Origin of the sequence: Streptomyces sp. NPDC016469, assembly GCF_040632905.1 — a bacterium.
In the GTDB taxonomy this organism is placed as follows: Bacteria; Actinomycetota; Actinomycetes; order Streptomycetales; family Streptomycetaceae; genus Streptomyces.
This window is the reverse complement of record NZ_JBEYCQ010000002.1, coordinates 111,991-227,333: the sequence shown is the minus strand read 5'-3', so window position 1 is coordinate 227,333 and position 115,343 is coordinate 111,991. Positions and strand designations below refer to the sequence as shown.

94 protein-coding genes, 1 tRNA gene and 1 pseudogene (2 of these 96 only partly in view) are annotated in these 115,343 nt (G+C 71.4%); 32 read left to right on the top strand and 64 right to left on the bottom strand.

The genetic code is table 11. The annotated features are described in order from the left end of the window. Positions 1-569, top strand: partial view of a helix-turn-helix transcriptional regulator gene (locus ABZ565_RS02980; protein ID WP_361019769.1) — the 3' portion only. The gene continues 61 nt to the left of window position 1, outside the view; 569 of the gene's 630 nt are visible here — the last part of the coding sequence; the start codon falls outside the window, past its left edge; the stop codon is at positions 567-569. Positions 570-628: 59 nt separating this feature from the next. Here ABZ565_RS02980 and ABZ565_RS02975 read toward each other — a convergent pair whose 3' ends face one another. Continuing rightward, complete coding sequence (locus ABZ565_RS02975; protein WP_265541004.1) at positions 629-1,654, bottom strand: ATP-dependent 6-phosphofructokinase; 1,026 nt, start codon at positions 1,652-1,654, stop codon at positions 629-631. A 264-nt stretch (positions 1,655-1,918) separates the two neighbouring features. Here ABZ565_RS02975 and pta point away from each other — a divergent pair, with 264 nt between their 5' ends. The 3 genes from pta to pyk all read left to right on the top strand — a co-directional run bounded on the left by pta (position 1,919) and on the right by pyk (position 6,743). Then, the gene (gene pta / locus ABZ565_RS02970; RefSeq protein WP_361019766.1) at positions 1,919-3,991 is read left to right on the top strand and encodes a phosphate acetyltransferase; all 2,073 of its coding nucleotides are present in this window, start codon (positions 1,919-1,921) and stop codon (positions 3,989-3,991) included. Positions 3,992-3,996: 5 nt separating this feature from the next. Continuing rightward, a complete protein-coding gene (locus tag ABZ565_RS02965) occupies positions 3,997-5,238 on the top strand; it encodes an acetate kinase (RefSeq protein WP_361019763.1) in 1,242 nt (413 codons plus the stop codon). Between the two features lie 74 nt (positions 5,239-5,312). Further along, positions 5,313-6,743, top strand: a complete 1,431-nt coding sequence (gene pyk / locus ABZ565_RS02960) for a pyruvate kinase (protein ID WP_361019760.1) — start codon at positions 5,313-5,315, stop codon at positions 6,741-6,743. 55 nt (positions 6,744-6,798) lie between these two features. Here the strand turns inward: pyk and ABZ565_RS02955 are convergent, their stop codons facing one another. The 6 genes from ABZ565_RS02955 to ABZ565_RS02930 all read right to left on the bottom strand — a co-directional run bounded on the left by ABZ565_RS02955 (position 6,799) and on the right by ABZ565_RS02930 (position 12,859). Next, positions 6,799-7,563 (bottom strand): hypothetical protein, encoded by a 765-nt coding sequence (locus ABZ565_RS02955; protein WP_361019758.1) that lies wholly within the window; start codon positions 7,561-7,563, stop codon positions 6,799-6,801. Beyond that, positions 7,547-8,512, bottom strand: a complete 966-nt coding sequence (locus tag ABZ565_RS02950) for a hypothetical protein (protein WP_361019755.1) — start codon at positions 8,510-8,512, stop codon at positions 7,547-7,549. The genes ABZ565_RS02955 and ABZ565_RS02950 overlap by 17 nt, the downstream gene beginning before the upstream one ends. Positions 8,513-8,594: 82 nt before the next feature. Further along, positions 8,595-9,935 (bottom strand): hypothetical protein, encoded by a 1,341-nt coding sequence (locus ABZ565_RS02945; protein ID WP_361019752.1) that lies wholly within the window; start codon positions 9,933-9,935, stop codon positions 8,595-8,597. Further along, complete coding sequence (locus ABZ565_RS02940; RefSeq protein WP_361019750.1) at positions 9,925-10,491, bottom strand: DUF6114 domain-containing protein; 567 nt, start codon at positions 10,489-10,491, stop codon at positions 9,925-9,927. The genes ABZ565_RS02945 and ABZ565_RS02940 overlap by 11 nt, the downstream gene beginning before the upstream one ends. Before the next feature lie 96 nt (positions 10,492-10,587). Continuing rightward, positions 10,588-11,259, bottom strand: coding sequence for a DUF6230 family protein (locus ABZ565_RS02935; RefSeq protein ID WP_361019747.1), 672 nt, complete (start codon positions 11,257-11,259; stop codon positions 10,588-10,590). Between the two features lie 628 nt (positions 11,260-11,887). After that, complete coding sequence (locus ABZ565_RS02930) at positions 11,888-12,859, bottom strand: tetratricopeptide repeat protein (RefSeq protein ID WP_361019744.1); 972 nt, start codon at positions 12,857-12,859, stop codon at positions 11,888-11,890. A 319-nt stretch (positions 12,860-13,178) separates the two neighbouring features. Here ABZ565_RS02930 and ABZ565_RS02925 point away from each other — a divergent pair, with 319 nt between their 5' ends. Further along, a complete protein-coding gene (locus ABZ565_RS02925) occupies positions 13,179-13,838 on the top strand; it encodes a TetR/AcrR family transcriptional regulator (RefSeq protein WP_361019741.1) in 660 nt (219 codons plus the stop codon). Here ABZ565_RS02925 and ABZ565_RS02920 read toward each other — a convergent pair. The 4 genes from ABZ565_RS02920 to ABZ565_RS02905 all read right to left on the bottom strand — a co-directional run bounded on the left by ABZ565_RS02920 (position 13,814) and on the right by ABZ565_RS02905 (position 17,830). Next, positions 13,814-15,514, bottom strand: coding sequence for a methylmalonyl-CoA mutase family protein (locus ABZ565_RS02920; protein ID WP_361019738.1), 1,701 nt, complete (start codon positions 15,512-15,514; stop codon positions 13,814-13,816). The two genes, ABZ565_RS02925 and ABZ565_RS02920, sit on opposite strands and share 25 nt — an antisense overlap. Positions 15,515-15,592: 78 nt before the next feature. Further along, entirely contained in the window at positions 15,593-15,928 is a 336-nt protein-coding gene (locus tag ABZ565_RS02915) for a DUF3817 domain-containing protein (RefSeq protein ID WP_361019735.1), read from the bottom strand. Between the two features lie 65 nt (positions 15,929-15,993). After that, on the bottom strand, positions 15,994-16,503 hold the full coding sequence (locus ABZ565_RS02910) for a MarR family transcriptional regulator (RefSeq protein WP_361019732.1): 510 nt from the start codon (positions 16,501-16,503) through the stop codon (positions 15,994-15,996). A 10-nt stretch (positions 16,504-16,513) separates the two neighbouring features. Continuing rightward, positions 16,514-17,830, bottom strand: a complete 1,317-nt coding sequence (locus tag ABZ565_RS02905; protein WP_361019729.1) for an MFS transporter — start codon at positions 17,828-17,830, stop codon at positions 16,514-16,516. A 74-nt stretch (positions 17,831-17,904) separates the two neighbouring features. On the opposite strand from ABZ565_RS02905, the gene ABZ565_RS02900 reads away from it, so the two are divergent. Next, positions 17,905-18,888 (top strand): DUF5937 family protein, encoded by a 984-nt coding sequence (locus tag ABZ565_RS02900; RefSeq protein ID WP_361019727.1) that lies wholly within the window; start codon positions 17,905-17,907, stop codon positions 18,886-18,888. 57 nt (positions 18,889-18,945) lie between these two features. Here ABZ565_RS02900 and ABZ565_RS02895 read toward each other — a convergent pair whose 3' ends face one another. After that, complete coding sequence (locus tag ABZ565_RS02895; protein WP_361019724.1) at positions 18,946-19,239, bottom strand: MTH1187 family thiamine-binding protein; 294 nt, start codon at positions 19,237-19,239, stop codon at positions 18,946-18,948. Beyond that, a complete protein-coding gene (locus ABZ565_RS02890; protein WP_018102592.1) occupies positions 19,236-19,586 on the bottom strand; it encodes a DUF3817 domain-containing protein in 351 nt (116 codons plus the stop codon). The genes ABZ565_RS02895 and ABZ565_RS02890 overlap by 4 nt, the downstream gene beginning before the upstream one ends. Before the next feature lie 259 nt (positions 19,587-19,845). Between ABZ565_RS02890 and ABZ565_RS02885 the strand changes: the two genes are divergently transcribed. From ABZ565_RS02885 to ABZ565_RS02870, 4 genes are all read left to right on the top strand, one after another. Continuing rightward, entirely contained in the window at positions 19,846-20,478 is a 633-nt protein-coding gene (locus ABZ565_RS02885) for an AIM24 family protein (RefSeq protein ID WP_361020029.1), read from the top strand. Next, the gene (locus ABZ565_RS02880) at positions 20,478-21,128 is read left to right on the top strand and encodes an AIM24 family protein (protein ID WP_361019721.1); all 651 of its coding nucleotides are present in this window, start codon (positions 20,478-20,480) and stop codon (positions 21,126-21,128) included. Before ABZ565_RS02885 ends, ABZ565_RS02880 begins: the two co-directional genes overlap by 1 nt. Then, positions 21,125-21,889 (top strand): AIM24 family protein, encoded by a 765-nt coding sequence (locus ABZ565_RS02875; protein WP_361019720.1) that lies wholly within the window; start codon positions 21,125-21,127, stop codon positions 21,887-21,889. The genes ABZ565_RS02880 and ABZ565_RS02875 overlap by 4 nt, the downstream gene beginning before the upstream one ends. Positions 21,890-22,009: 120 nt before the next feature. Beyond that, positions 22,010-22,477, top strand: a complete 468-nt coding sequence (locus ABZ565_RS02870; RefSeq protein WP_361019717.1) for a MarR family transcriptional regulator — start codon at positions 22,010-22,012, stop codon at positions 22,475-22,477. Positions 22,478-22,571: 94 nt separating this feature from the next. On the opposite strand, the gene ABZ565_RS02865 is transcribed toward ABZ565_RS02870, so the two are convergent. The 4 genes from ABZ565_RS02865 to ABZ565_RS02850 all read right to left on the bottom strand — a co-directional run bounded on the left by ABZ565_RS02865 (position 22,572) and on the right by ABZ565_RS02850 (position 29,689). Then, positions 22,572-24,830 (bottom strand): protein kinase, encoded by a 2,259-nt coding sequence (locus ABZ565_RS02865; protein ID WP_361019714.1) that lies wholly within the window; start codon positions 24,828-24,830, stop codon positions 22,572-22,574. Between the two features lie 74 nt (positions 24,831-24,904). After that, positions 24,905-27,373 carry a protein kinase gene (locus tag ABZ565_RS02860; RefSeq protein ID WP_361019711.1) on the bottom strand — a complete coding sequence of 823 codons (2,469 nt, stop codon included), beginning with the start codon at positions 27,371-27,373 and terminating at the stop codon, positions 24,905-24,907. A gap of 114 nt (positions 27,374-27,487) precedes the next feature. After that, a complete protein-coding gene (gene meaB, locus ABZ565_RS02855; protein WP_361019708.1) occupies positions 27,488-28,447 on the bottom strand; it encodes a methylmalonyl Co-A mutase-associated GTPase MeaB in 960 nt (319 codons plus the stop codon). A 39-nt stretch (positions 28,448-28,486) separates the two neighbouring features. Then, positions 28,487-29,689, bottom strand: coding sequence for an acetyl-CoA C-acetyltransferase (locus tag ABZ565_RS02850; RefSeq protein ID WP_361019705.1), 1,203 nt, complete (start codon positions 29,687-29,689; stop codon positions 28,487-28,489). A gap of 134 nt (positions 29,690-29,823) precedes the next feature. Between ABZ565_RS02850 and mce the strand changes: the two genes are divergently transcribed. The 7 genes from mce (at position 29,824) to ABZ565_RS02815 (ending at position 39,373) form a co-directional block, all read left to right on the top strand. Then, complete coding sequence (gene mce / locus ABZ565_RS02845; RefSeq protein WP_361019702.1) at positions 29,824-30,252, top strand: methylmalonyl-CoA epimerase; 429 nt, start codon at positions 29,824-29,826, stop codon at positions 30,250-30,252. Positions 30,253-30,384: 132 nt separating this feature from the next. After that, positions 30,385-34,182: a polarized growth protein Scy gene (scy, locus tag ABZ565_RS02840; RefSeq protein ID WP_361019699.1), complete on the top strand. Its 3,798-nt coding sequence runs from the start codon at positions 30,385-30,387 to the stop codon at positions 34,180-34,182. Between the two features lie 185 nt (positions 34,183-34,367). Further along, positions 34,368-35,303: a cellulose-binding protein gene (locus ABZ565_RS02835; protein ID WP_361019696.1), complete on the top strand. Its 936-nt coding sequence runs from the start codon at positions 34,368-34,370 to the stop codon at positions 35,301-35,303. A gap of 91 nt (positions 35,304-35,394) precedes the next feature. Next, positions 35,395-36,384, top strand: coding sequence for an ATP-binding cassette domain-containing protein (locus ABZ565_RS02830; protein ID WP_361019693.1), 990 nt, complete (start codon positions 35,395-35,397; stop codon positions 36,382-36,384). A 2-nt stretch (positions 36,385-36,386) separates the two neighbouring features. Beyond that, a complete protein-coding gene (locus ABZ565_RS02825) occupies positions 36,387-37,166 on the top strand; it encodes an ABC transporter permease subunit (protein WP_361020027.1) in 780 nt (259 codons plus the stop codon). Positions 37,167-37,310: 144 nt separating this feature from the next. After that, positions 37,311-38,516, top strand: coding sequence for an ABC transporter ATP-binding protein (locus ABZ565_RS02820; RefSeq protein ID WP_361019690.1), 1,206 nt, complete (start codon positions 37,311-37,313; stop codon positions 38,514-38,516). Next, positions 38,513-39,373, top strand: a complete 861-nt coding sequence (locus ABZ565_RS02815) for an ABC transporter permease (protein WP_361019687.1) — start codon at positions 38,513-38,515, stop codon at positions 39,371-39,373. The genes ABZ565_RS02820 and ABZ565_RS02815 overlap by 4 nt, the downstream gene beginning before the upstream one ends. 12 nt (positions 39,374-39,385) lie before the next feature. On the opposite strand, the gene ABZ565_RS02810 is transcribed toward ABZ565_RS02815, so the two are convergent. Beyond that, complete coding sequence (locus ABZ565_RS02810; RefSeq protein ID WP_361019684.1) at positions 39,386-39,715, bottom strand: ATP/GTP-binding protein; 330 nt, start codon at positions 39,713-39,715, stop codon at positions 39,386-39,388. 198 nt (positions 39,716-39,913) lie between these two features. Between ABZ565_RS02810 and ABZ565_RS02805 the strand changes: the two genes are divergently transcribed. Continuing rightward, positions 39,914-40,954, top strand: coding sequence for an LLM class flavin-dependent oxidoreductase (locus ABZ565_RS02805; RefSeq protein ID WP_361019681.1), 1,041 nt, complete (start codon positions 39,914-39,916; stop codon positions 40,952-40,954). 99 nt (positions 40,955-41,053) lie between these two features. On the opposite strand, the gene ABZ565_RS02800 is transcribed toward ABZ565_RS02805, so the two are convergent. Beyond that, entirely contained in the window at positions 41,054-41,446 is a 393-nt protein-coding gene (locus ABZ565_RS02800) for an SCO5389 family protein (RefSeq protein ID WP_018102614.1), read from the bottom strand. Positions 41,447-41,712: 266 nt separating this feature from the next. Between ABZ565_RS02800 and nucS the strand changes: the two genes are divergently transcribed. Beyond that, the gene (gene nucS / locus ABZ565_RS02795) at positions 41,713-42,384 is read left to right on the top strand and encodes an endonuclease NucS (protein ID WP_018550058.1); all 672 of its coding nucleotides are present in this window, start codon (positions 41,713-41,715) and stop codon (positions 42,382-42,384) included. 147 nt (positions 42,385-42,531) lie between these two features. Here nucS and ABZ565_RS02790 read toward each other — a convergent pair whose 3' ends face one another. The 4 genes from ABZ565_RS02790 to ABZ565_RS02775 all read right to left on the bottom strand — a co-directional run bounded on the left by ABZ565_RS02790 (position 42,532) and on the right by ABZ565_RS02775 (position 47,425). After that, positions 42,532-44,994, bottom strand: coding sequence for an ATP-binding protein (locus ABZ565_RS02790; protein WP_361019677.1), 2,463 nt, complete (start codon positions 44,992-44,994; stop codon positions 42,532-42,534). Positions 44,995-45,240: 246 nt separating this feature from the next. Further along, the gene (locus ABZ565_RS02785; RefSeq protein ID WP_018102617.1) at positions 45,241-45,564 is read right to left on the bottom strand and encodes an STAS domain-containing protein; all 324 of its coding nucleotides are present in this window, start codon (positions 45,562-45,564) and stop codon (positions 45,241-45,243) included. A gap of 238 nt (positions 45,565-45,802) precedes the next feature. Then, complete coding sequence (locus ABZ565_RS02780; RefSeq protein ID WP_073964852.1) at positions 45,803-46,651, bottom strand: 3-hydroxyacyl-CoA dehydrogenase family protein; 849 nt, start codon at positions 46,649-46,651, stop codon at positions 45,803-45,805. Positions 46,652-46,783: 132 nt separating this feature from the next. Then, a complete protein-coding gene (locus ABZ565_RS02775) occupies positions 46,784-47,425 on the bottom strand; it encodes a TetR/AcrR family transcriptional regulator (RefSeq protein ID WP_361019672.1) in 642 nt (213 codons plus the stop codon). Between the two features lie 79 nt (positions 47,426-47,504). On the opposite strand from ABZ565_RS02775, the gene ABZ565_RS02770 reads away from it, so the two are divergent. From ABZ565_RS02770 to ABZ565_RS02760, 3 genes are read left to right on the top strand one after another with little or no spacing between them, the layout of a single operon-like run. Continuing rightward, a complete protein-coding gene (locus ABZ565_RS02770) occupies positions 47,505-48,284 on the top strand; it encodes an ATP-binding cassette domain-containing protein (protein WP_361019669.1) in 780 nt (259 codons plus the stop codon). A gap of 17 nt (positions 48,285-48,301) precedes the next feature. Continuing rightward, the gene (locus ABZ565_RS02765; RefSeq protein WP_361019666.1) at positions 48,302-49,054 is read left to right on the top strand and encodes an ABC transporter permease; all 753 of its coding nucleotides are present in this window, start codon (positions 48,302-48,304) and stop codon (positions 49,052-49,054) included. A gap of 13 nt (positions 49,055-49,067) precedes the next feature. After that, complete coding sequence (locus ABZ565_RS02760) at positions 49,068-49,640, top strand: cob(I)yrinic acid a,c-diamide adenosyltransferase (protein WP_361019663.1); 573 nt, start codon at positions 49,068-49,070, stop codon at positions 49,638-49,640. Here ABZ565_RS02760 and ABZ565_RS02755 read toward each other — a convergent pair. Continuing rightward, entirely contained in the window at positions 49,637-50,182 is a 546-nt protein-coding gene (locus tag ABZ565_RS02755) for a hypothetical protein (RefSeq protein WP_361019660.1), read from the bottom strand. The genes ABZ565_RS02760 and ABZ565_RS02755 overlap by 4 nt on opposite strands. Before the next feature lie 94 nt (positions 50,183-50,276). Between ABZ565_RS02755 and ABZ565_RS02750 the strand changes: the two genes are divergently transcribed. From ABZ565_RS02750 to ABZ565_RS02740, 3 genes are all read left to right on the top strand, one after another. Beyond that, complete coding sequence (locus ABZ565_RS02750; protein ID WP_361019657.1) at positions 50,277-51,464, top strand: histidine kinase; 1,188 nt, start codon at positions 50,277-50,279, stop codon at positions 51,462-51,464. Further along, entirely contained in the window at positions 51,461-52,111 is a 651-nt protein-coding gene (locus ABZ565_RS02745; RefSeq protein ID WP_361019654.1) for a response regulator transcription factor, read from the top strand. The genes ABZ565_RS02750 and ABZ565_RS02745 overlap by 4 nt, the downstream gene beginning before the upstream one ends. A gap of 179 nt (positions 52,112-52,290) precedes the next feature. Further along, complete coding sequence (locus ABZ565_RS02740) at positions 52,291-54,174, top strand: glycoside hydrolase family 18 chitinase (protein WP_361019652.1); 1,884 nt, start codon at positions 52,291-52,293, stop codon at positions 54,172-54,174. Between the two features lie 72 nt (positions 54,175-54,246). Here ABZ565_RS02740 and ABZ565_RS02735 read toward each other — a convergent pair whose 3' ends face one another. Further along, on the bottom strand, positions 54,247-54,993 hold the full coding sequence (locus ABZ565_RS02735) for a TetR/AcrR family transcriptional regulator C-terminal domain-containing protein (RefSeq protein ID WP_361019649.1): 747 nt from the start codon (positions 54,991-54,993) through the stop codon (positions 54,247-54,249). 101 nt (positions 54,994-55,094) lie between these two features. On the opposite strand from ABZ565_RS02735, the gene ABZ565_RS02730 reads away from it, so the two are divergent. Continuing rightward, positions 55,095-56,168, top strand: a complete 1,074-nt coding sequence (locus tag ABZ565_RS02730) for an alpha/beta hydrolase (protein WP_361019647.1) — start codon at positions 55,095-55,097, stop codon at positions 56,166-56,168. Here the strand turns inward: ABZ565_RS02730 and ABZ565_RS02725 are convergent. The 24 genes from ABZ565_RS02725 to ABZ565_RS02610 all read right to left on the bottom strand — a co-directional run bounded on the left by ABZ565_RS02725 (position 56,165) and on the right by ABZ565_RS02610 (position 80,843). Continuing rightward, positions 56,165-56,611 (bottom strand): DUF2550 domain-containing protein, encoded by a 447-nt coding sequence (locus ABZ565_RS02725; RefSeq protein ID WP_361020025.1) that lies wholly within the window; start codon positions 56,609-56,611, stop codon positions 56,165-56,167. The genes ABZ565_RS02730 and ABZ565_RS02725 overlap by 4 nt on opposite strands. A 141-nt stretch (positions 56,612-56,752) precedes the next feature. Next, positions 56,753-57,127, bottom strand: coding sequence for a F0F1 ATP synthase subunit epsilon (locus ABZ565_RS02720; RefSeq protein WP_265541067.1), 375 nt, complete (start codon positions 57,125-57,127; stop codon positions 56,753-56,755). A 109-nt stretch (positions 57,128-57,236) separates the two neighbouring features. After that, the gene (atpD, locus tag ABZ565_RS02715; protein ID WP_161212584.1) at positions 57,237-58,679 is read right to left on the bottom strand and encodes a F0F1 ATP synthase subunit beta; all 1,443 of its coding nucleotides are present in this window, start codon (positions 58,677-58,679) and stop codon (positions 57,237-57,239) included. Continuing rightward, positions 58,679-59,593 (bottom strand): F0F1 ATP synthase subunit gamma, encoded by a 915-nt coding sequence (locus tag ABZ565_RS02710; RefSeq protein WP_164399147.1) that lies wholly within the window; start codon positions 59,591-59,593, stop codon positions 58,679-58,681. The genes atpD and ABZ565_RS02710 overlap by 1 nt, the downstream gene beginning before the upstream one ends. Positions 59,594-59,596: 3 nt before the next feature. Next, positions 59,597-61,168 carry a F0F1 ATP synthase subunit alpha gene (atpA, locus tag ABZ565_RS02705; protein WP_093706149.1) on the bottom strand — a complete coding sequence of 524 codons (1,572 nt, stop codon included), beginning with the start codon at positions 61,166-61,168 and terminating at the stop codon, positions 59,597-59,599. A gap of 137 nt (positions 61,169-61,305) precedes the next feature. Beyond that, a complete protein-coding gene (locus ABZ565_RS02700; protein ID WP_361019642.1) occupies positions 61,306-62,121 on the bottom strand; it encodes a F0F1 ATP synthase subunit delta in 816 nt (271 codons plus the stop codon). Further along, the gene (locus ABZ565_RS02695; RefSeq protein WP_361019640.1) at positions 62,118-62,663 is read right to left on the bottom strand and encodes a F0F1 ATP synthase subunit B; all 546 of its coding nucleotides are present in this window, start codon (positions 62,661-62,663) and stop codon (positions 62,118-62,120) included. The genes ABZ565_RS02700 and ABZ565_RS02695 overlap by 4 nt, the downstream gene beginning before the upstream one ends. 37 nt (positions 62,664-62,700) lie before the next feature. After that, positions 62,701-62,949, bottom strand: a complete 249-nt coding sequence (gene atpE / locus ABZ565_RS02690; RefSeq protein ID WP_018102636.1) for an ATP synthase F0 subunit C — start codon at positions 62,947-62,949, stop codon at positions 62,701-62,703. A 67-nt stretch (positions 62,950-63,016) separates the two neighbouring features. After that, the gene (gene atpB / locus ABZ565_RS02685) at positions 63,017-63,838 is read right to left on the bottom strand and encodes a F0F1 ATP synthase subunit A (protein WP_361019636.1); all 822 of its coding nucleotides are present in this window, start codon (positions 63,836-63,838) and stop codon (positions 63,017-63,019) included. Positions 63,839-64,064: 226 nt separating this feature from the next. Next, the gene (locus ABZ565_RS02680) at positions 64,065-64,502 is read right to left on the bottom strand and encodes a hypothetical protein (protein WP_360860027.1); all 438 of its coding nucleotides are present in this window, start codon (positions 64,500-64,502) and stop codon (positions 64,065-64,067) included. Between the two features lie 260 nt (positions 64,503-64,762). Next, positions 64,763-66,181: an MraY family glycosyltransferase gene (locus ABZ565_RS02675; RefSeq protein WP_361019634.1), complete on the bottom strand. Its 1,419-nt coding sequence runs from the start codon at positions 66,179-66,181 to the stop codon at positions 64,763-64,765. 91 nt (positions 66,182-66,272) lie between these two features. Next, complete coding sequence (locus ABZ565_RS02670; RefSeq protein WP_073963914.1) at positions 66,273-66,914, bottom strand: protein-tyrosine-phosphatase; 642 nt, start codon at positions 66,912-66,914, stop codon at positions 66,273-66,275. Further along, positions 66,911-67,558 carry an L-threonylcarbamoyladenylate synthase gene (locus ABZ565_RS02665; protein ID WP_361019631.1) on the bottom strand — a complete coding sequence of 216 codons (648 nt, stop codon included), beginning with the start codon at positions 67,556-67,558 and terminating at the stop codon, positions 66,911-66,913. The genes ABZ565_RS02670 and ABZ565_RS02665 overlap by 4 nt, the downstream gene beginning before the upstream one ends. A gap of 55 nt (positions 67,559-67,613) precedes the next feature. Next, positions 67,614-68,459, bottom strand: a complete 846-nt coding sequence (gene prmC / locus ABZ565_RS02660; protein WP_018102642.1) for a peptide chain release factor N(5)-glutamine methyltransferase — start codon at positions 68,457-68,459, stop codon at positions 67,614-67,616. A 47-nt stretch (positions 68,460-68,506) separates the two neighbouring features. Beyond that, positions 68,507-69,583 carry a peptide chain release factor 1 gene (gene prfA, locus ABZ565_RS02655; RefSeq protein WP_361019628.1) on the bottom strand — a complete coding sequence of 359 codons (1,077 nt, stop codon included), beginning with the start codon at positions 69,581-69,583 and terminating at the stop codon, positions 68,507-68,509. A gap of 151 nt (positions 69,584-69,734) precedes the next feature. After that, complete coding sequence (rpmE, locus tag ABZ565_RS02650) at positions 69,735-69,959, bottom strand: 50S ribosomal protein L31 (protein ID WP_018102644.1); 225 nt, start codon at positions 69,957-69,959, stop codon at positions 69,735-69,737. 143 nt (positions 69,960-70,102) lie between these two features. Further along, positions 70,103-71,203, bottom strand: coding sequence for an LCP family protein (locus ABZ565_RS02645; protein ID WP_361019624.1), 1,101 nt, complete (start codon positions 71,201-71,203; stop codon positions 70,103-70,105). Positions 71,204-71,498: 295 nt separating this feature from the next. Continuing rightward, a complete protein-coding gene (gene rho / locus ABZ565_RS02640) occupies positions 71,499-73,538 on the bottom strand; it encodes a transcription termination factor Rho (RefSeq protein WP_361019621.1) in 2,040 nt (679 codons plus the stop codon). Between the two features lie 405 nt (positions 73,539-73,943). Further along, positions 73,944-74,861 (bottom strand): homoserine kinase, encoded by a 918-nt coding sequence (thrB, locus tag ABZ565_RS02635; RefSeq protein WP_361019619.1) that lies wholly within the window; start codon positions 74,859-74,861, stop codon positions 73,944-73,946. Between the two features lie 311 nt (positions 74,862-75,172). Further along, on the bottom strand, positions 75,173-76,243 hold the full coding sequence (gene thrC / locus ABZ565_RS02630) for a threonine synthase (RefSeq protein WP_361019616.1): 1,071 nt from the start codon (positions 76,241-76,243) through the stop codon (positions 75,173-75,175). 6 nt (positions 76,244-76,249) lie between these two features. Continuing rightward, positions 76,250-77,560: a homoserine dehydrogenase gene (locus ABZ565_RS02625; protein ID WP_018102649.1), complete on the bottom strand. Its 1,311-nt coding sequence runs from the start codon at positions 77,558-77,560 to the stop codon at positions 76,250-76,252. Positions 77,561-77,685: 125 nt separating this feature from the next. Next, positions 77,686-79,077 (bottom strand): diaminopimelate decarboxylase, encoded by a 1,392-nt coding sequence (lysA, locus tag ABZ565_RS02620; RefSeq protein ID WP_361019613.1) that lies wholly within the window; start codon positions 79,075-79,077, stop codon positions 77,686-77,688. 25 nt (positions 79,078-79,102) lie between these two features. Beyond that, entirely contained in the window at positions 79,103-80,374 is a 1,272-nt protein-coding gene (gene nrtL / locus ABZ565_RS02615; RefSeq protein WP_361019611.1) for an ArgS-related anticodon-binding protein NrtL, read from the bottom strand. A 55-nt stretch (positions 80,375-80,429) separates the two neighbouring features. After that, positions 80,430-80,843: a response regulator gene (locus ABZ565_RS02610; RefSeq protein WP_361019608.1), complete on the bottom strand. Its 414-nt coding sequence runs from the start codon at positions 80,841-80,843 to the stop codon at positions 80,430-80,432. 216 nt (positions 80,844-81,059) lie between these two features. Here ABZ565_RS02610 and ABZ565_RS02605 point away from each other — a divergent pair. After that, positions 81,060-81,131, top strand: a tRNA-Arg gene (locus ABZ565_RS02605). 104 nt (positions 81,132-81,235) lie between these two features. Next, positions 81,236-81,814 (top strand): annotated as a pseudogene (locus ABZ565_RS02600) (winged helix-turn-helix domain-containing protein); the annotation flags it as partial. 15 nt (positions 81,815-81,829) lie between these two features. Here ABZ565_RS02600 and ABZ565_RS02595 read toward each other — a convergent pair. From ABZ565_RS02595 to ABZ565_RS02555, 9 genes are all read right to left on the bottom strand, one after another. Continuing rightward, on the bottom strand, positions 81,830-81,979 hold the full coding sequence (locus tag ABZ565_RS02595; protein WP_361020042.1) for a hypothetical protein: 150 nt from the start codon (positions 81,977-81,979) through the stop codon (positions 81,830-81,832). Between the two features lie 35 nt (positions 81,980-82,014). Further along, complete coding sequence (locus ABZ565_RS02590; RefSeq protein WP_361019605.1) at positions 82,015-84,297, bottom strand: UvrD-helicase domain-containing protein; 2,283 nt, start codon at positions 84,295-84,297, stop codon at positions 82,015-82,017. Then, entirely contained in the window at positions 84,294-91,013 is a 6,720-nt protein-coding gene (locus tag ABZ565_RS02585; protein WP_361019602.1) for a DEAD/DEAH box helicase, read from the bottom strand. The genes ABZ565_RS02590 and ABZ565_RS02585 overlap by 4 nt, the downstream gene beginning before the upstream one ends. 87 nt (positions 91,014-91,100) lie before the next feature. Beyond that, on the bottom strand, positions 91,101-92,045 hold the full coding sequence (locus ABZ565_RS02580; RefSeq protein ID WP_361019599.1) for a hypothetical protein: 945 nt from the start codon (positions 92,043-92,045) through the stop codon (positions 91,101-91,103). A gap of 52 nt (positions 92,046-92,097) precedes the next feature. Next, on the bottom strand, positions 92,098-93,282 hold the full coding sequence (locus tag ABZ565_RS02575; RefSeq protein ID WP_361019596.1) for a DUF3696 domain-containing protein: 1,185 nt from the start codon (positions 93,280-93,282) through the stop codon (positions 92,098-92,100). After that, a complete protein-coding gene (locus ABZ565_RS02570; RefSeq protein WP_361019593.1) occupies positions 93,279-94,547 on the bottom strand; it encodes a DUF262 domain-containing protein in 1,269 nt (422 codons plus the stop codon). The genes ABZ565_RS02575 and ABZ565_RS02570 overlap by 4 nt, the downstream gene beginning before the upstream one ends. A gap of 83 nt (positions 94,548-94,630) precedes the next feature. Further along, entirely contained in the window at positions 94,631-95,083 is a 453-nt protein-coding gene (locus tag ABZ565_RS02565) for an ATP-binding protein (RefSeq protein ID WP_361019591.1), read from the bottom strand. A gap of 71 nt (positions 95,084-95,154) precedes the next feature. Beyond that, on the bottom strand, positions 95,155-96,093 hold the full coding sequence (locus ABZ565_RS02560; protein WP_361019588.1) for a MarR family transcriptional regulator: 939 nt from the start codon (positions 96,091-96,093) through the stop codon (positions 95,155-95,157). A 318-nt stretch (positions 96,094-96,411) separates the two neighbouring features. Continuing rightward, a complete protein-coding gene (locus ABZ565_RS02555) occupies positions 96,412-97,278 on the bottom strand; it encodes a hypothetical protein (protein WP_361019586.1) in 867 nt (288 codons plus the stop codon). 197 nt (positions 97,279-97,475) lie between these two features. On the opposite strand from ABZ565_RS02555, the gene ABZ565_RS02550 reads away from it, so the two are divergent. Next, positions 97,476-98,339, top strand: a complete 864-nt coding sequence (locus ABZ565_RS02550) for a helix-turn-helix transcriptional regulator (protein WP_361020023.1) — start codon at positions 97,476-97,478, stop codon at positions 98,337-98,339. Continuing rightward, positions 98,336-98,581 (top strand): DUF397 domain-containing protein, encoded by a 246-nt coding sequence (locus tag ABZ565_RS02545; RefSeq protein WP_361019584.1) that lies wholly within the window; start codon positions 98,336-98,338, stop codon positions 98,579-98,581. The genes ABZ565_RS02550 and ABZ565_RS02545 overlap by 4 nt, the downstream gene beginning before the upstream one ends. A gap of 51 nt (positions 98,582-98,632) precedes the next feature. On the opposite strand, the gene ABZ565_RS02540 is transcribed toward ABZ565_RS02545, so the two are convergent. From ABZ565_RS02540 to ABZ565_RS02515, 6 genes are all read right to left on the bottom strand, one after another. After that, positions 98,633-104,176, bottom strand: a complete 5,544-nt coding sequence (locus ABZ565_RS02540; protein WP_361019581.1) for a hypothetical protein — start codon at positions 104,174-104,176, stop codon at positions 98,633-98,635. 1 nt (position 104,177) lies between these two features. After that, on the bottom strand, positions 104,178-107,153 hold the full coding sequence (locus ABZ565_RS02535; protein WP_361019578.1) for an SNF2-related protein: 2,976 nt from the start codon (positions 107,151-107,153) through the stop codon (positions 104,178-104,180). Positions 107,154-107,256: 103 nt separating this feature from the next. Further along, the gene (locus ABZ565_RS02530; protein WP_361019576.1) at positions 107,257-108,423 is read right to left on the bottom strand and encodes a serine/threonine-protein kinase; all 1,167 of its coding nucleotides are present in this window, start codon (positions 108,421-108,423) and stop codon (positions 107,257-107,259) included. A gap of 75 nt (positions 108,424-108,498) precedes the next feature. Continuing rightward, complete coding sequence (locus ABZ565_RS02525; RefSeq protein WP_361019573.1) at positions 108,499-111,129, bottom strand: DUF262 domain-containing protein; 2,631 nt, start codon at positions 111,127-111,129, stop codon at positions 108,499-108,501. A 110-nt stretch (positions 111,130-111,239) separates the two neighbouring features. Further along, positions 111,240-112,520, bottom strand: a complete 1,281-nt coding sequence (gene glyA, locus ABZ565_RS02520; RefSeq protein WP_361019570.1) for a serine hydroxymethyltransferase — start codon at positions 112,518-112,520, stop codon at positions 111,240-111,242. Positions 112,521-112,750: 230 nt separating this feature from the next. Continuing rightward, positions 112,751-113,818, bottom strand: coding sequence for a Ku protein (locus ABZ565_RS02515; protein ID WP_361019567.1), 1,068 nt, complete (start codon positions 113,816-113,818; stop codon positions 112,751-112,753). A 62-nt stretch (positions 113,819-113,880) separates the two neighbouring features. On the opposite strand from ABZ565_RS02515, the gene ligD reads away from it, so the two are divergent. Then, a complete protein-coding gene (ligD, locus tag ABZ565_RS02510) occupies positions 113,881-114,771 on the top strand; it encodes a non-homologous end-joining DNA ligase (protein WP_361019564.1) in 891 nt (296 codons plus the stop codon). 148 nt (positions 114,772-114,919) lie between these two features. Continuing rightward, positions 114,920-115,343, top strand: partial view of a HEAT repeat domain-containing protein gene (locus ABZ565_RS02505; protein WP_361019561.1) — the start only. Its footprint extends 1,691 nt past the window's final position; only the first 424 of its 2,115 coding nucleotides appear in the window; the start codon lies at positions 114,920-114,922; its stop codon lies beyond the right edge, outside the window.

The following is a 115,343-nucleotide window of genomic DNA, read 5'->3' as shown; positions in this document are numbered from 1 at the left end:
AGACGGTGGCCGCCTGGGAGCGCGGGCTCGCGCTCCCCTCGGAGTACGAACTCACGGCGCTGGCCGGGGTGCTGTGGTGCGCCCCGGGCGAGCTGCTGACGGCCGCGCGCAGCCTGCGCGAGCACCGGGTCTCCCGGGAGCTGTCGCCGGACGAGCTGGCCGCCCGGGTGGGGATGGCCACCTCCGCGTATCTGCGGATGGAGGAGTCGGGGCGGTGGCGGGGCAACGAGCGCCAGTCCGCCGCGCTGAGCGAGGCGCTGGGCCTGACCCCCGCGGACTTCGTGACGGCGACCGGGCGCGAGGAGGAGCTGGCGGACCTGCTGCGCAGCGCGGTGACGACGCGGTGGCAGGCGTACACCCGGCCGGTGGCCAAGCTGGTGCCGGTGGACCGGCGCCGCCTCCAGGAGGTCCTGGAGCGGCTGCACGGCGACTACCAGGCGGTGATGGTCTCCACGCTGAGCTGGAGCAGCGCGGGCACGGACCGGCCGGGCAACACCGGTGAGCAGGGCCGGGCCTTCCTCACCGGGATCGTGCCCCGGTTCTGGGAGACGGCCGGCCCTCCGGCGTAAGCGGCCGGCCCTCCGGCGTAAGCGGCCGGCCCTTCCGCGTGACGGACGAGGTCCCCCGGTCAGAAGACCGACTCGGCCTCGTGCATCCGGTCCAGCGGGACCGTCTTGAGCTGGGTGACCGCCTCGGCGAGCGGGACCATCACGATGTCGTTGCCGCGCAGCGCGGTCATCCTGCCGAAGTCGCCGCGGTGCGCCGCCTCCACGGCATGCCAGCCGAAGCGGGTGGCGAGGACGCGGTCGTACGCGGTCGGGGTGCCGCCGCGCTGGACGTGGCCGAGGATGACCGGGCGGGCCTCCTTGCCGAGCCGCTTCTCCAGCTCGACGGCCAGGCGGTTGCCGATGCCCTGGAACCGCTCGTGGCCGAACTGGTCGATCTCGCCCTTGGCGTACGGCATGGAGCCCTCGGCCGGGTGCGCGCCCTCGGCGACACAGATGACGGCGAACTTCTTGCCGCGCGCGAAGCGCTCCTCGACCATCTTGACCAGGTCGTCCACCTCGAACTTGCGCTCGGGGAGGCAGATGCCGTGGGCGCCGCCTGCCATGCCGGACTCCAGCGCGATCCAGCCCGCGTGGCGGCCCATCACCTCGACCACCATCACGCGCTGGTGGGACTCGGCGGTGGTCTTCAGACGGTCTATGGCCTCGGTCGCGACGCCCACGGCGGTGTCGAAGCCGAACGTGCGGTCGGTGGAGGAGATGTCGTTGTCGATGGTCTTCGGGACGCCGACGACGGGCATTCCGGCGTCCGCCAGCATCCGGGCGGCGGTGAGCGTGCCCTCGCCGCCGATCGGGATCAGCGCGTCCATGCCGTAACGGCGGCTCAGCTCGGCGCAGTTCTCGGCGGCCTCGCGCAGCCGGGCGCGCTCCAGGCGGGCCGAGCCGAGGATGGTGCCGCCGCGGGCGAGGATGCCGCTGACCGCGTTCAGGTCGAGGGGCCTGAAGTGGCCGTCGAGGAGGCCCTTGAAGCCGTCCTCGAAGCCGATGACCTCGTCGCCGTGGCCGACGACGGCCCGGTGGACGACCGAACGGATCACTGCGTTCAGGCCGGGGCAGTCGCCGCCTGCGGTGAGAACTCCGATGCGCATCCTGTTCCGTCTCCTGCTCGCTGGGCCCGTCCGTTTTGCCATCCGGAACGGGGGCTTCTTCCGCTTCCCCCGTACCGTGAGTCACGACGAGTGTCCCACGCCGGGCGCGCGGCTCGCGCTCCCGGCTGCTCCGGGGCGGCCTGCTGACGCCCTCGCGGGGCAGTCGTCCGGCGGGCGGCGCCTCCGCCCCCACGGGTATCGTCAAACGGGCGATACCACTCGAACCGGGCACCATACCGGACCAGAGACGACGGGAGAGCACGCGTGACGCGCAGCGTGTACGTGACCGGGATCGACCGGGGGGACGGCCGCCAGGTCGTGGACCTGGGCGTCATGGAGCTGCTGACCCGCCAGGTGGACCGGGTCGGGGTGTTCCGCCCCCTGGTGCACGACGACCCGGACCGGCTGTTCGAGCTGCTGCGGGCCCGCTACCGGCTCTCCCAGGACCCCGGCACCGTCTACGGGATGGACTACCACGAGGCGTCCGCGATCCAGGCCGAGCAGGGCACCGACGAACTCGTCTCCCGGCTGGTCGAGCGCTTCCACCGGGTGGCCGTCGACTACGAGGTGGCCCTCGTCCTCGGCACCGACTACGCCGGCACCCAGCTCCCGGACGAGCTGGCGCTCAACGCCCGCCTGGCCAACGAGTTCGGTGCCTCGGTGATCGCGGTCGTCGGCGGCAAGGACCAGAACGCGGAGTCGGTGCGCGCCGAGACCCGCAACGCGTACCGGGCCTACTCGGGGCTCGGCTGCGACGTGCTCGCGATGATCGTGAACCGGGTGGCCCCCGCCGACCGGGACGTCGTCGCGGAACGCCTCGCCGCGACCCTGCCGGTCCCCTGCTCGGTGCTGCCGGACGAGCCGGCCCTCGCCGCCCCGACGGTCGCCCAGATCACGACGGCCCTGGACGGGACGGTGCTCCTGGGCGACGACTCCGGGCTCGCCCGGGACGCGCTGGACTTCGTCTTCGGCGGCGCGATGCTGCCGAACCTGCTGAAGGCGCTGACCCCGGGGTGCATGGTGGTGACCCCCGGGGACCGGGCGGACCTGGTGATCGGCTCGCTCGCCGCGCACAGCGCCGGGACGCCGCCGATCGCCGGGGTGCTGCTGACCCTGGACGAGCGGCCGGGCGAGGAGATACTCACGCTGGCCGCGCGGCTCGCACCGGGCACCCCGGTCGTCTCGGTGGCCGGCGGCTCCTTCCCCACCGCCGCGGAGCTGTTCGCCCTGGAGGGCAGGCTCAACGCGGCGACCCCGCGCAAGGCGGAGACCGCGCTCGGCCTCTTCGAGCGCCACGTCGACACCGCCGCCCTCCTCGACCGGGTCTCGGTCGCCCGCAGCGGCCGGGTCACGCCGATGATGTTCGAGCACGAGCTGCTGGAGCAGGCGCGCGCGGACCGGCGCCGGGTGGTGCTGCCGGAGGGCACCGAGGAGCGCGTGCTGCGCGCGGCGGACGTGCTGATGCGCCGGGACGTCTGCGACCTCACGCTGCTCGGCGAGCCGGACGTCATCCGCAAGAAGGCCGCCGACCTCGGCATCGACCTGGCCGAGACCCAGCTCATCGACCCGCAGACCTCGGAGCTGCGCCAGTCCTTCGCCGAGCGGTACGCGCAGCTGCGGGCACACCGCGGGGTGACGGTCGAGCTGGCGTACGACGTGGTCTCGGACGTCAACTACTTCGGCACCCTGATGGTCCAGGAGGGCCTGGCCGACGGGATGGTCTCCGGGGCGGTGCACTCCACGGCGGCGACGATCCGGCCGGCGTTCGAGATCATCAAGACGAAGCCGGACGCCTCGATCGTCTCCTCGGTCTTCTTCATGTGCCTCGCCGACAGGGTGCTGGTGTACGGCGACTGCGCGGTCAACCCGGACCCGGACGCCGAGCAGCTCGCGGACATCGCCGTCCAGTCCGCCGCCACGGCCGCCCGCTTCGGCGTCGACCCCCGGATCGCGATGCTGTCGTACTCGACGGGCACCTCCGGCACCGGCGCCGACGTCGACAAGGTGCGCGAGGCGACGGACCGGGTGCGCGCGAGCCGCCCGGACCTGAGGATCGAGGGCCCCATCCAGTACGACGCGGCGGTCGAGCCGAGCGTGGCCGCGACCAAGCTGCCGGGCTCCGAGGTGGCCGGGCAGGCGACGGTCCTGATCTTCCCGGACCTGAACACCGGCAACAACACGTACAAGGCCGTGCAGCGCTCGGCGGGCGCGGTGGCGGTCGGCCCGGTCCTCCAGGGGCTCCGCAAGCCGGTCAACGACCTGTCCCGGGGCGCACTGGTGCAGGACATCGTCAACACCGTGGCCATCACGGCGATCCAGGCCCAGGGCGAGGAGTGACCCGCATGACCACCCCGAACACCGAAGACGCGGCGGCCGCCGGGAAGCCGAGCCGGGTGCTCGTGCTCAACTCCGGCTCGTCCTCCGTGAAGTACCAGCTGCTCGACATGGACGACCGCTCCCGGCTGGCGTCCGGGCTCGTCGAGCGGATCGGCGAGGAGACCTCCCGGCTCCTCCACACCCCGCCGGCCGGCGGCGGCGCCCCCCGGGAGCGGACGGGCCGGATCGCCGACCACGACGAGGCGCTGAAGGCGGCGGCCGAGGAGCTGGCGGCCGACGGGCTCGGCCTGGACTCCCCCGAGCTGGCGGCGATCGGGCACCGGGTGGTGCACGGCGGGCTGCGGTTCACCGAGCCGACCGTGATCACCGACGACGTGCTCAAGGAGATCGAGCGCCTGGTCCCCGTGGCGCCGCTGCACAACCCGGCCAACATCACGGGCATCCGCACCGCCCAGGCGCTGCGCCCGGACCTGCCGCAGGTGGCGGTGTTCGACACGGCGTTCCACACGACGATGCCGGAGTACGCGGCGCGGTACGCGATCGACGTGGAGACGGCCGACGCCCATCGCATCCGCCGCTACGGCTTCCACGGCACCTCGCACGCGTACGTCTCCCGCAGGGCGGCCGAGCTGCTGGGCAAGGAGCCGGCGGACGTCAACGTCATCGTGCTGCACCTGGGCAACGGGGCGTCCGCGTCTGCGGTCGCGGGCGGGCGGTGCGTGGAGACGTCGATGGGGCTGACCCCCTTGGAGGGGCTGGTGATGGGTACCCGGTCCGGTGACATCGATCCGGCCGTCACCTTCCATCTGAAGCGGGTGGCGGGGATGTCGGCGGACGAGATCGATGTCCTGCTCAACAAGAAGAGCGGCCTGGTGGGGCTGTGCGGTGACAACGACATGCGGGAGATCCGGCGCCGGGTGGACGAGGGCGACGAGCGTGCCGCGCTCGCCTTCGACATCTACGTCCACCGGCTGAAGAAGTACATCGGCGCCTATTCGGCGGTCCTCGGCCGGGTGGACGCCGTGGTCTTCACGGCGGGGGTGGGCGAGAACTCCGCCCCGGTGCGCGAGGCTGCGATCGCCGGTCTGGAGGAGCTGGGCCTCGCGGTGGACGCGGATCTCAACGCCGTACGGTCCGGCGTACCGCGGCTGATCTCGCCGGATTACGCACGGGTCGCGGTCGCCGTGGTGCCGACCGACGAGGAGCTGGAGATCGCCACCCAGACCTTCGCACTGGTCGACAACTGAGCGGGCCCCCGCCCTTTTGTATCTTCCACCAGCCGGAATATTCCGCAGCGAAACAAACCGATAGGATCCGCCTCATGCGCCGTTCCAAAATCGTCTGCACCCTCGGCCCCGCCGTCGACTCCCACGAGCAGCTCGTCGCTCTGATCGAGGCCGGCATGAGCGTGGCCCGTTTCAACTTCAGTCACGGCTCCCACGCGGAACACCAGGGTCGTTACGACCGGGTCCGCAAGGCTGCCGCCGAGACCGGGCGGGCGGTGGGCGTGCTCGCCGACCTCCAGGGCCCGAAGATCCGCCTGGCGAAGTTCGCCGAGGGTCCGGTCGAGCTGGTCCGCGGGGACGAGTTCGTCATCACCGCCGAGGACGTCCCCGGGGACAAGTCGATCTGCGGCACGACCTACAAGGGTCTGCCCGGTGACGTCACCAAGGGCGACCCGATCCTGATCAACGACGGCAACGTCGAGCTGAAGGTCGTCTCCGTCGAGGGCCCCCGGGTCCACACCATCGTCATCGAGGGCGGGGTGATCTCCGACCACAAGGGGATCAACCTGCCGGGTGCCGCGGTCAACGTCCCGGCCCTGTCCGAGAAGGACGTCGAGGACCTGCGCTTCGCGCTCCGCATGGGTGCCGACCTGGTCGCGCTCTCCTTCGTCCGGGACGCCAACGACATCAAGGACGTCCACAAGGTGATGGACGAGGAGGGCCGCCGGGTCCCCGTCATCGCCAAGGTGGAGAAGCCGCAGGCCGTCGAGCACATGGAGGGCATCGTCATGGCGTTCGACGGTGTGATGGTCGCCCGTGGCGACCTCGCCGTCGAATACCCGCTGGAGAAGGTCCCGATGGTGCAGAAGCGCCTGGTGGAGCTGTGCCGGCGCAACGCCAAGCCGGTGGTCGTGGCGACCCAGATGATGGAGTCGATGATCACCAACTCCCGCCCGACCCGCGCCGAGGCGTCCGACGTCGCCAACGCGATCCTGGACGGTGCGGACGCGGTCATGCTCTCCGCGGAGTCCTCGGTCGGCGCGTACCCGATCGAGACGGTCAAGACCATGTCGAAGATCGTCGTCGCCGCCGAGGAGGAGCTGCTCTCCAAGGGCCTCCAGCCGCTGGTGCCGGGCAAGAAGCCCCGCACCCAGGGCGGTTCGGTGGCCCGCGCGGCCTGCGAGATCGCGGACTTCCTGGGCGGTGAGGCGCTGGTCGCCTTCACCAAGTCCGGTGACACCGCCCGCCGGCTGTCCCGCTACCGCGCGGCCCAGCCGATCCTGGCCTTCACCACGGACGAGTCCACCCGCAACCAGCTGGCCCTCAGCTGGGGCGTCGAGGCCCACGTCGTCCCGCACGTGGACACCACGGACGCGATGGTCGACCTGGTCGACTCGGAGCTGCTGAAGCTCGGCCGCTACAACGAGGGCGACACGATGGTCATCACGGCCGGCTCGCCCCCCGGTGTCCCCGGCACCACCAACATGGTCCGCGTCCACCACGTGGGCGGCCAGGACCAGGGCTGACGCCCGGCATGACCACGGTGCCCCCGGTTCTTCCGAACCGGGGGCACCGCCCTTTTCAGACCGGCGGCAGCAGATCGCTCGCACTGACGGTGCAGCTCAGCGCGGGGTACGCGAAGTCCGTCTCCTCGTTCTCGCGGCGCCGCAGCCCGTAGAACGCGCGCCCCTGCTCCTCGTCCGCGAGCGTGAGACGTACGCCCTGCGGGAGGTACGGGACCCCGTCGCGGAAGCGGAGGACGGTCTTCGACGTCCGGAACGTGATCCCCAGCCACTCGTTGTCCCCGAACCGGCCCGGTGGGTCCGCGAGGATCCGGTGCCTCAGGCGCCGGTTCGCCGCCACGGAGAAGGCGACCACGCCGTTGTGGACGAGCGGGATCTCCAGCGTCCCGGAGCCGGGCTCCTCCTTCGACTCGAAAACCAGCTTCCGGCGCGGGACCGCCTCCGGGTCCCGGTAGCAGGAGAAGACGGCGATGTACGACTCCTCGGCGAGGTCGAGCGCCTGGTCGCAGTGGCGGCCCATCGTCGTGTACGCGCTCGAATAGCGCTCGGCCAGCGCGTTGTCGAAGTCGGCCGGGAGCCCCGCCCGCTCCCCTGCCTCCCGGGCCAGCCGCTCGTGTACGTCCCGGAAGCGCAGCGCGGGACGCGCGTACCGCGTGGTCGTCCGTACGAGCGGCACCCCGCCGTCCGCGTCCGGCCTGGTGAGCACGGCGCCCTTCCGGCCCTTTCCGACGTCCTCCATGGGCGTCGCCGCACACAGCTCCGGGAAGCGGTCCGCCTCGGCCGGCAGCGAGCACAGGACGATGTCCTCAGATCCGGGGAGCACGGTAGTCCCCCGCGTTCATGCTGAAGCGGAACCGGTCGCCGTAGTCGATGAACGACGTGGACCGGTTCTCCTCGGCGTACAGCGCGCGCAGTTCCGCCATGCCCGCCTCGGTGGGCTGCTCCAGCTCGACCGGCCCGTCCGCGCCCTTGAGGTACGTACGGCCGTCCTTGTGCACGGCCTCGGTACCGGAACAGCGCACCACGTATCCCAGGCGGGTCGGCAGGTACGCGGCGTCCAGCGTGGAGGGCCGGACCTCGTGCGTGTACAGGCGGTTGGTGGAGAGCGGCATGAAGAAGACGGAGCCGGGGTGGAGCGTCAGCGTGAACTGTGCGGGCCGGTCCTCGCGTTCGTCCGCCGGGTCCTTGAGCCGGAAATGGAGCCTGGTGAGCGCACTGGCGCGCCCCACGCCGTAGTCGTCGGGGTCGTCGGGGTCGTCGGCCATGGGGCTCAGCCCGTCGAGCCGGTCGTAGAAGGTGCAGAAGGCCATGATGCCGTTGCGGGGCATGTCCTTGGTCTTGTCGGCGTGCGACGAGATCCGGGCCTTGGTCTGCTTCCGCCCGTTGGTGGCACGGGTGTTGTGGTACGTCTGCGCCAGCACGTGGTTCAGCGGCGCGTGGCCCCGGAACAGGGTGGCCGCCTCCCGGTTCAGCGCGTCGACGATCTCCGTGTCGGTCGCACGGAAGTTCTCGGTCGGACCGGAGAGGTTCGTGGAGCACCGGAGCAGCCGGAAGTGCAGCGCGTCCCCTTCACGGGTGACGGGCGTCAGGTAGATCCCGGTGCGGTGGGCCGTGCCGGCCTTGGTGGACTCCGTCAGCGACTGGAACGCGTGCTCGGTCCGGATGCGCCCGAAGTGGTCGTCGCCCGGCGCGAAGAAGCGGGGCCGGTAGACCCCGACACCCCCGGCCTCGGTCCGGGCTTCCCCCGGCTGTGTCACGTACGTCGAACTCACAGGTCCCCTGCAGACGTCGATGAGCATGGCGACGGCCCGCACCCCGTGGGGCGGCGGGCCGTCGCCATGCTACCGAGCGGCGTCAGGCGCCGTCCTTGGTGAAGTAGTTGTGCAGTCCCGGGACGGTCAGCGTGCCGCCGAACTGGCCGGCCTGGGTGACCTTGACGTTGGTGAAGAACGCGAACGGGACGTTCAGCGGGGGCGGGGTCTCCGGGCTGAAGGTGATCGGGATGAGGCCGAAGAGGTTGCCCTTCAGCTCCTCCGTGTACATCGTCACCGTGCCGTTGCGGATGGTGGAGGTGGAGCCCTTCCGCGCCTGCACGTGGCCCGTGGTGCCCGGCATCGGGCCGACCGTCAGCTGGTGCAGGTCCTTGATGTCGATCGAGGACGCGGTGAACTTCAGCACCTTCTTGGTGGCGCCGTCGCCCGTCCGCACCTCCACGATGCCCTTGTAGTCGAGCCCGTTCAGGGTGAGCAGCGAGCTCTCCAGGATCCACGGGTCGGTGGGCAGGTTCGGGATGCCCGGCTCCAGCTTCGCGTTGGCCAGGGCCTCCGGGTCCGCGGTGGGGCACGGGAACGGCTCCTTGGCGCCGTCCGGGATGTCCTCGTCCTTCTTGGCGTCGGTGCCCTTGACGTCCTCGTCCAGCTCCTCGACCGTCCGGCCCGCCTTGCCGGCCGCCTCGCGGATGGCCTCGGTGGTCTTGCCGGCCGTGTCCTTCACGGTGTCCTTCGCCGTGTCGGTGGCCTTGTCCGCGGTCTCGTCCTCGGAGTTCTCGGTGTCCGCGGTCGCGGACGGCTTCGGGGACGCCGTGGTGGGGCTCGGGGACGGGCTCGCCGTCTCCTTGTCCTTGTCGCCGTCGAAGAGGTCCTTGAGCGCGTCACCGAGGCCCAGCGGGTCGAGCGGGTTCGTCGTCTTCGTGGGCGACGGCGTGGCGGCCGGGGTCTCGGCCGGGGCGGCCTCGGTGCTCTTCTTCGCGGTGTCGGTGGTCTTGTCCGCGGTGTCGGTGCTCTTGTCCGCGGTGTCGGTGCTCTTCGCGGTGTCGTCCGCCGAGCCCGTGGGCTTCGGGGTCACCGAGTCGCTCGTCCCCGGCGTCGGCTTCGCGCTCTCGCTCGTGGACGGGGACGGCGTCTTCGACGCGGAGGGCGTGGGGTCCGCCGACTCGCTCGGCCCGTCGGAGCGCGTGACGCAGGGGCCGGGCGCGAAGGGAATGTCCGTGGTGTCGTCGGCCATCGCCAGCCGGGGCGTGAGGCCCATCCCGACGAAGACCGCCGTCGGCATCGCGGCCAGCGCGAACGCCTTCTTGCCCGCGGGCATGTGGAGCTTCGTCAGCAGCGATTTCTTCGGGGCGGCGTGGCGGGGGCCTCTGCGTTCCCGGGTCCCGCTCTCGTCCACGCCGTTCAGCTGCTCGTCGTCACCCCGCACGGTGCCTCCCGCCCTCGGCCTCGACCGTGGTGTCGTACGCGGCCTGCTGCTCGGGAAAACCGGCCCCGTGGAGCGCGCCCTCGGGGAACGGCTCGTCCTTCGCGAACGAGACGGTCTCCGGCGCGGCCTCGGCGGAAGCGGGCTGCGCCTCCGCCGGCGCCTGTCCCGGCATCCACGACACGGAGAGCGCGCCGCCGAGCAGGGCGAGGATGAAGCCGATCAGGAAGCCGCCGATGTTGGCGACGGGTATGGAGATGAGGGCCAGCAGAATCGCCGCGACACCGGCGAACACGCGGACGATGCTGTGGAACCACATCGTCAGGCCCAGCGTGACGAGCAGGACCCCGATGATCAGCGAACCGGCGCCGGCCGTGGTGGACATCGCCAGCGTCACATTGCCGAGGTGCATGTTCGCGTACGGGAAGTACATGATGGGCACGCCGCCCAGCATGGTGAACAGTCCGGCCCAGAACGGCCGGTCACCCCGCCAGGTGCGGAAGCCTCGCCGGGCGACGGAGAGGTAGTGCTCGTTCTGCCCTTGGGATTCGGGGCTCATGGAAAACAGCTCCCTGGGAACCGGTACTGCTGTGAGAAAGAGAAGGGTGGGCGGCCGGGGACCCGTGGTGTGCCCCCGACCGCCCGGGCTAGTGCCCTAGTAGCACTCGTCGACGCCCTTGGACAGCCCAAGGTGCAGACCCGGCAGCTTGAACGTTCCTGCCGTGGTGGCCCATGCCCGCTGCTTGACATTCGTCAGCTTGGCGGTCTCGGCGCGCTGCGCGAACCCGTTCGGGTTGACGTACTTGCCACCATTGGGCTGCACGCCCGGGTTCTTCAGATCGCCCGTGCGCACACCGATGTCGATGTTGCCGAACTCGGCGTCACCCTGGAGATCCGAGACGTCGAGGTAGAGGCCGGTCGCGTCGACCAGCTTCTTCTTCCTGGCCTCGCCCGTGGCATTCCCCGGGTCACCGGCGGTGAGCCGCAGCGTCACGCTGCCCAGCCCGAACGGCAGGTTGGGGGTGACGACCGACTGGCACATCTTGGTGATGGTGGCGTGACTGAACCCGGAGACGGCCACGGCGTGCGCCTTGCCCTCCTTCGCGGCGTCAGCGCCGTCCTCGGTCGCGATGCTGCCGTACTGGACGAAGTTCTCGCCGTTCAGCTCCTGCGCCGTGACCTTGAACTCCTGGCCCGACACGCTGAAGGACGCGGCGAGCGCGCCCTGTGCCAGACCGACGCCGACGGCGGCGGTGGCTATGACGCTCGGCACCATGACGACAGCGAAACGCTTCCATCTCGTGCCACCGCGAACCTGGGAACTCATACTTTTCCTCCTTCTCGGACGTACATCTCCGGTCCGGCATCCTGCCCGACCTGGGATGGGAGAAGTGCTACGTCCTCGGAAAGGAGAGCGCCCGCGTACGGAGGCGTGTACCGCGTCCGCATCACCGGCGATCACCCCCGAGCGACAACCACTGGTCACGCGGGTGCGCGACCTCATCGGACAGGCCCTGCCGACCGGCAGGAACCCCCCTGTCCGGAGCCGGCGCCACTGCCGCCGGCCCGCCCGGTGGGGACCCAACGGAGCCGCCGCTCCCGACTGGCAGCCGGACTGGCGTTATTGGACCGAGCGTGGCCGATCGTGGTCCATTCCCGGCCGGGACACAAGGGGGTTCGTTACTCGCTGGTAACGCCCTCATAACCGGGCGACGACTTGCCGGCACCGAGCGGCCACACAGGGTTGCCCCGGGCCAACGGACGAAAAGGAGGAAGAGCAAGCGAAACGGGGCAGATCGCAAAGATCGATTTACTGCGAGTAACAGGCCGTGCTTTTATCAAGATTTGGTAAAGCAGGGCCCACTCTTGTCGCCTGACCGCGAAAACGGCCGCGGCGCCCGGAGGCGGCCGCGGCCGTGTTGTCAGTTCGGAACAATCGGACCGGACAGACCGGATCAGAACAGGACGCGCGCCAGTGCGGTGCGCGCGGCACCGACCCTCGGGTCCTCCGGGCCGATCACCTCGAAGAGGTCGAGCAGCCGCAGCCGCACCCGGTCGCGGTCCTCGCCGAAGGTCCGGCGCACGGTCTCGACCAGCCGGCCGAAGGCGTCCTCGACATGGCCGCCGACGAGGTCGAGGTCGGCCGCCGCCATCTGCGCGTCCGCGTCGGCCGGCTTCTCCGCCGCCTCCGTGCGCACCTGCTGCGGGTCCGCCGCCTGGACCCGGCCCAGCAGCTCGGCCTGGGCGAGGCCCAGCTTCGCCTCGGTGTTGGCCGGGTCGTCGGACAGCACGTTCTTGTACGCCTGGACCGCGCCCGCGAAGTCGTTGGCGTCGAGCGCCCGCGCGGCCGCCTCCAGGAGCGAGTCGTACGGGCCGGGCGGGGCCGGGGCCGCCGCCTGCGGCTCACCGGCGGCCGACGGGTCCACCGCGATGCCGGTCAGGCCGAAGCGCTCCTCGCCGACCTGGATCAGCTGGTCCAGGGTCTGCCGGATCTGGGCCTCGGGGGCCGCGCCCTGGAAGAGCGGCAGCGCCTGTCCGGCGACGACCGCGAAGACGGCGGGGATGCCCTGGATGCCGAACTGCTGCATCAGCATCTGGTTGGCGTCGACATCGACCTTGGCCAGCAGGAAGCGGCCGTTGTACTCGTGGGCCAGGCGCTCCAGGAGCGGACCCAGCTGCTTGCACGGCTCGCACCACTCGGCCCAGAAGTCGATGACGACGGGCACTTCGGCGGAGCGCTGGAGGACGTCGTTCTCGAAGCCCGCCTCGTTGACGTCGATCACGAGGGAGGACGCGGGGACGGCCGCGGGGCCGCCCTGACGTGCGGACTCGGCGCGCGCCTGCTCCGCCTTCGCCTTGGCCTCTCCGGCCGCCTTCACCGCGGCGAGGTCGACGACGCCGCTCATGGACATGTTTCTGGGCTGCATGCGTACATCCTCCCCCTTCGGTGCGCCGTTCCGGAAAGCGATACGGGAAACCGCGCCCGTCCGCGACCCCCGCCGGTGTGCGGGGTGGACGGACAGACACGGTTCCGGGGCCCCTGAAAGACCCGGTGCGGCACCCGGTCCCCACCCGGCGCCTGTGGCTGTCGTTCGTGCGTGGCGTCCACGACGGTCCGGACCGTCGCCTTACGCTACGACCCGTAGCGTAACTGGCCACGCCCCCTCACGCACAAGAGTGTTCGGTGATCTGTCTCACGGCTTCCGAGGCCGGTCGGATTTACCTACTGACGGGTATGGTCTCGGCATGCTCAGCCGCCCCCACCCCAAACCCGCACGATCGGGACGCCCGCGCAGCGCCGAGGCCGACGAGGCGATCCTGGAGGCGACCAGAGCCTCGCTGGTGGACCTCGGCTGGTCGAAGCTGACCATGGGTGACGTGGCGACGCGGGCCGGGGTCGCCAAGACGACCCTCTACCGGCGCTGGGCGGGCAAGAACGAACTGGTCGTGGACGCGGTCGCGGTGCTCTTCGACGAGCTGGAGATGCCGGACCTGGGCAGCCTGGCCGCCGATGTGGAGGCGGTCGTGCTCCAGTTCGCCGCGCTGCTCGACCGGCCGGAGACCCGGACCGCGCTGATGGCGGTGGTCGCCGAGTCGACGCGGGACGAGGCGCTGCGGGCCCGCATCCGCGACTCGATCGTCAACCGGCAGAAGCGGCTCGTGCTCCAGGGGCGGCGGCGGGCGCAGGAGCGCGGGGAGCTGCCCGTCGAGCCGGACCAGGCCACGGCGGACCTGACGGCGGACCTGATCTTCGATGTGATCGCCGGTGCGGTGGTGCACCGGACGCTGGTGAGCGCCGAGCCCGTCGATGCCGACTGGGCCCGGCGCTTCACGCTGCTGCTGCTGGCGGGCCTGGGCGCGGCCGCCGGACAGCCGGTACGTCAGAAGCCGGCCGGCTCCGTGTAGACGCCCCACTCGTCGCGCAGGACGCCGCAGATCTCGCCGAGGGTGGCCTCCGCGCGGACCGCGTCGAGCATCGGCCCGATCATGTTGGAGCCGTCGCGGGCGGCGGCCAGCATCGCGTCCAGGGCGCTCTTGACCCGGGCGTCGTCGCGGGCCTCCTTGCGGCCGGCGAGCACGCGGACCTGCTCGCGCTCGACCTCGTGGCTGACGCGCAGGATCTCCAGGTCGCCGGTGACCGAGCCGTGCGCCACGTTGACGCCGACGACCTTCTTCTCACCCTTCTCCAGGGCCTGCTGGTAGCGGAACGCGGACTCCGCGATCTCGCCGGTGAACCACCCGTCCTCGATGCCGCGCAGGATGCCGGAGGTCATCGGGCCGACCGGGTGCTGCCCGTCGGGGTGGGCGCGGGTGCCGCGCTCCTTGATCTGCTCGAAGATCTTCTCGGCCTCGGCCTCGATGCGGTCGGTGAGCTGCTCCACGTACCAGGAACCGCCCAGCGGGTCGGCCACGTTGGCGACGCCGGTCTCCTCCATCAGCACCTGCTGGGTGCGCAGCGCGATCTCGGCGGCCTGCTCGGAGGGGAGCGCCAGGGTCTCGTCGAGGGCGTTGGTGTGCAGCGAGTTGGTGCCGCCGAGGACGGCGGACAGGGCCTCCACGGCGGTGCGTACGACGTTGTTGTACGGCTGCTGCGCGGTGAGGGAGACCCCGGCGGTCTGGGTGTGGAAGCGCAGCCACTGGGCCTTGTCGGTCTTCGCGCCGTACGTCTCCTTCATCCAGCGGGCCCAGATGCGGCGGGCGGCGCGGAACTTGGCGATCTCCTCGAAGAAGTCGAGGTGCGCGTCGAAGAAGAAGGACAGGCCGGGCGCGAAGGTGTCGACGTCGAGACCGCGCGAGAGGCCGAGCTCCACGTAGCCGAAGCCGTCGGCGAGGGTGTACGCCAGCTCCTGCGCGGCCGTCGCCCCGGCCTCGCGGATGTGGTAGCCGGAGACGGAGAGCGGCTTGTACGCGGGGATGGAGCTCGCGCAGTGCTCCATCAGGTCGCCGATGAGGCGCAGATGGGGCTCGGGCTGGAACAGCCACTCCTTCTGCGCGATGTACTCCTTGAAGATGTCCGTCTGGAGGGTGCCGTTGAGGACGGCCGGGTCGACGCCCTGGCGCTCGGCGGCGACCAGGTACATGCAGAAGACCGGGACGGCCGGGCCGCTGATCGTCATCGACGTCGTGACGTCGCCGAGCGGGATGTCCTTGAAGAGGACCTCCATGTCGGCGGCGGAGTCGATGGCGACGCCGCAGTGGCCGACCTCGCCGAGGGCGCGGGGGTCGTCGGAGTCGCGGCCCATCAGGGTCGGCATGTCGAAGGCCACGCTGAGCCCGCCGCCGCCGGCGGCCAGGATCATCTTGTAGCGCTCGTTCGTCTGCTCGGCGTTGCCGAAGCCGGCGAACTGGCGGATGGTCCAGGTGCGGCCCCGGTAGCCGGTCGGGTGGAGCCCCCGGGTGAAGGGGTACTCGCCGGGCCAGCCGATCCGCTCGAAGCCCTCGTACGCGTCCCCGGGGCGGGGGCCGTAGACCGGCTCCACCGGGTCCCCGGACAGCGTGGTGAAGTCCGCGTCACGCTTGCGGGCCTTGTCGTAACGGGCCTGCCAGCGGCGGCGGCCTTCCTCGATCGCGTCAGCGTCCATGCCTCCAATTTACTAGGACGTCCTAGTAAATGTCGATGACAAACCGCCCGGCGCTTCGCGCGGGGCGGTTCGGAGGCGTCAGACGTTCGCCGGGGCGGCGGGCGTCGCGTCCGCGACCAGCGGCTCGACCTCGCGGACGACCTTGCGCTCCACGAAGAACGCGGCCGTCGGGATCGTGCCCGAGATGAGCACCCAGGCGAGCTTGCCCGTCGGCCACTTCGCCTTAGAGCCCAGGTCGAAGGCGAAGATCAGGTAGATGATGTACAGCACGCCGTGGATCTGGGAGACGACGAGCGTCAGACCCTCGCCCTTGTCGAAGCCGTATTTGAAGATCATGCACACGCAGAGGATCAGCAACATGACGGCGGTGACGTAAGCCATCACCCGGTATCGGGTCAGCACACTGCGTTTCATGCCAACGAGCGTAACCGGACGTCCGGGGCGATCTTGCAGCGGGCCGGGCACCGGAACCGCGCCTCTCAGATCTCCTCGAAGTCCTGCGCGGCGATGCGCAGGGGCCGCAGCAGCGCGAAGATCTCGGCGCACTCCTCGGCGTCGTAGACGCCGAGCCCGAACTCCATCGCGACCAGGTCCCGGGTGGCCGCTTCCACGACCTCGCGGCCCTTGTCGGTGATCGAGGCCAGCGTGCCCCGCCCGTCGTTCGGGTTCGGGCGCTTGCCGACCAGGCCCGAGCGCACCAGCCGGTCCACGGTGTTCGTCACGGACGTGGGGTGGACCATCAGCCGCTCGCCGATCTTGGACATCGGCAGCTCGCCCTCCTTGGAGAAGGTGAGCAGCACCAGCGCCTCGTACCGCGCGAAGGTCAGTCCGTACGGCTTGACGACGGCGTCGACCTCGGCGAGCAGGATCTGCTGCGCCCGCATGATCGAGGTGATCGCCGCCATGGACGGGACCGGGCCCCAGCGCTGCTGCCAGAGCTCGTCGGCGCGGGCGATGGGATCGAAGGGAAGACTGAGCGGCTTCGGCACGGCCACGACCTTACCCATGGGGAACTTGGCGGTCCTCCCCGTCTCGCACTTCGGTCCGGGGCTCCTCGCGCCCGGGTGCGGTCCGGCGGATCTCGGCGATCAGGGGCAGGACGCACAGCGTGCCCACCAGCCCCGCCCCCGCGACCACCACGTGCACCGGAACGAACTCGGCGGCCAGCCCCGCCAGGGCCATGCCGACGCCCTGGAGCGTCATCAGCCCGGCGGTGAGCAGCGTCATCGCCCGGCCGCGCAGCTCCTCGGGGACGGCGTCGACGAACCACTGGTCGAGGCCGATGTTGTACGCGGCACCTACCCCGGCGAGCGCGAGCGCCGCCAGGGTCAGCGCCATACCGGGGCGCAGCGCGTACAGCAGCAGCGGCAGCAGTCCGAGGGCGGCGACCGGGAGCACGAGCCGCGAGCGCAGCCGTGGGCTCAGCCTGGAGCCCACGTACAGCTCGGCGGCGATGTGGCCAACCGGCATGGCGCACATCAGCAGGCCGAGGGCGGCGGGCCCGAGGCCGGCCTCGTCCGCGTACGGGGCGGCCAGCGCCTCCGGCGCGACGACGAACAGCGCGGGCAGCCAGAAGAGCAGCATCAGGGCGCGGACCCGGCGGTCGCCGAAGACCGCGCGGGCGCCGCTCAGCGATTCCCGGAACAGGGCACCGCCGCGTTCACCCGCGGACCGGGCGGGCCGGTCGCGGGTACCGAACCGGAGCAGGGCCGCCGAGCAGAGGAACGTACCGGCGGTGATCGTGATCGCCCCGCGCGGGGAGAGCGCGGCCAGCAGCACCCCGCCCACGCCGAAGCCGGTCATCAGGGCGCTCTGCGAGACGATCCGCAGCAACGAGCGCCCCAGGACGAACAGCTCGCCCTCGCCCAGGATGTCGGTGAGCGCGGCCATCCGCGTCCCGGTGAAGACCGGGGAGACGGAGGCGACCAGGCAGCGCAGCGCGAGGAGTGCGCCGACCGGAGTGCCCGGCAGCACCATGAACGCGACGCAGACCGCGCAGATCAGGTCGCAGGTGACGAGCACCCGCCGGGCCGGGTAGCGGTCGGCGACCCCGGCGAAGAGGGTGCCGCCGACGAGATACGGGAGGAAGCCGAGCGCGAAGGTGAGGGCGCTCAGCAGCGGCGAGCCCGTGAGGCCGTAGACGAGGACGGTGAGCGCGAGTTCGCTGACGACGACCCCGAGCAGGGAGAGCAGATGGGCGGCGAAGACGGCGCGGAACTCGCGTACGGCGAAGACGGCGCGGTAGCCGCGGGGGGCGGACGGAGCGTCCGTCGCGACGGGGGCGGTGCCCTGCGGGCGGGTGCTGTTGCTCGGCATGGCGGCAGCCTGGAGGACCGGTCGGCCCTCGCCGTAGTCTTTCGGCTGACACCGAATCTTCGCGGGGGTCGCCCATGCCGTTCCATCTCCACCTCGACGAGAACGACCTGTTGCGCTGCCGGTTCGCGCTCTCCCCGCTCTGGGAGACCCAGGCCGCCGTGCGTACGCTGCTGCGCCCGCAACGGCACGGGTACCACCGGCCCTGGCTGCGGCGGATCGAGGCCGCGGCCTCGGGGCTCGATCTGCGGCCGCTCTGGTCGCTCATGACCGACGGGGGGCACAATCCGGACTTCCTCTGCCCGCCTCCGCCGAGGCCGAACGTCACCTTCGCGGACGAGATCGAGGCGGTCCGCGCCACCGCCCCCGAGCTGGTCGCCGAGGACCTGGCGCTGACCCTGGCCGACCAGCCGGGGGCCCTGGACTCCGCCGCCGGCCGAGCGCTGCTGGCGGACCCGGCGCGTGCCTTGCGGGAGCTGGCCGATCTCCTCGAAGAGGCGTGGCGGACGCTGGTCGAACCGGACTGGTCGAGGCTGCGCGCCCTGCTGGAGGCCGATATCGCCTACCACTCGCGACGGCTGGCCGAGGTGGGATTCGCACGGCTTCTCGGGGAGCTGAGCCCGCAGCTGACGTGGACCGACTCCACCCTGACCCTGGTGGGGATGCGGGGCCGGCACTCACGGGTGCTCGGCGGGCAGGGCCTCGTGCTGATCCCCAGCGTCTTCGCCTGGCCGGACGTGGTCAGCGGGTACGAGCCGCCCTGGCCGCCCGCCGTGATCTACCCCGCGCGCGGCATCGGCAGCCTGTGGACCGAGCCGGGCGGCACCACGCCGGACGCCCTGGCGCGACTGCTCGGGCGGACCAGGGCGGACGTCCTGTGCGCGCTGGACGAGCCGGCCGGCACCAGCGCGCTGGCGCACCGGCTGCGGCTCGCCCCCTCGTCCGTGTCGGAGCACCTGTCGGTGCTGCGGGCGGCGGGGCTGCTGACCTCGCGGCGCTACGGGCACCAGGTGCTGTACGAGCGGACGCCGCTGGGGATCGCGCTGGCGGTGCCGGAATGAGGAGAGCCCCCGCCGGCCGGTCCGGGGCGGGGGCTTCGCGTACGTGCGTACGGAGGGTCAGTCGGCTAGATACCGCTCGACGGTCTCCACCTTGGAGGTGAGCCCGTCGGTGACTCCGGGGCGGATGTCCGCCTTCAGGACGAGCGAGACCCGCCCGGCCCGCGCCTCGACGGCGGCCACGGCGCGCTTCACGACGTCCATGACCTCGTCCCACTCCCCCTCGATGGAGGTGAACATGGCGTCCGTGCGGTTGGGCAGCCCGGACTCGCGGACGACCCGGACGGCGTCGGCGACGTACTCGCCGACGTCCTCGCCGGCCCCGAGCGGGCTGACGGAGAAGGCGACGATCATGCGCTGACCGTGCCTTCGCGGCGGGCCCGGGCGGCGATGACGCTGTCCGCCTCGTAGCGCTTGAGCACCTTGTCGCCGTACAGACCGCCGAACGGCAGCACGCACAGCAGGAAGAAGAACGCGACGCGCTTGAGCGGCCACTTGGTCTTCGCCCACACGTCGAGCAGCAGCACGACGTAGATCACGAAGAGCACGCCGTGCAGCATGCCCAGCGGCATCATCAGGAAGTCGATGTCGGAGACCCGGCTCAGCACTGAGCCGAAGAGGATCAGCGCCGGGAAGGACAGCGCCTCGGGAATCGAGATGAGGCGCAGCCGGTGCAGGGCGGTAGCGGTCTTGATGTCCACGGGGGCACCTTCGGTGGGAGGGGCGTGACAGCTTGTGAACGCACGCACAAGCGGCACCCATTGTGACATCGCGGGCGGGGAGGTCCCGCGCCGGGTCCGGACGGAACGGCGGAGCCGGCGCCCGGTGTTCCGTGCGAAGTACGTCCCGATCGCGTCCGGGTCCCGTACCGGATGCGTATCAGGGGCGGTCACGGGCGCCCGTTGGCACGACTGCCCCTGTTCCGGCGGCGGTGGCTGCGGCTATTTTCGCCGGGTGGCAATGTTCCGGCTTGAGGGAAACAAGACGCTCGCCGTCGATCTGGCAGGCGATGCCGTCAAGGCGAAGAACGGCTCGATGGTCGCGTACGAGGGCCAGATGACGTTCAAGAAGATGACGGGCGGCGGTGAGGGACTGCGCGGGATGGTGACCCGCAGGCTGACCGGTGAGTCGATGGCCGTGATGCAGGTCAGCGGGCAGGGCACCTGCTACTTCGCGGACCGGGCGAGCGAGATCAACCTGGTCTCGCTGCACGGCGACAAGCTGTACGTCGAGGCGAGCAATCTGCTCTGCACCGACGCGGGGCTGCGCACCGGCACCACGTTCACCGGCCTGCGCGGCGGGGCGACGGGCAACGGCCTGTTCACCACCACCGTGGAGGGGACCGGCCAGGCGGCGATCATGTCGGACGGCACGGCCGTGGTGCTGCGGGTCTCCCCCCAGTACCCGCTGTTCGTCGACCCGGGCGCGTACATCGCCCACCAGGGCAGCCTCCAGCAGAACTTCCAGTCCGGGGTGAACTTCCGGACGCTGATCGGTGAGGGCTCCGGCGAGTCCTTCCAGATCCGCTTCGAGGGCGACGGACTGGTCTACGTGCAGCCCAGCGAGCGGAACACGATCGGGGGGAACGTCTGATGCCGTTCCGTGAGATCAACTCCAAGATGGTCGAGGCGACAGTGATCCCCGGCCAGAAGATGTTCAGCCAGCGCGGGGCGATGCTCGCGTACCGGGGTGAGGTGGCGTTCACACCGAACATCCAGGGCGGCCAGGGCGGCATGATGTCGATGATCGGCCGCCGGCTGGCCAACGAGGCGACCCCGCTGATGACGGTCGAGGGCAACGGCACGGTGATGTTCGGCCACGGCGGCCACCACATCCACGTGATCAACCTCTCCGGGGACACCCTCTACGTGGAGGCGGACCGGCTGCTCGCCTTCGACGGGACGCTCCAGCAGGGCACGATGTTCATGGGTTCGCAGGGCGGCGTGATGGGCATGGTGCGCGGCCAGGTGACCGGGCAGGGCCTGTTCACCACGACGCTCCAGGGGCATGGCGCCGTGGCCGTGATGGCGCACGGCGGGGTGATCGAGCTGCCGATCGCCCCGGGCCGCGACGTGCACGTCGACCCCCAGGCGTACGTCGCCCACCACGGCGACGTACGCAACAAGCTCTCCACCGCGCTCGGCTGGCGCGAGATGGTGGGGCGCGGCTCGGGCGAGGGCTTCCAGCTGCAGCTGAGCGGCAATGGTGCGGTGTACGTCCAGGCGTCGGAGGAGAAGCTGTGAACGGGCCCGTGGTCTTCGACCCGATGACGCTGCCGTCGGACGACAACGTCAACGCGTACACCTTCTGTGTGGAGCTCAAGGGGAGCCAGTGGTTCCTCCAGAAGGGCAAGATGATCGCCTACTACGGGCAGATCAACTTCGACGGCATCGGGCACGGCCGGTTCGAGCGGCTGGTCCGGTCGAGCTTCCACTCGCCGCTGCACGCGAGCGACTGGGTGGTGGCCGAGGGCAGCGGCAAGATGCTGCTCGCCGACCGGGCGTTCGACGTGAACTCCTACGACCTGGACGACGGGAACCTGACGATCCGGTCCGGCAACCTGCTCGCGTACCAGCCGTCGCTGGCGCTGAAGCAGTCGATCGTGCCCGGGTTCCTGACGCTGATCGGCACCGGCAAGTTCGTCGCCGCATCCAACGGTCCGGTGGTCTTCATGGAGCCCCCGCTGCGGGTGGACCCGCAGGCGCTGGTCGGCTGGGCGGACTGCCCGTCCCCCTGCCACCACTACGACCACGGCTACATGACCGGCCTCCTGGGCGGCCTGCGCGGGCTGACCGGGATCGGCGGCGCCTCGGGCGAGGAGCACCAGTTCGAGTTCGTCGGCGCCGGCACGGTGCTGCTCCAGTCCTCCGAGGCGCTGATGGCCGAACAGCCGACGGGGGCGGTGCCGCAGCAGGCGGGGGTGCCGGGTGGGGGTGCCCGGCCGGGGCAGACGCCCCGGGCGCCCGGTCAGCTGGGGGACCTCCAGCGTCGCTTCGGGTTGTGAACGGTAGTCTGCGGAGTGTGACGTCGAACGTCTGCGCCCTGGCGCGGTCCGCATGCGCGGTGCCGGGTGTCACATCCCCACACTTCGTCCGGCTTTCAACTTCTTAGGTAGAATCCATACATGGAGACCGAGACGGCCACCCGCTGGCTGAGCGACGCCGAGCAGTGCGCCTGGCGCATCCACCTGGATGTCGGCAGGCTGCTGACCCACCAGCTGGAGAAGGACCTCCAGCCGTTCGGCTTGACCATGAACGACTACGAGATCCTCGTCAATCTGTCGGAGTCCGAGGACCGGCGGATGCGGATGAGCGACCTCGCGGGCGCGACCCTGCAGTCCAAGAGCCGGCTCTCGCACCAGATCACGCGCATGGAGAGCGCGGGTCTGGTCCGCCGGGAGAACTGCGAGTCGGACCGGCGGGGGCTGTACGCGGTACTGACGGAGGAGGGGGCGGAGACGATGCGGCGGGTGGCGCCGCACCATGTGGCATCGGTCCGTCGCCACTTCGTGGACCTGTTGTCGCCGGAGGCGCTGGCGGAGTTGCGGTCGGCGTTGGCACCGGTGGCGGAGCATTTGCGGGGGCAGCGGTAGGGGTACGGCGCGGCGGGTGCGGCGGGGCAGAATCAAGCCCCTCCGGCGTGTGAGGAGCGGGGGTACGGGGGCAGCGCCCCCGGAACAGCCCGGGTCACGGTGCGTACGCCGAGAGCACCGTGCCGTTCTCGAAGCTCGCGAGCACCGTGTCGCCCTGCGCGAGGACGGACACCGACGCCGGGTCCGGGTAGTCGCCCGCCGTCGGGCCCGGCCAGCCCTTGATCTCCGCCGCGCCCCGGGGTTCCACCTCGCCCTCCGAGGCCAGCGGGACAACCGTCGGGCCGTAGTCCTGCACGATCATCGCGCGGTCACCGACGACGAACGGCGCGCCCGACTGGGCCATGTACTCGTCGCACTCACACGTCGACCACCGCACCTCGCCGGACGCCAGGTCCACCGCGTAGATCCGGTCCGGGCTGCTCACCACGACCGTGCCGTCGGCCGCCAGTGCGGGGCGGTACGCGATGTCCACGCCGGGGAGGAGCGTGCGCCGGTTCCCGGGGGACGTCACGTCGGCCACGGTCAGGCCGTCCGGGCCGGGGCAGAGCAGCTGCTCGCCCTTCAACACCGGGGTGCGGCATGGCGCGCCGGCCGCCGAGACGCGGGTCCCGTCCGACGCCTTCAGGACCGTGACCGCCTCGCCCGCCGCGACGAGCCGGCCCTCGTCCAGGAGGAGTTCCGGGGTCTCGGACGGCTCCCGCCACCCCTTGTCCCAGAGCCGGCCGTGGTCGCCGGTCAGGCGGCGCGCGATGAGCCGGCCCGTCGCGGAGCCCCGCGCCTTCGTGGCGTAGTACAGGGTGTCGCCCGACTGCACGGAATCGGCCACGGCCACCCCGTCCGGCAGCCGTTCGCGCCACTTCTCGGCGCCGTCGGACAGCCCGCGCGCCACCAGGGCGCCGCCCTCGAACGCGTAGACCGTGGCGTCCAGGACCGCCGCCACCGACGTGGGTCCGGACCCGGTCCGCGCGCCGCGCCACAGCCGCTTGCCGTCCGCCGCCGCCAGCGCGGTGACCCGGTGGGGGCCCGCGCACACCAGTGACGTACCGGCGTACACGCACTCCACCCGGCCGTCGTCCACCTGGGCGTGCCAGGCGTGCCAGCCCTCCGGGCGGGCGGAGACGTCGGCCGCCGCCGTGCCGAAGTCGCCGGTGCGGCCCGGTCCCGCATGCGGGAAGACCACCCGGCCGACGCCCTCGGTGGACGCGGCGTCGGAGGCGGACGCCGTCGGCCGGGCGCCCCCGCCGGTGTCGTCCTGCCCGTCGTCACCGGGGAGGAGCCCCGGGAGGAGGACCGCGCCCAGGGCGACGCACGCGGCCGTCGCCAGCGCGGCGAGCCCGAGCCGCAGCCGTCTGCCGCGCTTCCGGTCCCCCGGGGCCGCGAGCGGCACGACCGGGGTGCGGGCGAACGCCGGGTGGTGGGGCGGGAGCGGCGGGGCGGCCGGGGCGGGCGCCGCCGCCCATGCGCAGGCGTCGGCCGCCGCCGCGTGGGCGGCCAGCTGCCCCCGTACCGCGCCGGTCCACGGGAACGCGCCCGGCGCCGGCCGTTCCGGCAGCAGCAGGTCCGCGAGGCGGCCGGGCGTGGGCCGGGCGGCCGGGTCGGTGCGCAGGCACGCCTCGATCACCGGGCGCAGCGTGGGCGGTACGCGGGAGAGCTCGGCCTCGCCCCGGGAGATCCGGAAGATCACGGCGGCCATGTCGGAGTCGTCGAACGGCCCGTGCCCCGTCGCCGCGAAGGCCAGCACCGCGCCCAGGCAGAACACATCGGACGCGGGCACCAGCGCGCGGGAGCCGTTGACGTGCTCGGGCGAGATGTAGCCGGGGCTGCCGACGACGACCCCGGTACGGGTGAGCTGGGTGGCGTCGAACGCCTGGGCGATCCCGAAGTCGATGACCTTCGGGCCGTCCGGCCCGAGGAGCACGTTGCCCGGCTTCAGGTCGCGGTGCAGGACGCGTACGGCGTGCATGTCCGCCAGTGCCAGGGCCAGTCCGGCGCCGAGGGCCCGGACCACCGGTTCGGGGAGCGGTCCGCCCCGGGTCACCGCCTCGGCGAGCGAGGGTCCGGGGACGTACTCGGTGGCCAGCCACGGCAGCCGGCCGCTCGCGTCGCCGCCCACCAGCGCGGCGGTGTGCGGGCTGCGGACGGCCTCGGCTGCGGCGATCTCGCGGCGGAAGCGGACCCGGAAGCCGTCGTCCAGGTCCAGGTCGGGGCGGACGGTCTTGAGGGCGACGAGCCCCTGCGGTCCGCCCACGGGCCGGGCGAGATACACCTCGCCCATGCCGCCCGCGCCGAGCAGCCCGAGCAACTGATACGGCCCGATCAGCCGGGCCCGCCCGGCCGGCAGCGGCTGGATCACTGTGCGCTCTCCTCGGTCGTACGGGGTCGGTCCGGGTCGTGCGTCGTGCGTCGTGCGTCGTGCGTCGTGCGGGATCAGGCCGGGAGCCGTACGGAGACCGTCGTGCCGTCGTCGTAGACGATGTGCACCACCCCGCCCACCGGCAGCACCCGGGGAGCGAGCAGTTCCTTGCCCAGTTCGATGCCCTGGGCCCTGTCGTAGTCCGGGGTCGCGCTCGGGCCGGGGGCACCGGGGACCTCGGTCCTCCTGAGGGGGCCGAGCGTGCCGTCGGGGCGCACCGCCACCGTGTACAGCGTCCTGGTGTCCGCCCAGACCACGGTGTCGGCGACGACGAGCGGCGCGGAGACCGGGTTGCTCATCCCCTCCTCGGGGTGGAGCGTCAGCGGGTAGCGGCCGAGGGTGCGGCCGTCCGCCCGGCTCACGACGTCGATCTCGTCGGGCACGCTCTCCACGTACTCGTCGCCCCTGCTCAGCACGACGACCCGGTCGCCGACCGCGCTCAGCGTCGCGCCGGACACCAGCCCGGCGTCCAGCTCCACCCGCCCTTCGGCCCCGAGGTCGCCGGTCCTGAACCGCAGGACGGCGACGTCCTCGCCGAAGCCCGAGTCGCCCTCGTCGTTGGGCGTGAAGGTCGCGCAGAAGGCCGAGGTGCCGCGCACCCGGAGGTCCCCGCAGCCGGAGTTTATGGATTCCTGCTCCGCGTCGCCCCCTGCCGTGCCCAGCAGCCGGCCGTCCTCGGGGCGGAACGCCTTCGGGCCCTCAAGGCCGATCGCGTACACCGCCTTGCCGTCGGTGGCGACGGGCCAGAAGTTGCCCTTCTGCGCCATGGCGATGTCCTCCTCCGCCAGCCGCTTCCGCCACTTCTCGGTGCCCGTCCTCCGGTCGTACGCGGCGAGTTCGGCACCGTCGGACGCCGATGCGGCGGCGAAGACGAGGTCGCCGACGACCAGCGGCGCGCTCTCCAGGGCCAGGGCCTCGCCCGCCCTGGTCTCCCAGCGCCCCTTGCCCGTGCGGGCGTCCAGCGCGTGGAGGCGGCCGCCGACGGCGAGCAGGACGGTGTCGTCGTACACCGTGGGCAGGGTGGCCCCGGCGGGCATGAAGAACGCGCCGCTGGGCCCGTAGCCCGCCTGCCGGCCGGACATCTCCTGGCCCGAGTCGAACGTCCACAGGTGGCGGCCGTCGGCGGCCGACAGCGCCTCGTACGTGCCGTCGACCAGCCGGCACACCAGCGCGTCGCGTCCGGCCGAGCAGCCGAGCGGGGGATGCGCGAACGTGCCCCGCCACGGCTTCTGCCAGCCGGCGGGGCGTACGTCGCGGCCGTAGGGGACGGTCCCCGAGGCGTCCGGGCCGCCCTTCTCGCCCACGCCCGCCACCATGGCCGCCGTCTCCGGCCCACCGCCGCCCGGTGACGCCTCGGCGCCGCCGCGCTCGCGCCACCCCAGGTACCCGCCGGTGGCCGCGCCCAGCAGGACCAGGGCCACCAGGGCGGCGGCGAGACCCCGCCTCGGGCGGCGCGGGGTCTCGGGGAGGCCGGGGCCCTCGGTGGGGGCGAGGTGCACGGGGGGAACGAAGTCCGGCGCCACGGCGGGCCAAACGGGCGCGGCCGGGCTCACGGTGGCGGCCTGGGTGGGCGTGTAGCCGGGCAGCAGGGGGCCGCCCAGGGCGGTGACGCGCGCCAGCTCCCTTCCGTACTCCGCGATCCGCGCGCCGACCGGGGCGGGCCAGCCGGACGCGGCGCCGGGCGTCAGCCGTTCGGCGAGGGCGGCGGCGGTGGGACGGGCGGCCGGGTCGGCGGTGAGGCAGTCCTCCAGGACCGCGCGCAGGCCGTCCGGCACGTCCGCGAGGTCGGCCTCGACGTATTTGACGCGGTACAGGACGGCCGCCACGGGCCCGTCGCCGAAGGGGTCGCGCCCGGTGACGGCGAAGCAGAGCACGGAGGCGAGGCAGAAGACGTCGGAGGCCGGGACGACGCGCCCACTGCCCGCGACGTGCTCCGGGGACATGAAGGCGGGGCTGCCGACCATCCGGCTGGTCGTGGTGAGCGGGGTGGCGCCGGTGTCCCGGGCGATCCCGAAGTCGATGAGGCGGGGCCCGTCGGCGGCGAGCATGACGTTGCCCGGCTTCACGTCCCGGTGCACGATCCCCGCCGCGTGCACGGCCGCCAGCGCGCGGGCGAGCCCGGCGCCCAGCATCCGCACCTCGGCCTCGTCCAGCGCGCCCGCCCCGCGCACGGCGGCGGAGAGCGTCGGACCGGCCACGTACGCGGTGGCGAGCCAGGGCACGGCGGCGTCGGCGTCCCCGTCGAGCAGCGGGGCGAGGTGGGCGCCGGTGACGGACCGGGCGACGGCGATCTCGCGGCGGAAGCGGTCGCGGAAGCCGGGGTCCTGCGCCACGTCGCGCCGGACGGTCTTGACGGCGGCGGGCGCGGTGGAGCCGCCCCGGTCACCGAGGAAGACCTCCCCCATGCCGCCGGCGCCCAGCCGGGCCCGGATCGTGTACGGGCCGATGGTCCTGGGCGAGTCGTCCCTGAGCGGACCGAGCATGTGCCACTTCCCCCCTCGTGCGCATGACCGGCGGCCATCCTGCCACGGGGGTAAGGGAGTTGAGGCGGATACGGGCCCTCCCGGACGCGGCTCGTCCGGGAGGGCTCCGGACCGTCAGCTCTCGCCCGTCAGCCCCGCCACCAGTTCGTCGGCCGCCGCGTACGGGTCGAGGCGGCCGGCCACGATGCGTTCGGCGAGGGCGTCCAGGCGGCGGTCGCCGTGCAGGGTGCCGATGCGTTCGCGGAGGCGGGTGACCGCGATCGCCTCGACCTCGCGGGCGGCGCGGGCGGCCCGGCGGTCGCCGAGGACGCCGTGCTCCTCCATCCAGGCCCGGTGCTTCTCCAGGGCCTCGACCACCTCGTCGACGCCCTCGCCCCGGGCGGCGACCGTCTTCACGATCGGCGGCCGCCAGTCGCCGGGGCCCCGGGACTCCCCGAGGCCCAGCATGTGGTTGAGCTCGCGGGCGGTGGCGTCGGCGCCGTCCCGGTCCGCCTTGTTCACGACGTACACGTCGCCGATCTCCAGGATCCCCGCCTTCGCGGCCTGGATGCCGTCGCCCATGCCGGGGGCGAGGAGGACGACCGAGGTGTCGGCCTGCGAGGCGATCTCCACCTCGGACTGGCCGACGCCCACGGTCTCCACCAGGATCACGTCGAAGCCCGACGCGTCCAGCACCCGGATCGCCTGCGGGGCCGCCCAGGCGAGGCCGCCGAGGTGGCCGCGGGTCGCCATGGAGCGGATGTAGACACCGGGGTCGGACGCGTGGTCCGACATCCGGACCCGGTCGCCGAGCAGCGCCCCGCCGGAGAACGGCGAGGACGGGTCGACGGCGAGTACCGCGACCCGCTTGCCCTGCTTCCGGTACGCGGAGACGAGCGCCGACGTCGACGTGGACTTGCCGACGCCCGGCGAACCGGTCAGGCCGACCACGTACGCGCTGCCCGCCAGCGGCGCCAGGGCCGCCATCACCTCGCGCAGCTGCGGCGAGGCACCCTCCACCAGGGAGATGAGCCGGGCCACCGCCCGCGGCCCTCCCGCACGGGCCTGCTCCACCAGGGTGGGGACGTCCACCATCACCGCTCCGTTCCGCTCACCGGGTCCTCGCGTACCGCTCTACTTGCCCGGCACGCGCAGGATCAGCGCGTCGCCCTGGCCGCCGCCGCCGCACAGCGCCGCCGCACCGGTGCCGCCGCCGCGCCGCTTGAGCTCCAGCGCCAGGTGCAGCACCACGCGGGCGCCGGACATGCCGATGGGGTGGCCGAGCGCGATGGCGCCGCCGTTGACGTTGACCTTGTCCGAGGTGACGCCGAGGTCCTTCATGGACTGGACGGCGACGGCCGCGAACGCCTCGTTGATCTCGATCAGGTCCAGGTCCTCGACGCCGATGCCCTCCTTCTTCAGGGCGTGCCGGATGGCGTTGGACGGCTGCGACTGGAGCGAGTTGTCCGGGCCCGCCACATTGCCGTGGGCGCCGATCTCGGCGATCCACTCCAGGCCCAGTTCCTCGGCCTTGGCCCTGCTCATGACGACGACCGCGGCGGCGCCGTCGGAGATCTGCGAGGAGGTGCCCGCGGTGATCGTGCCGTCCTTGGCGAAGGCCGGGCGCAGCTTGCCCAGCGACTCCGCGGTGGTCTCGGGGCGGATGCCCTCGTCCTTGGCGAAGAGGACCGGGTCGCCCTTGCGCTGCGGGATCTCGACCGGGGTGATCTCGGCCTCGAACAGGCCGTTCTTCTGGGCGGCGGCGGCGCGCTGGTGGGAGAGGGCGCCGATCTCGTCCTGGGCGGCGCGGTCGAGGCCGAGGCGGGCGTTGTGCTTCTCGGTGGACTCGCCCATCGGGATGTTCTCGTAGGCGTCGGTCAGACCGTCGTACGCCATGGAGTCCAGCATCTCGATCGCGCCGTACTTGTGGCCCTCGCGGGACTTGGGGAGCAGGTGCGGGGCGTTGGTCATGGACTCCTGGCCGCCGGCCACGACGACGTCGAACTCACCGGCGCGGATGAGCTGGTCGGCCAGGGCGATGGCGTCGAGCCCGGAAAGGCACACCTTGTTGACGGTGAGCGCGGGCACGTTCATCGGGATGCCGGCCTTGACCGCGGCCTGGCGGGCGGGGATCTGGCCCGCGCCGGCCTGGAGCACCTGGCCCATGATCACGTACTCGACCTGGTCGCCGCCGATGCCGGCCCGGTCCAGCGCCGCCTTGATGGCGATGCCGCCGAGGTCGGCGCCGGAGAAGGTCTTCAGGGAGCCGAGGAGCCGGCCCATGGGCGTCCGGGCGCCCGCGACGATCACGGAGGTGGTACCGGTCGTTCCTGACATGAGGCACAGCCCCTTGGGTTGGATGTGAACGAGGGTTTACTTGAATGTACTGAGCGGTACCCGCCCCGTCATCCGCCCGCGAGTGTGATCGCGCGCACCTTGCGCAACCGTCGGGAGCACGCTGCACTGTCCCCATGCTGACGCGAATCGACCACATCGGGATCGCCTGTTTCGACCTCGACAAGACCGTCGAGTTCTACCGCTCGACCTACGGGTTCGAGGTCTTCCACTCCGAGGTCAACGAGGAGCAGGGCGTACGCGAGGCCATGCTCAAGATCAACGATACGTCCGACGGCGGCGCCTCGTACCTCCAGCTCCTGGAGCCCGTCCGGGAGGACTCCGCCGTGGGCAAATGGCTGGCCAGGAACGGCGAGGGCGTCCACCACATCGCGTTCGGCACCGCCGACGTCGACGCGGACGCCGCGGACATCCGCGAGAAGGGGGTCAGGGTGCTGTACGACGAGCCCAGGACGGGTTCGATGGGGTCCAGGATCACCTTCCTGCACCCCAAGGACTGCCACGGCGTCCTCACCGAACTGGTCACGGCGAAGAAGGAGCACTGACCCCAGCCATACCCGCCCGGTAGAGTGGGCTCTTCCGGGCCGGGGCCGGGTCGGGGGCGCGCCGCGTCCCCAGCCGTTGATCTGTCACCATTCCCCGAACGTTGAGAGCTCGGGGAAGGATGGGACCGCGCAGTGCGGGGCTACGAACGCCAGGAGAGCCACCGAGCTGAAGACGACCATCTCTCGCGGTTCGAGGCCGAGATGGACCGGCTCAGGACCGACCGGGAGAAGGCCGTCCAGCACGCCGAGGACCTCGGCTACCAGGTCGAGGTCTTGCGTGCCAAGCTGCACGAGGCACGGCGCAGTCTGGCGATGCGTCCCGCCTACGACAGCGCGGACATCGGCTACCAGGCGGAGCAGCTGCTCCGGAACGCCCAGATCCAGGCCGAGCAGCTGCGCAGCGACGCCGAGCGCGAGCTGCGCGACGCCCGCGCCCAGACGCAGCGCATCCTCCAGGAGCACGCCGAGCACCAGGCCCGCCTCCAGGCCGAGCTGCACAACGAGGCGGTGCAGCGCCGCCAGCAGCTCGACCAGGAGCTGGCGGAGCGCCGTCAGACCGTCGAGTCCCACGTCAACGAGAACGTCGCCTGGGCCGAGCAGCTGCGGGCCCGGACGGAGTCGCAGGCCCGCCGCCTGATGGAGGAGTCCCGGGCCGAGGCCGAGCAGGCGCTCGCCGCCGCCCGGGCCGAGGCCGCCCGGCTGGCCGAGGAGACCCGGCAGCGCATCGGCTCCGAGGCGGAGTCCGCCCGGGCCGAGGCGGAGTCGATCCTGTCGCGCGCCCGCAAGGACGCCGAGCGGATGCTCGGCGCCGCCGCCGGCCAGGCGCAGGAGGCCACCAGCCACGCGGAGCAGCTGCGGCTGACGACGACCGCGGAGACCGAGCAGACCCGGCAGCGGACGACCGAGCTGAACCGGGCCGCCGAGCAGCGCATGCAGGAGGCCGAGACCCGGCTGCGCGAGGCGCGCCTGGAGGCCGAGAAGGTCCTCGCCGAGGCCAAGGAGGCCGCGGTCAAGCGGCTGGCGTCCGCCGAGTCGCAGAACGAGCAGCGCACCCGGACCGCCAAGACGGAGATCGCCCGGCTGGTCGGCGAGGCGACCAAGGAGTCCGAGACCCTCAAGGCGGAGGCCGAGCAGGCGCTCGCGGACGCCCGTGGCGAGGCCGAGCGACTGCGCGCGGAGGCGGCCGAGGCCGCGCGCACCGCCGCCGCCGAGGACGCGGCGGCCCAGCTCGCGAAGGCGGCCCGGTCCGCCGAGGAGATCCTGACCAAGGCGTCCGAGAACGCGAAGGCGGCCACCCGGGCGGCGGGCGAGGAGGCCGAGCGCATCCGCCGCGAGGCCGAGGCCGAGGCGGACCGGCTGCGCGGCGAGGCGGCCGAGCAGGCCGACCAGCTCAAGGGCGCGGCCAAGGACGACACCAAGGAGTACCGGGCCAAGACGGTCGAGCTCCAGGAGGAGGCGCGCCGGCTGCGCGGCGAGGCCGAGCAGCTGCGGGCCGAGGCGGTCGCTGAGGGCGAGCGGATCCGGGGCGAGGCCCGCCGCGAGGCCCTTCAGCAGATCGAGGAGGGCGCGAAGACCGCCGAGGAGCTGCTCGCGAAGGCCAAGGCCGACGCGGAGGAGCTGCGCGGCACCGCGACCGCCGAGGGCGAGCGCGTCCGGACCGAGGCCACGGAGCGGGCCGCCGCCCTGCGCAAGCAGGCGGAGGACGCGCTCGACCGGGCCCGGGCCGAGGCGGAGCAGCTGCGCACGGAGGCCGAGGAGCAGGCCGAGGCGGCGAGGACCGCGGCCGAGGAGGCGGCGGCCGCGCTGCGCGAGGAGACCGAGCGCGCCGTCGCGGCCCGGCAGTCGGAGGCGGCCGAGGAGCTGACCCGGCTCAAGGACGAGGCCGGGACCCGGCTCACCGCAGCCGAGCAGGCGCTCGGCGAGGCGCGTACGGAGGCGGAGCGCATCCGGCGCGAGGCCGCTGAGGAGTCCGAGCGGCTGCGCGCGGAGTCCGCCGAGCGACTGCGGACGCTCCAGGAGCAGGTGGAGGCCGAGGCCCAGCGGCTGCGCGACGAGGCCGCGGCGGACGCCGCGCAGTCGCGTGCCGAGGGCGAGGCCGTCGCCGTACGGCTGCGGACCGAGGCAGCCACCGAGGCGGAGCGGCTGCGGACCGAGGCGCAGGAGAGCGCCGACCGGATGCGGTCGGAGGCCGCCGCGGCCGCGGAGCGCGTGGGCACGGAGGCCGCCGAGGCGCTGGCCGCCGCCCAGGAGGAGGCGAACCGGCGCCGGCGCGAGGCCGAGGAGACGCTGGACGCGGCCCGCTCCGAGGCGAGCCAGGAGCGTGAGCGCGCCCGGGAGCAGAGCGAGGAGCTGCTGGCCTCCGCGCGCAAGCGGGTGGAGGAGGCGCAGGCCGAGGCGCAGCGCCTGACCGGCGAGGCGGAGGCCCGGGCGGCCGAGCTGGTGTCGGCGGCCGAGCAGACCGCCCAGCAGGTGCGGGACGCGGTCAGCGGGCTCCAGGAGCAGGCCGAGGCGGAGATCGCCGGGCTGCGCTCGACGGCGGAGCACGTCGCGGAGCGGACCAAGTCGGAGGCCCAGGAGGAGGCCGACCGGCTGCGGGCCGACGCGCACGCCGAGCGGGAGCGGGCGGGCGAGGACGCCTCGCGCATCCGCCAGGTGGCCAAGGAGGAGACGGACGCCGCGAAGGCGATGGCGGAGCGTACGGTCTCCGAGGCGATCGCGGAGTCCGAGCGGATGCGGTCCGACACCGCCGAGTACAGCCAGCGGATGCGCACCGAGGCGTCGGACGCGCTGGCGTCCGCCGAGCAGGACGCGGCGCGCAGCCGGGCGGAGGCCCGCGAGGACGCCAACCGGATGCGGACCGAGGCGGCGGCCCAGGCCGACCTGCTGGTGTCCGAGGCGACCGCCGAGGCCGAGCGGATGCGCACGGACGCGGAGCGCCTGGCGGCCCGGACCGTGGACGAGGCGGCGGGCGACGCGGAGCGGCTGCGGGCGGAGGCCTCGGCCACCGTGGGCTCCGCGCAGGAGCACGCGGCGCGCACCCGGGAGGAGTCGGAGCGGCTGCGGGCGGACGCCGAGGCTGCTGCCGAGCAGATGCGGGCCGAGGCGCGGCAGGAGGCGGACCGGCTGCTCGACGAGGCGCGCGAGGCGGCGTCGAAGCGCCGGGCGGACGCGGCGGAGCAGGCGGACCAGCTCATCGCCAAGGCCCAGGAGGAGGCGCTGCGCGCCGCCACGGAGGCCGAGGAGCAGGCCGACACGATGGTCGGCGCGGCGCGCAAGGAGGCCGTGCGGATCACCTCCGAGGCGACGGTCGAGGGCAATACGCTGGTGGAGCGGGCCCGGACGGACGCGGACGAGCTGCTGGTCGGGGCGCGCCGGGACGCCACGCAGATCCGGGAGCGGGCCGAGGAGCTGAAGACCCGTGCGGAGACCGAGGTCCAGGAGCTGCACGACCGGGCGCGCCGGGAGACGGCCGAGCAGGTCAAGACGGTCGGCGAGCGCGTCGACAAGCTGATGAAGGCCGCCACCGAGCAGCGCGAGGAGGCCGCGGCGAAGTCCAAGGAGCTGCTGGCGGACGCCAACTCGGAGGCGAGCAAGGTCAGGATCGCCGCCGTGAAGCGGGCCGAGTCGCTGCTGAAGGAGGCCGAGCAGAAGAAGGCCAGCCTGGTGCGCGAGGCCGAGAAGCTGCGGGCGGACGCCGAGGCCGAGGCCAAGCGGATGGTGGACGAGGGCCGGCGCGAGCTGGAGGTCCTGGTGCGCCGGCGCGAGGACATCAACACGGAGATCTCCCGTGTCCAGGACGTGCTGGAGGCGTTGGAGTCTTTCGAGACCCCCGCGGCGGGCGGTAAGGGCGGGGGCTCCGCACCGGCCGGCGGCGTCAAGGCCGGTGCCGCGGCGGGCACTCGATCGAGTGGCAAGCAGTCCGATGGGTAGCCGACCGGCTGTCGTCCGTGATTGTCCATGGACCGCCATTCGTCCGAGTGGCAAGGGTTACGGGGGCCAGCCACTCAAAAGGGGTGTCATTCTCCAGATCAAACCGGCATCCACTCGATGACACGCCGTTTCGGCCCCTAGGATTCCCTCTATCACCTCACCGGTCTCACTTCGACAGGAACCCCATGAGTGACCCTTCCTCCCCCTTCGGCTTCGAACTCGTGCGGCGTGGTTACGACCGCGGTCAGGTGGATGACCGCATTACCAAGCTCGTCGCCGACCGTGATAGTGCTCTCGCCCGCATCACATCGCTGGAAAAGCGCATCGAGGAGCTGCACCTCGAAACGCAGAACGCCCAGGCCCAGGTGAACGACGCGGAGCCGTCGTACGCGGGTCTCGGCGCGCGTGTGGAGAAGATCCTCCGCCTGGCCGAGGAGGAGGCGAAGGACCTGCGCGAGGAGGCCCGTCGCGCCGCCGAGCAGCACCGCGAGCTGGCCGAGTCCGCCGCCCAGCAGGTGCGCAACGACGCCGAGACGTTCGCCGCCGAGCGCAAGGCCAAGGCCGAGGACGACGGCGTCCGCATCGTCGACAAAGCCAAGGGTGAGGCCACCGCGCTGCGCTCGGACGCGCAGAAGGACGCGGCGCAGAAGCGGGAGGAGGCCGACGCCCTCTTCGAGGAGACCCGCGCCAAGGCCGCCCAGGCCGCCGCGGACTTCGAGACGAACCTCGCCAAGCGCCGCGACCAGTCGGAGCGCGACCTCGCGTCCCGCCAGGCCAAGGCCGAGAAGCGCCTCGCCGAGATCGAGCACCGCGCCGAGCAGCTCCGCCTGGAGGCCGAGAAGCTGCGCACGGACGCCGAGCGCCGGGCCCGTCAGACGGTGGAGACCGCGCAGCGCCAGTCCGAGGACATCGTGGCGGACGCCAACGCGAAGGCCGACCGCATCCGCAGCGAGTCGGAGCGCGAGCTCGCGGCCCTCACCAACCGCCGCGACTCGATCAACGCGCAGCTGACCAACGTCCGCGAGATGCTGGCGACGCTGACCGGTGCCGCGGTGGCCGCCGCCGGCACCCCCGACGAGGAGCCCGCCTCGCGCGGCGTCCCGGCCCAGCAGACCCGCTGATTCGCGGGGAGCAGCATCCGCACGGCTCGTCCGCGTGCCCGGTTCCGCCTTTGTGGTGGCGCCGGGCACGCGGCCGTTCTAGCGTGAACGCATGATCGAGCTCGATGGCCTCACGAAGAGGTACGGGAACAAGGTCGCCGTCGACCAGTTGTCGTGCGTGATCAAACCGGGAATGGTGACGGGTTTTCTGGGACCCAACGGGGCGGGCAAGTCCACCACGATGCGGATGATGCTCGATCTCGACAACCCGACCAGCGGTTCCGTACGGATCGACGGCAAGCACTACCGCGAACTCGAGGAACCGCTCAAGTACATCGGGGCGCTCCTGGACGCCAAGGCGATGCACGGCGGGCGCAGCGCGTACAACAATCTGCTCTGCCTGGCGCAGAGCAACCGCATTCCCGAACAGCGGGTGGCGGAGGTGCTGGAGACCGTGGGCCTGACCGCGGTGGCGAGGAAGAAGTCCAAGGGTTTCTCGCTCGGCATGGGCCAGCGCCTGGGCATCGCGTCGGCGCTGCTCGGTGATCCCCGGATCCTGATGTTCGACGAGCCGGTCAACGGTCTCGACCCCGAGGGCATCCACTGGATCCGCAACCTGATGAAGACGCTCGCCGCACAGGGCCGGACGATCTTCGTCTCCTCGCACCTGATGAGCGAGATGGCGCTGACCGCCGACCATCTGATCGTGATCGGCCAGGGCAGGCTGCTCGCGGACACGTCGATGGCCGACTTCATCCACGAGAACTCGCGCAGTTACGTCCGGCTGCGCTCCCCGCAGCAGGAGCGGCTGCGCGACGTGCTGCACCAGGAGGGCGTCGTCGCCGTCGAGGCGGAGGGCGGCACCCTGGAGGTGGACGGCGCCACCACCGAGGACCTGGGCGAGCTGGCCGCCCGGCACGGGATCACGCTGCACGAGCTGAGCGCCCAGCGGGCGTCGCTGGAGGAGGCGTTCATGCAGATGACGGCGGGCTCGGTCGAGTACCACGCCCACTCGGAGCCGGGCGGCGGCGCACCGCCGCCGGAGGGCGCGCAGTGGGGCGAGGGCTGGGTACAGCGGCCCGGCGGCGGAGAGGGGGCGTGACGATGGCTTCGGTCCCCGCGGTCCTGAATTCCGAATGGACCAAGATCCGCACGGTCTCCTCCACCACCTGGACGCTGATCTCGGCGTTCCTGGTCACCGTGGCGATGGGCGCGGCCCTGTGCGCGGTGATGAACGCGCAGTTCGACGATCTCGCGCCGGAGGAGCGGCTGACCTTCGACCCGACGTTCATCAGCTTCTCCGGGATGATCCTCGGACAGCTGGCGATGGTGGTGTTCGGGGTGCTCGTCGTCGGTACGGAGTACAGCTCCGGCATGATCCGCACCTCGCTGGCGGCCGTGCCGCGGCGGGCGACGTTCCTGTTCAGCAAGATGCTGGTGGCCGGGGTCCTCGCGCTGGTGGTCGGCCTGGTCACCGGCTTCGTCACGTTCTTCCTCGGACAGGCGCTGCTGGGCGACCACGGTACGGACATCGGCGCGGACAACGTGCTGCGCGCGGTCGTCGGCGGCGGCCTCTACATGGGGCTGATCGCGCTGTTCTCCATGGGGGTGGCGGCGATGCTGCGCAGCTCCATGCTGTCGCTGGGCATCCTGATGCCGTTCTTCTTCCTGGTCTCGCAGATCCTGTCGGCGGTGCCGGGCGCCAAGAAGGTCGCCCAGTACTTCCCGGACCAGGCGGGGTCCAAGATCATGCAGGTGGTGCCGGACGCGATGAACAGCGATCCGGCGCCGTACGGGCCGTGGGCCGGGCTGCTGATCATGGTGGCCTGGGTGGCGGCCGCGGTGCTCGGCGGCTTCCTCGTGCTCAAGAAGCGGGACGCCTAGGGCGTCCGGGAGGGTGGCCCGGGGACTCACCCCCGTAACGGCTTGGGCGGAACCGTCAAGGCGCGGATATCCTCCTAACTCTTACGGGGGCGTACGGCCGGACGGCGTGTGCCCCGACGACAGATAAGTCGATGGGGCTGGAGCATGATCGAGGCAGTCGGCCTGACCAAGCGCTATGGCGCGAAGACGGCCGTGTACAACCTTTCCTTCCAGGTGCGGCCGGGCGCCGTCACCGGGTTCCTCGGTCCCAACGGGTCGGGCAAGTCGACCACCATGCGCATGATCCTCGGCCTGGACCGGCCGACGGCCGGCCGGGTCACCATCGGCGGCCATGAGTTCCGGAACCTGCCGAACGCGCCCCGCCAGGTGGGCGCCCTGCTCGACGCCAAGGCGGTGCACGGCGGGCGCAGCGCCCGCAACCACCTGCTCTCGCTCGCCCAGCTGGCCGGCATCCCGGAGGCCCGGGTGGACGAGGTGCTGGGCGTCGTCGGCCTCCAGGACGTGGCCCGCAAGCGCTCCAAGGGGTTCTCGCTGGGCATGGGGCAGCGCCTGGGCATCGCGGCGGCCCTGCTCGGCGACCCGCAGGTGCTGCTGTTCGACGAGCCGGTCAACGGCCTCGACCCGGAGGGCATCCTCTGGGTCCGCAATCTGATGAAGATGCTGGCGTCCGAGGGCCGCACGGTCTTCGTCTCCTCGCACCTGATGAGCGAGATGGCCCTCACCGCCGACCACCTGATCGTGATCGGGCGCGGCCAGCTGATGGCCGACATGAGCGTCAAGGACTTCATCTCGGCCAATTCGGCCGACTTCGCCCGGGTCCGCGTCCCGGACGAGACGCCGGAGCAGCGGGAGAAGCTGACCACCACGCTGACCGAGGCGGGCGGCCAGGTCCTGTCGGAGCCGGACGGCGCCCTGCGGGTCACCGGTCTCGCGCTCCCCCGGATCAGCGACCTGGCCCACGAGTCGGACGTCCGGCTGTGGGAGCTCTCGCCGCACCAGGCGTCGCTGGAGGAGGCGTACATGCGGATGACGCAGGGCGCCGTGGACTACCGTTCGACGGCCGACCAGCGGGTCCACCTCCAGCAGCAGCCGCCGTACGCCGGCTACGGGCAGCAGCCGGGATACGCCCCGCCGCCCCAGCAGCCCGTGCCCGACGTGCCGCAGCAGGGCTGGTACGCCCCGCCGCCGCCCGGACAGAACCCGTACGCGGCCGCCGCGCCCGGCCAGGCGCCCACGCCCCCGGCCCAGGCACCCGCGCCGGCCGCCACCGCTCCCGCCCCGGCGGCGCCCGCCGAGGCCCCCGCACCCGCAGACCTGACCAAGCGCGAGACCAGCGAGGACCCCCGATGACCACGCCGCCGGCGCCGCAGGCGCCGTACCAGCAGCCCGCACCGCAGCAGGCGTACCAGCAGCAGGGGTTCTACACCTCGCCGATCCCGATGCGTCCCGCGACACTCGGGGACGCGATCGCCTCCGAGTGGACCAAGATCCGGTCCGTGCGCTCAACCATGTGGACGCTCGGGGTCATGACCGCGCTGCTGCTGGTCATCGGGGTGCTCGCGGCCGTCGCCGTCTCCGCGTCCGACGGGAACATGAACGAGACCCCGGTCCTGAGCCTCGGCTTCTTCGGGGTGCTGCTCGGCACCATCTGCGTGATCACGCTCGGCGTGATGACGATCGCCTCGGAGTACGGCACCGGCATGATCCGTACGACGCTGACGGCCTGCCCGAGCCGGGGCCGGGTGCTCGGCGCCAAGGCGCTCGTCTTCTTCCTGCTCACCTTCGTCCTCACCACGGTGATGACGTCGGTGGTCGCCCTGATCCAGTCGTCCATGCTGGACGCGGCGTCGCCGAGCGGCGAGGAGTGGCTGCGCGCCACGGTCGGCGTCGGGCTCTACGTGGCGACGCTGGGGCTGCTGGCACTCGCGGTCGGCGCGCTGATCAGGCACTCGGCCGGGGCGATCACCCTCATGATCGGGGTGGTGCTGCTGCCGCTCGTTCTGGCGCTCTTCATGTTCGCGAGCTCGCTCGAGGGCCTCCGGGACGCGCTGCTGGAGTACTCGGTCCCGAACCAGCTGAGCGTCTTCTACGACAACTCGGTCTCCACGTCCGGCCCGTCCGGCTGGGAGCCGCTGTGGATCATCCTCGGCGTGACGGCGGTCGCCATGGGCGGCGCGTACCTGTCGATGAACCAGCGCGACGTCTGAGGCCGCGCCGCCTCAGTAGCGCGGCGCGTTCCGGGACCGCTGCACCTTCGTGGTGCGGCGGTCCTTCGCGTTCCAGCAGGCTTTGTGCCAGTGCCTGCGGTCGTCGACCCCGCCGTACTCGGACCAGGCCACCAGGTGCGGGACACCGGACGGGATCTCCTGGTCGCAGCCGGGGCAGCGGTAGCGCTTGCCGGCCGCGCTCGCGCCGCTGACCGGGCGCACCGACCACTCCTCGCCCTGCCACTCCTCCGTACGCCCTCCCCCGCCGTACCGGTCGCCCGCCACGCTCGCGCTGTCGTTGCGGCTCTCGCCGCCTCGGGGGCGGTTGCGGCGCGGGGACACGGTTCACCTCTTGGGACGGGCCGGGCGGGACCCGTCCAGCGTAGGGCCATTCGGGCGGGGTACCCGTCTCTCGGACCTCGCGGCGCGACGGGTTACCGGAAAATCGCAACAACTCCGCGCCGGACCGTGCCTTTGGCACGTGTCAGACGTTGTTGCCAGTAGGGGAGAGCCGCGTCGGCCACAAGGAGGCAATCGGCGATGCGTGTCGGAACATTCGTACTGGCGGCCCAGTTTCCGGGCCAGGGACCGGGGGAAGCGCTGCACCGCGCCATCCGGTCCGCCGAGGTCGCCGAGGAGTCCGGGCTCGACTCGGTCTGGCTGGCCGAACATCACTTCGTGCCGTACGGGGTGTGCCCGTCCGCCGTCACCCTGGCCGCGCAGCTGCTCGGCCGGACCCGCCGCATCCGCGTGGGTACGGCGGTGAGCGTGCTGCCCACGCAGCACCCGGTGGCGCTCGGCGAGCAGGCCGCGTTGCTCCATCTGACCAGCGGCGGCCGGTTCAGCCTCGGGGTCGGCCGGGGCGGGCCGTGGGTGGACCTGGAGGTGTTCGGCGGCGGCCTGGAGGCGTACGAGAAGGGGTTCCCGGAGTCCCTGGGGCTCCTGCTCGACTGGCTGCGCGAGCCGCGCGTGGCGGGCCGGGGCGAGCGGTACGGCTTCCGCGAGGTCGCGGTCGTCCCCCGGGCCGACGAGCTGATCGGCGCGGACGGCGCCGAGGGGTCCGGCCCCGAGGTGATCGTCGCGTGCACCTCCCGCAAGACCGTGGAGCTCGCCGCCGACCGGGGTCTGCCGATGCTGCTCGGCATGCACTGCGGGGACGAGGACAAGGCGGAGATGGTGGCGCTCTGGCGGTCCCGCGCGCTGGCGGCCGGCCATGCGCCGGAGAAGGTGCGCGGGGCGGGGCACGTGTCGGCCGGGGTGGCCCAGATCGCCGACCGCACCGAGGACGCCGTCGAGACGCTGGTGAAGGCGATGCCGGGCTGGCTGCGCCAGGGGCTGGACGCGCATGTGACGGTGGACGGCCGGCACCGCGTGATGCGGGACCCCGTCGGGTACGCGGAGCTGCTGTGCGGCCTTCATCCCGTGGGCACGCCGGAGCTCGCGGCCGAGCGCCTCGCCGTGACCGCCGAGCGCACGGGCATCACCCGCTTCGCGCTCCTGGTGGAGGGTTCCGGAGATCTCGTCGCCACGGAGGAGAACGTAGCGCGGCTGGGCACGGAGGTACGGCCACTCCTCGAATGACCCCCGCGCACGGACGAAAGGGTGTACGGCGGTGTACGTACGGAGCCGCCGCCCCGGACCAGTTGCACCTCCCGCGGCCCGGAACGGCGACGGAAGCGTTCAGCAGTCCCGTAGTTCGGGCGACTGGTTGAGCAACTGGCCCCTCACCGAGGTGAACTTGGCCAGTCGGTCGTCGACCGAGGCGTCCAGTGGGAACACCGCGACGCGGTGGCAGTTCTGGAATGCGAGACGCACCCCGAAGTGCCGCTGCAGCGCCCCGCGTATCGCATCACTCGCGAGCGCACGCAGCAGCTGACCACGTGCCTGCTCATTGGGCGGCGGCGTCTGGTTATCGGCGAACTCCCCGCCGTCGACCTTCAGCTGAGCCACCAACGAGCTGATCATCTCCCATGCGTAGGGCAGGGAGGTCCGGACGCAGTCGACGAAGTCGGCTTCGTCGACCTCGCCTCGCTCGGCCTGTTCCAACAGAGCCGGTGAGACGTCGAGCGACATGGGTTCTCCTCTCGCGGCCCCGGCGGGTTACCGGAGCCTTACGGGCAGGGAAGAAGGCCGACGACGACGCAGCGTGCACGCACGACGACCTCCCGCTTCCACGGTAAGGGCGCAGTCCGGGCCGCACCAGGAGATTGGGAACACAACCGGCCAATAACGAAGGGGTTCAAAGAGGGGCAAGACAGAAAGCGCCAACTCCGGAAGGGGTGAGAGCGGCCGACCGGTGAATCGCGTCGGGCCCTCGTTGTCGAGTAGCGTTGCGGACCATGCGTCTCGTCATCGCCCGCTGCTCCGTGGATTACGCGGGCCGGCTCACGGCCCACCTGCCCTCCGCTCCCCGCCTCATCCTGGTGAAGGCGGACGGGAGCGTGTCGATTCACGCCGACGACAGGGCCTACAAACCGCTCAACTGGATGTCGCCGCCCTGCACCCTGAAGGAGGGCAGCGGCGACACCGAGGGCGTCTGGACCGTGGTGAACAAGGCGGGCGAAAAACTGATCATCACGATGGAGGAAATCCTCCACGACTCGAGCCATGAGCTGGGCGTCGATCCGGGTCTGATCAAGGACGGCGTCGAGGCGCACCTCCAGGAACTGCTCGCGGACCGCATCGAGACCCTGGGCGAGGGCTACACGCTGATCCGCCGCGAGTACTTCACGGCCATCGGCCCGGTCGACATCCTCTGCCGCGACGCGGACGGGCAGACGGTGGCCGTCGAACTGAAGCGGCGCGGCGACATCGACGGCGTCGAGCAGCTGACGCGCTACCTGGAACTCCTCAACCGCGACCCGCACCTGGCCCCGGTCAAGGGCATCTTCGCCGCCCAGGAGATCAAGCCCCAGGCCCGCGTCCTGGCCACGGACCGCGGCATCGGCTGCGTGGTCCTGGACTACGACGCGATGCGCGGCATCGAGGACGACAAGCTGCGCTTGTTCTGAGCGTGGGGGCCTGTGGGCCCCTTGCTCGGTTGAGCGCCTCCAACCGCGCGACCGCTCCGGGCCCGTCGGCCCTTTCAAGCCCGTCCGGCGATTGAGCACGGAACCCTCGGGCCGAGGGCCGGACGCCCCCGAGGACGGGGCTCAGACCTAGGGCCTGTCGGACAGGCCCTGGGTTCCCGAAGGGCTGTCGCTCGCCTGCTCCGGTGTATCCGGCTTCGTGGGCGGCTCCTCCGGCTCCGGCTCCGTATCCGTCGGCGACGCAGACGACGGGGGCGTCGACGGCGAGGTGGCCGTCTTCGTGGGCGTCGGCGAAGACGACGAGGGCTTCGGCGACGACTCCGTCGCCCGGGGCGACGACGGCGACCCCGGGGACGACGGCGTACCCGGCGCCGAGGACGTCGCCGAAGGCGACACCTCACCGGCCGCCGCCGACCCGCTCCCCGTGGGAGACGGCGTCACCGAGGCCGACGAGGACGCGGACCCCGAAGGCGCCCCGCTCGTGGAGGGCCCGTCCGCCGGCTCCCCGGGCTCCACATCCGCGTCGTAGATGCTGTCGTCGTCCGGCACCTCCTGCTCGGTCGACGACGTACCGGCCCCGCCCTGCGGGTCGCTGCTCGACGTCAGGCCGAGCGTCACCACCGTGCCGAGGACCCCGGCCAGCAGCACCCCCGCCCCGGCGGCGACCAGGTTGCGCCGGGCACCGCCGATGAGGGCCAGCGGCCCGCCCCGCGCCGCGCCCTTGCCGCCGTCCGCCGCAGGTGCGGGCACCGGCTCCTGCCGGGGCACCACCGCGGTGTCGGCGAACGCGCTCGTCATCGAGACCGGGACGAGGGCCGGCACCCCCAGCGGCGGCGACGCCTCGAAGGCCCCGTCGTCCGCCGCCGCCGGACCACCCCCGGCCCGGTCCTCGACCAGCGCGAGGGCACGCCGCCCGGCCACCGCACCGCTCTTGTCGGCGAGCGCCCCCCGCATACTGATGGCGGTCTCCAGCTCGGCCCTGGCGCGGTCGGGGTGACCGGTGCAGAGCGCGAGGACGCCCAACTCGTGGTGGAAGTACGCCTCTTCCGCGACCTCCCCGGCGAGCCGCCCGGCCTCCTGGCCGATCCGCAGGGCCCGCTCCCAGGCCCCCCAGTGCAGCCCGGCCGCGAAGGCGGGCGCCGCGCTGCGGGCGAGGAGCACGGCGGCGCTCGTCCCTCCGGCCCCCTCCCCCGGCACCAGCCGGCCCATGGCGGCGATGATCGCGTCGGCCTCGGCGACCGCCCGCTCGGCGGTGACCGAGGGGTGCCCGGTCCACCAGGCGTAGTGCTGGGCGGCGGTGCGGGCCCGGTCGACGGCACCGTCCTCGTAACCGGCGGCCGTCAGCTGGGCCAGGACCCCGGCGGCCAGCCGGTAGCGGGAGCCGGACGGGGAGAGCAGCCCGCAGCCGGCCAGCTCGCCGAGGGCGGCGTCGGCGTGGGTGTCCCCGACGAGCGCGGGCAGATGGGCCTGGTGCGGCACCTCACCGCCGAGGGCCACCGCGAACCGCAGCGTGTCACGGGCGGCGTCGCTCAACCGGGAGGCGAGCAGGGCCGCGGGCGCCGCGCCCTCGCCGAGGCTGGGCAGCGGCACATCGGATTCCCCGGCCGGCGCGGGCACGGGCGGCGCGTCGGCGGGCCGGTTCTCCAGATAGCCGTACTCGTCGTACGCGCCGGCGTCGGTGCGCAGCCGGTCCCGCTGGCGCAGCAGCGCACCCGCCTGGACGAAGCGCAGGGGCAGGCCCTCGGACTCGAACCAGAGGTCTCCGGCCCAGTTGGCCTCCTCCTCGGTGAGCTGCCGTTCGACCACCCGGCACATCAGGTCCACGGAGGTGGCGCGGTCGAGGCCGGTGAGGAAGACCTCTTCCAGGGCGGAGTCGGCGCCGGGCGCGGCGACGTCGGGCGTCGCGGCGAGCAGGAACGCGCACTCGGGGGTCGCGTCGAGCAGTTCGTCCAGGGCGGCGCCGCCGAACTCCAGGTCGTCCAGGACGACGACGGCGCCGGTGGAGCGCAGCGTCTCCAGCAGGAGCGTCCGGTCGGGCCGGTGCAGAGGGGCGTCGTGGACGGCGTCGAAGAGCGCGTACAGCAGGTCGGTGGTGGTGCGCTTGTGACCGCTGAGGCGGACGACCCCGTCGGGCGCGAAGTCCGCGCAGTCGGCGGCGACGGCGTCGAGCAGGGCGGTACGGCCGGAACCCGCCGGTCCGGTGAGCCGGACGGAGCGGCCGCGGGCGAGGAGGCGGGTCAGCCGTTCGCGTTCCTCGTCGCGCCGCAGCAGCGGCAGCTGGGGGACGTGCGGGCCGGGCGGCACGGGGGGCGCCGCGGCGCGGGCGCGGGCGGTGCGCTCGGCGGGGGTGCGGCGGACGGGGGCGGCGGGCCGCTCACCGGGCGGACACGGCTCGACCTCGCTGCCGTCGACGGGGTTGACGGTGAGCGTCAGATCGCCGGCGACGAGGGTGGCCATCCGGACCTGCTGCGGTGTTTGCTGACCGAAATCCGGGGTCAGTGGATCGCGCGAAGGGCGACGCCGGCCGGCCTCCTCGGCGAAGTCCTTGCTGTCGTGGCCGAACTCATCCGGCCCCCGGTGTATCGGGTCCATCGCCAAAGCCCCCAAGACGTGTCGAGCGCGGTTGTCCCTCCCGGCCTCGCACGTCCTGATGCCGCCCACGGTCCGGTGTCCGCCGGGTCGGGTCCGTCAATCGGCAGACGGCCGAACCCTAAACCTTCGCACAGTATCCACGACCATCCGGGGTGGCGCGCCGTCCCGAGATCACGGTCTCGTGAGGATTGTGTGCCTTCTCGCCGTACGGTCACCGAGGGGGCACGGGGTGTCCCCGTACGCCCGTCAGACGCGCGGCAGCGACTCCGCCGCGATCCCGCCCTCGATGGCGAGGATGCGGTGCAGCCGGGTGGCCACCAGGAGGCGTTGCATCTGCGGAGGCACGCCGCGCAGCACGAGGCGCCGTCCGGCGCGCCCGGCCCTGCGGTGTGCGCCCATGATGACGCCGAGACCGGTGGCGTCCCACGAATCCAGCTCGGTCAGGTCGAGCACCAGATCGCCGACGCCGTCGTCCAGGGCCGAGTGCAGGACCGTACGGGCGTCCGCCGCGCTTCGGACGTCGAGGCGGCCCCCGACGACCAGCTCGGCGTGGTCGCCCCTGATGTGCATATGCGCTCCCCTGGAATGCTCCGTGGCCCGGTCCGTCTGTCCGAAACTGTCTCTGCCCCAACTGACTGTGGCAGCGACAGGGTAGTTGCCGTCTGTAAGCGAACCGATACCGAATTCACTCCGAGGAGTGATGCGGGACGGTCGCGAACGCTGAGGGAACCAGTGGTTCCGGACGGCGTTCCCCCGAACGGCACCCGGCCTGGCTGACAGCGCATCAGCCGGACCGGACCGAAAATGATCAGTAGGTGTAGAAGCCCTGCCCGCTCTTGCGCCCGATGTCACCTGCATCGACCATCCGGCGCATCAGCTCCGGGGCGGCGAACTTCTCGTCCTGCGACTCGGTGTAGATGTTGCTCGTGGCGTGCAGCAGGATGTCGACGCCGGTGAGGTCCGCGGTCGCGAGCGGCCCCATCGCGTGGCCGAAACCGAGCTTGCAGGCGACATCGATGTCCTCGGCCGTGGCGACGCCCGACTCGTACAGCTTGGCGGCCTCGACCACGAGCGCCGAGATCAGCCGGGTGGTGACGAAGCCGGCCACGTCGCGGTTGACGACGATGCAGGTCTTGCCGACGGACTCGGCGAACTCCCGCGCGGTGGCGAGGGTTTCGTCGCTGGTCTTGTAGCCGCGTACGAGCTCGCAGAGCTGCATCATCGGGACCGGCGAGAAGAAGTGGACACCGACCACGCGCTCCGGGCGCTCCGTCACGGCCGCGATCTTGGTGATCGGGATGGCGGAGGTGTTCGAGGCGAGCACGGTGTCGTCCCGGACGATCTTGTCGAGCGACCGGAAGATCTCGTGCTTCACCTCCAGCTTCTCGAAGACGGCCTCGACCACGATGTCCGCGTCGGCGACGGCGTCGAGATCGGTGGTCGTGGTGATCCGGCCGAGCGCGGCCTCGGCGTCGGCCGCGTCCAGCTTGCCCTTGGCGACGAACTTGTCGAAGGAGCCCTTGATGCCGTCACGGCCGCGGGTCAGGGCCTCGTCGGTCACGTCGCGCAGCACCACGTCCCAGCCGGCCCGGGCGGAGACCTGCGCGATGCCGGACCCCATGAGTCCGGCTCCGATGACGGCGAGCTTCCTGGCCACGTTGGCACCCCTCTGTATGTGTCGCTGGTTCTGGTCCATGCCCTCCGGCGGAGGTTAGTACCCGGGGCGGGTGCTGGGGCCGCGAAGAGATGCGCGTCACGTCTCAAATGACGGACATCACACCGGGGGCCGTCATTCGGCGGTGCGCCGGGCGTAGTTGAGCACCTTTTCGCCCAGCAGGTCCTCGATGTCGTCCAGCAGCACGAGCGCGTCCCGGGACACCTCGGCGGGCCCGCGGCCGGCCACCATCTCCTGCCCGATGTACCCCATGAGGGTGCCGTGGACCCAGGAGAGCTGACCGGCCACCAGAACCGGTGTCCGGTCCCCCGCCCCGGCGTCGCTCACCTCCACGAGGGTGGCCTCCAGGTGCCGCGCCGCCTCCTGCTGGATGTGCCAGAGGCGGGCCTTGAGGCTGTCGGCCTCCTCGATCACCCGCATGAAGCGCGCGTACCCCTCCATCAGCCCGACGGTGGGCGACACGCCCTCGACCTGGATGCGCAGCTCCCGCAGCACGGCGTCGGCCGCGGACTCGCCCTCGTCGCGGCCCCTGACGTACCGCGAGAGGCGCTCCACGACGCCCTTGCTCCGGTCGAGGAACAGGTCCTCCTTGGCCGGGAAGTAGTTGTACACGGTGTTGACCGAGACGTCGGCGGCGTGGGCGATCTCGGCGATCGTCACCGCGTCGAAGCCGCGCTCCAGGAAGAGGCCGGTGGCCACGTCCGAGAGGTGCTGCCTGGTCTGCCGCTTCTTGCGCTCCCTGAGTCCCTCAGCCATGCGTCCATCGTAGGCCGCCTGGTGTCTCTGTAAATTTGGAGTCATTGCATTTTTGCAGTGACTCTGTTTTTGTGGGCGCATGACCGTCATCAGTACGTCCGGGCTCGCCCGGACCTTCATCAGCAAGTCCGGCCCCGTCGAGGCCGTCCGCTGCCTCGACCTGACCGTCGCGGCCGGCGAGATCCTCGGCCTGCTCGGTCCCAACGGCGCGGGCAAGACGACCACCCTGCGCATGCTCACCACGCTGCTCTCCCCCACCGGCGGCGCGGCCACCGTCGCCGGCCGCGACCTCGTCGGTGATCCGGCGGGTGTACGCGCACAGTGCGGTTACGTCGCCCAGTCGGGCGGGGTCGACCCGCACACCACCGTGCGGGAGGAGCTGGTCACCCAGGGGCGGATGTACCGGCTCGGCAAGGCGGCGGCGGTCGCCCGGGCCGCTGAACTCGCCGGGGAACTGGGCCTGTCGGACCTGCTCGACCGGCGGACGGCGACCCTCTCCGGCGGTCAGCGCCGCCGCCTCGACATCGCCATGGGGCTCACCCACCGCCCCGCCGTGCTCTTCCTGGACGAGCCGACCACCGGGCTCGACCCGGGCAGCCGCGCCGACCTCTGGGACCTGGTGCGCCGGCTCCGCGACGCGCACGGCACCACCGTCGTGCTCACCACGCACTACCTGGACGAGGCGGACGCGCTCGCCGACCGGCTCGTCGTCATCGACGGCGGCCTGGTGGCGGCGGAGGGCACCCCGGCCGCCCTCAAGACCCGCTACGCGGGCTCCCCCGACGCCACGCTCCAGGACGCCTTCCTGGCCCTCACCGGACGCGCCCCCGCCGCCGACACCGCTCCCCTCGCGGTCTGACCTCCCTCAGGAATCCCATGCTGCTGCACGACACCGCGCTGATCTTCGGGCGTTACGCCCGCCAGACCCTGCGTTCCAAGTTCCAGATCCTCTTCGGCGTCCTGATGCCCCTGCTCTACCTGCTCTTCTTCGGGCCGCTGCTCACCGAGCTGCCGCTCGGCCGGGACGACGTCGACTCCTGGCAGGTCCTGGTACCCGGACTGCTGCTCCAGCTCGGGCTGTTCGGCGCCTCGTTCGCGGGGTTCGGCCTCATCATCGACAAGTCGACCGGGGTGGTCGAGCGGATGCGGGTGACCCCGGTCAGCCGGGCGGCGCTGCTGCTGGGCCGGGTGCTGCGGGACGCGCTGCTCTTCATGTTCCAGGCGGTCCTGCTGGTGCTCGTCGCCGTACTGATGGGACTGCGCGCGCCGCTGCCCGGGGTGCTGATCGGCTTCGCGTTCGTCGGCCTGCTGACGGTCTCGCTGGCCTCGCTCTCGTACGCGCTGGCCATGCGGGTCTCCACGCCGCAGGAGTTCGGCCCCGTCATCAACGCGCTCACCATGCCCGCCATGCTGCTCTCCGGCCTGATGCTGCCGATGACGCTCGGCCCGAAGTGGCTGGACGTCCTCTCGCACTTCACGCCGTTCCGCTACCTGGTGGACGCGGTGCGGGACGCGTACACGGGCTCGTACACCACCCCGCACATGCTGTACGGGACCCTGGTCGCCCTGGGCTTCGCCGCCGCGGCCGTGACGGTGGGCACAGGTGTCTTCCGGAAGGCCGGGGCCTAACTAGGCTGGCCGCATGGTCAATCTGACGCGCATCTACACCCGTACCGGCGACAAGGGCACCACCGCCCTCGGTGACATGAGCCGCACCGCCAAGACCGATCTGCGGATCTCCGCGTACGCCGACGCCAACGAGGCCAACGCGGTCATCGGCACCGCGATCGCCCTCGGGCAGCTGGACGAGGACGTCGTGAAGGTCCTCGTCCGCGTACAGAACGACCTGTTCGACGTAGGCGCGGACCTGTCGACGCCGGTGGTGGAAAACCCGAAGTACCCGCCGCTGCGGGTGGAGCAGTCGTACGTCGACAAGCTGGAGGCCGACTGCGACCACTACCTGGAGCAGGTGGAGAAGCTCCGCAGCTTCATCCTCCCGGGCGGTACGCCGGGCGCCGCGCTGCTGCACCAGGCGTGCACCGTGGTCCGGCGTGCCGAGCGGTCCACCTGGGCGGCGATGGAGGTGCACGGCGAGGTGATGAACGCGCTGACGGCGACCTACCTCAACCGCCTCTCGGACCTGCTGTTCATCCTGGCCCGGGTGGCGAACAAGGAGGTCGGGGACGTGCTGTGGGTGCCGGGCGGCGAGCGCTAGGCATCCGGTCCCGGCACCCGCTTCGGGAACACCGTGTAGCTCGCCGCGATCACCAGATTGATCCCGATCACCAGCAGCATCGTGCGCTGCCAGGACCGCAGCGAGCTCACGTCCCCGTCGCCGCCCACGTACCAGACGGCCGCCTGGAGCAGCGCCAGCGCGGTCGCGGCGGCCACGGTCCAGCGGCCGGCGGTCTTCCATTCGTACACCGCCCGCGCCTTGCCGTACTTCGGCGGCTTCACCGGGGGCGGGCCGCCGGCGAACCGGTGCGCGACCTGGGCGTCGGCCCATTTGATGGTGGAGTGCCCGAGGCCGACCGTGAAGCCGATGTAGACCGCGGCGAGCCCGTGCTTCCAGTCCGGCTCGGCGCCGTTCTTCAGGTCCACGGCGGTGACCGCGAGCAGGACGAGCTCCAGCACCGGTTCGCACAGCAGCACGGCGGCGCCCAGGCGCGGCCTGTGCGCTCCGTAGCGCAGGGCCAGGCCGGCGGCCAGCAGCACCCAGAAGGCGATCTCGCAGGCGACGATCAGTGTGACGATCACGGGTCCGCTCCTTTTCGCTCCCTTCCAGCCTGGCCGCCGCGCGGGGCCGGAACGTCGGCCCAGGTGACGAGACCCGACTGCATACTTCGATGTAGTGCCGGCTCTCTCCCTCCCCCGCCCCCACCGCGACGACGTGCTCATCGCGGTCGCCGGGCTGCTCGGCGGCCTGGTGCTGTGGCTGCTGAACCTCTACATGCGCAGCGGTTACGTCCTCGGGGACACCCGCCTGCCGCTGGTCCCGCTCGTGGTGATGTCGGGGGCGGAGCTGCTGCGCAGGACCTCACCGCGCACCGCCCTGGCCGTGGGCACCGTTGCGCTCGTCGCGGACCAGTGCACCCACGGCAACCTGGCGACCGTGGCGATGTACACCGACATCATGTACGCGGCGGTGCTGTACGGGACCCCGGCGGCCGCCCGCCGCATCCCGGTGGTCACCTTCCTGATCTCCCTCGTCGTGACCATCGGCTCGCTCGCCTGGTTCCGCAGCCCCGATGCCCTGCTCATCGGCATCGTCACCGCCCTCGTCGTCTTCGTGCCCGCCCTCACCGGGGTCAGCGTGCGCAACCACCGGGACGCCGCCGAGGCCGCCCGGCTGCGCGCCGACCAGACCGCCCTGCTCGCGGAGATGGACCGCACCCAGGCGGTCACCGCCGAGCGGGCCCGGATGGCGCGGGAACTGCACGACCTGGTCGCCAACCACCTGTCCGCGATCGCGATCCACTCCACCGCCGCGCTCTCCATCGGCGACCCCGAGACCTCCCGCACCGCCCTCGGGGTGATCCGGGAGAACAGCGTCGAGGGTCTGGCCGAAATGCGCCGCCTGATCGGGCTGCTGCGCACCGGCGGGGCCGATCCGGAGCCCAGCAGTTCGCCGACGCTCGGCTCGCTGGACGCGCTGATCGAGCAGCACCGGGCCGCGGCGGCGGCGGGCGGGCTGACCTGCGTACTGGAGGACACCAGGGCCGGCGGGGCACCCCTGCCGGCGCCGGTCGAGCTGGCCGCGTACAGGATCGTGCAGGAGTCCCTGACCAACGCGCTCAAGCACGCGGCGCCGGGCCCGGTCACGGTGCGGCTGGGGCAGGCGGGGCGGCGGCTGACGGTGGGGGTGAGCAGCGTGCTCGGGGAGCGGCCCGGGCCGCGCGCGCCGGGGTCGGGGGCCGGTCTGGTGGGGATGCGGGAACGGGTCGCGCTGCTCGGCGGGGAGTTCGAGGCCGGCCCGGAGGACGGGATGTGGCGGGTACGGGCGGAGCTGCCCGTGGAGGAAGGAGACGGGGAGCCATGAGGATCCGGGTGCTGGTCGCGGAGGACCAGACGGCGGTACGGGCGGGGCTCGTGCTCATCCTGGGCAGCGCGCCGGACATCGAGGTCGTCGGGGAGGCCGGGGACGGCGAGGAGGCGGTGCGGCTGGCCCGGGAGCTGCGGCCGAACCTGGTGCTGATGGACGTGCAGATGCCGCGCCTGGACGGGGTTTCGGCCACCCGGCAGGTGACCGGCGAGGGGCTGGCGGACGTGCTGGTGCTGACGACGTTCGACCTGGACGCGTACGTGTTCGGGGCGTTGCGGGCGGGAGCCTCCGGGTTCCTGCTGAAGGACACCGAGGCGGCCGGGCTGCTCGACGCGGTGCGCACGGTGGCGCGCGGCGAGGGGCTGATCGCCCCGGCCGTGACGCGGCGGCTGATCGCGGAGTTCGCGGGGGCCACCGCCGGACGGACGGCGGACGCTCCGGACGCCTCGGTGCTGGAGGCGCTGACCCGGCGGGAGCGCGAGGTGCTGGGGTGCCTCGGCGAGGGGTTGTCGAACGCGGAGATCGCCGAACGGCTGTCCATGGCCGAGGCGACGGCGAAGACGCACGTCAGCCGGTTGCTGGGGAAGCTGGAGCTGCGCAGCCGGGTCCAGGCGGCGGTGCTGGCGCAGGAGTTGGGAGTCTGAGGTTTATTCAGCGGACGGTCGCGATCTTTGGTCTGGACCTCTTGACGATTGGTCCAGACCTTCTTAATCTCACCGAACACACTGCGGTGAGCCTGCCATGACAAAGGCGGGCTCAGGGCGGCGCAGGGTTGCAGTTCACGGACCACCCCGTATGTCCGGACCTCACCCGAGGAGCACCGTTGAGCACTGAGACCCCCCGCCGGACCCGATTCAGACTCGGGTCCGGTCGAGCCACCAGAACCAGAGCCGTCGCGAGCCTCACCGCACTGCTCCTTCCCCTTGCCGCCATGGTCGGCATGGCCTCCCCCGCCGAGGCGGCGACCTCCGCCACGGCCACGTACCTCAAGAAGTCCGACTGGGGCACCGGCTTCGAGGGCCAGTGGACGGTGAAGAACACCGGCACCACGTCCCTCAGCTCCTGGACCATCGAGTGGGACTTCCCCAGCGGCACCGGCGTCGGCTCCGCCTGGGACGCCACCGTCACCCACACGGGCAACCACTGGACCGCCAAGAACGTCGGCTGGAACGGCACCATCGCGCCCGGCGCCAGCGTCTCCTTCGGCTTCAACGGCACCGGCTCCGGCAGCGGCGCCGCCACCAACTGCAAGCTGAACGGCGCCTCCTGCGACGGCGGCCCCACGGTTCCCGGCGACAACGCCCCCTCGGCGCCGGGCACCCCCACCGCGAGCGGCATCACCGACACCTCGGTGAAGCTCAGCTGGAGTGCGGCCACCGACGACAAGGGCGTCAAGAACTACGACGTCCTGCGGGACGGCGCGGTCGTCGCCACGGTCACCGGCACCACGTACACGAACACCGGCCTCACCGCGGGCACGGACTACTCGTACAGCGTGCAGGCGCGGGACACCGCCGACCAGACCGGCCCGGTCAGCGGCGCGGTCAAGGTCCACACCACCGGCGGCGGTGACGACGGCGGCAACGAGACCGGCGACAAGGTCAACCTCGGCTACTTCGCCGAGTGGGGCGTCTACGGGCGCAACTACCACGTCAAGAACCTGGACACGTCCGGTTCGGCCGCGAAGATCACGCACATCAACTACGCCTTCGGCAACGTCCAGGGCGGCAAGTGCACCATCGGCGACTCCTACGCCGACTACGACAAGGCGTACACCGCCGACCAGTCCGTCGACGGCGTCGCCGACACCTGGGACCAGCCGCTGCGCGGCAGCTTCAACCAGCTGCGCAAACTGAAGGCGAAGTACCCCCACATCAAGGTGCTGTGGTCCTTCGGCGGCTGGACCTGGTCCGGCGGCTTCGGCCAGGCGGCCCAGAACCCGGCCGCGTTCGCCGACTCCTGCTACAGCCTGATCGAGGACCCGCGCTGGGCCGATGTCTTCGACGGCATCGACATCGACTGGGAGTACCCCAACGCCTGCGGCCTGACCTGTGACACCAGCGGCCCGGACGCGCTGAAGAAGCTCACCTCGGCGCTGCGCACCAAGTTCGGCAAGGACTACCTGGTCACCGCCGCCATCACGGCCGACGGCTCCCAGGGCGGCAAGATCGACCTGGCGGACTACGCCGGCGCCGCGCAGTCGCTCAACTGGTACAACGTGATGACGTACGACTTCTTCGGCGCCTGGGACGCGAAGGGCCCGACCGCCCCGCACTCCCCGCTGAACTCGTACTCCGGCATCCCGATCGCCGGCTTCAACTCCGCCGACGCCATCGCCAAGCTGAAGGCCCAGGGCGTCCCCGCGTCCAAGCTGCTGCTCGGCATCGGCTTCTACGGACGCGGCTGGACCGGCGTCACCCAGGACGCGCCCGGCGGCACCGCCACCGGCGCCGCCCCGGGCACGTACGAGGCGGGCATCGAGGACTACAAGGTCCTCAAGAACACCTGCCCGACCACCGGCACGATCGCCGGCACCGCGTACGCCCACTGCGGCACCAACTGGTGGAGCTACGACACCCCGGCCACCATCAAGTCGAAGATGGCCTGGGCGAAGAACCAAGGCCTGGGAGGCGCGTTCTTCTGGGAGTTCAGCGGGGACACCAGCAACGGTGAACTCGTGAGCGCGATGAACACCGGCCTCAAGTAACCCCCGAGGCTCAGCCCCCCGAAAGACGCCGGGGAGACAGGTCCGCCCCCTGTCTCCCCGGCTTTTCCATCGTTACGGGGACGCCTCGTCGATCAGCGCCTGGACACCGTCGAGGATGCGGGTCAGGCCGAAGTCCAACGACTCGGCGCCGTCCGACTCGAACGCCCCGGCCGCGATGGCCCGGGTGAGCGCGGGGAACCGGTCGGCGTGCCGTTCCAGCAGTTCGCCGGTCAGCCGGCCCCACTCCCGGGCGTGCTCCGCGTCGAAGTCCGCCGTCTGCTGGGCGAGACTGCGCACCTGGCCGATGAGGAGCAGGACGACCCGCTGCCGGTCGGCCGCGCCGAGCCCCGTCGGCTCCAGCACGGCATGGGCCGCGTCCAGCCAGCCCAGCTGGTGGGGGCCCATGATCTGCCGGCGCATCGCGGTGGCCGCGAGCAGCCAGGGGTGGTCCGCGTACACCTGCCAGGACCTCCGGCTCCAGGCGGCCAGCCGCTCCCGCCACCCCGGGCCCGCGTCCGCGAGGTCGGGTACGTCGGCGAGCGCCACCTCCACCATGAGCTCGACCAGCTCGGTCTTGCCCGGCACATAGCGGTAGAGCGCCATCCCCGAGACCCCCAGCCCGGCCGCCACCCGGCCCATCGAGACCGCTTCCAGGCCCTCCGCATCGGCGACCGCGACCGCCTCGTCGGCGATCCTGCCCGGGGTCAGCGAAGGCTTGGGGCCCCGGGCGGGCTGCCCCCGCTCCCCCCAGAGCAGCTCGACCCCGGCCCGCATGTCCCTCGGCCCTGCCCGCTTGCTTCTCCCGGCTGCCCCGGCCATCGCGCTCTCCCTGGTCTCGGTCGGATGGTTGACACCCTCCGAACAACTGTATATATCTTAAGCACTACCGCTTACACCATAAACAGTTTAAGGAGTCAGCCATGCTGACCACGCTCATCACCGCATCCGCCGCCACTCTGATAGCCGGCCCGGCCGCGGGAATGCTCGGCTACCGGCAGCTCAAGCGCACCGCCAACGCCAGGAAACTGCGCATCACCGCACCGCACGGGATCGAGGAGTCGGGATTCGTCCGGATCGGCGGCATCGACCAGTGGATCTCCGTACGGGGCGACGACCGCGCGAACCCGGTGATCCTGGAGATCCACGGCGGCCCCGGAGCCTCCAACCACATCTTCCTGCCGCGCACCCGGGGCTGGGAGAAGCACTTCACCATCGTCCGCTGGGACATGCGCGGTGCCGGCCGCACCTTCGCCGCGCACGGCCCCGACGGCCAGGGCGACGTCACCCTGGACCGGCTGTACGAGGACGCCTTGGAGGTCACCGACCACATCCGCTCCCGCATGGGCGTCGACCAGGTGCTGCTGGTCGCCAACTCGTTCGGCAGCGTGGTCGGACTGCGGCTGGCCCGCCGCCACCCCGAGCGGTACTCCGCGTACGTCGGCACCGACCAGAACATCAACGCGGGCGGCCGCGACCACGGCGGGCACCAGGTCCTGCTGGAGCGGCTGCGGGCGGCCGGAAAGCGCAAGGACCTGGCCGCCGTCACTGCGATGGGCCCCGACCCGGCCGCCTGGACCCCGGACCAGTGGTCGGCCCACGCGAAGATCGTCGTCACGTCCGACCCGCTCACCTACGACACCATGAAGACGGTGGTGGTCCGCTCGCTGTGGTTCTCACCGCTGCACACGCTGCGGGGGCTGCGCTCCTACATGGGCGGGATGACCTTCTCGGAGCGGGTGGCGCCGGAGGCCGTGACGATCGACGAGTGGGCCGAGGGCACCGACTTCGCCCTGCCGTTCTTCGTCTTCCAGGGCGCGCACGACGTCCTGACGCCACCGGCTCCGGCGCGCGCGTTCTACGAGGCCGTCACGGCACCGGCCAAGGACTTCGCGCTCATCGAGGACGCGAGCCACTTCGCGTCGTTCCGGCACCCGGACCGCTTCCTGGACCTGATGCTGACCCGGGTCCGCCCTGCCGTCGCCGCGAACCGCTAGGCGACGTTCACCCGCTGGCCGGGCGGGGCCGCCTCCAGCCAGGCGAGGAAGCCGGTCAGCGCGTCCTCGCTCATCGCCAGCTCCAGGCGGGTCTCCCGGTGGAGGCAGCCGAGCACGATCGCGTCGGAGAGCAGCGCCAGCTCCTCCTCGCCCTCCGGCATCCGGCGGGCCACGACCTCGATCGCGGACCGCTCGAGGACCCGGCGGGGGCGCGGCGAGTAGCTGAAGACCCGGAACCAGTTCACCTTGTCGCCGCTGTACCGGGCTACGCCGTATACCCAGCCCTTGCCGGACAGGTCGGGTTCCTCGGGTACGTTCCACCGGAGACTGCAGTCGAAGGTCCCGCCGGAGCGCTGGATCAGCCGCCGGCGCAGACCGAAGACGAAGAGTCCCAGTACGACCAGTGCGACGACCAGTCCGCCCACCCACAGCGCGAGGTACATCTCCACCGACCTCCTCGCGTCGTCGAGTGAACGGATTACCGTCCGTACGTCATCTGCATCCGCATCGCCTCAGCCGCGACACGGTCCGGAGGGGTCTCCGGCACGGGCCGCGGCTGAGGGTAAAGCCATGTCGTGGGGTGGCTAGTGTGCCGCCACCGCACGCAGTCGCACTTCGGCGCGCCGCTCGGAAGCGCCGTCCGTGTCCGACTTCGCACGCTCGAGCGCACGCTCCGCGCGCTCGACGTCGATCTCGTCGGCAAGCTCCGCGATCTCCGCGAGAAGCGACAGCTTGTCGTCGGCGAACGAGATGAAACCGCCGTGCACGGCCGCGACGACGGTCGCGCCCTCGCTCGTACGGATCGTCACCGGGCCCGATTCCAGCACACCCAGAAGCGGCTGGTGACCGGGCATGACGCCGATGTCGCCGGACGTGGTGCGCGCGACGACCAGGGTGGCCTCGCCGGACCAGACACTGCGGTCCGCGGCGACCAGCTCGACGTGCAGCTCAGCAGCCAAGGGTGGCTCCTCGGGTCACCACCCGGCGGTCGTGCCGGGTGTTGGGTCAATTCTACGGGGCGTGGTGAGGGGGACGGGACGCACCCGCCCCCCTCGGTGAGCCGGGGGCTCAGGAGACGCCGAGCTCCTTGGCGTTGGCCTTCAGGTCCTCGATGCCACCGCACATGAAGAACGCCTGCTCGGGGAAGTGGTCGTACTCACCGTCGCAGATCGCGTTGAACGCGGCGATCGACTCGTCGAGCGGAACGTCCGAACCGTCCACGCCGGTGAACTGCTTGGCGACGTGGGTGTTCTGCGACAGGAAGCGCTCGACGCGACGGGCCCGGTGGACAACGAGCTTGTCCTCCTCGCCCAGCTCGTCGATACCGAGGATCGCGATGATGTCCTGGAGGTCCTTGTACTTCTGGAGGATCCCCTTGACGCGCATGGCGGCCTCGTAGTGGTCCGCGGCGATGTACCGCGGGTCCAGGATCCGGGACGTGGAGTCCAGCGGGTCCACGGCCGGGTAGATGCCCTTCTCGGAGATCGGACGGGAGAGAACCGTCGTCGCGTCGAGGTGGGCGAAGGTGGTCGCCGGCGCCGGGTCGGTCAGGTCGTCCGCGGGGACGTAGATCGCCTGCATCGAGGTGATCGAGTGACCGCGGGTCGACGTGATGCGCTCCTGGAGCAGACCCATCTCGTCGGCCAGGTTCGGCTGGTAACCCACCGCGGACGGCATACGGCCGAGCAGGGTGGACACCTCGGAACCGGCCTGGGTGTACCGGAAGATGTTGTCGATGAAGAAGAGCACGTCCTGCTTCTGCACATCGCGGAAGTACTCCGCCATGGTCAGACCGGCCAGGGCGACGCGGAGACGGGTCCCCGGCGGCTCGTCCATCTGGCCGAAGACGAGCGCCGTCTTGTCGATGACGCCGGAGTCGGCCATCTCCTCGATGAGGTCGTTGCCCTCACGGGTGCGCTCACCGACGCCCGCGAACACCGACACACCGTCGTGGTTGTTGGCGACGCGGTAGATCATCTCCTGGATCAGCACGGTCTTGCCGACACCGGCACCACCGAACAGACCGATCTTTCCACCCTTGACGTACGGGGTGAGGAGGTCGATGACCTTGACGCCGGTCTCGAACATCTCGGTCTTGGACTCGAGCTGGTCGAAGTTGGGCGCCTTGCGGTGGATCGGCCAGCGCTCGGTGACCTCGGCCTCGGCCTCGGGCTTGTTCAGGATCTGGCCAAGGGTGTTGAACACCTTGCCCTTGGTGATGTCGCCGACGGGGACCGTGATGCCGGTGCCCGTGTCGGTGACCGGGGCCTGGCGGACCAGACCGTCGGTCGGCTGCATCGAGATCGCGCGGATCACGCCGTCACCGAGGTGCTGGGCGACCTCGAGCGTCAGCGTCTTGAGCTTGCCGTCCTCGGCCGGGTCGGCCACCTCGACGGTCAGCGCGTTGTAGATCTCCGGCATCGCGTCGACGGGGAACTCCACGTCGACGACCGGGCCGATGACCCGGGCGACGCGGCCCGTGGCAACGGCCGTCTCAACTGTGGTCGTCATTACTTGTCACTCCCCGCGGTCGCGTCGGCCAGCGCACTGGCACCGCCGACGATCTCGCTGATTTCCTGGGTGATTTCGGCCTGGCGGGCCGCGTTGGCAAGCCGGGAGAGCGTCTTGATGAGCTCACCGGCGTTGTCGGTGGCCGACTTCATCGCGCGGCGGCGGGCGGCGTGCTCGGAAGCAGCGGCCTGCAGCAGCGCGTTGTAGATACGGCTCTCGACGTACCGCGGAAGCAGGGCGTCGAGGACGTCCTCCGCCGACGGCTCGAAGTCGAAGAGCGGCAGGATCTCGCCCTTGCCGGTCTCCTGCTCCGTGGCACCGAGACTGAGCGGCAGCATCCGGTCGTCGACCGGGTTCTGCGTCATCATCGACACGAACTCCGTGAAGACGATGTGCAGCTCGTCGACGCCGCCCTCGGCGGTCTCCTTGGACACCGCCTCGATCAGCGGAGCAGCCGCCCGCTTGGCATCCGCGTACGTCGGGCTGTCGGTGAAGCCGGTCCACGAGTCCGCGATCTTGCGCTCGCGGAACCCGTAGTAGGCGACACCCTTGCGGCCGATCACGTATGTGTCGACCTCCTTGCCCTCACCGCGCAGCCGCTCGGTCAGCTTCTCCGCGGCCTTGATGGCGTTGGAGGAGTAACCGCCGGCCAGGCCGCGGTCGCTCGTGATGAGCAGGATCGCGGCCCGGGCCGGGGACTCGGCTTCGGTGGTCAGCGGGTGCTTGGTGGTGGAGCCGGTCGCCACCGCGGTCACCGCACGGGTGAGCTCGGTCGCGTACGGCGTCGACGCCGCCACCTGGCGCTGCGCCTTGACGATGCGCGAGGCGGCGATCATCTCCATCGCCTTGGTGATCTTCTTCGTGGCGGTGACGGAGCGGATGCGGCGCTTGTAAACGCGAAGCTGAGCGCCCATCGATCAGCCCTCGCCCAGGAGCTTGCCGTCCGAGGTCTCGAACTGCTGCTTGAAGGCGGCGACGGCGTCGGCGATCGCCTGCAGCGTGTCGTCGGACATCTTGGCGCCCTCGCGGATGCTGGTGAGGAGGTCCTTGCGCTCGCGGCGCAGGTACTCCAGCAGCTCCGACTCGAAGCGGCGGATGTCCTCGACCGGGACGTCGTCCATCTTGCCGTTGGTGCCGGCCCAGACGGAGACGACCTGCTCCTCGACCGGGAACGGGGCGTACTGCGGCTGCTTCAGCAGCTCGACCATGCGCTTACCGCGCTCCAGCGACGCCTTGGAGGCCGCGTCCAGGTCGGAACCGAAGGCGGCGAACGCCTCCAGCTCGCGGTACTGGGCGAGGTCCACGCGGAGCCGGCCGGACACCTGGCGCATGGCCTTGTGCTGGGCGGAGCCACCGACGCGGGAGACCGAGATACCGACGTTCAGGGCCGGACGCTGACCGGCGTTGAACAGGTCGGACTCCAGGAAGCACTGGCCGTCGGTGATGGAGATGACGTTGGTCGGAATGAACGCCGACACGTCGTTCGCCTTGGTCTCGACGATCGGGAGACCCGTCATCGAACCGGCACCCATGTCGTCGGAGAGCTTGGCGCAGCGCTCCAGCAGACGCGAGTGGAGGTAGAAGACGTCGCCGGGGTACGCCTCACGGCCCGGCGGACGGCGCAGCAGCAGGGAGACGGCGCGGTAGGCGTCGGCCTGCTTCGAGAGGTCGTCGAAGATGATCAGGACGTGCTTGCCCTGGTACATCCAGTGCTGGCCGATGGCCGAGCCGGTGTACGGCGCGAGGTACTTGAAGCCGGCCGGGTCGGACGCCGGGGCGGCGACGATGGTCGTGTACTCGAGCGCACCGGCCTCTTCGAGCGCGCCGCGCACGGAGGCGATCGTCGAGCCCTTCTGACCGATGGCGACGTAGATGCAGCGCACCTGCTTGTTCACGTCGCCCGAGCGCCAGTTGTCGCGCTGGTTGATGATCGTGTCGACGGCCAGAGCGGTCTTACCCGTCTGACGGTCGCCGATGATCAGCTGACGCTGGCCGCGGCCGATCGGCACCATGGCGTCGACGGCCTTGTAGCCGGTCTGCATCGGCTCGTGCACCGACTTACGGACCATGACGCCAGGGGCCTGCAGCTCGAGGGCGCGGCGTCCGTCGGTCGCGATCTCGCCGAGACCGTCGATCGGGTTGCCGAGCGGGTCGACGACGCGGCCGAGGTAGCCCTCGCCGACGCCGACGGAGAGCACCTCACCGGTGCGCTGCACCGGCTGGCCCTCCTCGATGCCGCTGAACTCGCCGAGGACGATCGCACCGATCTCGCGCTCCTCGAGGTTGAGGGCGAGACCGAGGGTGCCGTCCTCGAACTTCAGCAGCTCGTTCGCCATGGCGGAGGGCAGGCCCTCCACCTTCGCGATGCCGTCGCCGGCAACGCTGACCGTACCGACCTCCTCGCGCGAGGCCGCGTCCGGCTTGTACGACTGGACAAAGTTCTCCAGCGCGTCCCGGATCTCCTCCGGCCGGATCGTGAGCTCCGCCATCTGGGTTCCCTGCTCTCCTTGTTGGGCCCGAAGTTTCTTAAGGGGGTCTGGGGGCCGACCCCCAGGAATCTTCTGCAGTTTCTGCACGGCCCAACCGGGCCGCTGGTCTTGCTCTGTTCTGTTGCGCTGCGCCTGCGTCAGCCGGCCATGCGGCGGGTCGCCTCGTCGAGGCGGTCCGCGATGGTGCCGTTGATGACCTCGTCGCCGACCCGCACCGAGATCCCGCCGAGGACCGAGGGGTCCACGTCGAGGTTCAGGTGCATCTGGCGGCCGTAGATCTTCGCCAGGGCGGCACCCAGGCGCTGCTTCTGCCGGTCGCTGAGCGGCACCGCTGAGGTGACGATCGCGACCGTGCGCTCCCGGCGCTCCGCGGCCAGCTTGGAGAGGGAGTCGAGTCCCGCTTCCAGGCTACGTCCACGGGGCTGGGTGACAAGCCGCACGACGACGCGCTCGGTGGCGGGCCGCGTCTTGCCGCCGAGCAGGCTGCGGAGCAGCTCGCCCTTGGCGGCCGGGGTCGCGGTCCGGCTGGTGAGCGCGGCGCGCAGGCCGGTGTCCGAGGCGACGATGCGGCCGAACCGGAAGAGTTCGTCCTCGACGTCGTCCAGGTCGCCGTTGCGCTGGGCGGCGGTGAGGTCGGCGGTGTTCGCCAGCTCCTCGACCGCGTCGACCAGGTCACGCGACTGCGACCAGCGCGAGCGGACCATGCCGGAGACCAGGTCGACGGCCTCGCCGCCCACCTGGCCGCCCAGCAGGCGGCCTGCCAGCTCGGCCCTGGCCTCGCCCGGCTGCGCCGGGTCGGTCAGGACCCGGCGCAGCGACACCTCGCGGTGCAGCAGCGCCGTGACGCCGGCCAGGTCCTCGGCGAGCTTCGCCGCGTCGACCGACGTGCTGTCGGTCAGCGCGTCGAGACGCTCGCGTGCGGCAGCCAGTGCCTCGCGGCTCGCGCTGTTCATCGGACGGCCTCGGCCTTCGCTTCGAGCTCGTCGAGGAAGCGGTCGACGGTGCCACTCTGCCGGGCGTGGTCCTCCAGGGACTCACCGACGAGCTTGCCGGCCAGGTCGGTGGCGAGCTTGCCCACGTCCTGGCGCAGCGCGGCCGCGGCGGCCTTGCGGTCGGCCTCGATCTGGGCGTGGCCGGCGGCGACGATCTCGTCGCGCTGGCGCTGGCCCTCGGCACGCATTTCCTGCAGGATCACGGCGCCCTGCTCCTGCGCCTCCTGGCGCAGACGAGCGGCTTCGTGGCGGGCCTCGGCGAGCTGAGCCTTGTACTGCTCAAGAACGCTCTGGGCCTCGGTCTGGGCCGCATCGGCCTTCTCGATCCCGCCTTCGATGGCCTCGCGGCGCTCTTCCAGAACCTTGTTGATGTTCGGGAGGAGCTTCTTGGCGAGGAAGCCGAAGACGATGACGAAAGCGATGAGGCCAATGACGAGCTCAGGGATCGGCGGAATGAGCGGGTTTTCCGCTTCCTCCGCCGCGAGCTGAACCAGGGGGTTCACGTCAGTGCCTTCCGTCGAATGGGCTGTTCGCGACCGGTCAGGAGGTCGGGTAGACGAACGGCATGACCAGACCGATCAGGGCGAGCGCCTCACAGAAGGCGAAGCCGAGGATCTGGTTGGCGCGGATGAGACCGGCAGCCTCGGGCTGACGGGCGAGCGCCTGGGTGCCGTTACCGAAGATGATGCCGATGCCGACGCCGGGGCCGATCGCGGCGAGGCCGTAACCGATCGAGCCGAGGTTGCCCTTGATTTCGACGCCGGCGGCGAGGGTCTGGAGAGCGGACATGCCGGTTCTTCCTTCTCTTTCAATGTCCGGTGGGGGTTGGCCACCGGGTGCTTCAGGAGTGGGGTGCTCAGTGGCCCTTGGCGAGAGCGCCCTGGATGTAGCTGCAGGCCAGCAACACGAAGACGTAAGCCTGAACAGCCTGGATGAAGAGTTCGAAGGCGGTCATCACGATGACCATCACGAACGACACACCTGCGTAGGCGATCCCGATGCCGTTGAGCATGTACCAGCTGGCGATCGTGAAGAGCAGCAGGAGCGTGTGGCCCGCGAACATGTTGGCGAAGAGTCGGACCGCGTGCGTGAACGGCCGGACCAGCAGGTTCGAGAAGAACTCGATGGTCATCGAGAGCGGCAGGACCCCGCCGAGGTTCTTGTCGTAGCCCGTGAAGTTCTTGAGGGCGCCGACGAACCCGTGCTTCTTGAAGGTCAGGCCGACCCAGAGCACGTAGACGATTCCGGCGAGGATCGCCGGGTACGAGATGATCGCCGTCACGGGGAACTGGGCAACCGGGATGATGGACCAGAGGTTCATCATCCAGATGACGAAGAACAGGGAGACCATCAGCGGGACGTACTTCTCGCCGTCGCGCTTGCCGATCGTCTCGTAGACGATGCCGCGGCGGATGAAGTCGTATCCGGCCTCGGCCGTCATCTGGAGCTTGCCGGGCACCAACTTCGGCTTGCGGAAGGCGGCCCAGAAGAAGCCAACGATGATCACCGAGCCGAGCAGGGCCAGCAGCATCGTCTTGTTGAAGTACAAGTTGCTGTCCGCGTCGCCCCAGAGGGGCTCGAACAGGAACGAGTGCAGGCCGGGTGCCGGAAAGCCACAACCGTCGAAGAGGTGGCAATCGGTCTCGAAGGCGAGCACCTGTGTCGGGTCAGCACTCACCGCGGGCTCCTTCAGCGTGGCGCATAGGTACGGCAACCTCGTTGTGTCGGCGCGGCGCGCAGCCGCGGTTCGGCACTGGACTGGTGTTTCGGATGTGTGAGCGGCAGTCAGGCATGTGAGCCTCGCGATCGAGCAGGCGTCAGCTCACATGCACGCGCCCGCAGTGCCGCAGTTGGAACCGGACGATAGCAGGGTCCTGACCCCGCACTTATTCCGCCCCTACCCTTCACGCGTCCGACCCCGGTTTCCCGGCCTTGTCGGCCTTGTCGGATTCGGGTTCCACGTAAAGGATCTTCGCCTTCATGTGCGCACGCGCCTGTGCGCCGATCCACACGAGGGTGGTCGCGACCAGGGTGATCGCGAACGCCTTCGGGTTGAACAGCGAGGTGTTCTTGAATACGGCGACGAAGATGAACAGCAGCAGGAGCTGCGCCGTGTAGAGCGCGAGCCCCATCGCCTGGAAGAGGTGGGGCATGGACCGGGCGGTCCGTTGCAGGACCAGGAGTCCGATCCCCATGAAGAGGATGACCACGATCGTCCCCACGATCGCGCCCAGGGCTCCCTTGCCGCCGGCGACGCCAGCGCTGATCGCGGCGGCTACGGCGCCGGCGACAGCGGTGGGTACGGCGGTCTGGAGGAGAGTCCGGACGTCGTTGGACGGCATGGCGGCAGCTCCGCTTGCAGGGGGTGGGCAGTGTGTCGTCATGGACGAGCGTAGGCCCGGTCCGAGTCGATGCCTCGGGCCGATGGACCGTGCTACATCAGGTCCTTCGGCTCTGTCACCGGGCTTCGTGAACGGTATCACAAACTATTTGATGAGGTCTTTACCTAGAAAGTGTGCTTGCTGTCACACGTGAGGGCTAACGAGCACGTGTGAGCGAGGCACGGCTTCACTTTGTCTGCTAATGGGTGCCGGTGACCGGTTTACCGGCGGGTCGAACCGGCCGCTCTGCGGTCCGCTGTACGCGAACGGTGGCCGATCGCGGTCGCCCCGTTGACGCCCGAGACACCCGCGGCGACAGGCGCCCCGGCAGCCGCCTCACGCTCCTCGGAGGCATCACCGGACCCGTCCGTCGCACCCGCCTCCATCTGGCCGTCCACGGGCCCCTGTTGGCCCTCCGCGGCCTCCTCCGACGCGGCCCCCGGCCCCTCCGGGCGACGCCGTCTGCGGCGGTAGCGCGGCGGCACGAAGCGTTCCGCCCAGCGCGGGGCGCGCGGGGTGAACGCGGGCAGCAGGAGCAGGATCAGCCCGAGCGCGCTCAGCCCCACGATCACGATCACGATCCACAGGGACGTCGAGTGCACCGAGTACCCCACCGCGCCGAACGCGATCAGCGCCGACCAGAAGTACATGATCAGCACCGACCGGCTGTGCGAGTGGCCGATGTTGAGCAGCCGGTGGTGCAGGTGGCCCCGGTCCGCCGCGAACGGCGACTGGCCGTTCCAGGTGCGCCGCACGATCGCCAGCACCAGGTCGGCCGCCGGGATGGCGATGATCGTCAGCGGCAGCAGCAGCGGGATGAACACCGGGAGCATCGCGTGGGTCGCCTGGCGCTCACTGCCCTCGAAGATCTTCATGGTGTCCGGGTCGACCTGACCGGTGACCGAGATCGCACCGGCCGCGAGCACCAGACCGATGAGCATCGACCCCGAGTCGCCCATGAAGATCCGCGCGGGGTGCATGTTGTGCGGCAGGAAGCCGAGGCACATGCCCATCAGGATCGCCGCGAACAGCGTCGCCGGGGCGGCGGCCTCGATGGTGTGCCCGTACCAGAGCCGGTAGGTGTACAGGAAGAACGCGGCGGCGGCGATGAGGACCATGCCCGCCGCGAGCCCGTCCAGGCCGTCCACGAAGTTGACGGCGTTGATCGTGATGACGACCAGCGCCACGGTGAGCAGCGTGCCCTGCCACGGGGTGAGCGCGACGGTGCCGACGCCCGGGATCGGCAGCCACAGGATCGTGAGGCCCTGGAGGACCATCACGGCGGCGGCGAGCATCTGCCCGCCCAGCTTGATCAGGGCGTCGATCTCGAACTTGTCGTCCAGGACCCCGATCAGCCAGATCAGCGCCGCTCCGGAGAGCAGCGCCCTGGGCTCGCTGGAGAGTTCGAAGACACCGTCGAGGTTGGCGAGGTGGTTGGCGACGATGAGCCCCGCGCACAGCCCGCCGAACATGGCGATGCCGCCGAGCCGCGGAGTCGGTTCGCGGTGGACGTCACGCGCGCGGATCGCGGGCATCGCCCCGACCGCGATGGCGAACTTGCGCACCGGACCGGTGAGCAAGTAGGTCACAGCGGCCGTGACACAGAGTGTCAGCAAGTAATCACGCACGGGCTGCCCCACAGATATCGCCGGCCATCTCAGCCCACACCTTAACTAGGTCGGTCCCATGGTTGAGGACACGGAGCCGCCCCCGATGGTTGCACGAGGGGGGTCAGTGGGGAGCGGAGACGCCGGTCAGCGCGGTCACGACCGGGTCCAGGGCCTGGCTGATCTCGTCGCCGATGGACCGGAAGAAGGTGATCGGGGCGCCGTACGGGTCGTGGACCTCGTCGGCGTCCGCGGTCGGGGCCAGCAGCCAGCCGCGCAGCGCCGCGGCGGCCCGCACCAGCGCGCGGGCACGCTCGACCACGCCCTCCTCGCGGGCGTCGGGCAGGGTGGCCGGGTCTATGGCCCGGACCAGCCTGGTGAACTCCTTGAGCGTGAAGGTGCGCAGCCCGGCCGAGTGCCCCATGGAGATGACCTGGGCGCGGTGGTCGCGGGTGGCCGTGAGCACGAGGTCGGCACGGATCACGTGCTCGTCCAGCAGCTCACGGCCGGTGAAGCCGGTGGCGTCGGCGCCGAAGTCGGCGAGGACCACCTCGGCGTTGGCCTCCATCGGGGCGCCCTCGTGACCCCAGGTGCCGGCGCTCTCCACGATCAGCCCGCCCTGGAGCGGGTCCCCGAGCCGGTGCACCAGGGCGTGCCGGGTCAGCCGCTCGGTGATCGGCGAGCGGCAGACGTTGCCGGTGCTGACGTGGAGGATGCGGAAAGTGTCGGGCCGCCCCGCTATGCCACGCCCCTCGGGGGCGGTCAATTGGCCACCTCGAGGTCGGGTACCACCTTGCGCAGCTCCTCCGCCGAGAGCGCCCCGGCGCGCAGCAGGACGGGCACCTTGCCGGTCACGTCGACGATGGAGGACGGCACGATGCCGGGGGTCGGGCCGCCGTCGAGGTAGACGGAGACGGAGTCGCCGAGCATCTCCTGGGCGGCGTCGCAGTCCTCCGGCGAGGGGTGGCCGGTCAGGTTGGCGCTGGAGACGGCCATCGGGCCGACCTCGGTGAGCAGTTCGATGGCGACCGGGTGCAGCGGCATCCGGACGGCGACCGTGCCCCGGGTGTCGCCGAGGTCCCACTGGAGCGACGGCTGGTGCTTGGCGACCAGGGTCAGGGCACCCGGCCAGAAGGCGTCGACCAGCTCCCACGCCTGCTCGGAGAAGTCGGTGACCAGGCCGTGCAGGGTGTTCGGGGAGCCGATGAGGACCGGCGAGGGCATGTTGCGGCCCCGGCCCTTGGCCTCCAGGAGGTCGCCGACCGCCTCGGCGGCGAAGGCGTCCGCGCCGATCCCGTACACGGTGTCGGTGGGCAGCACGACGAGCTCGCCGCGGCGGACGGCCGACGCGGCTTCGCGCAGCCCCGTCGTGCGGTCGGTCGCGTCGTTGCAGTCGTATCGCCGTGCCATCAGCCGGCCTCCTCAAGCATGTACGGGTAGGGCTGGTACGGGTGACGCCCCCCGGTCACGGCATCGCCTTGCGGGCGGTGGCGAACCGGGGACGCCGGTTGAGGTCGGGGTGGTCGGCCGCGTCGGCCCAGCCCCGCTCCTCGGTGAAGATCCAGGGCACCTGGCCGCCCTGGGTGTCGGCGTGCTCGATGACGACGAGGCCGCCGGGGCGGAGCAGGCGGTGCGCGGTGCGCTCGATGCCCCGGATGGTGTCGAGGCCGTCCTCGCCGGAGAACAGCGCCATCTCGGGGTCGTGGTCGCGCGCCTCGGGCGCCACGTACTCCCACTCGGTGAGCGGGATGTACGGCGGGTTGGAGATGACCAGGTCGACCTGGCCGTCCAGCTCGGGCAGGGCGGTGAGCGCGTCGCCGCGGTGGACGGTGACGCGCGAGTTCTCGGCGTTCTTCCGGGTCCACTTCAGGGCGTCCTCGGACAGCTCCACGGCGTGCACGCGGGAGCGCGGGACCTCCTGGGCCATGGCGAGGGCGATGGCGCCGGAGCCGGTGCACAGGTCCACGATCAGCGGCTCGACGACGTCCATCGCGCGGACGGCGTCTATGGCCCAGCCGACGACCGACTCGGTCTCGGGGCGGGGCACGAAGACGCCGGGGCCGACCTGGAGCTCCAGGTAGCGGAAGAAGGCGCGTCCGGTGATGTGCTGGAGGGGTTCGCGGGCCTCGCGGCGGGCGATGGTCTCCCAGTAGCGGGCGTCGAAGTCGGCGTCCGGCACGTTGTGCAGCTCGCCCCGCTTGACGCCGTGCACGAACGCGGCGAGTTCCTCGGCATCGAATCTCGGTGAGGGAACACCGGCGTCGGCCAGCCGCTGGGTGGCCTGGGCCACCTCGGCGAGCAGCAGGTTCATCGCGGTTCTCCGTACGGGTTCACGAGCGGGGCGGGGCGGCGGCGGGCTCAGGCGGCTGCCAGCTTGGCGGCGGAGTCGGCGTCGACGCACGCCTGGATGACCGCGTCCAGGTCACCGTCGAGCACCTGGTCCAAGTTGTACGCCTTGAAGCCGACGCGGTGGTCCGAGATCCGGTTTTCCGGGAAGTTGTACGTCCGGATCTTCTCGGACCGGTCGACCGTGCGCACCTGGCTGCGACGTACGTCCGAAGCCTCCTGCTCGGCGGCCTCCTGGGCGGCGGCCAGCAGCCGGGAGCGCAGGATGCGCATCGCCTGCTCCTTGTTCTGGAGCTGGCTCTTCTCGTTCTGGCAGGAGGCGACGACGCCGGTCGGCAGGTGCGTGATGCGGACGGCGGAGTCGGTCGTGTTCACGGACTGGCCGCCGGGGCCGGACGAGCGGTAGACGTCGATACGGAGGTCGTTGGCGTGGATCTCGACGTCGACCTCCTCGGCCTCGGGCGTCACGAGGACGCCGGCGGCGGAGGTGTGGATGCGGCCCTGGGACTCGGTGGAGGGCACGCGCTGCACACGGTGCACGCCGCCTTCGTACTTCATCCGGGCCCAGACGCCCTGGCCGGGCTCGGTGGCGCCGTTGCCGCCCTTGGTCTTCACGGCGACCTGGACGTCCTTGTAGCCGCCGAGCTCGGACTCGGTGGAGTCGATGATCTCGGTCTTCCAGCCGACGCGCTCGGCGTAGCGCAGGTACATGCGCAGCAGATCGCCGGCGAACAGCGCGGACTCGTCGCCGCCCGCCCCGGCCTTGATCTCCAGGAGCACGTCCTTGTCGTCGCTGGGGTCCCTGGGTACGAGCAGGAGGCGCAGCTTCTCGGTGAGCTCCTCGCGCTGCTTCTCCAGCTCCTTGACCTCGGCGGCGAAGTCGGGGTCGTCGGCGGCGAACTCGCGGGCGGTCTCGATGTCGTCACCGGACTGCTTCCAGGAGCGGTACGTCGCGACGATCGGGCTCAGCTCCGCGTAGCGCTTGTTGAGCTTGCGCGCGTTGCCCTGGTCGGCGTGGACCGCGGGGTCGGCGAGCTGCTTCTCGAGATCGGCGTGCTCGCCGATCAGTTCCTCGACCGCCTCGAACATCTCGGGCTCCTGGTTCCTTCGCTGGTCGTGCCTGCCGGCCGGTGGGTGCCTGCCGGGGCCGGGGTACGGAGACCCCGTGCCCGGACCGGAAAAAAACGCCGGCCACGGCGCCCCCGGGTAGAGGGCACCGCGGACCGGCGCGGACGGCTCGCTACTTGCCGGCGGCCTTGGCGCCCTTGCCGAAGCGGGCCTCGAAGCGGGCCACACGGCCACCGGTGTCGAGGATCTTCTGCTTGCCCGTGTAGAACGGGTGGCACTCGGAGCAGACCTCGGCACGGATGGTGCCGCTGTCCAGCGTGGAGCGGGTGGTGAACGACGCGCCACAGGTGCAGCTGACCTGCGTCTCGACGTACTGGGGGTGGATGTCGCGCTTCAAGGGTGTCTCCTAGGTTCGGGAGGGCGCCGGGTCGTACGCGCGGATTGCGCGTCCGTGAACCGGGGCCGACGTACCAGTCTGCCAGGACCGGCCGTATCTCCCAAAACCAGGGTGGACGGCCGGGTATTCCCCCGGCGCTCCGCTCAGCGGACGATCTTGCCCGCGTCGCCCTTGTCCCCCGCCGACTGCTTCGTCGCGGAGGCGGGGATCGGCCGGTCGGCGCCCAGGGCGTCCCAGACCTGCTGGTCGGCCTTCTCCAGCGGGATGACGCGGTTGGGGTCGGCGGGGTCGTACTGGACGGGCAGGGTCACCATGTTCACGTTGTCGGAGCCGAGGCCCTTGAGGCCCTTGGCGAAGCCCGCGAGCTTGGTGACCGAGCCGAGGTCGGAGTCGGTGGTGACCGCCTTGGTGGCGGTGTCCGCGATGCCGTAGAGCTTGGTGCCGTCGAACACGCCCACGCTCTTGACCTGCTGCATCAGCGCCTTGATGAACGCCTGCTGGAGCTGGATGCGGCCGAGGTCGCTGCCGTCGCCGACGCTGTGGCGGGTGCGGACCAGGCCGAGGGACTGCTCGCCGTCCAGGGTGTGGGCGCCGGGCTGGAGGTCCAGGTGGCTGTCGGGGTCGTCGATCGCCTCGGTGGTGGTGATCTCGACGCCGCCGAGCTTGTCGATCAGCTTCTTGAAGCCGGTGAAGTCGACCTCGACGTAGTGGTCCATGCGGATGCCGGACATGGATTCGACGGTCTTGACCGCGCAGGCCGGCCCGCCGACCTCGTACGCCGTGTTGAACATGGCGCGCTGCTGTCCGGGCACCGGATCGCCGCTGACGTCGCCGGTGCAGTCGGGCCGGGTGATGAGGGTGTCGCGCGGGATGGAGACCACACTCGCGGTCCTGTGGCCCTTGTTGACGTGGACGACCATCGCGGTGTCCGAGCGGGCCGCGCCCTCGTCGGCGCCGTACTCGCCGTTCGCACCGGAGCGGGAGTCGGAGCCCAGGACGAGGATGTCCTCGGAGCCGTTGTCGATGTTCTCGGGGCGGTCCTTGCCGAGCGCGGTGTTGATGTCGACGGCCTGGAGATTGCCGTTGAGATGGACGTACGCGTAGCCGAGCCCCGCACCGCCCACGACGACCGCGCCGGCCAGGCTCCAGACGGTTATGCGGCCCGCCCTGCGGCCACGGGAGGGCTTCTTCCGGCGCTTGCCGGTGGCCCGTATTCGGCCGCTGCTCCCGCTTCGCTCGCTCATGGGTCTCCCTCGTTCCGTCGGCTGCTTCCGGCTACCCCCTTGCAGTGGCGGCGACAAGAAGCGTGGCACAGGCGGCTGTGACCCCCGTATGCGTACGGAGCGGCTCGGGCGGGTGCGAGGACGGCCGGTATTCCGGCGTTCACCTGCGGTTTCGTGGCCCGTACAACGGTCGTACGCGGGTGCCGCGCCACGGCGCCCGTGTGGCGAAGCTCTCGGAACGGCAGCGGGGTACGGCACAGGGCCGCCCCCGCACCGGAATGCGGGGGCGGCCCTGTGTGCTGCCGGGCGGCCGGGGCTAGTCGTTGCCGTTGCCCGGGGCCGGCGTCGTCTTCTGGATCTGGAGCAGGAACTCCGCGTTCGACTGGGTCTTCTTCATCCGGTCGAGCAGGAGCTCGATGGCCTGCTGCTGGTCGAGCGCGTGGAGCACTCGGCGCAGCTTCCAGACGATCCCCAACTCCTCGCTGCCGAGCAGGATTTCCTCCTTGCGGGTGGAGGACGCGTCGACGTCCACCGCCGGGAAGATCCGCTTGTCGGAGAGCTTGCGGTCGAGCTTGAGCTCCATGTTGCCGGTGCCCTTGAACTCCTCGAAGATCACCTCGTCCATGCGCGAGCCGGTCTCGACCAGCGCGGTGGCCAGGATGGTCAGCGAGCCGCCGTCCTCGATGTTGCGCGCGGCACCGAAGAAGCGCTTCGGCGGGTAGAGCGCGGTCGAGTCGACACCACCGGACAGGATGCGGCCGGAGGCCGGGGCGGCGAGGTTGTACGCGCGTCCCAGGCGGGTGATCGAGTCCAGCAGGACGACCACGTCGTGACCCAGCTCCACGAGGCGCTTGGCGCGCTCGATGGCCAGCTCGGCCACGGTGGTGTGGTCCTCGGCGGGGCGGTCGAAGGTCGAGGAGATGACCTCGCCCTTCACCGACCGCTGCATGTCGGTGACCTCTTCCGGACGCTCGTCCACCAGGACGACCATCAGGTGGCACTCGGGGCTGTTGACCGTGATCGCGTTGGCGATGGCCTGCAGGATCATGGTCTTACCGGTCTTCGGCGGGGCCACGATCAGACCGCGCTGGCCCTTGCCGATGGGGGCGACCAGGTCGATGATCCGCGTCGTCAGGACGTTGGAGTCGGTCTCCAGACGGAGCCGGTCCTGCGGGTAGAGCGGCGTCAGCTTCTGGAACTCGGGACGGCCGCGGCCCGACTCGGGTGCCATGCCGTTGACCGAGTCGAGGCGGACCAGCGCGTTGAACTTCTCGCGGCGCTCGCCGTCCTTGGGCTGCCGCACCGCACCGGTGACGTGGTCGCCCTTGCGCAGGCCGTTCTTGCGGACCTGGGCGAGCGAGACGTACACGTCGTTCGGGCCGGGCAGGTAGCCGGAGGTCCGGATGAACGCGTAGTTGTCGAGGATGTCCAGGATGCCCGCGACGGGGATCAGGACGTCGTCGTCGGTGACGGGCGGGGCGTCGGCGGCGAAGTCGTCGCGTCCGCGACGGCCCCGGCGGTCGCGGTAGCGCCCGCGACGGCCGCGCCGGCCGCCCTCGTCGTCGAAGTCGTCCTGCGGGCCGTTGCTGCCGCCCTGGTTCTGGCCGCCGCCCTGGTTCTGGCCGCCGCCCTGACGGCGGTTGCCGCCCTGGTCGTCGCCCTTGCCGCGCTGGCGGTCGCGCTGGCGGTCGCGGCGCTGCTCGCCCCGGTCCCCGCGCTGGCGGTCGCCGCGGTCGCCCCGGCGGCCCTCGGCGTTGTCCGCGGCGGAGTCGGCCTTGGACTCGGCGGAGCGGTCCTCGGCGGGCGCCTCGTGCTTCTGCTCCTGCTTCGGCTCGTCCTGGGCGCGGTCCTTGGTCTGCGCCTTGGCGTCCGGCTTGCTCTCCGGGCTGCCCGCCTGCGCGGTGGCGCGGCGGCGGCGGCGCTCGCCCGCGGGCTGGTCGTCGCTGGCCGGCTGGCCCGGGATGTCGATCTGCTGCTGGGCCGTGGCCTGGTCGGCGGGCGCGGCGGCCGGGGCCTCGTCGGCACCGGTGCGCGCCTTGGAGGTGGCGCGGCGCTTCGGCTTGGTCTCCGCCGCGTCGGCGGGGGCCGCGGTGGCCTTGGCCTTGGGGGCGGAGGAGCCGCCGCCGGCCTGGGCCTCCTTGATGACCTCGATCAGCTGGCTCTTGCGCATCCGCGCGGTGCCCTTGATGCCGAGGCCGGACGCGACCTGCTGCAGCTCGGCCAGGACCATGCCGTCAAGGCCGGTGCCGGAGCGGCGGCGCCGTGCGGTGGTGCCAGTGGCAGCACCTTCGGCGGGCGCGGCGCTGTCGACGTTCTTGTCGGCAGTCACGCCCATCAGATCGGTGGTGTCGCTCACGAAGGGTCCTTCCCTGGAGCGGACGTCGGCCTTCTGGCTCGGCGACCGGTTGTGCTGTCCGGCTGCGGTCCTCGGTTGGTGCGGCCCGTGCCGGGGCGGTGGTCCGCCGGATGGAACGGCGGAGAGATGAGGTGTGCATGTGCCCGGCGCGAGCATCCCCCTGCTCGGCCCACTCCTGGACGAGCGGAGGGGTGTCGTGCCGGTTCCGGAGCGTGCTCGCAACTGCTCAGGCAGGCTGCTCAGGCAGTTGGGGGGGCTCCCGGAAGAAATGGTGGTCCCGAACGGGACACGAAGCAACGCGCCTCATGGACGTCGATTGCAGACTTGAGGTTAACACTACCGGCTCCAACAAACATTCCCCCTCTCACTCACCGGCAATCACTTCTCGGCCAGCGGCCCCGCGGGCTACGCGGCCAGCGGCAGGACGCCGGCGCCCTGCGCGTCGAGAGCGAGCCGGTTGGCCGCCCAGCCCTCACCCGCCAGTCGGGCGACCTTGTCGGCGTCACCGTCCCCGGCCAGGGCCAGCACCGTCGGTCCCGCACCGGAGATGACCGCGGGGACGCCCTCGGCGCGCAGCCGGGCCACGAGTTCGACGCTCTCGGCCATGGCGGGCGCGCGGTAGTCCTGGTGCAGCCGGTCCTCGGTGGCCGTGAGCAGCAGCTCGGGGCGCCTGGTCAGGGCCTCGACGAGGAGGGCGGCACGGCCGGCGTTGAACGCGGCGTCGACGTGCGGCACGGTGCGCGGCAGGAGGCCGCGGGCGGTCTCGGTGAGCACCGGCTTGCCGGGGACGAAGACCACCGGAACGATGGAGTCAGCGGGGTCCATCCTGATCGCGCGGGCGGAGGCGCCGTCCATCCAGGCGAGCGTGAATCCGCCGAGCAGGCAGGCCGCGACGTTGTCGGGGTGGCCCTCGATCTCGGTGGCGAGCTCCAGCAGGGCGGCGTCGTCCAGCCGGGCGTCGCCGCCGGTCGTCACGGCGCGGGCGGCGACGATTCCGGCGCAGATGGCGGCGGAGGAGGAGCCGAGGCCGCGTCCGTGCGGGATGCGGTTGGCGCAGACGATCTCCAGGCCGCGGGGCTGTCCGCCGAGCAGGTCGAAGGCGGTGCGCAGGGACCGTACGAGCAGGTGCTTCTCGTCGCGGGGCAGGGTGTCCGCGCCCTCACCGGCGATGTCGATGTGCAGTCCGGAGTCGGCGACGCGGACGACGACGTCGTCGTACAGGCCGAGCGACAGGCCGAGGGTGTCGAAACCGGGGCCCAGGTTGGCGCTGGTCGCGGGGACGCGCACCCGGACGGCGGCGGCTCGGAAGGCGGGACCGGCCATCGCTGTGACGACTCTCCTTGTGAGGCGGCGGGGGTTCCGGGGGCTGCGGGCGGGGATTCTTCGGGGGAGCCGCAACGGCCCGGGGCACCCCGGCAGATGTGGCGGGGCGGGTTGGGGACAGCTTATCGAAGGAAGGTTCTGTGGCGACATAGGGCGCACAGGAGGCGCACGATGCGTGTCGCACGCCCGCGGTGCGCTCTGGTCGCGGAAAAGGGCCGGTAGGACGCCTTTTCCGACGAGTGGTCGCGTGCGCGGGCGCCTCCCCCGGGCCGTCGTCCGGACCGGACCGGGGAAGGCGTCGCGTTACGTGGTTACGCCAGGCCCAGCTTCTCGGCGGCGGCGGCCGCGTCGACCGGGACGGTGACGGGCTGCGGGGCGCCCGCGACGGCCCAGTCGGGGTCCTTGAGGCCGTTCCCGGTCACCGTGCAGACGATGCGCTGGCCGGGGTCGACCTTGCCCTCCTCGGCGGCCTTGAGCAGTCCGGCGACGGAGGCGGCCGAGGCGGGCTCCACGAAGACACCCTCCAGGGAGGCCAACAGCCGGTAGGCGGACAGGATCTGACGGTCCGTGACCTCATCGATGAAGCCGCCCGACTCGTCCCGCGCGGCCAGCGCGTAGTTCCAGGATGCCGGGTTGCCGATCCGGATCGCGGTGGCGATGGTCGACGGGTCCTTGACGACCTCGCCGCGCACGATGGGCGCGGAGCCGGACGCCTGGAAGCCCCACATGCGCGGCTTGTGCGTCGACATGCCGTCCCCGGCGTACTCGGTGTAGCCCTTCCAGTACGCGGTGATGTTGCCCGCGTTGCCGACCGGGAGGACGTGGATGTCCGGGGCGTCGCCGAGCGCGTCGACGATCTCGAACGCGGCGGTCTTCTGGCCCTCGATACGGACCGGGTTGACCGAATTGACCAGCGCGACCGGGTAGTTGTCCGAGAGCGAGCGGGCCAGCGTCAGGCAGTCGTCGAAGTTTCCGTCGACCTGGAGGATCTTGGCGCCGTGCACGAGCGCCTGGCCCATCTTGCCGAGCGCGATCTTACCCTGCGGCACGAGGACCGCGCACACCATGCCGGCCCGGACCGCGTAGGCCGCGGCCGAGGCGGAGGTGTTGCCGGTGGAGGCGCAGATGACGGCCTGCGCGCCCTCCTCCTTGGCCCGGGTGATGGCCATGGTCATGCCGCGGTCCTTGAAGGACCCGGTGGGGTTGGCGCCCTCGACCTTGAGGTGCACCTCGCAGCCCGTGCGCTCGGAGAGGACCTGAGCGGGGACGAGCGGCGTACCGCCCTCACGGAGCGTGACGACCGGCGTCGTGCTCGTGACCGGGAGACGGTCCCGGTACTCCTCGATGATGCCGCGCCACTGGTGGGTGCCCTTGGTGGTCATGGGTCCTTACTCCCCTTCAACACGCATGATGCTGGCGACACCGCGCACGGTGTCGAGCTTGCGCAGCGCCTCGACGGTCCCGGAGAGGGCGGCGTCGGGCGCGCGGTGGGTGACGACGACGAGAGATGCCTCGCCGTCGGTTTCCTGACTGTCCGGCCGGCTCTGCTGGCGGACCGTATCGATGGATACGCCCTGGTCGGCGAAGACCGTCGCGACCTGGGCGAGCACGCCCGGCTTGTCGGCCACGTCGAGGCTGATGTGGTACCGCGTGACGACGTCGCCCATGGGGCTCACCGGCAGGCGCGTGTACGCGGACTCGCCGGGCCCGGGGGCCTCGTTGAGCTTGTTGCGGCAGACGGCCACGAGGTCGCCGAGGACCGCGGACGCGGTGGGCGCCCCGCCCGCGCCGGGGCCGTAGAACATCAGCTGTCCGGCCGCCTCGGCCTCCACGAACACCGCGTTGTACGCCTCGCGCACCGAGGCGAGCGGGTGGCTCAGCGGGATCATCGCGGGGTGCACGCGGGCCGTCACCGAGGCCCCGTCGGCGGCGCGCTCGCAGATGGCGAGGAGCTTGACGGTGCAGCCCATGCGGCGGGCGGACGCGATGTCGGCGGCGGTGACCTCGGTGATGCCCTCGCGGTGCACGTCGCCGATGCGGACCCGGGTGTGGAAGGCGATCCCGGCGAGGATCGCGGCCTTCGCGGCGGCGTCGAAGCCCTCCACATCGGCGGTGGGGTCGGCCTCCGCGTATCCGAGGGCGGTGGCCTCGTCCAGCGCTTCGGAGTATCCGGCGCCGCTGGTGTCCATCTTGTCGAGGATGAAGTTGGTGGTGCCGTTGACGATGCCGAGCACCCGGTTGACCTTGTCGCCGGCCAGGGACTCGCGCAGCGGCCGGACCAGCGGGATGGCACCGGCCACGGCGGCCTCGTAGTAGAGGTCCCGGCCGTGCTGCTCGGCGGCGGCGTGCAGGGCGGCGCCGTCCTCGGCGAGCAGGGCCTTGTTGGCGGAGACGACGCTCGCGCCGTGCTCGAAGGCGGTCCTGATCAGCGTGCGGGCGGGCTCGATGCCGCCGATGACCTCGATGACGACGTCGATGTCGCCGCGTTTGACCAGGGCCGTCGCGTCCGTGGTGATCAGGGCGGGGTCGATGCCCTCGCGCACCTTGGAGGGCCGGCGGACGGCGACACCGGCGAGCTCCACCGGGGCGCCGATGCGCGCGGCGAGGTCGTCGGCGTGCGTCGTCATGATGCGCGCCACCTCTGAGCCGACCACACCACAGCCCAGCAGCGCCACCTTCAGCGGACGCGTACGCATCATCCGACCTCGTTTCCTTTACACCTGTAGTACGGACCAGTCTCACTCACCGGACGGGTGTTCCCGCCACCCGTCCGGATCCTGAGATGTTTACGGGGACAGTGTGGTACGCCCCCGGAAATCCGGCATCAGCCGACATCGAGACGCAGGAGATCTTCCTCCGTCTCGCGCCGGACGATGACCCGCGCCTCCCCGTCCCGCACGGCGACGACCGGCGGGCGCAGGGCGTGGTTGTAGTTGCTCGCCATGGACCGGCAGTACGCGCCGGTGGCGGGCACGGCGATCAGGTCGCCGGGGGCCAGGTCGGACGGCAGGTAGGCGTCCTTGACCACGATGTCGCCGCTCTCGCAGTGCTTGCCGACGACCCGGACGAGCATCGGTTCGGCGTCCGAGGTCCGCGAGGCGAGCGCGACGCTGTACTCGGCGTCGTACAGCGCGGTGCGGATGTTGTCCGACATGCCGCCGTCGACGCTCACGTAGGTGCGCAGGCCCTCCAGCGGCTTGACCGTGCCGACCTCGTACAGCGTGAAGGCGGTCGGGCCGACGATGGCGCGGCCGGGCTCGACGGAGATGCGCGGGGTGGCGAGCCCGGCGGCCTCGCACTCGCGGGTCACGATGTCGCCGAGCGACTTGGCGATCTCGTGCGGTTCGCGCGGGTCGTCCTCGGAGGTGTACGCGATGCCGAGACCGCCGCCGAGGTCGATCTCGGGCAGTTCGACGCCGTGCTCGTCGCGCACCTCGGCGAGCAGCTGCACGACGCGGCGGGCGGAGACCTCGAAGCCGGCCATGTCGAAGATCTGGGAGCCGATGTGGGAGTGAATGCCGACGAGTTCGAGCCCGTCCAGGGTGAGCGCGCGGCGCACGGCCTCGGCGGCCTGTCCGCCGGCCAGCGCGATGCCGAACTTCTGGTCCTCGTGGGCGGTGGCGATGAACTCGTGGGTGTGGGCCTCGACGCCGACCGTCACGCGGATCTGGACGCGCTGGCGCTTGCCGAGGCCCTGCGCGATGTGCGCGACGCGGACGATCTCCTGGAAGGAGTCGAGGACGATGCGCCCGACGCCGGCCGCGACGGCGCGCTCGATCTCCTCGACGGTCTTGTTGTTGCCGTGGAAGGCGATGCGCTCGGCGGGCATCCCGGCGTCGAGCGCGGTGGCCAGCTCGCCGCCCGAGCAGACGTCGAGGTTGAGCCCCTCCTCCTTGAGCCAGCGCACGACCGCCCGGGAGAGGAACGCCTTGCCGGCGTAGAAGACGTCGGCCCCGGGCCCGAAGGCGTCGGACCAGGCGCGGCAGCGGGCCCGGAAGTCGGTCTCGTCCAGGAAGTAGGCGGGGGTGCCGAACTCCTCGGCGAGGCGGGAGACCGTGAGCCCGCCGACGGTCAGGGCGCCGTGCTCGTCGCGGGTGACGGTGCGGGACCACACCTTCTCGTCGAGGACGTTGAGGTCGTCGGCGGGGGCGAGGTAGTGGCCGTCGGACATGACGTCGGCGTGGCGGGGTCCGGCGGGGTGTGCGGATCGGCTCATGGTGTGGCTCTGCTCTCTCGGGTGCTCAGAGGTGTTCGGGCGCGCTGACGCCGAGCAGGGACAGGCCGCCGGCCAGCACCGTCCCGGCGGCTTCGGCGACGGCCGTCCGGGAGCGGTGGGCGGCCGAGGGTTTCTCGTCCCCGACGGGGAGCGGCGGGGCGGCGTCGTGGAAGTCGAAGAAGGCGGCGGCGACCGCGTCGAGGTGCCGGGCGAGCCGGTCGGGGGCGCGGTGCCGGGCCGCTGCCGCGAGTACGGCGGGGTGCGCGTCCAGCAGCGTGAGCAGGGCGGTGGACGCCTCAGCTGCGTCGATACGCGGCCCCGCGGCGGACCCGGTCGCTTCGATCTCCCGGCTGGGCCCCGCGGCGGCCCCGGCGGCGTCGATGTCCTCGCCGGGGCCGGCGACGGTGACGCCGAGCCGGGCCGCGCCCCGGAGCACCGCGCGGGCGCGGGCGTGGGCGTAGCGGACACGGAAGAGGCTGTTGGCCTCGGTCTGCGCGATGAGCTCGGGTCCGAGGGGGGCCCGGTCGTGCCCGGCGGCGCGGAGGAGGCCCCAGCGGGCGGCGTCCGGGCCGAGCCGGGTGAGGAGCGCGGCGGCGGTGTCCCCTGCGGGGACGGGGCGTACGGGGGCGGGCGGTTCGCCGTAGGCACCGGGCACCTGCCGGTGAGCGCCCTCGGCAGCGCCGTCCGCGGACGGCTCGCCGTAGGCACCGGGCGCCCGCCGGGGAGCGCCCTCGCCGCAGGCGTCGGGTGTCTGCGCCTGCGGCATCCCGTACGCCTCCGTGCTCACCCCGAGCCGCGCCCAGTCCGGGTCCGGCTCCCCCGCGCAGCTGACGCGTACGTCGGCGCCCTGCGCGCGCAGGAGGCGGCGGACGGCGTCGGCGGTGACGGCGGCGCGGACCTCGCGGGCGTGGACGAGGTGCGTCCGCTGTCCGGCGAGGGCGTCCCCGTACCCGTACCGCTCCCCCTGCTCCCGCACCCGGTGGACGAGGTCGCGGTGGGCGGCGGCGCCGGTGGCGGCGTCGAGCGTGAAGTTGAGGAAGCCGGGTCCGGTGATCTCGACGCCGGCGACTCCGGGGGCTCCGGCGAGCCGGTCGCGCAGGATCTCGGCGACCTCGCGGGCGCCGAGCCCGGCGGGTCCGGCGAGCTGGAGCGCGACGGCGCTGGCGTAGTCGCCGCGCCCGCCGGGCCGGGTCCTCTCCACCCGTACGCGCGCGGGCACGGGCGCGCGCAGGGCGTCCTCGCGGACCGCGCGGCGCACGGCGTGCAGCACGGTCGTGGAGAGATCGACGGGGGTCACGGGACAAGCGTATGGGAGGGAGGGGGGCCCTTCGCGAACCGGTTTCGCCATGCGGTCAGCCGGCGGCGCTCTCCGCCCGCCCGGCACCCGGCCCACCGGCCGGCACCGACGACCGGCCGCGCTCGACGAGCCGGTGCACGAGCATCACCAGCTCGCCCGGCTCGAACGGCTTGGCGAGGAACGCGTCCACCCCGGCGGCGACCCCGTGGTCCACCTCGTACGGCGTGCAGGCGCTGACGATCGCGAGCGGCAGGTGCCCGGTGCGCGGGTCGGACCGCAGCCGGGCGGCGGTCTGGAGGCCATCGAGCCGGGGCATGACGACATCGAGCGTGATCACGTCGGGGCGGACCCGGTGCACGAGATCCAGACACTCGACACCATCGCCCGCGGTCACGACCTCGAAGCCCTCCAGCTCGAGATTGACCCTGATCAACTGCCGGATGACCTTGTTGTCGTCGACAACAAGCACGCGGCCGCATGCCCCAGACACCCTTCGAGAGTAGGGGCGGCGGAGGGGCTGCGTCCGGGTTTTGCCCACTTCCGCCCCCGGAGGGGGACCGCCGGGGATGGCCGGATGTGCGTACGAGGGGGCGCGTGCTCTCACGCGATGACGCGGAATACCTGTTCACGGGCACCCCGTCGGAGCTGGTAGTGTTTCACCCGTCGCAGAGCAGCACAGCGATACGCCCCCGTAGCTCAGGGGATAGAGCATCGGCCTCCGGAGCCGGGTGCGCAGGTTCGAATCCTGCCGGGGGCACCTCACGAAGGTGCCAAAGACCCCGCCGTCAGCGGAAACGCTGAGGTCGGGGTCTTTGCGTATGCCCGGAGGTCTGACGTGCTGCTCGCCTCTACTCTCTTGCCATGACATCAGATTTGGCCCCCCAACTGACCCAGCAGCAAGTCCTCCGCCAGTGGCTGTTAATGACGCTGGGCGAACTGGGCGGCAGTGTGCCGACAGCTCAGGCCCTTCGGGAAATGGAACAGCGCTACGGCTCTCACCTGACGCCCGGTGACCGGGAAGGGACCGAACGCGATGGTGAGCCCAAGTGGCACAATAGGACCAGGTTCGAGCGGAAGGCGATGGAACGCGAGGGCCTGCTCGTGCCCGCCCGGGAGTCCCGGGGGATATGGACACTGACGGAAACCGGGTCGGCCGCGTACAAACAGCAGCGGGGCATCCCAGCCGCTCCCCCGCAGCCGACGGCGACGCGGGAGCGGAGCGCTGCGCCACGGCACCCGGACGGCAATCAGTCTCCGGCACGCGTTGAGGTCCGCCATCACCGGACCGTGCGCATCACCGCAGTCGCGGAGCACGTGAAGCGCATACACGAAGACACGTGCCAGATATGTGGCACTCAGCTCTCCACACCAACAGGAACCTACGCGGAAGCCGCCCACATAAGGCCATTGGGCCGCCCGCACGGAGGACCTGACGTGACGTCGAACGTGCTGTGCCTATGCCCCAATCACCATGTGCTGTTCGATCTCGGAGCGCTGCTTGTCACGGACGCTCTCGTCGTCATCGAACGGCATACGGGAAGGCGCATAGGGCAGCTCGCGAAGCGTCCCGGACATCAGGTCGAGCCCCAGTATCTCGAGTACCACAGGGCTCAGCATGGCTGAGCCGGCGGGCCTCCCTCCTACTTGGGCAGGAGCGGTGCCAGGAACCTGCTCGGTTCACCGTGCCAGGTGATGGCGAGCGCGTCTCGGGCACGAGTCGCCGCGACGAAGAGCAGCGACCGGGCACGGTGCAGCTCCCGCTCGTGGCGGCTCGGATCCGTGCGCACCCACTCGTCGACGGAAGGCCGGGGGACAAGTCCCTCGGCCGCTCCGGCGATGATCAGGCAGCGGTATTCCAGTCCTTTGAAGCGGTACATGGTGCCGATGTTGACGCCTCGGTCGCCGCGCGGTCCGTCCTGGGTGATTTCCGAGGGGGTGATGCCGTTTCTGGCGAGACGGTCCGCGAGCTGGGAAACCATGCCGTTGGTCGGGACACAGATCGCCGTGGCTTCCCGGGGCACGTCGTGCCAGGCCCGGAGCTGCTCCACGACGAGGTCCATTTCCTCGTCCCAGCTCCGCGCCCCACGCAAGGAGGGTGCCGTGCCGTGCAAAACCGAGCGGTAGCCGGCCAGCGTGTCGGCGCCACCATCGAGGTCGTCGTAGGCGGCGCCTTCCAGAACCTGCATGGCGCCTTGGAGAATTTCCCGCGTGGTGCGGTAGCTGAGGGTCAGCCGTGACGACCGGCCGCGGATGTGGACGCCCAGACTGCCGAGTGTGACCTGGTTGTCGTAGATGCGCTGGTGGGTGTCGCCGACGAGGAAGATGTCGTCGGGCTCGGCCGGAACCATGGCCCGCAGCATCTTCCAGTGGGCGGCGCTGAGGTCCTGCGCTTCATCGACCACGATGTGGCGGTACCGGTAGCGCAACCAGGCGCCGGAGCCGGCCTCGACGTGGAGGTTGCGCAGGCCGCCCCGTTCCGCCTGCTCCTCCGCGCGCTGGTCGATGCGCGCCTTGCGAGCCATCTCCAGCTTGGCGGCCCGTTCCGCCACCTGCCGGTGGGTCTCCAGGCCCTTGGTCTCCAGCCGCTGGGTGAAGCGTTCGGCCAATTGCCAGATGCCCGCGCGTTCGGCGCGGGTGACGCTGCGGCCCCGCCCCGCCCGGCGGACGGTGAAGTAGTCGCTGCGGGAGGCGACGGCCTGGCCCAGGATGACCTGGTTCCACTCGTCACTGAGGAATTCGGCGTTCCAGCGGGTTTCCCCGGTCTCCACCAGCAGCTCCCGCCACTCGCGGAGGGCCGTCGTGTCGTCGACCCGGCGCTTGGCGTTGCCCGGGTCGGCCTCGCTGACGATGCGGGTCGCGAGTTGGTCGACGTGGGCGATGTCGACGCGTGCCAGAACATCGGGGCCGCCGAGGGATAGCAGCCGGGCTCGCAGGTCGGCGGCGAGGTTCCGGTTGAACGTGGTGAGCAGGACCGGCTTGGTGTGGCCCGGGGCGAGTCTGCTCACCAGATGGCAGACCCGGTGGAGAGCGACGATGGTCTTGCCCGTCCCGGGGCCGCCTCCGACCTTCGCGGGGCCGGAGAACCTCCGGTGGACCAGCTTTTCCTGGGTCGGGTGGAGAAAGACCTTCCAGCGGCCGAAATCACCCTCCTCCAGGATGCTCTGCAAAGACTCGTCGTCGGTGATCACGACAGCCTGGGAGCGGTCGACAGCCGCCTGCCAGTCTTCGGAGTCGAGGTTCCGCTCGGGTTCGGGCACCGCGACAGGAGCGGTCACCTGCTCCATCACCATGTCGAAGGACAGGCCGTCGCGCAGCCGCAGGAGCACTTCCCCGGTGTGGCGGGGCGCGTATTCGGCGAGACCGAGCAGTTCGTCGTCCGTGGTGAGCTTCCGGACGATCGGGATGAGGGGTGTGGTGACGCCGAGGTCCGCAAGCTGCTGATCCGTGTACGCGGCGAAGAGCGGTGTCTCGGGAGTGGTCGACGGGGAGACGGAGGGCGGGGGCTGCACCGCCTCGGGCGCGGCAGCGGCCGGCGGCCTCGGACCGCGGCGCAGCAAGCTTTCCTCGACGACCTGGAGGTCGACGTACTCGATGGCGCCCGTGATGTGGTTGATGCCGTAGTTGAACCGGTCCAGGTTCTTGTGTACGTGGCTTCGGTGTTTGACCGAGACGAGGAGCCAGTCATCGCCCCCGAGGCGGATCATCAACGCGCGCCATTCCCGGTTCACGCGCGCCGACCAGAGACGGTCGTGCCCTTCCAGCGGCTTGAGGTCGAGGCCGCCGGCGTCCGGGTTGCGACGGAAGTCGTGCTGGAACTTGTAGAACGCGCCGAGCACCGCGCGGTCGAGTTTGACGATCTCCTTGTCCGCCTTGTCCAGCAGGCGCAGGGTCACGCCCGTCCGCGGCGTACTGGTGACCGTCATCGCTGATTCTCTCCTTGGTCGTTCGTATTTCCGTTCGCGACGCCACTCACCAGCGCGGCGAGTTCGTCGGCGTCCCAGTCGGGCGCCGTACGGACCTGCCAACCCGCGTCCCGGTAAGCCTCGTCCCGTCGTTCGGCCTCGAGGTCCAGGCCGCTGCCGGGATCCGGGTGGTGGGCGAGGACGACGCCCACCCGGCGGTCGGGCCAGGCGAGTTCGGCGGACCAGGCGTCCGTCCCCAGCTCGTGGCCGGCAACGGGGACGGGGACGCCGCGGTCGGCCAGCGCACCGGCGAGGACCTCCAGGCCCGGGTCGTCCACGAGGAGGTCGATGACCTTGTCCCAGGCGGGGTCACGACCGGACACCGCCTCCGCCGACGGCGCTCGGCCGTCCGCCGAGTCCACCCGTGGCTGCGAGGTGAGCCAGCCGCCCCCGCCGGTGACCGCAAGTTCGGCCGGATCGAATCCGGGCAGCATGGACGTGGTGAGTTGGACCCCGTCGCCCTCGCCCGAGTCGAGAAACTGGAGCAGGTTGCTCCAGTACAGCCATGCCTGCCAGCGCCTGCGATGGGCCGCCTCGTCGCCTGCGACCGTTCCGGGGCTGTCGTCCAGGACGGCCAGCCCGGTCCAGGCCGCACCGCTCTGTCCCTTGCGCAGGTCGAGCGCGATGGTGAGCGGGCACCCCGAGGCGTCCCTGGTAGCCATGACCTGCACGGCTCCCTGACCGCCCGAGAGCCGTCGCCCGTGCAGCGCCTCGCTGACGCGGCGTCCGGTTTCCGGGCCGTCGGCCAGGGCCCTGCTGGTCGCCGAGACGGCCGCGAAGCCCGCGAGGGCGCTCTGGACGCGGAGCCGCCACGCACCCGGGGCCGGATCGGTGAGGTAGCCGATCAGCGTCTCGACCGGGTTGGCCCACACCAGGCGGGTCAGGTCGCGGGTGTCCCCGGCGTGCATCCGCCGGTGGACGTCCATGGCGGTCTTCTGCGCGGTGTTCGGATAAGGCTTCCACACCGGGTCGGCCTGTGGCGCGGTGCGCCCGGTCCATGCCTGTACATCGTCCCAGGTGAGCTGGAAGACCTGCCAGCCCTCGGCGCGCAGCCTGGTGCGTTTGGCCGCGTCGTCCTCGGCCGTGAGGTTGTCGGGGCTCGCGTGGTAACGGTAGCCGTCGAGGTAGACGGCCACCCTGCGGTCGTCGTTCGTGCTGCGGAAGACGACGTCGGGACGGGTGAAGCCGAGCGGTGTCTGGGTCTCCATCTGCCAGCCGCGGACGGTCCCGTCCGGTGCGGTGAAGCGCAGGGTGGTGTCCCTGGTGCCGTCGGCGGTGAGCGCCGTGCGGACACTGACGTCGTCCACCCGGTCGGCCCACTCCAGCAGCCCGCGCCGGAACAGGGCCTCCAGCTCGCTCTCCACCTGGTGGACCAGGGTGATGTCCCGGGTGGTGGCCACCGGCTCGGCGCTCCAGTGGTCCGCCGTGCGGCCGAACAGCTCGCCGAGCATGTCGAGGGCGTGCTCGCGGCTCACCAGCTCGTACTCGCCGTCGGTGACGTGGCGGAGCAGGCAGCGGTGGCAGGCGGTCCTTCCCTGGCCCACGCACACACAGGTCTCGATCACCTGGCGGGCGTCGTGCAGGACGCCTCGCAGACCGTCCTGGCCCGCGAGGCGGTGGAGGTATCCGGTGCCCCCGGGCAGCGTGTCGTACAGGACGAGGTAGTGGCGGCGCAGCGCGCCCTCGCCCTCCTCGGGCACGGAGTCGGTGACGACCGCGAGATGGTCCGGGTCCCCGCCATAACTGCGGGCGATTCCGGCCAGGAGCAGCGCCTTGAAGGAGGCGAGCCGTTCCGCGGTGTGGGCGGTGACGGCGGGGATGAGGATACGCAGGGCGTCGGTGCGCAGTTCGTGGGCCAGCAGCACCCGCTCCCCCCGCCGTGCGGTATCGGCCTCCGCGCGTCGTCGGGGGCACCAGGGCCGGTGGTACCGGTCCGGGGCGACATGTGTGTCGTGGGCCACGGGTCCGCCGTCCGGGTCCGCGAAGCCGCAAGCGTCGCAGACCCAGAACGGGTTCAGGCGGACCTCGTGTCCGGCGAAGGCCGTGTCGGTGCCGCCGTCCACCCGGGTCGCGCCGACGTTGAAGTGCCGGATCCGGGCGTGTCGGGTGAATTCCCAGCCGAAGGTGGCGTGTTCGTGCTTCCATGCCTGCTCGATGTCCTGTCCGTCGATGTCCACGGCCGGGACGACGGTGTAGTGCCGTCGCTCGCGCTCGTCGCTGTCGTCGCGTACGCGGACGTCGTCGCGTTCGTCGCGGGAGGTGACGCGGCGCGGTACGAGGACCTTGTGCAGGCAGCCGATGTCGCCGATGGCCGCGGAGCGGCAGCGCGGGCACGGCGAGGCGTCCTGCTCGGCGCGATGGGTGCGGACGTGGCCGCAGTCCGGGCAGACGCGCCACCAGAGCCACGCCGGCCGTCCCGGGGTGCCGATGTCCAGCCCGGTGACGCGGTGTTTGTATCCCTGGACGTAGTAGTGGTTGCCGGGGGCGAACTCGGAGAGGGCGAGGCGGGCGGGGCGGCTGTGGCGCAGGGTCTTGCTGTGGCTCTTGCGGGTGTCGTCGGCGTCCTTCTCCGTCCAGGTGAGCGTGGCTTCCAGCTCGGTGGTCGAGTCGATCAGGCTGTAGTTGGGGAGAAGGCCGAGATCGACGAGGGCCCCGTGGGCGGTGGTGCGGCTGATCTCGCGGGACACACGCGCCACGTCGCGCCGCTCGGCGCGCAGTTCGCGTCCCTGCCGCTCGTGGTCGGGGTCTCCGGCGACGAGCAGTCCGTGGGCGCGGTCGATCGCCTCGGTCCGGCGCTGGAGGTCGGCGCGGCGGTCCTCCCAGCGGCGGCGCGCGGCGTCGAGGGCGGCGCCCAGCCCGGCTTCGCCGGGATCGGTCGCGTAGGTGACGAGGGCGGCGCGGGCCTGGGGGCTGACTCCGGTACCCCGGCTCTCGTCGTACGGGGGGAAGAGTTCGAGGAACCGGTGTACGAGCCGTTCGCCGTCGGCCAGCGCGGCTTCGGCGAACTCGGCCTGCCACGCCGAGGTTCCGAAGAGTTCTGCGGCTCGTCCCGGCATAGGACGCAGGGGCGTCCCGTCAGGGGCGTTCAGCCTGCCTCCGCCCGCGAGGTCGAGCAGGTGGGCCAGGTACTGACGGCGGAGGATCTCGACGGCGGACAGGTAGCAGCCGGGTGGCAGGACGTCCCCGGCGATCATGAGCCGGGGGTCTTCCAGGTAGTAGCGGTCGCGAGGGCCGCGGTCGACCATGGTGAGCAGGTAGGCGTTGCCGGTGGAGCGCCCGGCGCGGCCCACGCGCTGGATGTAGTTGGCCGGCCCCTTGGGCAGCGAGGCGAGCACGACGGCCGACAGGTCGCCGATGTCGATGCCCAGTTCCAGGGTGGGGGTGCAGGACAGCACCTGCGGATTGGCGTAGTGGACGCGGGTGCCGTCGCGGAACGCCTTCTCCACGGCCTCGCGCTTCGCGCGGCTGAGGGTGCCGGTGTGCTCGGCGGTGTTGATGGTGAAGACGCCGGCCTCGCGGTACATGCGGCGGTAGAAGTCGTCGGCGAAGTCCCGCTGGCGCAGTCCGCTGTCCAGGTCGCGTCCGGTGCCCAGGGTGCCGCCGCACCGGTAGCGGGGGCACGGCTGCCCATGCCAGTGGTCCGCGAGGTCGGGGTGGATGGTCTGCTCCCAGAAGCACCTGGGGCAGTGCGCGGTGGCGTCGGGAAGCGCTTCGTCGGCGAGGGCGCGCACCTGGATGTGTCCCGGCTGGAGTCCATATACGCGGGTGGCGCCGTCGTCGGCCGTGCGTGCGGACACCACGCCCGCTTCGGTGAGTGCGGGGAGCAGCCGGCTCAGGAAGACCCCCGCCGCCTCGGGTCGCAGCCCGAGCGCGCGTACGGCCCAGTCCTGGTACCAGCCGAGGCGACCGGTGAGGACGTCGAAGTCCTCGCTGCCCTGCTTGGGCGCACCGAGTACGAAGGCCGGGGCGGAGACCCCTCGGGGGAACGCGGGCATCCCCGGCGCGCGCCCGCCCCAGATCGCCCACCGGCGCACGCCGGCCTCCTTCAGCCACGGATCGAGCCAGGCGTGCCGGATGGCGCCCCGGATGCGCATGCGCTCCAGCAGTCCCCGGACGAAGCCGGTGTACTGGTCGGGGCCGGGTGCCGAGCCGTCGGGGAGGGCGACCTCGCCGGGGGTGGTGAGCAGGATCTCCCGTACGAGGTCCGCCACGGCGTCGGGGTCCTGGAGGGGCACGTCCGCGGCGACCGTACGGGTCAGTTCCAGGGTGCGCCCCTGCCGGGAGCGCAAGCCGAACTCCATGACGGTGGCGAACGCGAGGCGCTGCGCGATCAGCTGCCAGGTGGCCTGGGAACCGCGGCTGCGCCCGGAGAGCAGGGTGTCCACGCCACGGACGAGGTGGAGGTCCGGGGGGATGACAGCGGCCTGGACGGCCTTGCTGTCGACGACGTCCGCGATGAGATCGGCGGCGAGGTCGTTGAGGGCGACGGGCTCGTCCTCGCGGATGCGGCTGGCGAGCAGGGAGCGCAGGGAGAACGTGTACGAGCGGCTGGCGACGTATCCGGCGCGGTGGGCAGCGTCCTGGACGGAGTCGTTGAAGAGGAGGGTCTTGTCCTCGCCCAGGTTCTTGTCCAGTTCGCCGCCGGTGAAGAGCTGGGTGACGGCTGCGGCGGCGAGTGCGGCGAGTCCGGTGCCGAGGTAGCGGATGGAGTTGAAGGTGCGGCAGGCCGGGCACTGGTCGCGTTCGGCCGCCCGGTCGCCGTCGAGGTCGGCGTGGACGAAGGCGGCGTTCTGCAGTGGCAGTGGCCGGCGCGGTCCCCCGCCCTCCTCGGGTGCGCTGAAGTCGGCTTCGGGGGCCAGGGGGCGCAGTCGGCCCTCGGTGCCTTCCAGGACCATGACGGAGGGCCCGCCGCGCCTGCGGTCCGCCCCCGCGGCGAAGGCGGCTTCCTGTACCTCGCGGGGGGTCGCCGCGATCATGTTGCGTACCCGGCGCTTGTCTCGGCCGACGGAGGCCCGGCGGATCTTCGTCGCGTTGAGGTCGAGCTGGGTGGGGTCGACCTCCGGCGAGTACGCGGCCCAGCCCGAGCGTCCGCATTCGCGGCAGAACACGGCGGGCAGGAACACCTGGGCGGGCGGCGGTGCGCTGTCGTCGGCCGGGACGGCGTGCCCCTCGGCGCGCGGTTCGGCAGGGCCCTCTCCGTCGTACGGTGACGGCCGGGCGTCGGAGGTCCGGCCCGAGCGGATGAGCGCGCCGCCGGAGGTGACCCGTTCGTCGTCCCAGCGGAATTCGGCGCGGGCGGCGCTGATGCCGCGCAGAACGCGGGAGACCGAGCGCACCCAGTGGTGGATCTCGATGGAGAGCAGGGGCCGCCCGGGCTGCTTCGGGTCGCGAGCGTACGACAGGAGGGCCAGGTAGCGGGCGAGGGCGCGGGCGGCGAGGCCCGGCTGCTGCTGTACGGCCATGCCCCAGTGGTAGGCGTACCGGGGCAGCACCTCGGTGATCTCGGCGAGGGTCTTGGGGGTGCCGTCCAGGATGTCCAGGACCGCGGAGGTGAGCCGGTGCCGCCGCAGGACGTCCCCGAGTTCCTCGGGGGTGGGTGCGCTCAAGTTGGTGAATGCGGCGATGAGGCGGTCCATCGCACCCGGGTCCCGGGTGGGGTCTCCGTAGGAGTCGACCTCCTGGGGAGGCGGGAACGGCAGGGAGAAGTCGCTCTCGCCGGTGAAGTCCCTGGTGGCCCTGCGGTCCTCCCCCACGACCGCGTCCGGCGGGAAGGGGACACCGAAGACCTGTTCGGCGACCTCCAGCATCCCGGGCCGGCCGGCCTCGCCCCGGCTGTCCTCGCCGAGCGTCGCGGAGGTGGCGACGGGGCAGACCGGGCCCAGGGGCCGGCCGGGTTCGGCGAGCCCGGTGACGGACCCGAGCCGACGCAGCAGCATGGCGACGTCTGTGCCCTGGGCACCGTCGTAGGTGTGGAACTCGTCGAGCACGACGTAGGCGAGGGACGAGTCCTGCCACAGCCGCCGGTCCTCGGGGCGCTGGAGGAGCAGGTCGAGCATCTTGTAGTTGGTGATCAGGATGTCGGGCCGGGTGCGGCGGATCTCGTCCCTGTCGACGGTGATCGCGGGGTTGGCCTGCTTGAACTCCTGGGACGGCCGGTCGCCGATGTACAGCGCCGCGTGCACCCCGGCGTCGCGCAGCCGGGTGTCCTTGGGGTCGTCGAGGCGCTTGCCGATCCGGTGGGCCTGGTCGGTGGCGAGGGCGTTCATGGGGTAGAGCAGGATCGCCTTGACGCCCTCGCGGCCGGCCTCGCGCTCGCGGAGGCAGTGGTCGAGGATCGGGACGAGGAACGATTCGGTCTTGCCCGATCCGGTCCCGGTGGTGACGAGGGTGGGCCGTGCGGGCCCGTGGAGGGTGGACAGCCGCTCCCAGGCCCGTTCCTGGTGGCGGTACGGGGTGAGCTCGGGGTGCCAGGTCAGGTGCCGCTTCCAGTCGTCGCCCTCGGCCGTCCGGAAGGGGGTGCGGACACGGAGGTACGGGCCGCGGAAGATGCCGTCGTCCGCGTCGCCGAGGAAGCCCTCCAGGGCGCGGCGGGTGGATTCGTCGGCCAGCGCGTACGTCGTCGCGAGGTACTGGCTCAGGCTGGCCCGTACCTGTTCGGCGGCGAGGGTGGGACGCACGCGCGGTTCCTCCTTGGGCGGATCGTTCCGGCGAGCGGCCGGTCAGGGCCTACGTTAGCCGGGGCGTCCGGGCGGGCCCCGGCCGCCTCAGATGCCGAGTTTGTTGCCGATGTGGGCGACGTGGGCCCTGCGGTCGACTTGCAGGAACCGGAAATGCAGCCGCCCGGCGCCGGGCGTGAAGCGCAGGTGGGTGTCGAAGTACTGGTCCGTGCCGTCGAGGTCGGTGAACAGGCAGTACTCACGCTTGCGCGCCCCGTGCTCCGGGGTCACGGTGGAGCCCCACAGGGGCCCCTCGGGTTCACTCGCGGCGTCCCAGACCTCGACCGCGTGATCCATCTCGGCGAGCCGTTTGCGGACCGGGTGAACCCAGTACTGCTTCAACTCACGGATCTGGGCCTCGACGTGGGGTAGGAAGCGCAGGTTCGGGAAGAGGTCGGGGCACCGCTCCCACAGCTCCGCCCCGGTGCGGATGCCGCTCAGGTCGTTCTTGAGGGCGGCCTGGACCTCTTCTCGGATCCAGGGCAGGTGTGTCTCGACGTGTTCGCGGGTGGCGGCGTGCGGGATGTGGACCTCGGAGAGCGCCGATCCGTCCGCCTCCTCGTCGAGGAGTTCCTCCCGCTGGAGCGTGACGCGGTCGGTGTCCCAACGGGGGTCCAGCTTCAGGGAGACGCCGGCGCCGCCCATCAGATGTGCCGCGCCGAGTCCGGTCACGGGTACGCCGTCGTGGCTGTAGGCGACGTCGGAGAACGTCTCCCCGTCGGGGTAGGCGTCCTCATGCGGGTACTTGGTCTGCATGAGCAGCAGCCGCTGCCAGAGCTCCTTGGCCCCTGGGGTGCCGATCCACTTGGCGATGGGGTGGTCCTCGGCCAGCCGCAGGGCGTTCACGGGGTCACGGGCCACCAGCACTGTGCCCGGTCTGTCCACCCGCGCGACGGCGATGATGGTCCGCACCAGCTCCGTCATGGCGCGATTGACCCGGTCCGGGTCTGCCGTCGTCTCACAGGACTTCTCGTTCAGAAATAGGTGCGGCACGTCTCCCCCTCCGCGATGGTGTGTGCCTTGCCCCGCCCCCCTGGCGGGCGTGTCACCCGATGAGCTGGTCGAGTGTGTTCTCCAGCTCGTCGAAGAATCCGGTCGGCCACTGGTCGAGCATGCCGTCGCCGTCGACGTGCGGGCTGACGATCTCGACGCCGGTGCCGTCGCCCCGGAAGTAGTGGAACACCGCCTGCGCGGGCGCGAGCAGGCCCCGCTTGACGGCGAGCCGCACACCGTTGATCACGTGGTCGCTGTGCGATTCCATGATCACCTGCGCGCCCTGTGCCGCCGCCGACGCGGTGAGCGTGGCCATCTGCGTCTGCCCGTGCGGATGCAGGTGCGCCTCCGGGTTCTCCAGGAGGATCAGCGTGCCGGGGCGGGCGCTGAGGCAGGCGACGACGATGGGCAGGACGTACGTGAGCCCGAAGCCGACGTTGCTGGGGCGGCGCCGCCGGGTGGCCCCGAGCGTGCCCTGGAAGCCGTACGACAGGCGTACGGCGTCGGCGCCCTCGATGGCGTCGGCCTGGATGTCCACTCCGGGGCACAGGTCGCCCATCCAGGCGGCGGCCTGGTCGATGAGGCGATCGGAGGCGGCCTTGGGGTGGCGCAGGGGGCCCGGCGGGACGATGTCCTCGCGGTGGTGGCGCAGGAAGTTGACGGTGTGCTCGCCGCGCACGCCGAGGAACCCTCGCCCGACGGCGGCATGGTGGTCGCGCGGGTAGAACTCGGCGGGCGAGATGCGGTCGGCGTGCAGGTACTGGAAGGGCGCGGTCAGGAACGCGGGCGTGACGGCCTCCGGGCCGGTGGGCGTGGCGGCCCCCTCCGCGTCGCGCGGCAGCTCCACGTCCAGCAGGGGCAGCAGGTTCTGCTCGCCCTCGTAAGCGGCGGTCCACCCGTAGTGGTACGGCCCTTCGTCCACGGCGAGGCCGATCCTGGGCTCGTCCTCGGTGAAGTCCTCGTGGAGGACGTCCTCCCCGGTGCCGAGGCTGACGAGTTCGCCGTTGAGCAGGAAGCCCTGGTTGATGACGCCGCGCATCCCTTCCGCCTGCGCGGCGGACATGAGCGGGACGGCTTCGAGGTCGCCCGCCTCGTGCGACTGCCTGAGCAGCGCGAGGGATTGCAGGACGCTGCTCTTGCCGGAGGAGTTGAGCCCGGTGAGCAGGGTCAGCGGGCCGAGCGGGATCTCCGCGTGCTGGAACGCCTTGTAGTTGTGCAGCGTCAGTCGGTCGATCACTGTTCGGCCACCCCTCGGAACAGTCGTGCCACTTCCTGGAATCGGGTGCGGATCCGCCCCGGATCCCCGGTGCTCACGGAGATCGAACGGTCGAAGTCCCAGTCGTCCATGAGCGCGAAGAAGCGGTCGTGCACCTTCGCCCGCGAAGCTACCAGCCGGCTCCGCTCCTGATCATCCAATAGCGCAAGATGGACGGAGATCGTCTCGAAGAGCGCCTTGTTGACGACCGGTGCGCTACGCGCCTCGCCCCGCCACTTGCGGAAGGCGTGCTCGCCGAACAGCTCGTACGCGCAGCGCATGGCCCTCCGGAACTCCCGCACGTACTGGTCCCGGCGCTCGTCGGTGAGCATGTTGATCCGGTACATGGCGTCGATGAGGAACTTGTCGAAGTCCTTCTCGGTGTGCTCGGCCGGGTTGCTCATCCGGAAGGCGAGGAAGCGGAGCACCATCTCGCGGTCGGCCATCCGTTCGTCGGACACGCTCCACCGGGTGGCTTCGCCGAAGGCCGGATCCTTGGAGAGGTCGGCGAGGTAGGTCCGGACGGGTCCGCTCACCAGTGCGTGCCGCAACTCCTGCGGCTTCAGCGGCACACCGCCGGTGTTGATCCGGGCGAAGACGTTGTACTTGACCTCCTCCGGGGTGCCCTGCTGCATGACGTGGACGGTGAGCTGGGTCTCCCGCAGCCGGATCTTCAGCCGCCCGGTGAGGTCCTGGTACGTGCTGCCGTCGAGCTGCTTGAGGTAGTCCATGCCCTTGAGCGCCAGCGGGCCGAGGTCGGTGAGATCCGGCTCCATGAACCGGGCGATGGCGGTCAGCCGCTGGACACCGTCCACGACGGCCCACGCGTCGTCGTCGCCCTGCGCCATGTGGAAGTTGGAGATCGGGATGCGGAGCAGCAGGGACTCGATCAGCCGGCTCTGCCTGCGGTCGTTCCAGATCCCGGACCTGCGCTGGAAGTCCGGCGAGAGGTCGATCATGCCTTCCCGGAGCCGGGCCAGCAGCAGGTCCACCATGGTGGTCTCGGTGTGGATACGGATGCTGTCCGGCCGGAAGGGGGCGGAGAGGCCGTCGGCGTCCCCCTCCCCCGGGTCCTCCTCGTCGGGGACTTCCAGCTCGACCCCGGTCAGCCGCCCGTCGGCCCCGATTTCGAGGCGGGGCGCCAGCGGCAGGAACAGCGAGTCCGGCTGGGCGACGTCCTCCGCCGTGGCGTACGGACGGTTCGCGGCGGCGCTCCGGCCGCCTCCGTGGTCCTCGGCCTCTGCCATGCCGCTCGTCGCCCTCCGTAGCCCGATGCCTTGCTCGGCTCAGCCTAGGGGTCGGCCGGGGCGACCGCCGGGTATCCGCGCCCTCAGTGCGGCAGCCCCAGATCGGCCGCCACCGTCTTGCCCACCGGGCCGCGGTCCAGCACCTCCCATCGGTCGGCGAGGGCCGCCACCAGGAGCAGCCCCCGGCCCTCCTCGGCGAGTGGCGCGGGTTCGGCCATGTCCCCGGCGGACGGGCGGCATTCACCCCGGGCGTCGGAGACCTCGATGCGCAGGGTCCGGCCGGTGAGCCGGACGACCAGCTCGAAGTCGCGGCCGGGGACGCGGCCGTGGGTGACGGCGTTGGCGGCGAGTTCGGCGACCAGCACGGCGGCGGTGTCGGAGGCCGTGCTGCCGTGCGGCACGCCCCAGGCGTCGAGCTGGTGCAGGGCGAGGCGCCGGGCGAGGCGGGCGCCTCGCGGGGTGGAGCTGAAGCGCTGGGTGAACACGCTTGCGGTGGCCGGAGCGTGGGGGGCAACCGCGAGGGGCTGTGGTGTCATGCCCCCAATCTGGCGGTGCGTACGCGGCGCGCACCAGCGTCGACCCGCGTACTCCGGGGCAGCGTACGAGGTCAGGGGGTGCGCATCAGGTCCCGGAGCCCGGCGACGCGGGCCGGGACGTCACCGGTGACGTCCGGAGGCGTCGCGGCCCTCCCGTGCGGGGAGCGGCAGCGGCGGCAGAGGCCGTCGGGGAGGGCGTCCGCCGGACCGGGGCGGCCGCACTCGACGCACTCGACTTTCAGTCCGTCAGCCGGGAGGCCGGGCTCGGGCGCGTCCGGTAGGTCGGGCGGCATCTTGTCGATCAGGCGGCGACGCGTCAGGCCGCGCGGGAACGTGACGTCCTCGGGAAGCCCGGCGGTGAGCGCCGAGGCCAGCTGGTCGGCGCCGACGCCGCGTGCGAGCCAGGCGGCGGCGAGCGGTTCCAGGGCGGCGCAGTCGGCGGCGGAGAGCGCCAGCCGGGGCTCGCGGCGGCCGAGACCGGCGAGGGCGAGGTAGGCGGTGGAGGGCGCGGCGACGGCGGCCGGGGCGGGGGCCACCTGCGCGGGCGGCTCGGGGGCGGGGCGCTCGGCGGTGCGCTGCGGGGGTACGTCCACCGGCTCGGCCTTCGGGGCGGCGGTCGTACCGGAGAGCGCGGCGATCCACCACTCATTGTCGTGGGCGGTCCGGGACCAGTAGGTGTACGTCACCCAGCGGCACGGGCCGTCGCCTTCGACCCGGCGGCGCACCCGGCGCAGGTGCCCGGCCACGGCGAGCGCGCGCAGGGCGGTGCCGATGGCCATCTGGCCGTACAGGGGCAGGTCCTTGGCCAGCGACTTGATGTCCATCGCGGCCCCGTCGGGCAGGCGGTCGATGTACGCCGCGACGTAGCGCTCGCGCTCGGGCAAGCCGGCGAAGTCTGCGGGGCGGGGCGAGTCCTGACCGGGCGCGGAGCGCTTGCCGTAGCCGGTGCGGGCCGCGCGGGGGCCTTCGGCGGAGACGGGCAGGGCGGGACTAAAGTGCTGGGCAGCCATGAGATCGGTTCTTTCTAGGGTTTCGATCTTGGGTCAGACCCCGGCCGGTGCTGGTAACACCGCGTCGGGGTCGTTTCGTTGGGGGCACCGTAGGCAGCCGCGACGCTGCGCTGCAACTCGCTCACTATTAGTCATACTTGCTGGCCGTGACGGGGTGGGGACGGGTGGGTGGGGATTTCCTTCTTCCCTACCTGACCGGCGAGTGAAGAACACGGCTCGGATCTCGGAGCTCGGATCTCAAGCTCTGCCCGGGCACCGACGGATACTCCCCCACGGCGCTCGGAACCCAAGCTTCGGGATTCGCGATCCGAGCGCCGGTCACCGCTCGATCTCTTTCCGGCGCCGCCCGATCCGCCAGTCGCGGCCTTGCTTCGGAATCTTCGTCTCGTCGGCGGCCTGGGGCTCCTCGTCCCGCACGACCTCACCCACGATGACCTGCCCGGTCGGCTCCGCGATCTCCAGGCCGGAGAGATGTTTCTTGAGCCGCTTCGCCATGGGGAGGAAGGTGGCGAAGGTGAGCCCACCCGACACTGCGGCCCCGACGACGGGGATGGCCTTCGATGCCGACTTGGCGAACGTCTGCTTCGTCATCTCGACGCCGAGGTATCCCGCGACCCTCTTCACGACCGGATAGACGACCCCCTGCGTCAGCGCCTTCTGCGGCAGCTTCTTGGCAACCTGCTCGGCCATGGACGCCGCCACCTTCCCGACAGCGGCGTTGGCGGACTGGGTTCCGAACATCACCCCGAAGAAGAGCGTGAGTACGCCCCTGGTCGCGTCGTCGAGATCGTCCTCGCCGGAGAAAAGGTCGGGCCAGCTGTAGAGGTAGGCGAGCTTCTGCGCGATGCGCAGCATGTGGCCGACGTACTGGGCGAGGTCCGCCGGCACGGTGGCGGGCATGGCGAGGAGGCCGGGAAGCCCGGTGGCTGCGGATATCGCGCTCACCTTGGCGGTCTCGTAGCGGATGGACTCGTTCGCCACCCGCTCCAGGACGTCGAGAGGTATGCCCGCCGCCGCCGGGGTCTCCTCCGTCGCCCTTCGTATGTCCTCCTCCGAGCAGTGGCGGCGCAGCGCCGTCCGGAGGTACGCGTCCCGGTCGATCCGCACACCCGGAAGCCGCGCCGCGCCGGCCAGAAGCGCGGAGAACCGCGACTCCGCGTTCTCGCTCGATTTGTCCATGTCCATGGCGGGAACGTACATGCGATCGATGCCTCGGCGTGGCCCTTCGCACGCAACGCCGACATCCCCGCTCGCACCAAGCCCACAGTGCGTACGCTGCGTCAGCGTACGCACACGTCTGGTGGACAGTACGTAGCCCCCGCCCCGACGATGACCCCGAGTCAGAAGCGGTACAGCGGGGTGCGGCGCGAAGGGTGGCCACGATGGCCTACGGGAACACGGACGGCGGTACGGGATCGGCGGGCGGCGCGGAGCCGGAGGCTTCGGACAGTCTGCGCACCTTCGGCGCGGTCGTCCATGCCCTACGCGAACACGCCGGCCTGAGCCGCGAGGAGTTCGGTTCCCTGGTCGGCTACTCGAAGCACACGATCGCCTCCATCGAGCAGGGCCGCCGGATGCCGGATCGTGACTTCGTGCAGAGCGCGGAACCTGTCCTCGGCAACACGGGCGCCCTGCGGAAGGCCGCGCCCTACCTGTCCCGGCAGGCCGGGTTGGCGAGCTGGTTCGTGCAGTGGGCGCGCCTGGAGGCGACGGCGATCAGCCTGTACACGTACGAGTGCCGGGTGGTCCCCGGTCTGTTGCAGACCGAGGCGTACGCACGGGCCGTCTCGCTCGACGTGCCGCCGCTGCCGGACCCGGAGGAGCTGGAACAGCGGATCGCGGCGCGGATGGCCCGCCAGGAGCTGCTTTCCGTCAGCAGGAAGCCGCCGACGGCGTTCAGCTTCATCGTGGAGCAGGCGGTGTTGGAGCGGCACACGGGCGGGGAGGTGGTGACGCGCGAACTCTTGGACCACTTGATCGAGTTGATCGAGGGGAACTGGAATGTGGAGTTTCAGATCATGCCTACGCGGCGGGTATCGCATGCCGGGCTCGACGGCCCTCTTCAGTTGGCCGAAACGCCCGAGCACCGCTGGTTCGCCTACTCGGAAGGCCAGAAGAACGGACGCCTGATCTCCGACGCCAAAGAGATCAGCGTGCTCCAACAGCGGTATGCGAAACTGCGCTCGCAGGCTCTGACGCCCGAGGACTCGCTGAGCCTGCTGAAGCGAATGCGAGGAGCGCTATGAGCACGTCCGGCCTGACCTGGTTCAAGAGCAGTTACAGCGGCTCCGAGGGAGACAGCTGCGTCGAGGTGGCCATGGACTGGCGCAAGTCCAGCTACAGCGGCTCGGACGGGGACAATTGCGTCGAGGTCGCCGCCTGCCCCACCGCCGTCCACGTCCGCGACTCCAAGGACCAGCACAGCCCCGAACTCGCCCTCTCCCCCACGACGTGGAACGAGTTCATCGCGTACGCGGCCCAAGGCTGACGGTCTGCGCAGTGCCCCGCACCGGTCGAGTCCGGTGCGGGGCACTGTCGGTCATCCGGCGGTCGGAGGCGTCCACTTGCCCTTGTCGATGGCGTCCTGGAGGCGCGCGGAGAAGTACGCGTGCGCCTCGCGCATCTCCTCTTCGCGGTTCGCCTTGTAGAAGGGGGCGGTGTAGCCCTCTGGAGGCTCGGGACGCTCCTTCTTCCGGTAGGCGAGGAAGTGCTCGTAGTGCTCCTTGGTCTGGCCGAACCCGTACGCGTGCCTGACCCCGGCCAGCTTGCGCTCGTTGGCGTCAAACCACGTCGCGGCGTCGAACTCCTGCATGATCGGGAAGCGGGCCTTGTACATGGCTGCGAGGGCGTCGGCACTCACTCCGAGCCAGACAGCCACCAGCGCGTCGATCTCGACCAGCGCGGCTCGGCGGGCTCGTTCGGTTCGTAGCGGAGTTGAACGCTGCCACGCGGGGCTGACCTCGTGGAGGGGTTGCATGTCCTTCCAGTTCACTGCCCAGGGCTCGTATCCAGGCCAGGTGGGCTCGTACAGCTCCCCCCAGAGGTCCGCGTAGGCATTGGTGAGGCAGTTCAGACGCAATGTGCGGAGCAAAAGCGCCGAGGCAAGAGGGTGGCCGGGCCCAGGCGCAGGCAGCCGCTTGGCTGACGCCACGTCAAGGTTTCTGACGCGGACGGTACGCAGCAGGTAGTCAACGGGGAGCGACGTCCAGAAGCCAGCGAGCATCGCGGTGCTACGCGTGTCTGGCAGCACCCCGCTGCGCAGCGCATGAACGTGTGCAGCCCCAGGAGGCACCAATGCCGTAAAAAGAGCCCGCTCTGTGTCAGGAGCGATCATCTGCCGCCATGCCACCCGATAGAACTCCGTGTACGGCCGCCGCAGCCGCCGTAGCAGCTCCGCCTCCAATTGCTCGTCGGTGGCTTGCGACGCCTCAACGCCGAAGCGCCGCGAAGCCAGATCGCGCGCCCGCGTCATCTCGCGCTCGGACTCCTTCAGCTCCCCCAGCGTCCTACCGTCGCTCCACAGGTCCTGCGCGGCCCGGTACACGTCCGGCTTCGCGACGTACACGTACTCCGACTCCGGAACGGCGTCGTCCGCGATGGTCTGTGGGTTCAGACCCAGAAGCTCACCGGCGCCCTGACTCGGCTGCTTGAACATGGGGTTGGCCAAGCCGATCTGCGGGCCCTTGAGGATCACCTCCGACCAGTCGGCCGGCCGCTTGACCACGCCCGCCGCGTCCGGCTTGTTGTAGTCGATGAGGTCCGCCGCCTTGGCCCCGCTCTCGTCGTAACCACGAGCAATCTGCGGCTCGTACTCCGCCAGGCGCAGCGAATAGTCCGCCAGCGCATCGATCGCCTGTGCCTCCGCCGTGCTCACCGGCGACAGCAGCCGGGCCTGCCGCACTGGCTGTGCGTCGTCGCCCGTCAGCTTCTGCCACTGTCCGAGCACGTCCTCGTCCACCCGTACGATCCGCTTGAGGTGCGGGCGCTCGTCCCAGCTCGCGCCGAACTTGATGCCAGGGTCAGGGGCCGTGCCGTCATCCTCGGCCGACAACCGCAAGGCGTCCACGGAAACGAGCCAGGACAGATGGTCGAAGCCGATCTCCCCCTTCTGCCCGTAGATGTGCACGCCGAAGTGACTGGCATGCCCCACAGGGGGCGGGAAGAAGCGATTGCCCTGGTTCACGAAGTCCCCATGCACCCGCAGCCGCGTGTACGCCGCCTCGCGCAGACGCCCCTCCTTGTCCCCGCTGAAGTGCGAGTCCGGGTGAACGAGCCCCACGAAGCCGTGCCGGGCGGTGTGCCGCCAGGTCTGGCACATGAACGCCCGGTACAGGTCCGGCTGGGTGCCCGTGAGCAACGGGTACACCGCCCCGGAGCCCAGGATCTCGCTCGTACCGCTCGTCGACGACAGCTCGGCCAGGAGGTAGGTGCGGGCACGCGGCGACTCCAGGAGGGCGTCGCGGCGCCGGGTGCGCTCCGCCTTGGCCGGCTTCTCGGTGAGCATGAACCACGGTTCGTGCTCGGCCAGGACCGGGTTCTCCTCCCACCTCGGCCGCACCCAAGGCGGGTTCCCCACCTGAAGGTCGAACCCACCCCCGGGCCCCCGGAACACATGCGCGAAGTGCAGTTCCCAGTGGAAGAAGCCGTGGCCGTCCTCCGCCTTTATGTCCTTCTCCGTGGTGCCCGCGATGTCCTCGACCGTGTTGAGCCACGGGTAGCGGAACGGCAGCAGCGCCGCCGATCGCATGCCCAGGAAGCCCTCCAGGCGGTCCTCCACATCGGCCAGCACGCCCAGCGCCTCGTCCGGGGCCAGCTTGTCGATGCCCGAGAGCAGCGACTCCTCCGGCATGTCGGACGTGCCGAGCAGCGCTTCCAGGAAGTCCAGCCAGTCACCGAGGTTCTGCAACGGGACGGTCGTCCGCTCCGGCTTCCGGCCGGCCGGCTTGCTCGCCACCTTCTTCGGCTTCTCGACGGACGAGTCCTCGCCCAGCTCCCCCTGCTCCCCATTCGGGTCGTCGAAGAGGCCGGCCGTCCGCCACAACTGGTCCCCGGGTGCCGGGGACGAGGACGCGACCGGCTCCACGGGCGCCGCCGGTTCCGGCGTACCGCCCAGCCGCCCCCATACCGACGCCTCGTCCAGCAGCGCGCCGCCCTGGGCGTACACCGCGTCCGTACCGTCCAGCTCGCCCACCCTGTCCAGCGGCCAGAACCACAGCGCGCACCAGGCGTCCATGACCTTCTTCAGCCGCCAGTACGGCGTGCCCTCGCGAGTCAGGTCGCCCAGGACCTTCTGCTTGTCCTCGGCCTCCTCCGACTGCCCGAGCCAGTCCGCGCCCCAGACGTCGATGCGGCGGGAGACGGCGCGTTCGGAGAGTTCGAGACGGGTCGCGACGAGCGACCACAGGAACTCGGCGCGCCGGGCCACGCCCTGGAGGCGGCCCAGCTCGGTCTTGTCGGCGGACTTGCGCCACCGCTCGTACCGCTTCTGCCGGGCGTCGGCCGGCTCGTCGCCGCGCTCCTGGAACGGCTTGACGCCCTTCGGGGCCTTCTGGACGCCCCTGCGCCACTTGGCGAGTGCCGTCGCCTCGTCGGGGGCGAGCTTCTTCGCCTCCGACTCGCCGGCCACCGCGCCCCAGCCGATCGCGGGCAGCAGGAACTGGTGCACCGCGCCTTCGGGCAGCGGGCCGTCCCGGAACGGGAGGTCCTTCGGGGGCAGGGTGCCCTTCTTGGCGAGCCACTGGCCGTCCGGGAGCACGCCCGCCTCGTAGACCTTGCGGCCCGCGCCGATGAGGGAGTTGCCGCGCCGCAGGTGGAAACCGAACCAGGGGGCCCGCATGCCGGGGTGCATGGAGTTGAGCCAGAGGGAGACCTCGGCCAGCTCGACCGCCGTGGCGTTCAGGTCCACGCCGTAGGCGTTGTGCAGGGCGATGTACGCCTTGGCCTTCTGGAGCTCGATCTGCCTCAGCTCGGGGTCCACCCGGCGGCCCAGCTCGCGCTCACGGCGCCGCAGGTATTCGGCGGCCACCTGGTCGATGGCCTCGTTGAGGAACGCGCCGGAGCCCAGAGCCGGTTCGCAGATCTTCCACTCCAGCAGCTCCTTGGCCGCCGTCGTGGAGCCGTCCTGGTCGAGGCGGTGCTTGAGAGCCAGCTCGACGGTGACCTCGGTGAGGGACTTCGGGGTGTAGTAGGAGGCGGAGGTCTGGCGGTCGCGGCCGGCCAGTCGGTAGACGAAGGAGCCCTCGGGGTGGACGACGCGCTCCTGGCGGCCCGTCTCCTCGTTGGTCCGCTTGACGAAGACGGCGTCCTCGTAGTCCTGGGCCCGGGACGCGGGCACCATCCAGCTGCCGCCGGAGGGGTCGCCGCCCTTGGCGACCTCGTACAGCTCCTCCTGGGCGATGAAGCCGGTGTACGACATCAGGCCCTCGTACACCGCGCCGAGCTGATTGATGCCGAGCTGGGCGTACGAGATGAAGCCGCCGCGCTCCCGGCCCTTGCCCCGGGTGAGCATCAGGCGGCGCAGCACCTTGTGCAGGGTCTCGTTGCGCAGCCGGGTGTCCAGGAAGGGGCGGCGCTTCTCGCCGTCGCCGCCCCGGTACGCCGGGTTCTCGACCCGGTCGTCGGAGATGAGGCGGACGGCGTCCTTGGTGAAGAGCTCGGAGCGCAGCGCCTCGAAGCGCAGGCCCGCGCTCGTGGAGCGGGCCGCGGCACGGCGGGCGCGGTCGGCCTCGCGGACGCGTTCGGTGTACTCGTCCCGGGTGATCGTGCCGGCGGCCAGCAGCTCCGACGCCCGGCTCTCCGCCTCCGCCGCCTCGCGGGCCGCCGCCTCCGCGACGAGGTCCTCGGGCTCGGTGCCGTAACGGCGGTGGCCCTTCTCCACCTTCTCGAAGAGCAGGTCCAGCGACTCGTAGAGGTGGAAGCCGCGCCGGGAGCGCTCGCCGACGAGGTCGCGCAGGACGAGGTCGCCGAGGCGCTGGAGGCCGTAGCCCAGCTCGTACTCGGGGTAGTCGGAGGGAAGGATGCCGAGGGTGGGGCTGGCCTCCGCGTACAGCAGGAACAGGATGCGGTACAGGTAGCGCAGGGACTCGCGGCTCAGCTCCTTGGCGAGGAGGGCCGGGTCGTCGAGCTCGGCCGGGCGGACGCCGTTCCCCGGCTCCCGCAGGCGGTCCAGGACCTCGTTGGCGATCCACTCGACGCTGAGGCGCAGTCCCTCGCGCAGTTCCGTGGAGACGCCCACCGCGTGCTTTCCGGAGCGGTCGAGGCAGGCGGCGAGGGGTGCCGTGCCGCCCTCGGCGGGGACCCGCAACGCGTCCGCGCCGAACAGCGCCGCCAGCGTGTCGAGTTCGCCGCCGTGGCGGTCGTCGCGGCGGTGCAGGGCCGCGTCCAGGTCGGCCGCCAGATAGCGGCCCTCGGGCCAGGTGAGACGGTCGGCGAGGACGACGACGCCGCCGACGAGCAGGAGGACGTGGCGCGGGGGCACGTCGCAGCTGAAGAAGAAGTCGGTGAGGGCCTTGGCGTCGAGCAGGTCGGGCGCGGACGTCTCCGTCTCGACGGAATGGAGCAGCCGGCCCGCGCCGTCCGGGTCGAGGGCGGCGTCGGGCTCGGTGGTCCAGCCGCAGCCGACCGCGTAGACACCCGGTTCGGCGTGGAGGACCTGGACGGCGTACGCGCGGTCGGCACGGTGAACCGTCACGGTCTGCTCGTGGGCGTCCGTGTAGCCGAGGGCGTGCAGGGTGTCGAGGTGGCTCTCGGTGCACCTCTTGCGCCACCCCTCGGGCAGCGGGGCGTCCGGCTCGGCGAGCGCGGCGGCGTCCTGGGCGAGCGCGGCACGGCCCGCGAAGTAAGGGCCGTGCAGGGCGCGCAGGCCCTCGCGGGGGGTGCGGACGCGCGGCGGGACGGCGTCGGGCCCGAGGCCCTGGCGGGCAGCGTCGGCGACGGCGTCCGCGTGGCGGCGGCGCTCGGCCTCCTCGAAGGCGGCCCAGCGGGTGAGGAGTCCGTCCTTGGCCTTGAGGTCCTTGGGGAAGACCTCGGCGAGGTAGTGGGGCGAGAGGTAGTCGCCGTGGTTGACCAGCGAGTCGTACGTCACGTCAGTTCTCCGCCTGGGCGTCGGTAGAGGGAGCCGGGCCGCCGGGGCGGTCCAGGACGGCGAGGACCCGGAGCAGCGGCCGGCCGGTGGTCCGCAGCTGGTCCAGGAGACGGGCCAGTTCGTCGGCGGTCTCCTCGACAACGCGCTCGCGGCGTCCGGTGACACCGGGCAGCAGGGAGTCGGCGCGCCACCGGGCCACGTGTTCGCGGTAGGCGGCGAGCGGTCCGCTGATCCGCTCCTCCCACTGGTCCCGGCCCGCGTCCAAGTGGCTCCGGGCGGCGGCGACGGCGGCGGGGACGAGGGTCTGGAGCCGGGCGAGGTCATCCGGGTCCCCGGTGCGGGCGAGCCTCGGGCCGACCTTCGCGTCGCGGAGCGCGTCGGCCATGGGGCGCACCTCGGGGGTCCCGGTGCCGTCGGGCCGGATGCCGGTGACGGCCATCCAGCGGACCACGGTCGGGCGGCCGAGGGCGTTGGAGTGGATGCCCTGGACGAGGAAGACCGGGCCGTCGACGTGCGGCGTGGTGATGACCGGGGCCTCCTGCCGGCCGAACTCCACCAGGACCTTGTCCGTCAGCCACTCCACCACCGGGTGGATGTCGGTGAGGAAGGAGACCTCCGGCCACAGGGTGCTACTGCTGTCCCTGGCCTCGGTGAGCTTGCGCTGCGCGAGGGCCCGGTCGAAGGTGACCAGCATCCGTTCGGCGACACGCTGCTCCTTGAGGTAGGAGGGGGGGAGGGCCTTGAGCCGGTGCAGGAGGTCCGGGGCCAGGGCGGGTGAGAGGGAGAACCAGGCGCCGCCCTGGGCGTCGGTGCCCGACGCCAGCCCGATCAGCTCCTCGGCACGGTCCTGGTAGACCTCGTCGAAGGCGGTGGCGACGAAGTCGGCCGTGTCCCCGTCGAACAGCGAGATCAGCTCCGCGCGGGCGGGCAGCTCCTGTTCGGTGATCGCGTCCACCTGGCCGAAGAGGTCGGCGAGCCCGGTGTCCTGGGTGGGGTCCTGTTCCAGGAAGTCCTCGACCGAGCCGCCCCTGACCAGCTCCTTGATGAGCCGGCGCTCCTCCTCCTCCGCCCGGTAGAGACCGGAGACGGCTTCGGCCGTGCCGTCCAGCTTGTGGGCCTCCTCCTCGCGCCGGAGCAGCTTCTCGGCGACCGTGCGGTCGTCCTTGGCGCCGGGGACGGCGGAGGTGAGGATGAGGGCGTGGAACCGGGGCTCGTGCTTCTGCCCGTACCGGTCGATACGACCGTTGCGCTGCTCGATGCGGATCAGGGACCACGGGATGTCGTAGTGCACGAGGTGGTGGCACTGGCGGTGCAGGTTGACGCCTTCGGATGCGACGTCGCCGGTGAACAGCAGCCGAACGGGGGTGTCGGCGAGACCGAACGCCTCCAGAACCTTGCCCTGTTCCTCGTCGCTCAGGCCGCCGTGCATCACGGCCACGGCCTTCGACGTGCCGTCGGGGCCTGCCGGGAAGCCGAGGCGGGCGGGAACGACCTCGGAGAGCCAGGTCAGCGTGCGGACCCGCTCGGAGAAGACCACGGCCCGGGTGGTGGACCGGGGGCCGACGCCGATCTCCTTGAGCTGGGCTACGAGGGCGTCCAGCTTGGCGGAGTCGCCGGGCGCGGAGCCGTCGCCCATGCCGGAGACGATGTCCCGGAGCCGGGCGAGGGCGGACTGCTCGCGGGCGAGGGCCGGGTCGGGCGTCAGCCCCTTCTCCTCGGCCCTCCTGGCCCGGTCCGTCAGGGAGGTGATCCGGTTGGCGACCGTCTCGCCCAGGGCGACGTGCGAGGACAGGAAGGTCTTGAGCAGGTTGTAGGCGAAGACCGGTTCCACGGCGACCGATACGGCGTCGCCGTCGGCGGTCCCGAACTCCGTGCTCGCCGGCGGGGCGGGGATCCAGTGCTCGGCCAGCTCGGCGAAGACGCGCTCCTCCGCCTCGGTGGCCGCGCAGTGAAGGGAGTCGGTCGGTCCCCGGTCCGGCCACTCGGTGCCCATCTCGTCGCGGACCTCGGGGCTGATCTTGGTCCGCCGGATGAAGAGGTGTCCCAGGTCCTCCACCGGGTCGTAGTGGTCCCGGTCCGCGATGGCCGCCGGGTCCAGCAGGGAGATCAGGTCGGCGAAGGACCGCTTGTCCCCGTTGTGCGGGGTGGCGCTGGCCAGCAGCAGCGCGTCCGTGCGCGGCGCCAGGGTCTCGGCGAGGGCGCGGCGCTGGCTGCCCGGGTTGATCAGGTTGTGCGACTCGTCGATGACGACGGCGTCCCAGCGGATGCGCTCCAGATGGTGCCGGTACTGGCCGATGTTCTTGAGGGTGTCCACGGAGATGATCACGCGCTTGTAGTGCGTGAACGGGTTCCGCCCCGCCGGCAGTTCGCGTTGCACGCGCTGGATGCCGAGCGAGTCGAGCCGTACGAGCGGGATGGAGAAACGCGTCCACAGCTCGTGCTGGAACTGCTCCAGAATGCTCTGCGGAGTCACGACGAGAATGCGCTCGCCCCGGCCCCGGCGAATCAGCTCGGCCAGGGTCAGCCCGATCTCCAGGGTCTTGCCGAGACCGACGACGTCCGCGATGAGGACCCGGGGCCGGAGGTTGCGCATGGACAGCGCGAGCTCGGCAGGACGCTGCTGGTAGACGAGCGGGTCCAGAAGGAAGCGGTCGGCGAGGGCGAGGCCCCGCTCCGACTGGGGCAGCGGGGTCTTGCGCAGGGCGGCTTCCAGGAACAGGCGGCTGCGCCGGAAGTACGACGAGGTGTCGGGCACGAGGACGGTCTTCTCCGGATCCAGGAGCTCCACCCGGTCGATGCCGCTGAAGAAGACGGCCTCCTCGTCCCGGACGAACTCGGAGACGCCGACCGCCTCGATCCTCTCCCCGTCGTATTCGGTCGTGGTGGTGTTGCGGACCAGCCACTCCTCGTCCCGTACGAGAATCTGCGCCCCCGGCGGAAACCGGGTGCCCTCCTGCGTCGCCCCCTGGTCGGTCACCCGCGACCCCTTCGCTTCCCGTACGCCGTGCTTTTCGCCACGGCAAGTCTGTCACGGGGAGGCGAGGGGCCGTACGGAGTGCGGCCGGGACCCCCGGTCCTGCTCAGAAGCGGGCCTCCCGGGCGTAGGCGGCGCGCATGCGTTCGGCGATCCGCAGGGGCGCGGCGGGGCGGACCGCGGCCACCCGTCCCGGGCGGCGGGGGCGCTCGTCCGGAGCGGAGGGCTCATCGGCGACCACGTCCTCCTCAGTGGCCTCGTCGGTGGCGAGGTCTGCGGTACCGGGGTCCGCCGGAAGACCGGGATGCTCGTCGTCCTCGACCGCCGCCTGGTCGATCACGGCGGGTGTGTAGGCGGGCCGGCCCGTCCCGGGCGCGGGGGCCGGCAGCTGGGGCACGCTGATCTCGGGCGTCAGGTCGGTGAGGCGCCGCTTGGCCTGGAGCGCGGTGAGGCCCTGCCCCCGGATGACACCCACCAGCCGCTCGGTCACCTCCGACAGAGCGGGCCGGGAGGCTGGATCCGGCGCCAGCATGTCCGTGATGAGCGGTACGAGTTCGGGCGGGGCGCCCGTCAGATCGGGATGACACGCCGGATCCTCGATCATCAGCGCGACGGCCTGCCAGGTCGGCCCGTCGTACGGATAGTGGCCTGTCGCGGCGAAGAGCAGCACGGCGCCGAGTGCGTACACGTCGGCGGACCGGTCCAGCCGCTGCTCGCCCCGGGCCTGCTCAGGGGGCATGCAGAGCACGCTGCCGACGACGAAGCCGGTGGCCGTCAGGGTGGTGCGGCGCTCGGCCAGCACAGCCAGACCGAAGTCGATCACCTTGGGGCCGTAGCGCGAAAGCAGGATGTTCTGCGGCTTGAGATCGCGGTGGAGCAACCCCGCGTCGTGGACCGTGCCGAGCCCCTCGGCGAGCAGTGCGCCGAGGCTGGCCGCCTCGGTGAGGGGAAGCGGCCCCTGCGCGGCGACGAGAGTCCGCAGATCGGGCCCCGGGACGTACTCCACCGCGAGCCACGGCCGCTCGGCCGCCGCGTCCGCACCGACGAAGGCGGCGACGAAGGGGCCGTAGACCGTGCGCAGGCTCTCCACCTCGGACATGAAGCGTGCCCGGGTGTCCTCGTCGAGCACCGAGGGCTTGATGACCTTCACGGCGGCCTGGTGACCCGCGGCGGACTCTCCCAGATACACCTGTCCCATGCCGCCGGAGCCGATCCGGCACACGAGCGTGAAGCCCCCGATCTCCCTCGGGTCGTCGTCGGTCAGCGGTTCCACGGCGCCACGCTCCCCCTTCGCGGCCCGTCCTCCCCGCGGTTCCGCGGGGCAGTCCCACCCGGACCAGCCCGCAGTCTATGCAGGACCCACGTCGCCCTGTACCGGCTTCTGCCCGTCGCGAAGCCCACCGGCTTGGGCGAGCTCGGCGGTGTGCGCGAACCACCGCAGGACGCCCCGGAGCTCCTCGCCCCGGTCCGCGAACACGTCCAGCGGGAAGGACGGGCGCAGGTCCAGCTTCGCCTCCGCGAGGTCGATGCCCCTCACGCCGTTCAAGCGGGCCATCAGCTCACGCCGAGGCACCTCGTCGTCGAAGGGCGGGCGGCGCTTGAGGTGCTGGAAGACCACCTCGGCGGTGCCCGACACCGGATACAGGGCGAGGGGCCACAGGGCCCCTGTGCGAGAGCTTCCGGAGGAGAACGTGGGAAAGCAGCTCGTCTCGCTCTTCCTTCCGTACTCCAGCGTGCCGCCCAGCTCCACCCAGGACCGCAGGGCCGCCAGCACGCCCGCAGCCGTTTCGGGTGTCTGGTTCTCGCGCAACAGCTTCTCGAAGCGGGCGGCAGCGGACTCACCGCCGGTTCCCGCTCCTCCGGCATCCGGAGCAGGCGCCTCGTCGCCGGAGTCGTCCTTGCCGACCAATGACGCGAGGTCCGACACCGTAAGCCGATGCGAACGGCGGGCGCGGCCCCAGCCGTCGAAGGGCACGCCTTCGCGCTCCAGCACCTCACGCGGATCGAGGGGGCCGTCGTACCCCTCGGGCCAGCGGAAGCCCGGTGAGATCTTGCCGTCGGCCATCAGGACTCGATAGGCACCGTGCAGTGCGGGCCTGGCGGCGATGTGGTTTCCGATCGTGACGGCATGGGTGCCGATGAGCGCGGCAAGGTCGCCGTACGTCGTCCAAGTGCCCGCCGGCATGGTCAGGAGCGCTTGACGGAGCTCGCCCCAGCCGACCCACTCGGCCTCGGCGTGCACAACGCCGTCCAGCGGTCCGGGCCACAACGTCGAAGCGCGCTCGGCGAGTTCGTCGGCGCGGGCGAGAATTTCGGCTTTCCCCCAGCGCTCCTGGGCCGCGATGCGCTGATTCATGCGCAGAGCACTGGAATCCAGGATCTGCTGCTTTCGGCGAAAGGGGTGGTTGGACAGCCTCGCGTTGTCCCCGGAGAGCGTCAGGTTGCCAATCGTGTGGACCAACTGCGCGTGCAGTTCCTCCGGGCTCTCCCCCTCACCGGCTTCCTCGGCCAGCAGGTCGAACCACTGCTGGGCGGGCTGCTGCGGCAGCACATGCTCCACGGTGAGCGTTGACTTGCTGTAGTCGACCGGTTCGCGGGCCCCATAGCTCTCCTCGAACCGGCGCAGGATCTCGAAGCGCTGGTTCGACCGGCCCGACTTGTAGAACGGACGGTTGAGGATCGCCTCGCGCATGCCGGCGTCGGAGGGCCAGACGCGCGTCCCCGTCTTGGTGCAGAGGGCCATGCGCACGGCGTCGGCAAGGGGCCGCCCGTTGTCGAGTTCCTTCTCGACCTCCTTGGGCAGCTCCATGAAGGTGCGGTTGTTACCCGTGGTGGAGTTGCCCGCGAAGAGGCGCCGAACCAGGTAGCTCTCTGCATAGGAGAGGGCCGTGGCCACCTCCTCGGGGGTGCATTCGCCCGCGTCCAGCCTGTCGAGCAGGAGCAGGGCCAGCGGATAGTGGGTCTGGCCGCCCCAGCGGGCCAGACGTTGCAGCGCTTCGCTCAGGCCCGGATCGCCCTCACGCACCGGCTCAACGATCCGCATGAGCCGGTCGGCCCGTACACGCAGCCGGAGGATCTCGGCCTCCAGGGCGGCCTCGTCCGAGCTGAGGGGTTCCATGCGCTTCTTCTGGTCCCGGTAGATCTCGCTCTGCTTGGCACGGCTGTCACCGCCGACGACCAGGTCGAGCCAGACCAGGAGCTCCAGCCTGGCCGGACCGAGCAATTCCTGCATAGGCAGCCACAGGTTGCGGTAGACGGCCTCGCCACGCCTGGGAAGACACATGAAGAGGTAGTTGCGCAGCAGGTCGCTCTGGCTGAGGCCGACGCCCGTGTTGTTGATGGATTCGAAGATCCGGTAGACGTTGTCACCCTCGGAGGCCGTGATCGACACGATCGCGAGGAAGTCACGCAGCGCGGACTCGACGGCGTCGACCCACGCTTCGCCGGCGCCCTCCGCCTCCTCACCTTCGGTGAGAGCCGCCAGGAAGAACCGGTAAGCGCCACCGATGTTGCCCGAGCCGCCGGCTGTGGGCAGCGATTCCACACAGGCGACGAAAGCCTCACGGTCGGCCTGCGTCGGCAGCAGCCGGTAGCGGTCGTTCCCCTCCTGGTATCCGTTGACCAGGATCAGGTCGTGAATGCGGGCGGCCTTCTTCTCCCGCCCGCGGGCGCGGTGCCGGTCCCGCAGCGCGGTGAAGGCGAGCATCAGCGTCGTGAGCCGCTGCTGGCCGTCCACGACAAGCCAGCGCTGCATCCCGCCGGCTGCCAGGCGCCCGGGCGCGAGCACCACCGACCCGAGGAAGTGTGCCGCCGGTTCCGTGCCCGCCAGTATGTCCTCGACGACTTCCAGCATGTCTTCCCACAGCCGGCGAAGCTCGTCACTCTGCCAGGTGTAGGTGCGCTGGTAGAGCGGGACCTGGAACTGCGTCTCGCCGTGGACCAGCTTGCTGAACGTCGTCTCCTGCGCGTGCACGCGCATACCCCCTCGTTTGCTGCACCCGGCAGCCATTCTGCCGCAACCGGGCCCGCGGCCGAGGGTGTTTCGCCGCGGCACCGCGCTCGTCGTGACGGGCGCGGTGCGCCCGGCCCTCACCCCACCGGCAGCCCCGGCGCCGGATACGCGTCCATCAGCTCCTTCACCTCGGCGCGGACCCCCGTGATCGCGTCCTCGTCGCCCGCCCGGGCAGCCGTGACCACGCGGTCGATCCACCCCGCGATCGTGCCCATCTCCGAGACGGGGACGCCCCGGGACGTGAGCGCGGGCGTCCCGAGGCGGATGCCCGACGGGTCGAAGGGCTTCCGGGGGTCGTAGGGGACCGCGTTGTAGTTGGCGACGATGCCGGCCCGGTCCAGGGCCTTCGCCGCCGGCTTGCCGGGGATGTCCTTGCCGGTGAGGTCCACCAGCAGGAGGTGGTTGTCGGTGCCGCCGGAGACCAGGTCGAAGCCCCGGGCCGCCAACTCCTCGCCCAGCGCGCGGGCGTTGGCCACCACCGCGTGGGCGTAGGTGCGGAAGTCCGGGGTGGCCGCCTCCTTCAGGGCTACGCCGATCGCGGCCGTGGTCTGGTTGTGCGGGCCGCCCTGGAGGCCGGGGAAGACCGCGCGGTCCAGGGCGCGGGCGTGCTCGGCGCGGCTGAGGAGCATCGCGCCGCGCGGGCCGCGCAGGGTCTTGTGGGTGGTCGTGGAGACGACGTCCACGTACGGCGCGGGCGAGGGGTGGGCGCCGCCCGCGACCAGGCCCGCGATGTGGGCGATGTCGGCGACCAGGACCGCGCCCACCTCGCGGGCGATCTCCGCGAAGCCCGCGAAGTCGATCGTGCGGGGCACGGCGGTGCCGCCGCAGAAGATCAGTTTCGGGCGCTCGGCGAGAGCCAGGTCGCGGACCTCGTCCAGGTCCACGCGGCCGGTGTCGCGGCGCACGCCGTACTGGACGCCGTTGAACCAGGTGCCGGTGGCGGAGACGCCCCAGCCGTGCGTGAGGTGGCCGCCCATGGGCAGGGACATGCCGAGCACGGTGTCGCCGGGCTTGAGGAAGGCCAGGTAGACGGCGAGGTTGGCCGGGGAGCCGGAATACGGCTGGACGTTGGCGTGGTCCATGGCGAAGAGGGTCCTGGCGCGCTCGGCGGTCAGCGTCTCGACCTGGTCGATGATCTGCTGGCCCTCGTAGTAGCGCTTCCCCGGGTAGCCCTCGGAGTACTTGTTCTGGAGCACGGTGCCGGACGCTTCGAGCACGGCGGCGGAGACGTAGTTCTCGCTGGGGATCAGGCGCAGGGTGTCCGCCTGGAGCTGCTCCTCGGCGGCCACGAGGGCGGCGAGTTGGGGATCGGTCGCCGCCAGGGCGGGGTGGCGGGGCTGTGCGGGTACGGACGTCACGGGTTCCTCCCGGGTCGGTCGCATGGCTGCGGCGTGGACCCGGATGCCCAGGCGGACGGCTCTCCGGCATGACGCCCCCGGGCAGGCCCGGGGTGTGCCGCTCCCTCGTGGTCGATTCCACTGAGCACCCCGCGAGGAGGTGCGCGCCAGTCGCGGCCTTCCGCACCTTACCGGGCACCCGTCCGGGGTGCGCAACGGCGATTCGGGCGGACGGGGAGCCGCCCGCTCCGTCAGGCGGAGGCGCGTTTGCGGGACGCCGTGCTCTTGGACCCGCTCTGCTTCTTGGCCGTCGTCTTCTTGGCGGCCGTCTTCTTCGCGGTGCTCTTGGAGGCGGTCTTCTTGGCCGCCGGCTTGCCCGTACCGCTCGACGTGGACTTCTTGCCGCCGGTGGACTTCGGGGAGGAGGCGGACTTCTTGGCGGTGCCCCCGGAGCCGGAGGCCTTCTTCTCGGTGCCGGACGCCTTGCGGTCTGCGAGGTGCGTGACGTCCGCTACGGGCTCCTCCCCGTCCTCCCCCTCGCCCCGGGCCTCCTTCGCGGCCTTGACGCTGCTCTCCAGCGCGGCGAGCAGGTCGATGACCTTGCCGCCCCCCTTCGCGCCCTTGTCGGCCGGCTCCGGGGCCTCGCCGGACGCCTTCGCGGCGACCAGCTCCTCGACCGCCTCTCGGTAGTCGTCGTGCAGCGAGTCCATGTCGACCTCGCCGAGGGTGTCCATCAGGGCGTCCGCGAGGTCCAGCTCGGCGTCGCGGACCGTCACGTCGGACTCGGGGGCGACGCCCTCGGGGGCCCGGATCTCGTCCGGCCAGAGCAGCCCGTGCATGGCGATCACGTCGTCGACGACCCGGAGCATGCCCAGCCGCTCGCGTCCGCGCAGCGCGTACTTGGCGAGGGCCACCTTCCGGCTCCGCTTCAGGGCCTCGCGCAGCAGGGTGTACGGCTTCGCCGCCGGGACCCCGTTGGCCGAGAGGTAGTAGGCCGCGTCCATCTGGAGCGGGTCGATCGCGTCGGCCGGGACGAAAGCCACGATCTCGATGGTCTTCGCGGTGGGCAGCGGCAGATGGCTCAGGTCCTCGTCGGTGATCGGGATCATGGAGCCGTCGGCGTCCTCGTACGCCTTGCCGATCTCGGAGGAGTTCACCTCCTCCCCGTCCAGCTCGCACACCTTGCGGTAGCGGATGCGTCCGCCGTCCTCGACGTGGATCTGCCGGAACGAGATCGAGTGGTTCTCGGTGGCGTTGACCAGCTTGATCGGGATGCTGACCAGCCCGAAGGAGATGGCGCCGTTCCAGATGGATCTCACCGGTTCACCCCTTGGATCCGTACATGCGAAGAAAAAGACGTTATGCGTGTGATTCTTATCGTATGACGCCGATCACCGAGGTGGAGGGGCGACGGCTGTCCCTGAGCAATCTGGACAAGGTGCTGTATCCGGCCACCGGCACCACGAAGGGCGAGGTGCTGCACTACTACGCGGCCACGGCTTCCGGGGTGCTGCTCGCGCATCTGCGGGACCGGCCGGTGTCCTTCCTGCGTTATCCGGACGGGCCGGAGGGCCAGCTCTTCTTCACCAAGAACCCGCCGCCCGGTACTCCGTCCTGGGTACACCGGACCCCGGTACCGCACCGCGAGAGCGAGCCGTCCGAACAGGTGGTCGTCCAGGACCTCGCGTCCCTGATGTGGGCCGCCAACCTGGTGGTGGAGTTCCACACCCCGCAGTGGCGGGCCGAGACCCCCGCGGTGGCCGACCGGCTGGTGTTCGACCTGGACCCGGGGGCGCCCGCCACGGTGGTCGAGTGCTGCCGGGTCGCCCTGTGGCTGCGGGAGCGGCTGGCCGAGGACGGCCTCACGGCGTACGGGAAGACCTCGGGCTCCAAGGGCCTGCATCTGCTGGTCCCGATCGTCCCCACGGACTCGGCGGCGGTGTCGGCGTACGCGAAGAGCCTCGCCGTCCGGGCGGAGCGGGAGCTCGCCGACCTGGTGGTGCACCGGATGCGGAAGGCGCTGCGGCCGGGGAAGGTCTTCGTCGACTTCAGCCAGAACGCCGCCGCGAAGACCACCGCCACGCCCTACACCCTGCGCGCCCGCGCCGGGCCGGCCGTCTCGGCGCCGGTCACCTGGGCCGAGATCGAGGGCTGCCGCTCCCCCGGTGGCCTTGTGTTCCTGGCGGACGCCATGGCGGCGCGGCTGGACCGGCACGGCGATCTGCTCGCCGCGCTGTGCGACCCGGCAGAGGGACGGCCGCTTCCGGCCTGACCCTGCGGGCCCGCCCGTCCATACCGCACGCACGCGACCCTTGTCATGTCTCAGGGCAAAAGCGCGCCGGAGACGGTCGGATCGCCGGAGTCGTGGTGCACACTCTGCGCAGACACTGCGTGTGTGACGTCGGCGGGGAGGCGATGGCGTGTTCGCGGGGATCGAAGAGGTCGACTGGGCCTCGATGAAACATGCCTACGGACCGGCGGACGACGTGCCGGGGCTGTTACGGGGTCTGGCCTCCGCCGATCCGGCGGAGCGCGAACGGGCGCTGGACGGGATGTACGGGGCGGTGCACCACCAGGGCGACGTCTATCCGTGCACGCTCGCCTGCATCCCCTTCCTCTTCGAGCTGGTCGCCGACCCCTGGGTGCCGGACCGGGGCGACCTGGTCGAGTTGCTGACCAGCATCGGCGGCATCGACCTCGCTTCGGACGACGAGGAGGAGATCGGCGAGGACGAGGCGGAGGGCGCCGCCAACTACGCGATGGCCGCGGCGGCCGTCTCCGCCGGTGCCGGGGTCTTCTTCGCGCTGCTGGCCGACGACGACCCGGGCGTACGGCTGAGCGCCC

Bases quoted from the DNA above. Each gene is read 5' to 3' on its own strand.
- ABZ565_RS02975 (WP_265541004.1), bottom strand. From the start codon at position 1,654: ATGCGCATCGGAGTTCTCACCGCAGGCGGCGACTGCCCCGGCCTGAAC.
- ABZ565_RS02965 (WP_361019763.1), top strand. From the start codon at position 3,997: ATGACCACCCCGAACACCGAAGACGCGGCGGCCGCCGGGAAGCCGAGC.
- pyk (WP_361019760.1), top strand. From the start codon at position 5,313: ATGCGCCGTTCCAAAATCGTCTGCACCCTCGGCCCCGCCGTCGACTCC.
- ABZ565_RS02940 (WP_361019750.1), bottom strand. From the start codon at position 10,491: ATGAGCCCCGAATCCCAAGGGCAGAACGAGCACTACCTCTCCGTCGCC.
- ABZ565_RS02935 (WP_361019747.1), bottom strand. From the start codon at position 11,259: ATGAGTTCCCAGGTTCGCGGTGGCACGAGATGGAAGCGTTTCGCTGTC.
- ABZ565_RS02930 (WP_361019744.1), bottom strand. From the start codon at position 12,859: ATGCAGCCCAGAAACATGTCCATGAGCGGCGTCGTCGACCTCGCCGCG.
- ABZ565_RS02925 (WP_361019741.1), top strand. From the start codon at position 13,179: ATGCTCAGCCGCCCCCACCCCAAACCCGCACGATCGGGACGCCCGCGC.
- ABZ565_RS02920 (WP_361019738.1), bottom strand. From the start codon at position 15,514: ATGGACGCTGACGCGATCGAGGAAGGCCGCCGCCGCTGGCAGGCCCGT.
- ABZ565_RS02915 (WP_361019735.1), bottom strand. From the start codon at position 15,928: ATGAAACGCAGTGTGCTGACCCGATACCGGGTGATGGCTTACGTCACC.
- ABZ565_RS02905 (WP_361019729.1), bottom strand. From the start codon at position 17,830: ATGCCGAGCAACAGCACCCGCCCGCAGGGCACCGCCCCCGTCGCGACG.
- ABZ565_RS02900 (WP_361019727.1), top strand. From the start codon at position 17,905: ATGCCGTTCCATCTCCACCTCGACGAGAACGACCTGTTGCGCTGCCGG.
- ABZ565_RS02895 (WP_361019724.1), bottom strand. From the start codon at position 19,239: ATGATCGTCGCCTTCTCCGTCAGCCCGCTCGGGGCCGGCGAGGACGTC.
- ABZ565_RS02885 (WP_361020029.1), top strand. From the start codon at position 19,846: ATGTTCCGGCTTGAGGGAAACAAGACGCTCGCCGTCGATCTGGCAGGC.
- ABZ565_RS02880 (WP_361019721.1), top strand. From the start codon at position 20,478: ATGCCGTTCCGTGAGATCAACTCCAAGATGGTCGAGGCGACAGTGATC.
- ABZ565_RS02870 (WP_361019717.1), top strand. From the start codon at position 22,010: ATGGAGACCGAGACGGCCACCCGCTGGCTGAGCGACGCCGAGCAGTGC.
- ABZ565_RS02860 (WP_361019711.1), bottom strand. From the start codon at position 27,373: ATGCTCGGTCCGCTCAGGGACGACTCGCCCAGGACCATCGGCCCGTAC.
- meaB (WP_361019708.1), bottom strand. From the start codon at position 28,447: ATGGTGGACGTCCCCACCCTGGTGGAGCAGGCCCGTGCGGGAGGGCCG.
- ABZ565_RS02850 (WP_361019705.1), bottom strand. From the start codon at position 29,689: ATGTCAGGAACGACCGGTACCACCTCCGTGATCGTCGCGGGCGCCCGG.
- mce (WP_361019702.1), top strand. From the start codon at position 29,824: ATGCTGACGCGAATCGACCACATCGGGATCGCCTGTTTCGACCTCGAC.
- ABZ565_RS02835 (WP_361019696.1), top strand. From the start codon at position 34,368: ATGAGTGACCCTTCCTCCCCCTTCGGCTTCGAACTCGTGCGGCGTGGT.
- ABZ565_RS02830 (WP_361019693.1), top strand. From the start codon at position 35,395: ATGATCGAGCTCGATGGCCTCACGAAGAGGTACGGGAACAAGGTCGCC.
- ABZ565_RS02825 (WP_361020027.1), top strand. From the start codon at position 36,387: ATGGCTTCGGTCCCCGCGGTCCTGAATTCCGAATGGACCAAGATCCGC.
- ABZ565_RS02820 (WP_361019690.1), top strand. From the start codon at position 37,311: ATGATCGAGGCAGTCGGCCTGACCAAGCGCTATGGCGCGAAGACGGCC.
- ABZ565_RS02815 (WP_361019687.1), top strand. From the start codon at position 38,513: ATGACCACGCCGCCGGCGCCGCAGGCGCCGTACCAGCAGCCCGCACCG.
- ABZ565_RS02805 (WP_361019681.1), top strand. From the start codon at position 39,914: ATGCGTGTCGGAACATTCGTACTGGCGGCCCAGTTTCCGGGCCAGGGA.
- ABZ565_RS02800 (WP_018102614.1), bottom strand. From the start codon at position 41,446: ATGTCGCTCGACGTCTCACCGGCTCTGTTGGAACAGGCCGAGCGAGGC.
- nucS (WP_018550058.1), top strand. From the start codon at position 41,713: ATGCGTCTCGTCATCGCCCGCTGCTCCGTGGATTACGCGGGCCGGCTC.
- ABZ565_RS02790 (WP_361019677.1), bottom strand. From the start codon at position 44,994: ATGGACCCGATACACCGGGGGCCGGATGAGTTCGGCCACGACAGCAAG.
- ABZ565_RS02785 (WP_018102617.1), bottom strand. From the start codon at position 45,564: ATGCACATCAGGGGCGACCACGCCGAGCTGGTCGTCGGGGGCCGCCTC.
- ABZ565_RS02775 (WP_361019672.1), bottom strand. From the start codon at position 47,425: ATGGCTGAGGGACTCAGGGAGCGCAAGAAGCGGCAGACCAGGCAGCAC.
- ABZ565_RS02770 (WP_361019669.1), top strand. From the start codon at position 47,505: ATGACCGTCATCAGTACGTCCGGGCTCGCCCGGACCTTCATCAGCAAG.
- ABZ565_RS02765 (WP_361019666.1), top strand. From the start codon at position 48,302: ATGCTGCTGCACGACACCGCGCTGATCTTCGGGCGTTACGCCCGCCAG.
- ABZ565_RS02760 (WP_361019663.1), top strand. From the start codon at position 49,068: ATGGTCAATCTGACGCGCATCTACACCCGTACCGGCGACAAGGGCACC.
- ABZ565_RS02745 (WP_361019654.1), top strand. From the start codon at position 51,461: ATGAGGATCCGGGTGCTGGTCGCGGAGGACCAGACGGCGGTACGGGCG.
- ABZ565_RS02735 (WP_361019649.1), bottom strand. From the start codon at position 54,993: ATGGCCGGGGCAGCCGGGAGAAGCAAGCGGGCAGGGCCGAGGGACATG.
- ABZ565_RS02730 (WP_361019647.1), top strand. From the start codon at position 55,095: ATGCTGACCACGCTCATCACCGCATCCGCCGCCACTCTGATAGCCGGC.
- ABZ565_RS02725 (WP_361020025.1), bottom strand. From the start codon at position 56,611: ATGTACCTCGCGCTGTGGGTGGGCGGACTGGTCGTCGCACTGGTCGTA.
- atpD (WP_161212584.1), bottom strand. From the start codon at position 58,679: ATGACGACCACAGTTGAGACGGCCGTTGCCACGGGCCGCGTCGCCCGG.
- ABZ565_RS02710 (WP_164399147.1), bottom strand. From the start codon at position 59,593: ATGGGCGCTCAGCTTCGCGTTTACAAGCGCCGCATCCGCTCCGTCACC.
- atpA (WP_093706149.1), bottom strand. From the start codon at position 61,168: ATGGCGGAGCTCACGATCCGGCCGGAGGAGATCCGGGACGCGCTGGAG.
- ABZ565_RS02700 (WP_361019642.1), bottom strand. From the start codon at position 62,121: ATGAACAGCGCGAGCCGCGAGGCACTGGCTGCCGCACGCGAGCGTCTC.
- atpE (WP_018102636.1), bottom strand. From the start codon at position 62,949: ATGTCCGCTCTCCAGACCCTCGCCGCCGGCGTCGAAATCAAGGGCAAC.
- ABZ565_RS02680 (WP_360860027.1), bottom strand. From the start codon at position 64,502: ATGCCGTCCAACGACGTCCGGACTCTCCTCCAGACCGCCGTACCCACC.
- ABZ565_RS02665 (WP_361019631.1), bottom strand. From the start codon at position 67,558: ATGGCACGGCGATACGACTGCAACGACGCGACCGACCGCACGACGGGG.
- prmC (WP_018102642.1), bottom strand. From the start codon at position 68,459: ATGAACCTGCTGCTCGCCGAGGTGGCCCAGGCCACCCAGCGGCTGGCC.
- prfA (WP_361019628.1), bottom strand. From the start codon at position 69,583: ATGTTCGAGGCGGTCGAGGAACTGATCGGCGAGCACGCCGATCTCGAG.
- ABZ565_RS02645 (WP_361019624.1), bottom strand. From the start codon at position 71,203: ATGAGCGAGCGAAGCGGGAGCAGCGGCCGAATACGGGCCACCGGCAAG.
- thrB (WP_361019619.1), bottom strand. From the start codon at position 74,861: ATGGCCGGTCCCGCCTTCCGAGCCGCCGCCGTCCGGGTGCGCGTCCCC.
- thrC (WP_361019616.1), bottom strand. From the start codon at position 76,243: ATGACCACCAAGGGCACCCACCAGTGGCGCGGCATCATCGAGGAGTAC.
- ABZ565_RS02625 (WP_018102649.1), bottom strand. From the start codon at position 77,560: ATGATGCGTACGCGTCCGCTGAAGGTGGCGCTGCTGGGCTGTGGTGTG.
- lysA (WP_361019613.1), bottom strand. From the start codon at position 79,077: ATGAGCCGATCCGCACACCCCGCCGGACCCCGCCACGCCGACGTCATG.
- ABZ565_RS02590 (WP_361019605.1), bottom strand. From the start codon at position 84,297: ATGACGGTCACCAGTACGCCGCGGACGGGCGTGACCCTGCGCCTGCTG.
- ABZ565_RS02570 (WP_361019593.1), bottom strand. From the start codon at position 94,547: ATGGCAGAGGCCGAGGACCACGGAGGCGGCCGGAGCGCCGCCGCGAAC.
- ABZ565_RS02565 (WP_361019591.1), bottom strand. From the start codon at position 95,083: ATGACACCACAGCCCCTCGCGGTTGCCCCCCACGCTCCGGCCACCGCA.
- ABZ565_RS02560 (WP_361019588.1), bottom strand. From the start codon at position 96,093: ATGGCTGCCCAGCACTTTAGTCCCGCCCTGCCCGTCTCCGCCGAAGGC.
- ABZ565_RS02555 (WP_361019586.1), bottom strand. From the start codon at position 97,278: ATGGACATGGACAAATCGAGCGAGAACGCGGAGTCGCGGTTCTCCGCG.
- ABZ565_RS02550 (WP_361020023.1), top strand. From the start codon at position 97,476: ATGGCCTACGGGAACACGGACGGCGGTACGGGATCGGCGGGCGGCGCG.
- ABZ565_RS02545 (WP_361019584.1), top strand. From the start codon at position 98,336: ATGAGCACGTCCGGCCTGACCTGGTTCAAGAGCAGTTACAGCGGCTCC.
- ABZ565_RS02525 (WP_361019573.1), bottom strand. From the start codon at position 111,129: ATGCGCGTGCACGCGCAGGAGACGACGTTCAGCAAGCTGGTCCACGGC.
- ligD (WP_361019564.1), top strand. From the start codon at position 113,881: ATGACGCCGATCACCGAGGTGGAGGGGCGACGGCTGTCCCTGAGCAAT.